The organism is Telluria sp. RT2P19 (assembly GCF_059685725.1).
Genome location: NZ_JCASIL010000005.1, coordinates 55,463 through 170,805, shown reverse-complemented (window position 1 = coordinate 170,805; position 115,343 = coordinate 55,463). Strand labels below are relative to the sequence as shown.

92 protein-coding genes, 2 tRNA genes and 1 pseudogene (2 of these 95 running past the window's edge) are annotated in these 115,343 nt (G+C 64.2%); 52 read left to right on the top strand and 43 right to left on the bottom strand.

Going from position 1 to position 115,343, the window contains the following annotated elements; genetic code table 11:
- From AC56KW_RS08910 to tatC, 25 genes are all read left to right on the top strand, one after another.
- Positions 1–370, top strand: partial view of an FMN-dependent NADH-azoreductase gene (locus tag AC56KW_RS08910; protein WP_497170371.1) — the 3' portion only. It extends 248 nt beyond the left edge of the window; only the last 370 of its 618 coding nucleotides appear in the window; its start codon lies off the left edge, out of view; the stop codon is at positions 368–370.
- A 358-nt stretch (positions 371–728) separates the two neighbouring features.
- The gene (locus tag AC56KW_RS08905; protein ID WP_497170370.1) at positions 729–1,532 is read left to right on the top strand and encodes an ABC transporter ATP-binding protein; all 804 of its coding nucleotides are present in this window, start codon (positions 729–731) and stop codon (positions 1,530–1,532) included.
- Entirely contained in the window at positions 1,529–2,311 is a 783-nt protein-coding gene (gene mlaE, locus AC56KW_RS08900; protein WP_497170369.1) for a lipid asymmetry maintenance ABC transporter permease subunit MlaE, read from the top strand. The genes AC56KW_RS08905 and mlaE overlap by 4 nt, the downstream gene beginning before the upstream one ends.
- 38 nt (positions 2,312–2,349) lie before the next feature.
- Entirely contained in the window at positions 2,350–2,823 is a 474-nt protein-coding gene (mlaD, locus tag AC56KW_RS08895; protein ID WP_497170368.1) for an outer membrane lipid asymmetry maintenance protein MlaD, read from the top strand.
- Positions 2,820–3,569, top strand: a complete 750-nt coding sequence (locus tag AC56KW_RS08890) for an MlaA family lipoprotein (protein WP_497170367.1) — start codon at positions 2,820–2,822, stop codon at positions 3,567–3,569. Before mlaD ends, AC56KW_RS08890 begins: the two co-directional genes overlap by 4 nt.
- Before the next feature lie 51 nt (positions 3,570–3,620).
- On the top strand, positions 3,621–4,268 hold the full coding sequence (locus AC56KW_RS08885; protein WP_497170366.1) for an MlaC/ttg2D family ABC transporter substrate-binding protein: 648 nt from the start codon (positions 3,621–3,623) through the stop codon (positions 4,266–4,268).
- A 9-nt stretch (positions 4,269–4,277) separates the two neighbouring features.
- A complete protein-coding gene (locus AC56KW_RS08880) occupies positions 4,278–4,553 on the top strand; it encodes an STAS domain-containing protein (protein ID WP_497170365.1) in 276 nt (91 codons plus the stop codon).
- Positions 4,554–4,742: 189 nt separating this feature from the next.
- Positions 4,743–5,669, top strand: coding sequence for an ABC transporter ATP-binding protein (locus AC56KW_RS08875; RefSeq protein WP_497170364.1), 927 nt, complete (start codon positions 4,743–4,745; stop codon positions 5,667–5,669).
- The gene (locus tag AC56KW_RS08870) at positions 5,669–6,430 is read left to right on the top strand and encodes an ABC transporter permease (RefSeq protein ID WP_497170363.1); all 762 of its coding nucleotides are present in this window, start codon (positions 5,669–5,671) and stop codon (positions 6,428–6,430) included. The genes AC56KW_RS08875 and AC56KW_RS08870 overlap by 1 nt, the downstream gene beginning before the upstream one ends.
- Before the next feature lie 27 nt (positions 6,431–6,457).
- The gene (locus AC56KW_RS08865) at positions 6,458–6,694 is read left to right on the top strand and encodes a BolA family protein (RefSeq protein ID WP_109345839.1); all 237 of its coding nucleotides are present in this window, start codon (positions 6,458–6,460) and stop codon (positions 6,692–6,694) included.
- A gap of 3 nt (positions 6,695–6,697) precedes the next feature.
- Positions 6,698–7,948: a UDP-N-acetylglucosamine 1-carboxyvinyltransferase gene (gene murA / locus AC56KW_RS08860; RefSeq protein WP_497170362.1), complete on the top strand. Its 1,251-nt coding sequence runs from the start codon at positions 6,698–6,700 to the stop codon at positions 7,946–7,948.
- 7 nt (positions 7,949–7,955) lie between these two features.
- Complete coding sequence (gene hisG / locus AC56KW_RS08855; protein WP_497170361.1) at positions 7,956–8,630, top strand: ATP phosphoribosyltransferase; 675 nt, start codon at positions 7,956–7,958, stop codon at positions 8,628–8,630.
- A 6-nt stretch (positions 8,631–8,636) separates the two neighbouring features.
- On the top strand, positions 8,637–9,989 hold the full coding sequence (gene hisD, locus AC56KW_RS08850; protein WP_497170360.1) for a histidinol dehydrogenase: 1,353 nt from the start codon (positions 8,637–8,639) through the stop codon (positions 9,987–9,989).
- Positions 9,986–10,816, top strand: a complete 831-nt coding sequence (locus tag AC56KW_RS08845) for a DNA-methyltransferase (RefSeq protein ID WP_497170359.1) — start codon at positions 9,986–9,988, stop codon at positions 10,814–10,816. The genes hisD and AC56KW_RS08845 overlap by 4 nt, the downstream gene beginning before the upstream one ends.
- Positions 10,813–11,916 carry a histidinol-phosphate transaminase gene (gene hisC / locus AC56KW_RS08840; protein ID WP_497170358.1) on the top strand — a complete coding sequence of 368 codons (1,104 nt, stop codon included), beginning with the start codon at positions 10,813–10,815 and terminating at the stop codon, positions 11,914–11,916. The genes AC56KW_RS08845 and hisC overlap by 4 nt, the downstream gene beginning before the upstream one ends.
- 78 nt (positions 11,917–11,994) lie before the next feature.
- A complete protein-coding gene (gene hisB, locus AC56KW_RS08835) occupies positions 11,995–12,585 on the top strand; it encodes an imidazoleglycerol-phosphate dehydratase HisB (protein ID WP_208279368.1) in 591 nt (196 codons plus the stop codon).
- 2 nt (positions 12,586–12,587) lie between these two features.
- Positions 12,588–13,229, top strand: a complete 642-nt coding sequence (gene hisH / locus AC56KW_RS08830; RefSeq protein WP_497170357.1) for an imidazole glycerol phosphate synthase subunit HisH — start codon at positions 12,588–12,590, stop codon at positions 13,227–13,229.
- 49 nt (positions 13,230–13,278) lie between these two features.
- Positions 13,279–14,055, top strand: a complete 777-nt coding sequence (gene hisA, locus AC56KW_RS08825; RefSeq protein ID WP_497170356.1) for a 1-(5-phosphoribosyl)-5-[(5-phosphoribosylamino)methylideneamino]imidazole-4-carboxamide isomerase — start codon at positions 13,279–13,281, stop codon at positions 14,053–14,055.
- Between the two features lie 148 nt (positions 14,056–14,203).
- Entirely contained in the window at positions 14,204–14,968 is a 765-nt protein-coding gene (hisF, locus tag AC56KW_RS08820; RefSeq protein ID WP_497170480.1) for an imidazole glycerol phosphate synthase subunit HisF, read from the top strand.
- A 9-nt stretch (positions 14,969–14,977) separates the two neighbouring features.
- Positions 14,978–15,388 carry a phosphoribosyl-AMP cyclohydrolase gene (hisI, locus tag AC56KW_RS08815; RefSeq protein WP_497170355.1) on the top strand — a complete coding sequence of 137 codons (411 nt, stop codon included), beginning with the start codon at positions 14,978–14,980 and terminating at the stop codon, positions 15,386–15,388.
- Entirely contained in the window at positions 15,385–15,723 is a 339-nt protein-coding gene (locus AC56KW_RS08810) for a phosphoribosyl-ATP diphosphatase (protein ID WP_497170354.1), read from the top strand. The genes hisI and AC56KW_RS08810 overlap by 4 nt, the downstream gene beginning before the upstream one ends.
- 164 nt (positions 15,724–15,887) lie before the next feature.
- A complete protein-coding gene (locus AC56KW_RS08805) occupies positions 15,888–16,262 on the top strand; it encodes a histidine triad nucleotide-binding protein (protein WP_497170353.1) in 375 nt (124 codons plus the stop codon).
- A 102-nt stretch (positions 16,263–16,364) separates the two neighbouring features.
- Positions 16,365–16,610 (top strand): Sec-independent protein translocase subunit TatA, encoded by a 246-nt coding sequence (gene tatA / locus AC56KW_RS08800; protein ID WP_497170352.1) that lies wholly within the window; start codon positions 16,365–16,367, stop codon positions 16,608–16,610.
- A 12-nt stretch (positions 16,611–16,622) separates the two neighbouring features.
- Complete coding sequence (tatB, locus tag AC56KW_RS08795) at positions 16,623–17,144, top strand: Sec-independent protein translocase protein TatB (protein WP_497170351.1); 522 nt, start codon at positions 16,623–16,625, stop codon at positions 17,142–17,144.
- A complete protein-coding gene (gene tatC / locus AC56KW_RS08790; protein WP_497170350.1) occupies positions 17,145–17,900 on the top strand; it encodes a twin-arginine translocase subunit TatC in 756 nt (251 codons plus the stop codon). It abuts the gene before it with no gap.
- Between the two features lie 27 nt (positions 17,901–17,927).
- On the opposite strand, the gene AC56KW_RS08785 is transcribed toward tatC, so the two are convergent.
- From AC56KW_RS08785 to AC56KW_RS08760, 6 genes are all read right to left on the bottom strand, one after another.
- Positions 17,928–18,302, bottom strand: coding sequence for a hypothetical protein (locus AC56KW_RS08785; RefSeq protein ID WP_497170349.1), 375 nt, complete (start codon positions 18,300–18,302; stop codon positions 17,928–17,930).
- Between the two features lie 542 nt (positions 18,303–18,844).
- Positions 18,845–19,045, bottom strand: a complete 201-nt coding sequence (locus tag AC56KW_RS08780; RefSeq protein ID WP_497170348.1) for a hypothetical protein — start codon at positions 19,043–19,045, stop codon at positions 18,845–18,847.
- On the bottom strand, positions 19,042–20,106 hold the full coding sequence (locus AC56KW_RS08775; protein ID WP_497170347.1) for a hypothetical protein: 1,065 nt from the start codon (positions 20,104–20,106) through the stop codon (positions 19,042–19,044). Before AC56KW_RS08775 ends, AC56KW_RS08780 begins: the two co-directional genes overlap by 4 nt.
- Before the next feature lie 254 nt (positions 20,107–20,360).
- Positions 20,361–22,253 carry a DUF885 domain-containing protein gene (locus tag AC56KW_RS08770; RefSeq protein ID WP_497170346.1) on the bottom strand — a complete coding sequence of 631 codons (1,893 nt, stop codon included), beginning with the start codon at positions 22,251–22,253 and terminating at the stop codon, positions 20,361–20,363.
- Positions 22,254–22,391: 138 nt separating this feature from the next.
- On the bottom strand, positions 22,392–26,540 hold the full coding sequence (locus AC56KW_RS08765) for an SNF2-related protein (RefSeq protein WP_497170479.1): 4,149 nt from the start codon (positions 26,538–26,540) through the stop codon (positions 22,392–22,394).
- Complete coding sequence (locus tag AC56KW_RS08760) at positions 26,540–28,471, bottom strand: S9 family peptidase (RefSeq protein ID WP_497170345.1); 1,932 nt, start codon at positions 28,469–28,471, stop codon at positions 26,540–26,542. Before AC56KW_RS08760 ends, AC56KW_RS08765 begins: the two co-directional genes overlap by 1 nt.
- A gap of 91 nt (positions 28,472–28,562) precedes the next feature.
- Here AC56KW_RS08760 and hemE point away from each other — a divergent pair, with 91 nt between their 5' ends.
- Both hemE and AC56KW_RS08750 read left to right on the top strand, forming a co-directional pair.
- Complete coding sequence (hemE, locus tag AC56KW_RS08755) at positions 28,563–29,645, top strand: uroporphyrinogen decarboxylase (protein WP_497170344.1); 1,083 nt, start codon at positions 28,563–28,565, stop codon at positions 29,643–29,645.
- Positions 29,646–30,191: 546 nt separating this feature from the next.
- The gene (locus AC56KW_RS08750) at positions 30,192–32,222 is read left to right on the top strand and encodes a primosomal protein N' (RefSeq protein ID WP_497170343.1); all 2,031 of its coding nucleotides are present in this window, start codon (positions 30,192–30,194) and stop codon (positions 32,220–32,222) included.
- Here the strand turns inward: AC56KW_RS08750 and AC56KW_RS08745 are convergent.
- Positions 32,219–32,827 carry a PEP-CTERM sorting domain-containing protein gene (locus tag AC56KW_RS08745; protein ID WP_497170342.1) on the bottom strand — a complete coding sequence of 203 codons (609 nt, stop codon included), beginning with the start codon at positions 32,825–32,827 and terminating at the stop codon, positions 32,219–32,221. The genes AC56KW_RS08750 and AC56KW_RS08745 overlap by 4 nt on opposite strands.
- Positions 32,828–33,071: 244 nt before the next feature.
- Between AC56KW_RS08745 and AC56KW_RS08740 the strand changes: the two genes are divergently transcribed.
- Positions 33,072–34,511, top strand: coding sequence for a dihydrolipoyl dehydrogenase (locus AC56KW_RS08740; RefSeq protein WP_497170341.1), 1,440 nt, complete (start codon positions 33,072–33,074; stop codon positions 34,509–34,511).
- Here AC56KW_RS08740 and AC56KW_RS08735 read toward each other — a convergent pair.
- A complete protein-coding gene (locus AC56KW_RS08735) occupies positions 34,508–34,993 on the bottom strand; it encodes an SRPBCC family protein (protein ID WP_497170340.1) in 486 nt (161 codons plus the stop codon). The genes AC56KW_RS08740 and AC56KW_RS08735 overlap by 4 nt on opposite strands.
- Positions 34,994–35,198: 205 nt before the next feature.
- Here AC56KW_RS08735 and AC56KW_RS08730 point away from each other — a divergent pair, with 205 nt between their 5' ends.
- The 8 genes from AC56KW_RS08730 to AC56KW_RS08695 all read left to right on the top strand — a co-directional run bounded on the left by AC56KW_RS08730 (position 35,199) and on the right by AC56KW_RS08695 (position 49,467).
- A complete protein-coding gene (locus tag AC56KW_RS08730; protein ID WP_497170339.1) occupies positions 35,199–37,268 on the top strand; it encodes a UvrD-helicase domain-containing protein in 2,070 nt (689 codons plus the stop codon).
- Between the two features lie 178 nt (positions 37,269–37,446).
- On the top strand, positions 37,447–39,594 hold the full coding sequence (locus tag AC56KW_RS08725; RefSeq protein WP_497170338.1) for a DUF4214 domain-containing protein: 2,148 nt from the start codon (positions 37,447–37,449) through the stop codon (positions 39,592–39,594).
- Between the two features lie 62 nt (positions 39,595–39,656).
- On the top strand, positions 39,657–39,860 hold the full coding sequence (locus AC56KW_RS08720) for a SlyX family protein (RefSeq protein ID WP_497170337.1): 204 nt from the start codon (positions 39,657–39,659) through the stop codon (positions 39,858–39,860).
- Between the two features lie 195 nt (positions 39,861–40,055).
- On the top strand, positions 40,056–42,203 hold the full coding sequence (locus AC56KW_RS08715; protein ID WP_497170336.1) for a M3 family metallopeptidase: 2,148 nt from the start codon (positions 40,056–40,058) through the stop codon (positions 42,201–42,203).
- A 90-nt stretch (positions 42,204–42,293) separates the two neighbouring features.
- Positions 42,294–44,417 carry a M3 family metallopeptidase gene (locus tag AC56KW_RS08710; protein ID WP_497170335.1) on the top strand — a complete coding sequence of 708 codons (2,124 nt, stop codon included), beginning with the start codon at positions 42,294–42,296 and terminating at the stop codon, positions 44,415–44,417.
- A gap of 61 nt (positions 44,418–44,478) precedes the next feature.
- Entirely contained in the window at positions 44,479–46,638 is a 2,160-nt protein-coding gene (locus AC56KW_RS08705; protein WP_497170334.1) for a M3 family metallopeptidase, read from the top strand.
- A 172-nt stretch (positions 46,639–46,810) separates the two neighbouring features.
- Positions 46,811–47,095: a DUF4404 family protein gene (locus AC56KW_RS08700; RefSeq protein ID WP_137171525.1), complete on the top strand. Its 285-nt coding sequence runs from the start codon at positions 46,811–46,813 to the stop codon at positions 47,093–47,095.
- 92 nt (positions 47,096–47,187) lie between these two features.
- Positions 47,188–49,467 (top strand): YgiQ family radical SAM protein, encoded by a 2,280-nt coding sequence (locus AC56KW_RS08695; protein WP_497170333.1) that lies wholly within the window; start codon positions 47,188–47,190, stop codon positions 49,465–49,467.
- On the opposite strand, the gene AC56KW_RS08690 is transcribed toward AC56KW_RS08695, so the two are convergent.
- Positions 49,468–50,670, bottom strand: a complete 1,203-nt coding sequence (locus tag AC56KW_RS08690; protein ID WP_497170332.1) for an AI-2E family transporter — start codon at positions 50,668–50,670, stop codon at positions 49,468–49,470.
- The gene (locus AC56KW_RS08685; RefSeq protein WP_497170331.1) at positions 50,667–51,122 is read right to left on the bottom strand and encodes a cyclic nucleotide-binding domain-containing protein; all 456 of its coding nucleotides are present in this window, start codon (positions 51,120–51,122) and stop codon (positions 50,667–50,669) included. The genes AC56KW_RS08690 and AC56KW_RS08685 overlap by 4 nt, the downstream gene beginning before the upstream one ends.
- A gap of 274 nt (positions 51,123–51,396) precedes the next feature.
- Here AC56KW_RS08685 and AC56KW_RS08680 point away from each other — a divergent pair, with 274 nt between their 5' ends.
- Positions 51,397–52,548: a GGDEF domain-containing protein gene (locus tag AC56KW_RS08680; protein WP_497170330.1), complete on the top strand. Its 1,152-nt coding sequence runs from the start codon at positions 51,397–51,399 to the stop codon at positions 52,546–52,548.
- Between the two features lie 75 nt (positions 52,549–52,623).
- Here the strand turns inward: AC56KW_RS08680 and AC56KW_RS08675 are convergent.
- Positions 52,624–52,700: transfer RNA gene (locus tag AC56KW_RS08675), tRNA-Asp, on the bottom strand.
- Between the two features lie 40 nt (positions 52,701–52,740).
- Positions 52,741–52,816, bottom strand: a tRNA-Val gene (locus tag AC56KW_RS08670).
- Between the two features lie 393 nt (positions 52,817–53,209).
- On the opposite strand from AC56KW_RS08670, the gene AC56KW_RS08665 reads away from it, so the two are divergent.
- The 5 genes from AC56KW_RS08665 to AC56KW_RS08645 all read left to right on the top strand — a co-directional run bounded on the left by AC56KW_RS08665 (position 53,210) and on the right by AC56KW_RS08645 (position 60,034).
- The gene (locus AC56KW_RS08665) at positions 53,210–55,438 is read left to right on the top strand and encodes a TonB-dependent receptor (RefSeq protein WP_497170329.1); all 2,229 of its coding nucleotides are present in this window, start codon (positions 53,210–53,212) and stop codon (positions 55,436–55,438) included.
- Positions 55,439–55,896: 458 nt separating this feature from the next.
- The gene (ltrA, locus tag AC56KW_RS08660) at positions 55,897–57,258 is read left to right on the top strand and encodes a group II intron reverse transcriptase/maturase (protein WP_497170478.1); all 1,362 of its coding nucleotides are present in this window, start codon (positions 55,897–55,899) and stop codon (positions 57,256–57,258) included.
- Between the two features lie 281 nt (positions 57,259–57,539).
- A complete protein-coding gene (locus AC56KW_RS08655) occupies positions 57,540–57,683 on the top strand; it encodes a hypothetical protein (RefSeq protein ID WP_497170328.1) in 144 nt (47 codons plus the stop codon).
- 291 nt (positions 57,684–57,974) lie between these two features.
- A complete protein-coding gene (gene dinB / locus AC56KW_RS08650) occupies positions 57,975–59,063 on the top strand; it encodes a DNA polymerase IV (RefSeq protein WP_497170327.1) in 1,089 nt (362 codons plus the stop codon).
- A gap of 74 nt (positions 59,064–59,137) precedes the next feature.
- Positions 59,138–60,034 (top strand): recombination-associated protein RdgC, encoded by an 897-nt coding sequence (locus AC56KW_RS08645; RefSeq protein WP_137171516.1) that lies wholly within the window; start codon positions 59,138–59,140, stop codon positions 60,032–60,034.
- Between the two features lie 60 nt (positions 60,035–60,094).
- Here AC56KW_RS08645 and AC56KW_RS08640 read toward each other — a convergent pair whose 3' ends face one another.
- Both AC56KW_RS08640 and AC56KW_RS08635 read right to left on the bottom strand, forming a co-directional pair.
- Positions 60,095–61,738, bottom strand: a complete 1,644-nt coding sequence (locus AC56KW_RS08640; protein WP_497170326.1) for a catalase — start codon at positions 61,736–61,738, stop codon at positions 60,095–60,097.
- Between the two features lie 115 nt (positions 61,739–61,853).
- A complete protein-coding gene (locus AC56KW_RS08635) occupies positions 61,854–62,339 on the bottom strand; it encodes an asparaginase domain-containing protein (protein ID WP_497170325.1) in 486 nt (161 codons plus the stop codon).
- 135 nt (positions 62,340–62,474) lie between these two features.
- Here AC56KW_RS08635 and AC56KW_RS08630 point away from each other — a divergent pair, with 135 nt between their 5' ends.
- On the top strand, positions 62,475–63,230 hold the full coding sequence (locus tag AC56KW_RS08630) for an L-asparaginase (RefSeq protein ID WP_497170324.1): 756 nt from the start codon (positions 62,475–62,477) through the stop codon (positions 63,228–63,230).
- Positions 63,231–63,262: 32 nt separating this feature from the next.
- Here the strand turns inward: AC56KW_RS08630 and AC56KW_RS08625 are convergent, their stop codons facing one another.
- On the bottom strand, positions 63,263–64,255 hold the full coding sequence (locus tag AC56KW_RS08625) for a D-2-hydroxyacid dehydrogenase family protein (protein ID WP_497170323.1): 993 nt from the start codon (positions 64,253–64,255) through the stop codon (positions 63,263–63,265).
- Between the two features lie 355 nt (positions 64,256–64,610).
- Between AC56KW_RS08625 and AC56KW_RS08620 the strand changes: the two genes are divergently transcribed.
- Entirely contained in the window at positions 64,611–66,476 is a 1,866-nt protein-coding gene (locus AC56KW_RS08620; protein WP_497170322.1) for a phosphoenolpyruvate carboxykinase (GTP), read from the top strand.
- A 156-nt stretch (positions 66,477–66,632) separates the two neighbouring features.
- Here AC56KW_RS08620 and uvrA read toward each other — a convergent pair whose 3' ends face one another.
- Positions 66,633–69,482, bottom strand: a complete 2,850-nt coding sequence (gene uvrA / locus AC56KW_RS08615; protein ID WP_497170321.1) for an excinuclease ABC subunit UvrA — start codon at positions 69,480–69,482, stop codon at positions 66,633–66,635.
- Positions 69,483–69,937: 455 nt separating this feature from the next.
- Here uvrA and ssb point away from each other — a divergent pair, with 455 nt between their 5' ends.
- The gene (gene ssb / locus AC56KW_RS08610) at positions 69,938–70,441 is read left to right on the top strand and encodes a single-stranded DNA-binding protein (protein ID WP_109345880.1); all 504 of its coding nucleotides are present in this window, start codon (positions 69,938–69,940) and stop codon (positions 70,439–70,441) included.
- 270 nt (positions 70,442–70,711) lie between these two features.
- On the opposite strand, the gene AC56KW_RS08605 is transcribed toward ssb, so the two are convergent.
- The 5 genes from AC56KW_RS08605 to AC56KW_RS08585 all read right to left on the bottom strand — a co-directional run bounded on the left by AC56KW_RS08605 (position 70,712) and on the right by AC56KW_RS08585 (position 77,968).
- Complete coding sequence (locus AC56KW_RS08605; RefSeq protein WP_497170320.1) at positions 70,712–70,966, bottom strand: PAAR domain-containing protein; 255 nt, start codon at positions 70,964–70,966, stop codon at positions 70,712–70,714.
- Positions 70,967–71,031: 65 nt separating this feature from the next.
- Positions 71,032–72,606, bottom strand: a complete 1,575-nt coding sequence (locus AC56KW_RS08600) for a DUF6396 domain-containing protein (RefSeq protein ID WP_497170319.1) — start codon at positions 72,604–72,606, stop codon at positions 71,032–71,034.
- 56 nt (positions 72,607–72,662) lie between these two features.
- Positions 72,663–74,714 (bottom strand): phospholipase D-like domain-containing protein, encoded by a 2,052-nt coding sequence (locus AC56KW_RS08595; protein ID WP_497170318.1) that lies wholly within the window; start codon positions 74,712–74,714, stop codon positions 72,663–72,665.
- A gap of 30 nt (positions 74,715–74,744) precedes the next feature.
- Positions 74,745–77,501: a type VI secretion system Vgr family protein gene (locus AC56KW_RS08590; RefSeq protein WP_497170317.1), complete on the bottom strand. Its 2,757-nt coding sequence runs from the start codon at positions 77,499–77,501 to the stop codon at positions 74,745–74,747.
- Positions 77,502–77,722: 221 nt separating this feature from the next.
- Positions 77,723–77,968, bottom strand: coding sequence for a hypothetical protein (locus AC56KW_RS08585; protein ID WP_497170316.1), 246 nt, complete (start codon positions 77,966–77,968; stop codon positions 77,723–77,725).
- Between the two features lie 135 nt (positions 77,969–78,103).
- On the opposite strand from AC56KW_RS08585, the pseudogene AC56KW_RS08580 reads away from it, so the two are divergent.
- Positions 78,104–79,504: pseudogene (locus AC56KW_RS08580) on the top strand (aminotransferase-like domain-containing protein).
- Between the two features lie 24 nt (positions 79,505–79,528).
- On the opposite strand, the gene AC56KW_RS08575 reads toward AC56KW_RS08580, so the two are convergent.
- The 8 genes from AC56KW_RS08575 to AC56KW_RS08540 form a co-directional block, all read right to left on the bottom strand.
- Positions 79,529–79,900 carry a VOC family protein gene (locus AC56KW_RS08575; protein WP_497170315.1) on the bottom strand — a complete coding sequence of 124 codons (372 nt, stop codon included), beginning with the start codon at positions 79,898–79,900 and terminating at the stop codon, positions 79,529–79,531.
- A 77-nt stretch (positions 79,901–79,977) separates the two neighbouring features.
- Positions 79,978–81,228 (bottom strand): ROK family transcriptional regulator, encoded by a 1,251-nt coding sequence (locus AC56KW_RS08570; RefSeq protein ID WP_497170314.1) that lies wholly within the window; start codon positions 81,226–81,228, stop codon positions 79,978–79,980.
- A 254-nt stretch (positions 81,229–81,482) separates the two neighbouring features.
- Complete coding sequence (locus tag AC56KW_RS08565; RefSeq protein WP_497170313.1) at positions 81,483–82,256, bottom strand: ThuA domain-containing protein; 774 nt, start codon at positions 82,254–82,256, stop codon at positions 81,483–81,485.
- A 17-nt stretch (positions 82,257–82,273) separates the two neighbouring features.
- Positions 82,274–83,164, bottom strand: a complete 891-nt coding sequence (locus AC56KW_RS08560) for an alpha/beta hydrolase (protein WP_497170477.1) — start codon at positions 83,162–83,164, stop codon at positions 82,274–82,276.
- Positions 83,164–86,229 (bottom strand): glycosyl hydrolase family 28-related protein, encoded by a 3,066-nt coding sequence (locus AC56KW_RS08555; RefSeq protein WP_497170312.1) that lies wholly within the window; start codon positions 86,227–86,229, stop codon positions 83,164–83,166. The genes AC56KW_RS08560 and AC56KW_RS08555 overlap by 1 nt, the downstream gene beginning before the upstream one ends.
- Positions 86,230–86,244: 15 nt before the next feature.
- Positions 86,245–87,558 carry a gluconate:H+ symporter gene (locus tag AC56KW_RS08550; protein WP_497170311.1) on the bottom strand — a complete coding sequence of 438 codons (1,314 nt, stop codon included), beginning with the start codon at positions 87,556–87,558 and terminating at the stop codon, positions 86,245–86,247.
- A gap of 12 nt (positions 87,559–87,570) precedes the next feature.
- Positions 87,571–90,576 carry a TonB-dependent receptor plug domain-containing protein gene (locus AC56KW_RS08545; RefSeq protein WP_497170310.1) on the bottom strand — a complete coding sequence of 1,002 codons (3,006 nt, stop codon included), beginning with the start codon at positions 90,574–90,576 and terminating at the stop codon, positions 87,571–87,573.
- Positions 90,577–90,691: 115 nt separating this feature from the next.
- The gene (locus AC56KW_RS08540; protein ID WP_497170309.1) at positions 90,692–91,225 is read right to left on the bottom strand and encodes a gluconokinase; all 534 of its coding nucleotides are present in this window, start codon (positions 91,223–91,225) and stop codon (positions 90,692–90,694) included.
- Positions 91,226–91,545: 320 nt separating this feature from the next.
- Here AC56KW_RS08540 and AC56KW_RS08535 point away from each other — a divergent pair, with 320 nt between their 5' ends.
- A complete protein-coding gene (locus AC56KW_RS08535; protein ID WP_497170308.1) occupies positions 91,546–92,124 on the top strand; it encodes a putative glycolipid-binding domain-containing protein in 579 nt (192 codons plus the stop codon).
- A 9-nt stretch (positions 92,125–92,133) separates the two neighbouring features.
- On the opposite strand, the gene mnhG is transcribed toward AC56KW_RS08535, so the two are convergent.
- The 8 genes from mnhG to AC56KW_RS08495 all read right to left on the bottom strand — a co-directional run bounded on the left by mnhG (position 92,134) and on the right by AC56KW_RS08495 (position 99,635).
- Positions 92,134–92,505 (bottom strand): monovalent cation/H(+) antiporter subunit G, encoded by a 372-nt coding sequence (gene mnhG, locus AC56KW_RS08530; RefSeq protein ID WP_497170307.1) that lies wholly within the window; start codon positions 92,503–92,505, stop codon positions 92,134–92,136.
- Positions 92,502–92,780, bottom strand: a complete 279-nt coding sequence (locus AC56KW_RS08525; RefSeq protein ID WP_306391530.1) for a K+/H+ antiporter subunit F — start codon at positions 92,778–92,780, stop codon at positions 92,502–92,504. The genes mnhG and AC56KW_RS08525 overlap by 4 nt, the downstream gene beginning before the upstream one ends.
- Positions 92,764–93,294: a Na+/H+ antiporter subunit E gene (locus AC56KW_RS08520; protein WP_497170306.1), complete on the bottom strand. Its 531-nt coding sequence runs from the start codon at positions 93,292–93,294 to the stop codon at positions 92,764–92,766. The genes AC56KW_RS08525 and AC56KW_RS08520 overlap by 17 nt, the downstream gene beginning before the upstream one ends.
- Positions 93,291–94,958, bottom strand: coding sequence for a monovalent cation/H+ antiporter subunit D (locus AC56KW_RS08515; protein ID WP_497170305.1), 1,668 nt, complete (start codon positions 94,956–94,958; stop codon positions 93,291–93,293). The genes AC56KW_RS08520 and AC56KW_RS08515 overlap by 4 nt, the downstream gene beginning before the upstream one ends.
- Positions 94,955–95,299, bottom strand: a complete 345-nt coding sequence (locus tag AC56KW_RS08510; protein ID WP_497170304.1) for a Na+/H+ antiporter subunit C — start codon at positions 95,297–95,299, stop codon at positions 94,955–94,957. Before AC56KW_RS08510 ends, AC56KW_RS08515 begins: the two co-directional genes overlap by 4 nt.
- A complete protein-coding gene (locus AC56KW_RS08505) occupies positions 95,299–98,211 on the bottom strand; it encodes a monovalent cation/H+ antiporter subunit A (RefSeq protein WP_497170303.1) in 2,913 nt (970 codons plus the stop codon). The genes AC56KW_RS08510 and AC56KW_RS08505 overlap by 1 nt, the downstream gene beginning before the upstream one ends.
- A 60-nt stretch (positions 98,212–98,271) precedes the next feature.
- On the bottom strand, positions 98,272–99,153 hold the full coding sequence (locus AC56KW_RS08500; protein WP_497170302.1) for a universal stress protein: 882 nt from the start codon (positions 99,151–99,153) through the stop codon (positions 98,272–98,274).
- Positions 99,154–99,230: 77 nt separating this feature from the next.
- Positions 99,231–99,635 (bottom strand): hypothetical protein, encoded by a 405-nt coding sequence (locus AC56KW_RS08495; protein WP_497170301.1) that lies wholly within the window; start codon positions 99,633–99,635, stop codon positions 99,231–99,233.
- A gap of 175 nt (positions 99,636–99,810) precedes the next feature.
- On the opposite strand from AC56KW_RS08495, the gene AC56KW_RS08490 reads away from it, so the two are divergent.
- Both AC56KW_RS08490 and AC56KW_RS08485 read left to right on the top strand, forming a co-directional pair.
- Positions 99,811–100,905, top strand: a complete 1,095-nt coding sequence (locus tag AC56KW_RS08490; protein ID WP_497170300.1) for a porin — start codon at positions 99,811–99,813, stop codon at positions 100,903–100,905.
- 234 nt (positions 100,906–101,139) lie between these two features.
- On the top strand, positions 101,140–103,137 hold the full coding sequence (locus tag AC56KW_RS08485; protein WP_497170299.1) for a hybrid sensor histidine kinase/response regulator: 1,998 nt from the start codon (positions 101,140–101,142) through the stop codon (positions 103,135–103,137).
- Here the strand turns inward: AC56KW_RS08485 and AC56KW_RS08480 are convergent.
- The 6 genes from AC56KW_RS08480 to AC56KW_RS08455 form a co-directional block, all read right to left on the bottom strand.
- Positions 103,119–104,105: a Gfo/Idh/MocA family protein gene (locus AC56KW_RS08480; RefSeq protein ID WP_497170298.1), complete on the bottom strand. Its 987-nt coding sequence runs from the start codon at positions 104,103–104,105 to the stop codon at positions 103,119–103,121. The genes AC56KW_RS08485 and AC56KW_RS08480 overlap by 19 nt on opposite strands.
- On the bottom strand, positions 104,102–106,279 hold the full coding sequence (locus tag AC56KW_RS08475; protein ID WP_497170297.1) for a heme-degrading domain-containing protein: 2,178 nt from the start codon (positions 106,277–106,279) through the stop codon (positions 104,102–104,104). The genes AC56KW_RS08480 and AC56KW_RS08475 overlap by 4 nt, the downstream gene beginning before the upstream one ends.
- On the bottom strand, positions 106,276–107,622 hold the full coding sequence (locus tag AC56KW_RS08470) for an MFS transporter (protein ID WP_497170296.1): 1,347 nt from the start codon (positions 107,620–107,622) through the stop codon (positions 106,276–106,278). Before AC56KW_RS08470 ends, AC56KW_RS08475 begins: the two co-directional genes overlap by 4 nt.
- Entirely contained in the window at positions 107,615–108,637 is a 1,023-nt protein-coding gene (locus AC56KW_RS08465; protein WP_497170295.1) for a glucokinase, read from the bottom strand. The genes AC56KW_RS08470 and AC56KW_RS08465 overlap by 8 nt, the downstream gene beginning before the upstream one ends.
- A gap of 34 nt (positions 108,638–108,671) precedes the next feature.
- Positions 108,672–110,015: a GH1 family beta-glucosidase gene (locus tag AC56KW_RS08460; protein WP_497170294.1), complete on the bottom strand. Its 1,344-nt coding sequence runs from the start codon at positions 110,013–110,015 to the stop codon at positions 108,672–108,674.
- A 92-nt stretch (positions 110,016–110,107) separates the two neighbouring features.
- Positions 110,108–112,528, bottom strand: a complete 2,421-nt coding sequence (locus AC56KW_RS08455) for a TonB-dependent receptor (protein WP_497170293.1) — start codon at positions 112,526–112,528, stop codon at positions 110,108–110,110.
- A 277-nt stretch (positions 112,529–112,805) separates the two neighbouring features.
- Between AC56KW_RS08455 and AC56KW_RS08450 the strand changes: the two genes are divergently transcribed.
- From AC56KW_RS08450 to AC56KW_RS08440, 3 genes are all read left to right on the top strand, one after another.
- The gene (locus AC56KW_RS08450) at positions 112,806–113,816 is read left to right on the top strand and encodes a LacI family DNA-binding transcriptional regulator (protein ID WP_497170292.1); all 1,011 of its coding nucleotides are present in this window, start codon (positions 112,806–112,808) and stop codon (positions 113,814–113,816) included.
- A 285-nt stretch (positions 113,817–114,101) separates the two neighbouring features.
- Positions 114,102–114,527 carry an organic hydroperoxide resistance protein gene (locus AC56KW_RS08445; protein WP_497170291.1) on the top strand — a complete coding sequence of 142 codons (426 nt, stop codon included), beginning with the start codon at positions 114,102–114,104 and terminating at the stop codon, positions 114,525–114,527.
- Between the two features lie 211 nt (positions 114,528–114,738).
- Positions 114,739–115,343: the 5' portion of an alpha/beta hydrolase gene (locus AC56KW_RS08440; protein ID WP_497170290.1), read on the top strand. 421 nt of this gene lie beyond the right edge of the window; 605 of the gene's 1,026 nt are visible here — the first part of the coding sequence; the start codon lies at positions 114,739–114,741; its stop codon lies beyond the right edge, outside the window.

Genomic DNA, 115,343 nt, shown 5'->3' with positions numbered 1-115,343 from the left:
AGAACTGGTGCGGGCCGACGTCATCGTCATCGGCACCCCGATGCACAACCTCACCGTACCCTCGACCCTGAAATCCTGGATCGACCACGTGGTACGTATCAACCGCACCATGCGACCGACGCCGGAGGGCAAGGTCGGCAAGCTGCACGACCGCCCGGTCTACCTGGCGCTGGCCAGCGGGGGCTGGCGCACCGGCGAGCGGGCGCGCCAGCCGGATTTCCTGGAATCATACCTGCGCGCGATCCTGGCCATGATCGGCCTGAAGGACGTGACAGTGTTCTCGGCCGAAGGGCTGGCGCTGGGGGCGGAACGGGCGGCCGAGGGCAGGGCGCGTGCCTGGACCCAGGTGGAGCGTCATTTCGGTGCTTGAGGCGGCGTTGACAAATGCACGACAAACTATTGCATATCCTGTCACTTGTTATTTGTGCACGCCGCCCCATATGATGGTGCAGTGCAAAAACCGCAGAGAATTTTCCAGTAATTAGGGAGAGCTTAAATTAGCTCCCTTGGACGTTCCTGACATCACTCTTGTTGATAAAATTTAACAATCCCAATATTGGAAACATACATATATCAACAAAAACAATGGCTTATGAGCCTGAATTACTGACTCATTAGTTATTAGTGTTGTAATAGTACGTCGCTGGCTGGGGGTAAAATCGGGTCCCTCAAGCAGGTAAATAGCTTTCTGCACTACAATACCGGATTCCCCAAATATCAATTACGCTGTGTCGAACCTAGTCGAAATCCGCGATCTGCATTTTGCATACGGTGAGCGTTCCATCCTGTCGAATCTCCGTATGGACTTCCCACGTGGCAAGCTGATTGCCGTCATGGGCGGGTCGGGTTGCGGCAAGACGACGGTGCTGCGCCTGATCGGCGGCCAGATTCGTCCCCAGCGCGGCGAAATCCGTATCGGCGGCGAAGTCGTGCACAAGCTCGACACCCAGGGACTGTACCGCCTGCGTCGCCGCATGGGCATGCTGTTCCAGTTCGGTGCCCTGTTTACCGACTTGTCGGTGTTCGACAACGTCGCTTTCCCGCTGCGCGAACACACCGACCTGCCCGAAGAACTCATCCGCGACCTGGTCCTGATGAAACTGAACGCCGTCGGCCTGCGCAATGCGCACCGCCTCAAGCCGGCCGAGATCTCGGGCGGCATGGCGCGCCGCGTGGCCGTGGCGCGCGCGGTGGCGCTCGACCCCGAGTTGATCATGTACGACGAGCCCTTCGCCGGCCTCGATCCGATCTCGATGGGCGTGACCGCCAACCTGATCCGCAACCTGAACGACGCGCTGGGCTCGACCTCGATCCTCGTCTCGCACGATGTGCATGAATGCTTCGCGATCGCCGACTACGTGTACTTCATGTCTGCCGGCAAGATCGTGGCCGAGGGCACGCCGGACGACCTGCGTGTCTCGGAAGATCCCTACGTGAAACAATTCGTCAATGCCGCCCCGGACGGCCCGGTGCCCTTCCACTACCCCGGCAAGTCGCTGGCCGACGACCTGGGCCTGGGAGCGCGTCAATGATCGCCCGTGTCCTTGGGATGGTCGGCTGCACCGTGCGCGAGGGCTTCGCCGGCCTCGGTTTCGCCGTGCGCTCGTTCTTCAGCGTATTGAAGGTGTCGCCGGGCGCCTTTCGCCGTCCGGGATTGATTTCTGAACAGATTCATTTCATCGGTAATTATTCGCTGGTGATCATCGCCGTCTCCGGCCTGTTCGTCGGCATGGTGCTGGGCCTGCAGGGTTATTACACGCTGAACCAGTATGGCGCCGAGCAGATGCTGGGCCAGGTGGTGGCCCTGTCGCTGGTGCGCGAGCTGGGTCCGGTGGTCACGGCGCTGCTGTTCGCCGGCCGCGCCGGCACCTCACTGACCGCCCAGATTGGCCTCATGAAGGCCGGCGAGCAGCTGTCGGCCATGGAAATGATGGCCATCAACCCGGTGCAGCGCGTGCTCGCGCCGCGCTTCTGGGCCGGCGTGATCGCCATGCCGGTGCTGGCCACCGTGTTCTCGGCAGTCGGCGTGCTGGGTGGTTACCTGGTCGGCGTGAAATTGATCGGCGTCGATGAAGGTTCGTTCTGGGCGCAGATGCAATCTGGTGTCGATGTGCGAGATGACGTACTGAACGGTGTGATTAAAAGCTTTATCTTTGGCATCGCAGTGACCTTTACCGCCCTGTTCCAGGGGTATCAGGCCCAGCCGACGCCGGAAGACGTGTCGCGTGCGACTACGCGCACGGTCGTGATTGCATCGCTGCTGGTCTGGGGGCTGAATTTCGTCATGACGGCCCTGATGTTCAATAAATAAATTAATAAACGGTTAAACGGTTACTGTAGGGTATTCAAATGCATCGCAAAACTATCGACGTCTGGGTCGGCCTGTTCGTTCTGCTGGGTCTGGCCGCGCTGCTGTTCCTGGCTTTCCAGGCAGGAAATATGAGGTCTTTGTCGTTTGGCCAGACGTATTCGGTCACGAGTCGCTTTGACAATATCGGTGGCCTCAAGCCGCAGGCGCCGGTCAAGAGCGCCGGCGTGGTGGTCGGTCGCGTGGGTGAGATCACCTTCGACGACAAGAGCTTCCAGGCATCGGTGCGACTGGATATGGAATCCGAATATAAATTCCCTAAAGACAGCTCGCTGAAGATTTTGACTGCTGGCTTGTTGGGCGAACAATACATTGGCATCGAAGCCGGTGGCGACGACAAGAACCTGGCCGAAGGCGACAGCATCAATCGCACCCAGTCGGCGACGGTCCTGGAAGACTTGATTAACCAATTTATCTACAGCAAGGCTGCTGAAGGAAAGGAAGGTAGTGAATGAACTACACCGTCACGCTCTCGCACTTGCGCCTGTGCGCCGCCGCCGCTGCTGTCCTGGTCCTGACCGGGTGCGCCACGACCGCCAATAATCCCCAGGATCCGCTGGAAGGCTATAACCGCGCCATGTTCAGCTTCAACGACGCGGTCGACCGCGCCGTGCTCAAGCCCGTAGCCACCGGCTACAGGAACGTCGTGCCGGGTTTTGCCCAGACTGGCGTCGGTAATTTCTTCGGCAACCTGTCGGATGCCTGGAGCTCGGTCAACAACCTGCTGCAGGGCAAACCCGAGCAAGCCGGCACCGATTTCGGCCGCGTGGCGCTGAACTCGACCTTCGGCATCTTCGGCCTGCTCGATATCGCTTCCGAAGCGGGCATGCAGAAGAGCGACGAAGACTTTGGCCAGACCCTCGGCAAATGGGGCGTGCCAAGCGGCCCCTACTTGATTTTGCCACTGCTGGGCCCATCTACCGTGCGTGATACAGCGGCATTGCCGGCCGATATCGGCGGCGATGTCTGGAAATACAAGGAACCGGCCAACTGGCGCAATATCGGCGCCGGCATCCGGATCGTCGACACCCGCGCCTCGCTGCTCGACGCTTCCGGCCTGCTCGAAGACGCTGCGCTCGACCGTTATGAGTTCTTGCGCGACGGCTACCTGCAGCGCCGCCAGAGCCAGGTGTATGACGGCGACGTGCCGCGCCAGGCTGCCGATGAGGAAGGCGCCGAGGCCCCAGCCGCGAAGCAGTAAACAGATAAACCGTGCGTGCGGCTGCTGCCGCCGCCAACCGAAAGGAAACCGATGAAGCCATTCATGCACCTGGTCGCCGCTGCCGCCACCGTGGCGTTCTCCACCGTCCTGGTCGCCGCCCCGGTGGCTGCCGCCGAAGCGCCGGACGCGCTGGTCAAGCGTATCAGCAATGAAGTGATCGACAGCGTCAAGGCCGACAAGGACATCCAGTCCGGCAACCGCAGCAAGATCATGGAGCTGGTCAACGCCAAGATCCTGCCCTACGTCGATGCCGAGAAGATGACCCAGCAGGCAGCCGGCCGCCACTGGCGCGCCGCCACCCCGGAGCAGAAGCAGAAGCTGACGAAAGAGTTCCGCGACCTGCTGGTCTACACCTATGCCGGTGCGCTGTCGACCATCAAGAACGAGACCGTCGAGTTCAAGCCGATGCGCGGCGCGCCGACCGATACCGACGTCGAAGTACGTTCGCAGGTCAACGTCGCTCGCGGCGAACCGATCACCCTGAACTACCGCCTGAGCAACGACAAGGGCAGCTGGAAGATCTATGACGTGAACGTGCTGGGCGCCTGGCTGGTCCAGACCTACACCAGCACCTTCAACAGCGAGATCAGCAAGAGCGGTGTCGATGGCCTGATCAAGCGCCTGGCCGACCGCAACGCCCAGCTGGCCTCCAAGCCGCTGGCCGCGCCGGCCAAGTGATGGTCCAACATGGCTGAATCCAACCCGATGCTGTCGATCGACGCCCTGACCTTCCTGACCGCCCACCAGGCGCTGGAGCAGGGCGCGGCGGCGATCCGCGCCGGCGAGACCGTGTTCGACCTCGGCGGCGTCAAGGCTGCCGACTCGTCCGGCGTGGCTCTCCTGCTGGCCTGGCAGCGCCGCGCGTTGGATGCCGGCCACCGTCTCACGTTCGTGAACGTGCCGGACAACGTGCAAAAGCTTGCGGCGCTGTACGGCGTCGATACGCTGCTGCCGCGAGCCTGAAGACCGGCGGCCACTGGCCGCCGTTTTTTTTCCTGCTCCCCTGCGCGCCGCGTTTCGTTGTCGCGCGCGTTTCTTCCCTCTGTCCGCTTGACAGATCGATTTCACCTATAATGGTCCGTTTCCCCGCACGGTCCCCCGGTGCGCTTACGGGTCGAATCCCATTTTCGCGCACCGCGCCATCCAACAAGCATGACAGCAATCCAGATTGACAGCGTCGAGAAGAGCTACAAGGGCTTCAAGGCGCTCAAGGGCGTCTCCCTGGACATCCAGGAAGGCGAGTTCTTCGGCCTGCTGGGCCCGAACGGCGCCGGCAAGACCACCCTGATTTCGACCATCGCGGGCCTGATCCGGCCCGATGCCGGCAGCGTGCGCATCCACGGCCACGACGTCGTCTCCGACTTTCGCGAAGCCAGGAAACGCCTGGGCGTGGTGCCGCAGGAACTGGTGTTCGATCCCTTCTTCACGGTGCGCGAGACGCTGCGCCTGCAGTCGGGCTATTTCGGTATCCGCAACAACGACACCTGGATCGACGAGGTGATGCACAACCTCGACCTGACCGACAAGGCCGATGTGAACATGCGCGCGCTGTCGGGCGGCATGAAGCGGCGCGTGCTGGTGGCGCAGGCCCTGGTGCATCGCCCGCCCGTGATCGTGCTCGACGAGCCGACCGCCGGCGTCGACGTCGAGCTGCGCCAGACCCTGTGGAAGTTCATCGCGCGCCTGAACCGCGAGGGCGGCCACACCGTCGTGCTGACCACCCACTACCTCGAAGAAGCGCAGGCCATGTGCCAGCGCGTGGCCATGCTCCGGCGCGGCAACGTGGTGGCGCTGGACACCATGAGCGCGTTGCTGCGCCGCGTGTCGGGTTCCCAGCTGGTGGTGCACTTGCGCTCCGGCGACCTGCCCGAGGGGCTGCGTCATCTGGTTTCGCACGATGAACACACCAATGGCAACGGCGGTGGCAACAAATACACGCTGCGCGTGAACGACTATTCGGAAGTCGAACCGATCCTGGCGCGCCTGCGCGAAGCCGGCGCCGTGATCGACGAAATGCAACTCGAGCAGGCCGACCTGGAAGACATCTTCATCCAGATCATGGAAGAGGAAAAGCACTAATGTTTTCGATCGGTTTTCGTACCCTGTTCTATAAAGAGTCGCTGCGGTTCTGGAAAGTCGCAACCCAGACCGTGGCCGCCCCGGTCGTCACCGCCATGCTCTACCTCTTGATCTTCGGCCATGTGCTCGACGGCCGGGTGGAGATGCTCGACGGCGTCGCCTATACCTCGTTCCTGATCCCGGGCCTGGTGATGATGAGCGTGCTGCAGAACTCCTTCGCCAATTCGTCGTCGTCCCTGATCCAGTCCAAGATCACCGGCAACCTGGTGTTCATCCTGCTGCCGCCGCTGTCGCACGTCGAGATCCTGTCGGCCTACGTCGCGGCCGCGGTGGTGCGTGGCCTGGCGGTGGGCGCCGGCGTGTTCATCATCACCGCCTGGTTCGCGCACCTGAGCTTCGTGGCGCCGGTCTGGATCGTCGTGTTCGCCCTGCTGGGCGCCGCCATTCTGGGCACCATGGGCGTGATCGCCGGTATCTGGGCCGAGAAGTTCGACCAGCTGGCGGCGTTCCAGAATTTCCTGATCATGCCGGCCACTTTCCTGGCCGGGGTGTTCTATTCCATCCAAAAACTGCCGCCTTTCTGGCTTGCCGTCTCGCATTTCAACCCATTCTTTTATATGATTGACGGGTTCCGCTATGGGTTCTTCGGCCAGTCCGACGTTTCGCCCTGGACCAGCCTGTCCATCGTGTCCGTGTTCTTCGCGGTGCTGACGGTCCTGGCGATCAACCTGCTCAAGCGCGGCTACAATCTGCGTCATTAAGAATACAGCACTATTTTTGGAGTTATCGTGGCGACCACACCTGAACTGATCCACGGCTATATCAGCGCCGGCCTTGAATGCACTCACCTCGACGTGAAGGGTGACGGCCACCATTTCGAAGCCGTGATCGTCTCGCCAGCGTTTGCCGGCAAGCGTCCGATCCAGCGTCACCAGATTGTCTACGCCGCGCTGGGCGACCGCATGCGCGAGGAAATCCACGCGCTGTCGATGAAAACCCTGACCCCTGAAGAATTCAAAGGATAAGCCATGGACAAGCTCCAGATCGTCGGCGGCAAGCGCCTGGCTGGTGAGATTTCGGTATCCGGCGCCAAGAACGCGGCGCTGCCCATCCTGTGCGCGGGCCTGCTCACCGCCGGCGACCTGCAGCTGTCGAACGTGCCGCGCCTGCATGACGTGCGCACCATGCTCAAGCTCCTGGAAAAGACCGGCCTGAAGGTCGTGCAGGACGACGAGAAGGTCACCATGAACGGCAGCGCGATCGACACCCTCGAAGCGCCGTACGAGCTGGTCAAGACCATGCGCGCCTCGATCCTGGTGCTGGGCCCCCTGCTGGCGCGCTTCGGCGAAGCGAAGGTCTCGCTGCCGGGCGGCTGCGCCATCGGCTCGCGTCCGGTCGACCAGCACATCAAGGGCCTGCGCGCGATGGGCGCCGAAATCACGATCGAGGGCGGCTACATCCACGCCAAGGCCAAGAAGCTCAAGGGCGCGCGCATCCACACCGACATGATCACGGTGACCGGCACCGAGAACCTGCTGATGGCCGCGACCCTGGCCGAAGGCGAAACGGTGCTCGAGAACGCGGCGCGCGAGCCGGAAGTGACCGACCTGGCCAACCTCCTGGTGGCCATGGGCGCCAGGATCGAGGGCATCGGCACCGACCGCCTGGTGATCCAGGGCGTCGACGAACTGCACGGCGCGACCCACGCGGTGATCTCGGACCGCATCGAGGCGGCGACGTTCCTGTGCGCAGTAGCGGCCACCGGCGGCGACATCGTGCTGACCAATACCCGCACCGACATCTTCGACGTGGCGCTCGAGAAGCTGCGCGAGATCGGCCTGCAGCTGACTGTGGGCAGCGACACCATCCGCGCGAAGATGGACGGCCGCCCGCATCCGGTGTCATTCCGCACCACCGAGTATCCGGGCTTCCCAACCGATATGCAGGCCCAGTTCATGGCCGTGAACACGATCGCGAACGGCCCGTCGAAAGTCACCGAGACGATCTTCGAGAACCGCTTCATGCACGTGCAGGAGATGAACCGCCTGGGCGCCCACATCTCGACCGAGGGCAACACCGCCTTCATCAAGGGCGTCGACCGCCTGGTCGGCGCGCCGGTGATGGCGACCGACCTGCGCGCCTCGGCTTCGCTGGTGATCGCCGGCATGGCGGCCCAGGGCACGACGCTGATCGACCGCATCTACCACCTCGATCGCGGCTATGACCGGATGGAAGTGAAGCTGTCGGCGGTCGGCGCCGATATCGTACGCATCAAATAAAGACATCATGACATTCAACGGCAACACCGGCGAGCCCCAGCTGATCCTGGCGCTTTCCAAGGGCCGCATCTTCGAAGACACCCTGCCGCTGTTGTCGGCGGCCGGGATCGAGGTGCTGGAAAACCCCGAGACCTCGCGCAAACTCATCCTCTCGACCAACGACCCCGGCGTGCGGGTGCTGATCGTGCGCGCGTCCGATGTGCCGACCTATGTCCAGCATGGCGCCGCCGACTTCGGCGTGGCCGGCAAGGACGTGCTGCTCGAGCATGGCGGGGAAGGGCTGTACCAGCCGATCGACCTGCGCATCGCCCAGTGCCGCATGTCGGTCGCCGTCAATGCCGGCTTCGACTACGACAGCGCCGTGCGTCAGGGTGCGCGCCTGCGGGTGGCGACCAAGTTCGTCAACACCGCGCGCGAGCACTTCGCCAGCAAGGGTGTGCACGTCGACTTGATCAAGCTGTACGGCTCGATGGAACTGGCGCCGCTGGTCGGCCTGTCGGACGCCATCGTCGACGTGGTCTCGACCGGCGGCACCCTGCGCGCCAACAACCTGGTCGAAGTCGAAAAGATCATGGACATCTCCTCGCGCCTGGTGGTGAACCAGGCCGCGCTCAAGCTCAAGCGCGAGCGCCTGCAACCGATCCTGGAAGCGTTTGAACGCGCGTCCCAACAACAAGGCTGAAGCATCATGGCAGTACAGATCCGCAAGTTAGACTCCACCGCGCCCGACTTCAAGAAAACCCTCGACGCCCTGCTGGCGTTCGAAGCGGAAACCGATGACGCCATCGAAACCGCGGTCGCGCATATCCTGCGCGACGTGAAGGCGCGCGGCGATGCGGCTGTGCTGGAGTACACCAACAGGTTCGACCGCATCCCGGATGGCGGCGCGAAGGCGATGGCGGCGTTCGACATTGGCCAGGCCGAATTGGAACAAGCCCTGGCGGTCCTGCCGGAAGCCCAGCGCGCCGCCTTGCAAGTCGCCGCCGATCGCGTGCGCGTGTTCCACGAGCGCCAGAAGGACGCCTCGACCGGCTTCACCTTCACCGAGCCTGACGGCACGCTGCTGGGCCAGCGCGTGACCCCGCTGGACCGGGTCGGCATCTATGTCCCGGGCGGCAAGGCGGCCTATCCGTCGTCGGTGCTGATGAATGCGATTCCCGCCCACGTCGCCGGCGTCAAAGAGATCATCATGGTCGTTCCGACTCCGGATGGCGTGAAGAACCAGATGGTGCTGGCCGCCGCGGCGATCGCCGGCGTGACGCGCGTGATCACCATCGGCGGCGCGCAAGCCGTCGGTGCGCTGGCCTATGGCACCGAGACGATCCAGCCGGTCGACAAGATCGTCGGCCCGGGCAACGCCTATGTGGCCGCCGCCAAGCGCCGCGTGTTCGGCGTGGTCGGCATCGACATGATCGCCGGCCCTTCCGAAATCCTGGTGCTGTGCGACGGCACCACCGACCCGGACTGGGTCGCGATGGACCTGTTCTCGCAGGCCGAGCACGACGAGCTGGCGCAGGCCATCCTGCTGTGCCCCGACGCCGACTACATCGCCAGGGTGGAGCAGAGCATCCACAAGTTGCTGCCCACGATGCCGCGCCAGGCCACCATCACGACGTCGATGACCGATCGTGGCGCTCTGATCAAGGTGCGCGACATGGCGGAAGCGTGCGAGATCGCCAGCTCGATCGCCGCCGAACACCTCGAAATCTCCGCTGTCGAACCGATGCAGTGGGCAGACAGGATCCGCCACGCCGGCGCCATGTTCCTCGGCCGCTTTTCGTCGGAATCGCTGGGAGACTACTGCTGCGGTCCGAACCACGTGCTGCCGACCTCGCGCACGGCGCGCTTCTCGTCGCCGCTGGGCGTCTACGACTTCCAGAAGCGCTCGTCGATCATCCAGGTCAGCGAAGCCGGCGCGCAAACGCTGGGCAAGGTGGCCGCGACGCTGGCCTACGGCGAAGGCCTGCAGGCCCATGCGCGCAGCGCAGAATTAAGGCTGCAACCCGTGCCCCTGGACCCCATGCCGCCGCAGGCATCATGACGTCCTGGGTCAACCAGGTATTCTGCGAGGATGCGCTGGCCGGCCTGGCGCGCATCCCGGACGGGTCCATCGACCTGATCCTGACCGACCCGCCCTACAACCTGGGCAAGGACTATGGCAACGCCTCGGACCAGCAAAGCGTCGAGGCGTATCTCGCCTGGACCGAGCAGTGGATCGACGCGGTCGTCCCCAAGCTCAAGCCCAACGGCAGCCTGTACATCTTCCTCACCTGGCGCTTCGCGCCCGAGATCTTCGTGATGCTCAAGAAACGCATGACGATGATGAACGAGATCATCTGGGACCGCCGCGTGCCGTCGATGGGGGGCAGCGTGCGCAGCTTCTCCTCGGTGCACGACACCATCGGCTTTTTCGCCAAGCGCAAGGATTACTACTTCGACCTGGACGCGGTGCGCATCCCGTATGACGCCGAGACCAAGAAGGCGCGCTCGCGCTCGATCTTCGTCGGCGCCAAGTGGCTGGAAGTCGGCTACAACCCGAAAGACGTGTGGAGCGTGTCGCGCCTGCACCGCGAGCATCCGGAGCGGGCGGATCACCCGACCCAGAAGCCGCTCGAGATCATCGAGCGCATGGTCAAGGCCTCCTGCCCGCCGGGCGGCGTCGTGCTCGACCCCTTCATGGGCAGCGGCACCACGGCCATCGCCGCCAAGCGCCTGGGCCGCCACTACACCGGCTTCGAACTCAATCCCGACTACTGCGCCATTATCCAGGAGCGCCTCGCCGCGCCCGAGGTGCCGGTCGCGGGAGCGAAAGCCAAGAAACTGCGCAAGGCCGCCAAGGCCGCCACCACCACGGAAGAAACATCATGACCGACATCACCAGACTGATCGAGAACACCATCCGCGCCGACGTGCGCGCCGTGGGCAGCTACCACGTGCCGGACTCGATCGGCTACGTCAAGCTCGATTCGATGGAAAACCCGTACCAGCTGCCGGAAGCGCTGCGCGCCGAACTGGGCGCGCGCCTGGCCGAGGCGGCGCTGAACCGCTATCCGGTGCCGTCGTACAGCACGCTGAAAAGCCGGATCTGCAGCAAGCTGGGCGTCCCGGCAGGCTACGACGTCTTGCTCGGCAACGGCTCGGACGAATTGATCACGATCCTGGCAACGGCGATCGCGCGCCAGGAGCGCGAGGCCGGCAGCCGCCGCGCCGTGGTGATGGCGCCCGTGCCCGCCTTCGTCATGTTTTCGCGCTCGGCCCAGTTCGCGGGCGCGGACTTCGTCGGCGTGCCGATCAAGGATGACTTTTCGCTCGACCTGCCGGCCATGCTGGCCGCCATCGAGGAGCACCAGCCGGCGCTCGTGTTCCTGGCTTATCCGAACAACCCGACCGGCAACCTGTACGACGTCGGCGACATGGTCGCGATCATCGAGGCGCTGGGCGAGCACGGCATCGCGGTGGTCGACGAAGCGTATCAGCCGTTCGCCCGGGTCAGCTTCATGGAGCGCCTGCCGCAGCATCCGAACCTGGTCGTGATGCGTACCTTGTCCAAGCTGGGCCTGGCCGGCATCCGCCTCGGCTATATGTCGGCCGCGGCGCCGCTGCTGGCCGAATTCGAGAAGGTGCGGCCGCCGTACAACGTCAATGTGCTGACCCAGGTCGCGGCCGAGTTCGCGCTGGACCACGTGGAGGTGCTGGACCGCCAGGCGGGCCTGCTCAACGAGGAACGCACCCGCCTGGCGGCTGCGTTGGCGGCTTTGCCGGGGGTGGAAGTGTTCCCGTCGGCCGCCAATTTCATCTCGCTGCGCGTGCCGGATGCCGAGCGCGCCTGCGCGATTCTCCACGGCGAGAAGGTATTGATTAAAAATTTGAGTAAAATGCATAAATTGCTGGCCAACTGTATCCGCGTTACGGTCAGCACACCCGAAGAGAACGATCAGTTCCTGGCAGCCCTGAAGACGTCGCTGTAATCCAGCGCCCCCGACGGACACCATTTAATCCAGTCGGCCTCTCCCCAGTGAGAGACCGACCGACGAACGCCCTTAGCAATGACCCGCACCGCCGACATCACGCGCAATACCAACGAAACGCAGATCCGCGTCTCGATCAACCTCGACGGCACCGGCCGCCAGAAGCTCAATACCGGCGTCCCCTTCCTGGACCATATGCTCGACCAGATCGCGCGCCACGGCATGTTCGACCTCGAGGTCGAGGCCGTGGGCGACCTGCACATCGACGCCCACCACACGGTGGAAGACGTCGGCATCACGCTGGGCATGGCCGTGGCCAAGGCGATCGGCGACAAGAAGGGCATCGTGCGCTACGGCCACTCCTACGTGCCGCTGGACGAAGCGCTGTCGCGTGTGGTGATCGATTTCTCGGGACGTCCCGGCCTCGAGCTGCACGTGCCGTTCACGCGCGCAATGATCGGCACCTTCGATGTCGATCTCACCGGCGAATTCTTCCGCGGCTTCGTCAACCACGCGGCCGTCACCTTGCACATCGACAACCTGCGTGGCGTGAATGCCCACCACCAGTGCGAGACCGTGTTCAAGGCCTTCGGTCGCGCGCTGCGCATGGCCACCGAACTGGATCCACGTGCGGCCGGCATCATCCCGTCGACCAAGGGCAGCCTGTAATCATGGCCAACAAGATCGTCGTCGTCGATGGACTCGGTAACCTGCGCTCGGTCGCCCAGGCGCTGCGCGCCGCCGCGCCCGAAGCCGACGTCCTCATCTCCAGCTCGGCCGCGGACCTCGACCGCGCCGACCGCATCGTCCTGCCGGGCCAGGGCGCGATGCGCGACTGCATGAACAGCCTGCGCGAGTCCGGCCTCGAAGACGCGCTGCTGCGCGCCGCCAGGACCCGTCCGATCATGGGCGTATGCGTGGGCGAGCAGATGCTGTTCGACGAGAGCGAAGAAAACGGAGGGACCCCCGGCCTGGGCTTGTTGCCCGGCAAGGTCGTGCGGTTCCAGCTGGACGGCAAGCTGCAGGCCGACGGTTCGCGCTTCAAGGTGCCGCAGATGGGCTGGAACCGGGTGCGCCAGGCGCGTCCCCACCCATTGTGGGAAGGCGTCGACGACGGCAGCTATTTCTACTTCGTGCACAGCTATTATGCGGCGCCAGGGAATGCGGACGACGTGATCGGCGAGACCGACTATGGCGCGCCGTTCTGCTGCGCCGTGGGCCGCGATAATATCGTCGCCACCCAGTTCCACCCCGAAAAGAGCGCCGCCGCAGGCCTGCGCCTGTACCGTAATTTCATTCACTGGAATCCGTGATTCCACGCCCTAGTTTCCGATATAACCCGTCAACCAACCGACAACGACCATGCTGCTGATCCCCGCCATCGACCTGAAAGACGGTCACTGCGTTCGCCTGAAACAAGGCGATATGGACCTTGCCACCGTGTTTTCCGAAGATCCCGCCGACATGGCGCTGCACTGGCTGAAGAAAGGCGCGCGCCGCCTGCACCTGGTCGACCTGAATGGCGCATTCGCGGGCAAACCGAAGAACGAGAACGCCATCAAATCGATCCTGCAAGTGGTGCAGGAATACGCCGAAGACAACGGCCTGGACGAGATCCCGGTCCAGCTGGGCGGCGGCATCCGCGACCTCGACACCATCGAGCGCTACCTGGACGACGGCATCAGCTACATCATCGTCGGCACCGCCGCGGTCAAGAATCCCGGCTTCCTGCATGACGCTTGCGGCGCCTTCCCGGGCCACATCATCGTCGGCCTGGACGCCAAGGACGGCAAGGTCGCGACCGACGGCTGGAGCAAGATGTCGGGCCACGAAGTCATCGACCTGGCCAAGAAATTCGAAGGCTATGGCGTCGAATCGATCATCTACACCGACATCGGCCGCGACGGCATGATGGCTGGCGTAAACATCGAGGCGACCGTCAAGCTGGCGCGCGCGGTGAAGATTCCCGTGATCGCCTCGGGCGGCGTGCACGTGCTGGCGGACGTCGAAGCGCTGTGCGCGGTACAGGACGAAGGCATCGAAGGCGTGATCTGCGGCCGTTCGATCTATGAAGGCACGCTCGACCTGACCTCGGCCCAGGACCGCGCCGACGAACTGACGGAAGGGACGCGGGCGTAAAGCAGGGCCCGCGGCCCCCGAACCGTCGTTCCCGCGCAGGCGGGAACCCAATTGCGCTGTACAGTGGAAAATGCATGCAGCACTGGCATGCATCCATACTTGGGTCCCCGCCTTCGCGGGACGACGTTCATATGCTGACGCAGAGATTATTATGCTAGCCAAACGCATCATCCCCTGCCTGGACGTCACCGGCGGCCGCGTGGTCAAGGGCGTCAACTTCACCGAGCTGCGCGACGCCGGCGACCCGGTCGAGATCGCGCGCCGCTATGACGGCCAGGGCGCCGACGAGATCACCTTCCTCGACATCACCGCGTCGAGCGACAACCGCGACCTGATCCTGCCGATCATCGAAGCCGTCGCCTCGACCGTGTTCATTCCGCTCACCGTCGGTGGCGGCGTGCGCAAGGTCGAGGACGTGCGCCGGTTGCTCAACGCCGGCGCCGACAAGGTCAGCATGAACACCTCGGCGGTGACCAATCCGCAGCTGGTGTTCGATTGCGCCCACAAGCACGGCTCGCAGTGCATCGTGGTGGCCATCGACGCCAAGCAGACCGGTCCCGGCAAGTGGGAAGTATTTACCCATGGCGGCCGCAACGCCACCGGCCTGGACGCCGTGGAGTGGGCGCGCAAGATGGAAAGCCTCGGCGCCGGTGAGTTGCTGCTCACTTCGATGGACCGCGACGGCACCAGGGTCGGCTTCGACCTGGGCCTGACCCGCGCCGTCTCGGACGCCGTGGGCATTCCCGTGATCGCCTCGGGCGGCGTGGGCGGCCTGCAAGACCTGGCCGACGGCGTGCTCGAAGGCCATGCCGACGCCGTGCTGGCCGCCAGCATCTTCCACTACGGGCAGCACACGGTCGGCGAAGCCAAGCGCTTCATGGCCGAGCGTGGCATCCCGATGCGCCTCGACTAAGGAAGCGACATGCCGACCAATGCCAAGTGGCTCAACAAGGTGCGCTGGGACGAGCACGGCCTGGTGCCGGTGATCGCCCAGGAAGCGGCGACTGGCGACATATTGATGTTCGCCTGGATGAACCGCGAAGCCCTGACCCGCACCGTCGAGTCGGGCGAAGCGGTGTACTGGAGCCGTTCGCGCAAGAAGCTGTGGCACAAGGGCGAAGAGTCCGGCCACATCCAGAAGGTGAGCGAGATCCGCCTCGATTGCGACGAAGACGTCGTGCTGCTCAAGATCGAGCAGGTCGGCGGTATTGCCTGCCATACCGGCCGCCATTCCTGCTTTTTCCAGAAGTACGACAACGGCGACTGGCACAGCGTCGAGCCGGTGCTGCAGGATCCCGACACTATTTATTCCGACAAGAAGAAAACTTCATGAGTATTACCCTGGCCCGTGTCGCGGCCGTGATCGAATCGAGAAAGCCCGAGCACGGCGGCGACCCCGCGACCTCGTATGTCGCCAAGCTGTTCGCCAAGGGCGATGACGCCATCCTCAAGAAGATCGGCGAGGAAGCCACCGAGCTGGTAATGGCCGCCAAGGACGCACGCGTCGAGGGCGATCCATCGAAGGTGCTGTATGAATGCGCCGATCTGTGGTTCCACTCGATGGTGCTGCTGGCCAAGTTCGATTTGACGCCGCAACAGGTGCTGGACGAACTGGCACGACGCGAAGGCGTCTCGGGCATTGCCGAAAAAACTGCCCGCAAGGAATAGTTGTCTGGAACGATGCAAGTGAGTACCTGCTCACTGTGCGCAGCCGCGCCGTCGGTGTCATAATCGGTGACTGACCGTCATACCGATGTCATGTGGCGCTGATACGATGCCTCGGCTTCATGGTCCAGTAAGTCCTTGAAGTGTTGTAATAATCTGGAGACAAGATGGATAACTGCATTTTCTGCAAGATCATCGCCAAGCAGATTCCGGCCGCCATCGTCTATGAAGACGAGGACGTGCTGGCGTTCAAGGACATCAACCCGGCGGCCCCGGTGCACTTGCTGGTGATCCCGAAGCAGCACGTGTCCACCTTGTCCGACTGCACCGACGAGCACGCCGCAGTGCTGGGCAAGATGCTGGCGCTGGCGCCGAAGCTTGCAAAAGAAAATGGTATCGACGTCAAGACCGGCGTCGACGGCAAGCCGAGCGGCGGTTTCAAGACCCTGATCAATGCCGGTCCGGATGGCGGGCAAGAAGTGTATCACCTGCATTTGCACATGTACGGCGGCCCGCGCCCGTGGCGCGGCCTGGGCTTATAAGCCAGGACTAAGTTTCAGGGGGGCAGCTCGCTCCCGCATCGCGTATACTGTGGTAGACGCTTCCCGAATTTTCAGGCGCATGCGCCTTGCTAGGAGAACAACATGGGTAGTTTTAGTATTTGGCACTGGGTCATCGTGCTGGTCGTCGTGATGCTGATCTTCGGCACCAAGAAAATCAGCAATATGGGTTCCGACCTGGGCAAGGCCGTCAAGGGCTTCAAGGACGGCGTGAAGGGCGACGAAGAAAAGGCCGCTGAAGCCAATCCAGCCGCGCCGGTTCAGCCGACGCAGCAGGTGGCCGACAAGTCGACCATCGACGTGGAAGCCCGCGACAAGACCCGCCTGTAAGCCGCGCGTTCCATGATTGATCTCGGACTGTCGAAAATCGCGATCATCGGCGTGGTCGCCCTGATCGTGATCGGCCCTGAAAAGCTGCCCAAGGTCGCGCGCATGGCCGGGACGCTGTACGGCCGCGCCCAGCGCTACCTGCACGACGTCAAGTCCGAGGTCAGCCGCGAGATCGAGCTCGACGAGCTGCGCAACCTGCACAAAGAGGTGCAGGACCGCGCGCAGTCGTTCAAGAACGAGGTCGAATCAGCCACCAGCGACTTCGAATCGTCGGTCACCAGCCACGTCGACGAGGTCGAAGCCTTGTGGGATGGCCGCGCGACGCATGACAGCGGCAACACGATCGCCCCCACCGTGGCCGACATCGACCGCAAGGCCAAGGATTTCCGCCGCAAGAAGCTGGTGCGCACCTCCGCCGTACCGGCCTGGTACAAGAACCGCCATGGCACCAAGCGCCATGTGATGTCGGGCGCAGCCCGGGTGCGCAAGTTCCGCCCCGGCACGGGCGCCAAATCCAATGCATCCTTCTTTTAAATGACTGAGCAAGCCGCCGGCGAAGACACTTTCATCTCGCACCTGGTCGAGCTGCGTGACCGCCTGGTCAAGGCCTCGATCGGCATCGCGATCGTATGCGCCGCGCTGATGGCGTGGCCGGGGCCGTCGCATATCTACGACCTGATCGCCGCCCCGATGATCGCCTCGATGCCGCCCGGCTCGACCATGATCGCCACCGGCGTCATCTCGCCCTTCCTGGTGCCCATGAAGGTCACCCTGCTGCTGTCCTTCATCCTCGCGCTGCCCTGGGTGTTCTACCAGGCCTGGGCCTTCATCGCCCCCGGCCTGTACGCCCACGAGAAGCGCCTGGTGCTGCCGCTGGTGATCTCTTCCTCGCTGCTGTTCATCGCCGGCGTGGCATTCTGCTACTTCTTCGTGTTCGGCCGCGTGTTCCACTTCATCGGCGAATTCGCGCCGACCTCGATCGCCGTCATGCCCGATATCGAGAACTACCTCGATTTCGTCATGTCGATGTGCCTGGCCTTCGGCGCCTCGTTCGAGGTGCCGGTGGTGGTCGTGATCCTGGTGCGCATGGGGGTGGTCAGCCTGGAAAAGCTGCGCGCGGTTCGTTCCTATGTGATCGTCGGCGCCTTCGTGGTCTCGGCCATCGTCACCCCGCCGGACGTGGTCAGCCAGCTGGCCCTTGCCATCCCGATGTGCATGCTCTACGAGCTTGGCCTGCTGGTGGCGCCGATGTTCGCGCGCGCCACCCGCGCGCCGGAAGAAACCGCATAAGCACGTACGCCGGGCCTCGCCCCGGCGCTACGGACAACCCCCCACGATGTAGTAGCCCTGCGACGTCTGTGCCAGCGTGCTGGTGAAGAAGGTGTTGTACAGCCCCAAGTTCTGGTCGGAACCGTTGGCGAGCGCATAGCCGCCGCTGGCGTGCGCGCGGCCGGCCTGCACGTGGGGCGTGTTGCTGGCGCTGGTCGTGGTGCAGGTAAACACCGGCGGCGGCGAGCCCGTGCCGACCTGGAAGGCCGGGATGGCGCAGGCGCTGGAGGTCTGTCCACTGCTGCCGATGGCCCACACGCTGCCGCCATAGCTGCCGTCGGCGCGGTTCGGATAGGCCTTGCTGAAGGCGGGGCCGCTGCCGGCCGCATGGTCGTCGACCGGCAACGGGCCATCCAGCAGCACGCGGTAGCTGGCGACCGTACCCTGCGCGAAGCTGGCGGCGCCCGTTCACCGTGAGGGTCGGTCCTGGTCCCAATACACTGGCGCTGCACGACGCCATGACGGGCGCCGGCGCCTGGCTCACCCGCAGGTTCTTGTTGAACCAGAAATCCATGATGAAGGCCGGGTAGTTCACCCCTGATCGCATTCACGAAGTTGGCGTTCTGGCCGCCGGCCAGCCAGGCGTGGCCCAGGCCCGTCACCGTGACCTGCGAGGTAGGCACCTTGCCGTTGGCGTCCAGGTACTGCACGTCGCTGCCGCCGCCCGGCACGCAGGTGGTCGTCCCTTGCCTGTACGTGCCGCCGTACGATTGCGTACTGTGGATTGCTCAGGAAGCGGTTGATCAGGTCGAGCAGCACCGCATTTGTGGCCATGACTGCGGCTACGGTTGATCGCGGCCCAGTTCCAGCAATGCGCGCGGTAGACGTTGCCGATGGCGTTCGGGGCCAGGATCACGGCGCCGTACTGGTCGGCCACAGCCTTCCAGTCGGTAGCCATGTTGCAGTCAAGGTCGCATCGACGATGTCCGCTCGCGCATCGTCAAACCTGCTGACCAGATACCGTTGATTTCATCGTAGATCCTGCGCGTCAGGTCATGCTTTTCGCGCGCTCTTCTAATGGCTGCGGCGCCGATAGGCATGCCGGCGCTCGGAAGCATCGTGCAAAATATCGATGAGCTGGTCAAACTGCTGAGCAATCGATTCATGTACTCGTCTGAGCGGACTGTTTGAGTGCATTTGCAAGCAAGATGGTCATTCCAACAAATAGTAGACTCAAGTTCCGCAATTCGCCTGTCGCGGCAAACATCAGGAAGACCGGCAAATTGATAGCGGCCGCTATCAGGATGTGACGTTGGATTGGCATACTGCAGCTTCCCCAGCCGCGCCAGATAATGGAGCCCAGGACCGCTACCGAAATCAATGACATGCCGGCCGGCGAAATCAGGCCATACGTGATCTCGGACCTGCGGTAAAACCAGGGAGTCATGTAGTTCTTGAGGTTGTCCCAGAGGTGGCGTTCAGTTGGACTACCAGGATTTCCTGCATATACATCTTTGATAAGAAGATATAGAATTCCTGAAAAAAACATTGCCGCAGCCAGCGTCAGCAAGCTTTTCCGTACGGAATAATGCATTCTCAACAGCGGATATAGCGAAGGAAGATACAGGAGAAAAGATTCCTTGTTGAGTGTCGCCGGTATCACGATCAGCAGCAACGCAAATATTCTTCCCTTGAGCGCGAAGAGAAAAGCAAGGCTGAGAAACAACAACTCGACAAAGTCATAAAAATAGCCACCTATTGTTTGTAGATAGGGGAGGGCGATGACAAGAAGCGCCGGCGCCATGATGGCTGTTGACGAATCTGCACCGGAATGTCTCAGTATTTCACGTAATACGAATGCGCTGCTCAGTAAAGCCAGAAACAGGCAGTAGCAAATAATCAGGTAGCGAAAGCGAAGATTTTCCTGGCTGTATGCAGCGCTACTGGCATATGGCTCATCAAGGTTATGCTTCTCGATAAAGAATATTTTGGCAGTGTCCGGAAGCTTGTCATCGACAAAATTGGCCAATGCCGGTACCAATTGCCGATAGACGAATGGCCTGTGCGCCGTGCCATCCAGTACTGCCTCAACGCCATAGCGAAGTGAACCATCTCGCAAGCCCCACTTGGACATATAGCCAGAAAAACTGGCGGCCGAGACAATCCAGAAAATCGTAAACAGCAGAACACCGTTGATGGTTTGACGAAAGCGTGCGCGTGACGTCATTCGCCAACTGCCAGATGCGGCGCCAGATAGATTGACCAATTTCCCCTCTTTAATAACTTGTTAACGTCATTGTAACGAGATAAACTATTTAAAGTGGGATTTTCTGACCATGAGTCATCGATGGCTAGCGCCCGCCATCGAATCAGTTACCACACGCTCTATCCGGCAGATGAGAGAAGCTCAACATGACATGTGCGTAAGCGACATGCCTGCCACGCATGCTACGAACGACTCCCACCTGCCTGGATAGGCTTTTATTGCATCAGTTCCGAGATCATCTTGACCGGCGCATTGCCGTAGCTGAGGAACTGGTCGTGGAATTCCTTCAGCTTGAAGCGCTCGCCCAGTTGCTGCTTGCGGCGCTCGCGCAATTCCATGATCTGGTGGTAGCCGCTGAAGTAGCTGGTCAGCTGCACCGAGGTCAGGGTCACGCGGCGCCATTTTTCGTCCGCTTCCTGGCGCGTCTGGAAGGCCTGTCGGGTCAGCAGGTCGATCGCCGCCTCTTGCCCCATGCCGTTGACGTGCACGCTGTAGTCGAGGATGGTGTTGGTGACGCTGCGCAGGTTCCACTTCGAGTACATCAGCCACATCTCGGGCGCGTTGTCGCCATAGCCCGATTCGAGCATCATGCGCTCGCCGTACACCGCCCAGCCTTCGACCATCGCGCCATTGCCGAACAGGGACTTGATCAGCGAAGGCGAGCGGTTGGCGTGCACCAGCTGCGCGTAGTGGCCGGGGATCGCCTCGTGGATGTTCAGGATCTGCAGGATCCACTCGTTGTACTCGCGCAGGCTGCTCTCAGCCTGTTCCGGCGTCAGGCTGTCCATCGGCGTGACGTTGTAATAGGTCTTGTCCTTCGAGCGGTAAGGGCCGGGCGCGTCGATGCTGGCGCCGGCCACGCCGCGCTGGTACATCGGGGTCTCGCGCACTTCCAGCGGCTTGCTCGGGTCCAGGGTCAAGAGGTCGTGCTTGATCACCCAGTCCTGCAGCAGCGGGATCTGGCGCCGGATCTCGGCGAAGAAGTTCTCGCGCGCGACGTGGCGGGCGGAGAGCTTGTCGATCATCATGCCGATCTTCTGGAAGCGGTCCTGCGGCTTGCTCACGCCCGCCATATAGCGCGGCCACAGCTCGTCCGAGATGCGGTCCATGTTCGACAGCAGTTCCTCGCGCGTGACCAGGGCCTTGCGGAAGGTCTGTTCGGCGCTGGAGGACGACTGGATGTCGAGCGCGAACTTCTGCTCGTACAGCGTCTTGCCGGCGCGGAAAGGCCGAGCCTGGCCGTCGGCCGCCTGGCGCTTCTCGACCCCGTTCAAGAAGTCGACATAGCCTAGCACCGCAGTGCCGGCGTTGGCGATGCGCTGGGCGAAGATCGCTTTCTCTTGCGCCGTCAGGATCGATTCCTGCGCCGCCTTGCCCAGGTCGGCCAGCACCGCCATCGTGCCCGGCGCCTGGCCGATCGCGAGCTGGGTGTGTTCGCGGGTAGGTTTCACGATCGAGGCCTGGGCCGCCGCATAATAGGCCGGCACCTCGGCCAGGCGCTTGAGGATCGTGCGCAGGCGCTGCGGCTTGGCCGCGTAGTCGGTGTTCAGGATCAGGTCGAGCGGCGCGGCGATGTTGTACTGCGACGGGTTCCACTCGTACTCGCGCCAGGTGGTCAGGCGCCAGCGGTCTTTTTCGAGTTTATTGACCAGGAGGGCCAGGTCGGTGCGGTAGCGTGGCGACAGCTGCTTGGGATCGAGCTTGCCGAATTTTTCAAGCCACTCGTTGGCGAAGGCCAGTTGCTGGGCGCGGGTGTCGGCATTCGGGATGGTCAGGTTGGCGGCGTGGTCGAACTTGCCGGCGTAGATGCCGCCTTCCGGGTCGTTGCGCCACAGGGCGGTCAGATACTGCATGCTCAGGGTCGACATGCGGCGGTCGAGGCGCATTTCGGTGGCGCTGGCGCTCGCGCCGACGGCGCCGGCCGCGGCCGCAGTCGCGCCGACTGCGGCCGCGGCCACGAGGGCCTTCCTGGCTTTGCCGGAGGTCTTCTTCTTGACGACCTTCGAGGACTTGGCCTTGCCCTTGGCTGGTTTGGAAGTGGCGGCGATGGCCGGCGTCAGTGCGAAACACGCCAGCAAGGCCGCCAGCGCGATTTTCGTTTTCATCATCGTATTCAGCCTTGTAACTTAAGGAGATGTCTCGGTGCGCGCATGCGCGAAGGCGTGCAGATTAGCACCAATTGCATCATTTGCGGGCAGTTGAAACATTCCGAAACTCATGAATATCAACGTTGATGGATCGATAAATCAGCGTCCGAGCCCCGCCTTGAGCATCTCCAGCATATCCCCCGGCGACATGCGCGCCGCCATTTCGGTCCCCTCCAGCAGGCTGTCGGCCAGGTCGCGCTTGTGGCGGTGCAGGTCGACGATGCCTTCCTCGATCGTGCCGCGCGCCACCAGGCGGTAGATGGTCACCGGGCGCTGCTGGCCCATGCGGTGCGCGCGGTCCGAAGCCTGGTCTTCCACCGCCGGGTTCCACCACGGGTCCATGTGGATCACGTAGTCGGCCGCCGTCAGGTTGATGCCGACGCCGCCCGCCTTCAGGCTGATGAGGAACAGGTCGCCCTCGCCGGCCTGGAAGGCATCGACCCGGCGCTTGCGTTCCTGGATCGGCGTCGAGCCATCGAGGTACTGGTAGGCGATCCCTTGCGCGTCGAGGTATTGGCGGATCAGGGTCAGGTGGTCGACGAACTGGCTGAACACCAGCACCTTGTGCCGGTTCTCGAGCAGGTCGGTCGTCAGGCGCGCGAACGTGGCCAGCTTGCTGCTGGCGATGCCGGCGCCCGGCGCGACCAGCTCGGGATTGCAGCAGGCGCGGCGCAGCCGCATCATCTCGGCCAGGATCTCGATCGCCTTTTGTCCTTCCGGCGCTTCGAGCGCGGCCAGCTTGTCGAGGGCCTGGCGGCGCAGCGACTCGTATAGCGCGTTTTCCTCGGCGCTCAGCTCGACCGGCACCACGATCTCGGTGCGCGGCGGCAGCTCGGACAGCACCTGCGCCTTGGTGCGGCGCAGGATGAAGGGCGCGGTCAGGCGCCGCAGGCGGGCGCGGGCGCCGGCCTCGGCGCGCTTGTCCTGGGCCTTTTCGATCGGACCGGCGAAGCGCAGCTGGAATTGCTCGGCGCTGCCCAGCAGGCCCGGATTGATGAAACGGAACAGGTTCCACAACTCGCCCAGGTGGTTTTCCAGCGGCGTGCCGGTGGCCGCCATCCGGAAGTCGCCCTGCAGCGCCATCACTGCCTGCGAACGCTTGGTGTGCATGTTCTTGATCGCTTGCGCCTCGTCGAGCACGATGCTGTGCCAGCGTCGGCCCTTGAAGCGCGCCGCTTCGAGCTGCAGCAGGCCGTAGCTGACCACGACCACGTCGAACGGCCCGGCATTGTCGATCGTCGCGGCGCGCTCGCCGGGGCCGAACAGGTGCAGCTTCAGGGTCGGCGCGAAGCGGCTGGCCTCGTCGATCCAGTTCAGGCACACCGTGGTCGGCGCCACCACCAGCGCCGGGCCATCTTTCGCCCGTGTCAGCAAGAGCGCCAGCGCCTGCAGCGTCTTGCCAAGGCCCATGTCGTCGGCCAGGCAGGCGCCCACGCCCCAATGGGCCAGGCGCGCCAGCCACTGGAAGCCGTCGACCTGGTAATCGCGCAGCTCGGCCTGCAGCGTGGACGGCAGCTCGGGCGTGAACGCCGCGTTGTCGGCCATGCGCTTCAGGTGCGATTGCCAGGCCTTGTCGGCGTCGACGCTGCCGGCATCGCGCGCCAGCTCATCGAGCGCGAAGCTGGCCAGCGCGTGGGTGCGGATGCCGTCGCCATGCAGCTCGCCATAGGCGCCCAGTTCGGTCAGGCGCCGGTGCAGCTCGTCGGACAGGGCCAGGTATTCGTTCTCGCCCAGCGCCACGAAGCGGCTGCCGCTCTCGTTGATCTTTTCCAGCAGCGTACGCAAGTCCATCACGCGGCCTTCGTCGATGACGATGTCGCCGCTGGCCGCGAACCAGTCGCGCTCGCGCCGGATCTGCACCCGCACCGACTTTGTCGTCGCCTTCTTGGTGACGCGGAACTTCTCGCCTTCGGGCCAGGCCACCACGATGGATCCGCTATCCAGCGCGCGCAACTGGTCTACCAGCTCGAGCGCCAGCAGCGGCTGGCCGAGCAGCCATTCGCCGTGATCCGGCTCCGCATGTTCGAGCGCCTGGCATTTGCCGACCAGCTGGCGCTCGGCCTCGCGTTCGGCGTTCAAGTCGCGCTGCGCTTCGGTGCGGATGCCCTCGACGTCGGCGATCACATTGGCCGCGCCTTCGCCGGGACCGTAATAGGCGCCGCCCGGCAGCGGGCGCACCAGCAGCTGCATGCGCATGCCCTGCTGGTAAGGACGCAGCAGCACGTGCAGGCGCGGGTCGGCCGGCACCGTCTCGATATCGCTGCTGCTGGCGCCGATGTCCGACTGCACGGTGACGACCGAGGACACGGCGCCGATCGCGCGCAGCACGCGGCGTTCGGCCGCCATCGGCACCGTCAAGCCGGCGCCGACGATGGCGGCGATGCGCCGATGCTCTTCCCTGATCTGCACCAGGCGCAGGCGGGTCGGCGTCTCGCGCGTGACCACCACGTCGCCGTCGCTGTCCTCGACCGGCGGGTTCAGCGCAATCGCCACCATCTCACCCTGTTTCTTGACCAGCAGTTCGGGCTCGCCCGGCAGCAGCTCGACCCGGGTGCCGGGCGAGTCCATCCAGAACAGCAGCGGGTGGCCGACCAGGGCGGCCAGCGCCTTGTGCACTTCGAGCTCGAAGCGGATGCCGCTGCCAACGTAGTAGCGGCGGCCGGCGATCGCGTTCACCGCCTGCAGGTCTTGCGCGCTGAGGAAGTCGAGTTGCGTACCTTCCTCGGCCAGGCGCTTGAGGCCCATGGCGCGGCCGCGGCTCCAGCCGCCTTGCGCGTCGCGCTTTTGTTCGCGCGGTTCGAGTTCCTGCACGCCCAGGTGCGGGTCGTAGCGGATCAGCCAGACCAGGCGCGAAGTCGGGCCTGACCTGCGCACGTTTTCCACGTTCGCCGCCGGCTGCAGATTGATCAGGGCATTGAGCTGGCGCTCCCATGGCTCTTCACGCGCAAACCAGCCGGCCATGTCGGGCAGGCGGTGGCGGCGGCGGAGTTCGCTGGCGCGCGCTTCGTGGACCAGGTAGCCGGCCTGGCCCATCTGGGCCAGCACGCTGGCCAGCTGGGCCGACCACAAGTCGAAGCCGGCGGCCTCGGACTGGGCCAGCATGTCTTCCAGGCGCGCACGCTGGCTGTCCAGGGAGGGAAGGGCAAGCCAGTGGTGGATCAGGGCGCGGAACACGGTCGGTTCCAGCGACATTTCCCAGCTGCGGGTGCCAAACAGGTTGGCGTCGACGGTGCCGCGCTGGATCTCGTGCAGCATGCCGAGCTGGAACCAGACGGCGTTGTCGGGTCGCTGCACGGCGCGCGTCTCGATCTCGAGCCAGGCGTCGGCCAGCTTGCGCGGGCCCGGGTCGCTGCTGCGCAGCAGGGCAACGACGGCGAGATGCGCGCAATGGCCGTCGAATACCGCCTTGCGCTTGCCGGTTTCGCGGCGCAGCTGCTTGATCGACGCGTCGATGCCGGCCAGGCCCGCGTCGAGATCGTCGCCCAGCACCTGCACCACGCTGCGCAGGAACAGGCCGGGCGAATCGCTCATGTCGTTCACCAGCGATAAGGCGTCGTCCAGGCGGCCACACAGGATGTAGTGTTCGCCCAGCGCGCGGCGCAGGGGGCTTTCAGGGCTGCTGCGCGGTATCAGGCGTTCGGCATATTCGCGCACGCCAGGCGCCAGCGCCGGTTCGCTGCGCGCATGCATGACCAGGATGTGCAGGATGCCTTCGCGCAGGCGTGGGTGGATGCGCTCCATCATGCTGGGTGCGAACGGGCGCGCGCAGACATCCACCAGCGGGTGCAGGTAGCTCGCCTCGTGGCAGCGCTGGCAGGCGTCCAGCAGCGGGAACACGACGTCGTGTTCCTGCCCGGTGAGCAGGGCGATGCGCAGCAGCGCCAAGCCCTGGCGGTAGCTGCGCAGCATCAGGTTGCCTTGCCAGTCGCGCCGCACGGTCGAGACCTGGGCATAGGCGCCAGCCACGCTGTCGAACAGGCCGTCGTCGAGGGCTGCGTCCAGCACCGGCCAGGCCAGCTCCGGCGCGATGCCCGTGCCGCGCTCGCCCATGTCGACCACCAGGGCGCGCTCGCGCAGGCGCGCCAGTTCATCGGCCCATTGCGCGATCGGCAGCGCCACCCCCAGCGCCCGCATGTGCTCCAGAATGCGCTGGCGACCCATCGGTTCGCCCGCGATCGCCAGCACGACCAGCAGCGCGCGCTCTTGTGCCGTGCAGGCGGCCAGGCGCGCGCTCACATCCTCCAGCATCACGCGAGGTTCTCGATCTCGATCGCAGGCAGCTCGTCCGGCACCGGGATGCCGAATACGCGCAGATAGAAGACCAGCTCCGCTTCCAGCGTGCGCACCACGCTGTCCGCCTTGCGGAAGCCGTGACCCTCGCCCTCGAGCGTCAGGTAGGCTACCGGCAGCCTGCGCGCACGCAGGGCCTCTACCACGCTCTCGGATTGCTGCGGCGGCACCACCTTGTCGTCCAGGCCCTGGAAGAAGATCATCGGCCGGTCCAGCTTGTCGGTGTGGTGGATCGGCGAGCGTGCGCGATAGACCTCGGCGGCGGTGTCAGGTGGTGCGATCAGGTACTGGTTGTAGTGCGACTCGAACTTGTGCGAGTCGGCGTCCAGCCCGGCCAGGTCGGACACGCCGTAGTAGCTGGCGCCAGCCTTGAAGACGTCGTGGAAGCTGAGTGCCGACAGCACCGTCAGGCCGCCGGCGCTGCTGCCGCGGATCAGCAGGCGCTCTGGATCGACGATCCCTTGCGCCGCCAGGTGGCGCGCGCCGGCCACGCAATCCTCGACGTCGACCACGCCCCATTGATGCTTGAGCAGGTTGCGGTAGTCGCGGCCGAAACCGGTGCTGCCGCCATAGTTCACGTCCAGCACGGCGAAGCCGCGGCTGGTCCAGAACTGGGTCGACAGTTTCAGGGTGCTGGCCGCCATGCCGGTGGGGCCACCGTGGCCGATCACGATCAGCGGCGGCAGTTCTCCGGTCACAGGCGCATGGTCGGCATTGGTCGGCGCATAGTAGAACGCATGCGCCACGCGGCCGTTGTCACTTGGATAGTCGATCGCCAGCGGCACCGACAGGTAGCTGGTGGCCGGCAGTTGCGGGATCGAGTGGGCCAACACCTCGCTGGCGCCGGTTTGCAGGTCGATCCGCACCAGTTCGGGCGCGATGGTCGGCGCGCCGCCCAGGAAGACCACGACATCGCCCTGCACGCGTAGCTCGCGGATTTCTTCATACGCTGTCTCGAGCGGCAGCAGCGTGCCGCTGGACAGCCGCGCCAGGTAGCTCACGCCTTTCTCGATAAAGGCGCACACGATCTCGTCTTCGGAGCGGAAGCCATACAGGGCACCGCCGAAGTTCCAGTGCGGCGCGCCGAATTCGGCCTCGCGCGGGCACAGCGCATGCACGACGCCGTGATCGTAGCGGTACAGGTTCCACCAGCCGCTGCGGTCGGACACGAAGTGCAGCACGCCGCCGGGCGACCATTCGGGCTGGCAAATCGATTCCTCGGGGCCGCCCGCGACCAGGCGGCCGTTGACCAGCGAACCGTCGTCCAGCACGTCGGCCAGCCACAACTCGGTGCCTTCCCACGGCATGCGCGGATGGTCCCAGCACAGCCAGGCCAGTTGGCTGCCGTCGGGCGACAGGCGCGGCGCCGCATAGAAATCGTTACCGTCCACCAGCACGGTCTCGACGCCGTCGAAGCCGACTGCAGCCAGAGTATTGACGGGGTAGGTGGCGTCCGCCGAGTGGTCCTCGCGCACCGAGATCAGGCGCTGGCGCGCGCCATCGAGGACGAAGTCGGCAAAGCGGTGGCCCGTGCCTTCGGCCGTCATGGCGACCGGCCGGCCATCCGCTTCGACCCGGTACAGGCGGTTATCCACATGGTGCGAGAACCAGGCCGCGCCGCCGCCCAGCAGGCAGGCGCCGCCACCGTATTCGTGCACGCGGCTGCGCACATTGAAGGGCGCCGGCGTCAGTTCGCGCGTGCCGCTGGCGTCGTGGACCATGAGCGTCGTGCGCCCGGCTTCGCTGCTGCGGCCTTCGAGCCAGCCCAGGCGCTGGCCGTCGAGCATCGTCTGCGCCAGCGGCACGGCGCCGGCGGCAACCACGGCGGCGCTGATGGGGGAGGGCCAGGCGCCGCAGGGTGCCGGTTGTTTGCTGGTGGCAATCGTCATGATCTGGACTCTTTCCTTGGTCGGACGAGCATTATAGTGCGCCCCCCAAAATGCGATAATAGCCGTTTCCTTACCTGAGCCATTGTCAGCCATGCCACAATTTGCCCCGCTCCAGAACGACACCTTCCTGCGTGCGCTGTTGCGCCAGCCGACCGACTACACCCCGGTGTGGCTGATGCGCCAGGCGGGCCGCTACCTGCCGGAATACCGCGCCACCCGTGCGCGCGCCGGCTCGTTCCTGGGGCTGGCGAAGAATCCCGACTACGCCACCGAAGTCACGCTGCAGCCGATCGACCGCTACCCGCTGGATGCCTCGATCCTGTTCTCCGACATCCTGACGGTGCCGGACGCGATGGGCCTGGGCCTGTATTTCGCCGATGGCGAAGGGCCGAAGTTCGAACGTCCGCTGCGCTCCGAGGCCGAGGTGAACGCGCTGGCCGTGCCCGACATGGCATCCCTCGATTATGTGTTCCGGGCCGTGACCTCGATCCGCACCGCGCTGGACGGCCGCGTGCCGCTGATCGGCTTCTCGGGCAGCCCATGGACCCTGGCCTGCTATATGGTCGAAGGCGGCGGCTCGCGCGAGTTCCACACGGTCAAGAAGATGCTGTACAGCCGTCCCGACCTGATGCACCGCATCCTGGACATCAATGCGCAGGCCGTGATCCAGTACCTGAACGCGCAGATCGACGCCGGCGCGCAGGCCGTGATGATCTTCGATTCCTGGGGCGGGGCGCTGGCCGATGGCGCTTACCAGGAATTTTCGCTGCGCTATATGCGCCAGATCGTCGCCGGCCTGCAACGTGAGAAGGATGGCGTGCGCATCCCCGCCATTGTCTTTACGAAAGGCGGAGGCATCTGGCTGGACGAGATGGCCGACATCGGCGCCGATGCGCTGGGCCTGGACTGGACCGTCAACCTGGGCCGCGCGCGCGGCCTGGTGGGCGACCGTGTGGCGCTGCAGGGCAACCTCGATCCGGCCATCCTGTTTGCCGGGCCGGACCAGATCCGCGCCGAAGTCGAGCGCTCGCTCGCCGCCTATGGTGCGCCGTCGAATGGCCATGGCCATGTGTTCAACCTTGGCCACGGCATTTCGCAATTCACGCCGCCCGAATCGGTCAGCGCCATGGTCGACGCCGTGCACAGCATCAGCCGCAAGCAGCGCGCCGGCTGACCGATCCTCCGCGGCAGGCGGCCTTGTTGACAAGATCGCCAGCCCGACCCTCACTTGTTCACAACTTCCGAAAAGCGTGTAAAAATTCCTGTGGACATCTCAGCATCTTTCGAGTCAGCGTACAGCGATGATTTATAAGCGTTTTTTGTACAGATGCAGTGCTGAGTGCCTCCTGCGCCACAAGGTTGTCCAGTAGAATTCAGCAAAATTGGACTCCTTGTTCACAAAGTTATCAACAGGCGGTTTAGCAATGCTGAAAAGTGCTTGGTTTACCGGCACTTAGCGGACTTCTTCAAGTATTGCCTTAACTTCGTGATGCAATGCAGCGAGTTTTCCACGTCGAATGGCCTACTTATGCACAATGCTGGAAAAGCCCGCGACTTTGTTGGCAGCGTTGAGGGTAAATAAGTAAGTTATTGATTTATAAGACAAAAATTGTCTTGAATTTAGGAATTAACGATTATGACTTGATCTAACGTAAACCTTTAACGGGGTCAAGTCCCACGCTATTCACAAAGTTTTCCACAGATTTGCACAGGGCCCAGATTGTCGACCAGTACCGATCTCAACAGCACACACTGCATTCTCGAGGTCGTGCTCGATACCCCGCTGAACAGCAGCTTCGATTACCGCTGGCCTTGCCAGCCGGGCGAAGAACCGTTGCCCGGCCAGCTGGTCCTGGTGTCGTTCGCGCGGCGCGAGATCATGGCCCTGATCGTGGCGGTGAAGCACGAGACCAATGTTGCGCCCGACAAATTGAAGGATGCGCTGGCCGTGCGCAGCCAGTTGGCGCCGCTCACGGAGCGCTGGATCGCGCTGGCGCGCTTCGCGGCCGATTATTACCAGCGGCCGCTGGGGGAGGTTGCGCTGCCCGGCCTGCCCAAGAACCTGCGCGTGCCCAAGACCGTGGCCCTGGACCGGGCCCTGAAGAAGCTGGCCAAGCTCGACGCGGTGCAGGATGCGACGGCTGTCGATATGCCGGTGCTCAATCATGCCCAGCAGCAGGCGGCCGACGCGATCGGCGGCGCCGACGGTTTCAGCCCGCTGCTGCTGTGGGGCGTGACCGGCAGCGGCAAGACCGAGGTCTACCTGCAGGCCTGCGCCCAGGTCTTGCGGCGCGACCCGCAGGCGCAGATCCTGATCATGGTCCCCGAGATCAACCTGACGCCCCAGCTGGAAGGGAATATCCGGGCGCGCTTCCCGGGCATGATGCTGGCCACCCTGCACAGCAGCCTGTCCGAGGGCGAGCGCATGCTGCACTGGCTGGCCGCGCACACGGGCCAGGCGCGTATCGTGCTTGGCACCCGGCTGGCGATCCTGGCTTCGCTGCCGCATCTCAAGCTGATCGTGATCGACGAGGAGCACGACCCCTCGTACAAGCAGCAGGAAGGCCTGCGCTATTCGGCGCGCGACCTGGCCGTATGGCGTGCGCACCAACTGGGGATCCCGATCGTGCTCGGTTCGGCCACGCCGTCGCTCGAGACCTGGCATCACGCGCGCTCGGGCCGCTACAAGCGGCTCGACCTGCGCGAGCGCGCCGTGCGCGACGCCGTGCTGCCCAAGGTACGCCTGGTCGACATGGAGCGCGACCGCGCGCGCGATGGCCTGACGAGCGAAATGCTGGCGGCCCTGCGTGGGCGGCTGGAGCGCGGCGAGCAGTCGCTGCTGTTCCTGAACCGGCGCGGCTATGCCCCGGTAATCTGCTGCGACGCGTGCGGCTGGATCAGCAACTGCACCCGCTGCACCGCCTTCATGGTGCTGCACAAGCCCGAGCACCGACTGCGCTGCCACCACTGCAGCCTCGAACTGCGCATCCCGCGTTCCTGCCCGACCTGCGGCAACGTCGACCTGCAGCCGTTGGGCCGCGGCACCCAACGCGTGGAAGAGGGATTACAGGCGCTGTTCCCGGAGGCGCGCATCCTGCGCATCGACGCCGACTCGACCCGCCTGAAGGGCAGCGCCCAAGCCGCCTTCGACAGCGTGCACCGGGGCGAGGTGGATATCCTGATCGGCACGCAAATGGTCGCCAAGGGGCACGACTTCAAGAAGCTGACCCTGGTCGGGATTTTGAACCCGGATACCGCGCTGTTCTCGCAGGACTACCGCGCCAGCGAGCGCCTGTTCGCGCAGCTGATGCAGGTGGCGGGACGGGCGGGGCGGGCCGGTGCGCCGTCCGAGGTGCTGGTGCAGACCCGCTATGTGCAGCATCCGCTGTATGGCGCCGTGATGCGCCACGATTACGAGCGCTTCGCCGGGCAGTTGCTGGAAGAACGCAAGGAAGCCGGGCTGCCACCCTATATGTACCAGGCCTTGCTGCGCGCCGAGGCGAAGGAGCTGCCGATCGCGATCGACTTCCTGGAAGCGGCGCGCGACTGCCTGCCGGCCGACGGGATCATGATCAACGACCCGATCCCGATGACGCTGACGCGGGTGCACAACGTGGACCGCGCCCAGCTGCTGGTCGAATCGGGTTCGCGGCCCGCGCTGCAGGCCTTCCTGCGGGTTTGGGTCGAGCATTTGCGGGCAATGAAAGCCCGCGTCAAATGGTCGCTCGAAGTCGACCCGCTTGATATTTAAGCCGCTTGGACGGCGGCTTTGCCGGTGGTGCGGCGACGGCGATGGCCGGCGTAGCCCAGCATGGCGAGTCCGGCGCCCATTAGCAGTGTAGTGGAAGGCTCCGGCACTTCGGCCTCAACGGTGTCATAGTTGAAGGTAATGAAACCGAAATCCCAGCGTCCGTCCGGGTTGACCGCCTCATCGAATAACTCAGCGAATTCCAAGCGCAAGATCCCGTCGGCACCAACGGCAAAGCTCTGTTCGCCCAGCTCGAACATGTCGGCAAAGATCCCCGAGCCCGACATGTTGCCTGATCCATCTTCCACATCGCCTGGTGTCAGGAACAAGCTGAAGCCTTGATCCCTTGCAGAGGTTTCGATCACCACACCGATTTCGTCCAGAAAACTCGGTGCAAACGCGGTCAGGCTGACGTTGTAACTAAAACCGGTAACCGTCGAGTTGGCGCCGATGTCGATCAGTAACACCGTATTGGTCGGATCATCGGTTTGGCCATTACTCAAAATACCCGTGACATCGACATTCGTGGTCATCGGTGCAGCGGAAAGCGACGTACAGGCAAGCAATGCCAGACTCCCAAGAAATTTATTGACCGCAGTTGATTTCATGGATACTCCCGAAAATTAGTTTGTACTCTCATTTAGCAAGAATCATGCCTTAACAATGAGATATTTCCAATTCCCTGATTTTGAATGAATAATTGGCATTATTTCGATTTTTACATGATTGCGGTGTAAAGTTTCTCGACATACACCATAGGAAGACAGGGCATGGGGCTTCCGCGGCAGATCCGCTCTCCACAGCGTGTGGGGATTAGGGTATCGTCTTCCCAGCTAAATCGTGGAGAGCAGAATGAAACAACTGAACGTGGACGTCGCCATCATCGGCACCGGCACCGCCGGCATGACTGCCTACCGCGCCGCCAAGGCGCAAGGCGCCCAGACGGTGGTGATCGAGAGCGGCCAGTACGGTACCACCTGCGCCCGGGTCGGCTGCATGCCGAGCAAGCTGCTGATTGCCGCAGCCGAGGCGTCCCACGTGATCGATACCTCCGGCCCATTCGGCGTGCACGCCGGTGAAAAACGCATCGACGGCCGCGCCGTCATGGAACGGGTCAAGCGCGAGCGCGACCGCTTCGTCGGCTTCGTGCTGGAAGGGGTCGAATCGATGCCCGTGCAAGACCGCCTGCAGGGTCGCGCGCGCTTCACCGGACCCTCCACCCTGGTGGTCGACGACCATACCGAGATTCAGGCCGGCCGCATCGTGATCGCCACCGGCTCCACGCCGCTGCGCCTGCCACAGCTCGAGGACGTCGGCCCCGGCATCGTCACCAGTGACGACGTGTTCTATTGGGACGATCTGCCGCGTTCGGTGGCCGTGATCGGCACTGGCGTCATCGGACTTGAACTGGGCCAGGCCCTGGCCCGGCTCGGAGTGCGCGTGCGCTTTTACGCGCGCGGCGGCAGCATCGCCAACATCACCGATCCCGAAGTGCTGCGCTGCGCCGGGCGGGTCTTGATGGAAGAACTCGACATCGCCTTCCAGACCGAGGTGGTGGGGGCGGTGCAGGAAGGCGACGAGGTGGTGCTGAGCGTGCGTGACGCGCTGGGCAAGGAAAGCACCGAGCGCTTCCAGTACGTGTTGATGACGGCCGGCCGCACGCCCAATGTGCACGACCTGGGGCTGGAGCATACGGGCCTGGAACGGAGACCGGACGGCATCCCTGTCTTCGACGCCCGCACCATGCAGTGCGGGACCAGCCATATCTTCATCGCGGGCGACGCCAACAACGAGCGGCCGCTGCTGCACGACGCGGCCGACCACGGCAAGATCGCCGGCGACAATGCCGGCCGCTATCCGGATGTGCGTCCGGGCCTGCGCCGCGCGCCGATCGCGGTCGCCTTCACCGAGCCGAATATCGCCACCCTGGGCAAGAACTACAAGACCCTATGTGCCGGGGGCCAGCGCAAGTTCGCGGTCGGCAGCGTGTCCTTCGCCAACCAGGGCCGCAGCCGCGTCATGTTGCAGAACAAGGGGATGTTGCGGGTGTATGCCGAATATGGCACCCGCCTGTTCCTGGGAGCGGAGATGATCGCGCCGCGCGCCGAGCACCTGGCCCACTTGCTGTCATGGGCATTCCAGATGCGGCTGACGGTCGACCAGATGCTCGAGATGCCGTTCTACCACCCGGTGATCGAGGAGGGCGTGCGCACCGCCCTGCGCGACCTGGCCATCAACCTGTCGAAAGGCGAGAGCCAGACCGACCCGGCCGATACCGAGCCGGGGACTTAATTCAACAAGGTGGTATTCAGCTTGCCCTCGCTGGCCAACTGGCGCAGGATCCGTATCGTGTCGAGGTCGGCTTCTTCATAGGCCGACTTCTTGAACTCGTCGTACATGGCGTTGGCTGGGTCGACGTGCTCGCCGGTGCCGTCGTCATAGCAGAAGCGCACCAGCAGCATGGCGTTGGTCGGCGCCTCGATGATCATGCGCAGGCTCGACGCCGCGATCTCGCCCTGGGCCGGCACTTCGTAGCGCACTTCCTGCAGCGGGGTCAGGAATACCTGGTCTTCAATGACCAGTTCGCCAAAGGTCAGGCGGCGGCGGAATGCGCCGGCTTCGCGCTCGACGATTTCACTGGCGTCCAGGTGCGGGATGAACATCTTCGGGTCTTCCGCGCGCAGGACCAGGCCATGCCAGACCTGCTCGCGGGTGAGGGTGTCGATCAGCGGGTTCATCGGATCGTTGATCTCGACGAGATGTTCGAATTTCATAGGGCAGATATCCGGGGAATAAGGGCCGCGGCGTCGCTCGCCGCAAAGCACGCATGTTACTCGATTGCGCGTCGGTGCGCCTGTCCTCTCCGGTCCGGGCCATCCGTCGCCCGGTGTTGCAATCCGGGATGTCCCCGGCGCGCCATCCCCCGCTCGGGTCGCCAGATTGTTACAATCGCTGCCTGTTCCTCCAGAAATAATTCCCATGTCCAACGCACCAAAGTTCGGCCTCAACGGGCCGCAGAGCGAAGCCGCGCTGTATCTCGACGGCCCATGCCTGGTGCTGGCCGGCGCCGGCTCGGGCAAGACGCGCGTGATCACGCAAAAAATCGCCTACATGATCGAGCACTGCGGCTACGATCCGCGCACCATCGCCGCCCTGACCTTCACCAACAAGGCGGCGCTCGAGATGCAGGAGCGCATCGCCAAGCTGCTCAAGCAGCCCAAGCAGGCCAAGCAGTTGACCGTGTCGACCTTCCATTCGCTGGGCGTCAAGATCCTGCGCCAGGAGGCGGCCGGGGTCGGCCTGAAGGACAAGTTCTCGATCATGGACAGCGACGATTGCTATACCATCGTGTCCGACCTGGCCCTGACCACGGATAAACAGGAAATCCGCGGCATCCAGAACGCGATCTCGCTGTGGAAGAACGGCCTGGTCGATCCGGAAGACGCGATCAAGGCCGCGCGCGACGAGGACGAAGCCCTGGCCGGGCGCGTCTACCGCAGCTATGTGGCGACCTTGCAGGCCTACCAGGCGGTCGACTTCGACGACCTGATCCGCCTGCCGGTGGAATTGTTCCGCAACAATGAGCCGATCCGCGACCGCTGGCAGCGCCGCCTGCGCTACCTGCTGATGGACGAGTACCAGGACACCAATACCTGCCAGTACGAGCTGGTCAAGCTGCTGGTGACGGGCCTGGGCAAGAAGCCGATGTTTACCGCCGTGGGCGACGACGACCAGGCGATCTATGCGTGGCGCGGCGCCTCGGTCGAGAACCTGAAGACGCTGGGCGACGACTTCCCCGACCTGAAGGTGATCAAGCTCGAGCAGAATTACCGCTCCACCACCCGCATCCTGCAGGCGGCCAACGCCGTCATCGGTAACAATCCGAAGCTGTTCGAAAAGTCGCTGTGGTCCGAGCACGGCCTGGGCGAGCCGATCAAGGTGCTGGGCATGCAGAACGACGACCAGGAAGCCGACCAGGTCGCGATCATGATTTCGAGCGAACATTTCCAGCGCAAGAACAAATGGTCGGATTACGCGATCCTGTACCGCGGCAATCACCAGGCGCGCGTGATGGAGCAGGCGCTGCGCAAGGAGCGCATCCCGTACACGATGTCGGGCGGCCAGAGCTTCTTTGACAAGGCCGAGATCAAGGACATCATTGCCTACCTGCGCCTGATCGCCAACCAGGACGACGACCCGGCCTTCATCCGCGCCGTGACGACGCCCAAGCGCGGCGTCGGCATGGCGACCCTGGAAGTGCTGGGCGAATTCTCGAAGCAATGGAATTGCTCGCTGTTCGAGGCCGCGCGCAAGGGCGGCATCGAAGCCAAGCTGGCCGATCGCCAGTTGGGCCCGTTGCGCGACTTCTGCCACTTCATCGCCGAACTCGAAGACCGCGCCACCCGCCCCGGCCCGTCGGGCAGCGGCGACCATGCGGCCGAAGTGCTGGACGACATGATGAAGGAGATCAACTACGAGCATTATCTCTACGAGAACTTCGACGACCGCGCGGCCCAGGCCAAGTGGCAGAACGTCCTCGAGTTCAATAATTGGCTGAAGGACCGCGGCCGCGGCGGACGCGACCGCGATGGCGAAGAAAAGAATCTGCTGGAACTGACGCAGATGGTAGCCCTGATGTCGATGCTCGAAGGCGCGGACGAGGAGCAGGATGCGGTGCGCATGTCGACCTTGCACGCCTCCAAGGGCCTCGAATATCCCCATGTCTACCTGGTCGGCGTGGAAGAGGGCATCCTGCCGCACAAGGGCGATCCGGACGCCTCGATCGAGTCGATCGCGGCGCGCATCCAGGAAGAGCGGCGCCTGATGTATGTGGGCATTACGCGTGCCCAGCGCACCTTGCACGTGAGCTGGTGCAAGCGCAGGAAACGCGCGGGGGAACTCGTCAATTGCGACCCGTCGCGCTTCATCAAGGAGATGGCGCTGGATGTCGGCGAGGCGGCGCCCATGGAGAGCGAAATCCTGAGTCCCAAGGAAAGATTGGCGAACCTGAAAGCATTGCTGGCAACGCCAAGGCCGGTTCCGGAATAAGACTGGCAATAAGCGTTGCGCGCAAGCCTTGGTGGATCGGCAAGACCTGCGCACGATTGAAATTCGCATTTGACTTCAACTGTCGGGCAAGAAATACTTGCCTGAATGCGAGTTTTTCGCTAGCAAATTTTCACGGCCCTCTGCCGTGTTGCAATGTGCAACGTTATTTATCCGAACCATGGCCACCGTTTCCGACATCCTCAATGTCCCGTACTCCGGGCTGAACCACATCGACGCCCTGCTGGACAAGGGCCCCGACTGGAACTTCCTCAGCAATTCCAACGCCAACATCCTGTATTACACATTCTCGACGGCGTCGGGTAATGAAACTGGCAAGAGCGGCCAAGAAATGTTCAGCTTTGCCCAGCAGGCAGCGGCGCGTACCGCCTTCACCTACCTGCAGCAGGTCACAGGCATCGAATTTCGCGAAACGGGAACCGGGACGGACGCCCAGATCCACCTCGCCAACATGAATCTCGATGGCGCACGCACGACCGGCCTGTGCAGCTGGCAAGCCGGCTACCGCTCGCTGTCGAACGGCACGCTGACCGACTACACGGCCAATGCCTATGTCTACCTCGACAACGTCGAGTGGCGCGCCATGACCCAGAACCTGACACCGGGCACCCAGGGTTACGAAACCCTGCTGCACGAGCTGGGCCATGCCATCGGCCTGAAGCATCCGTTCGAAGCGGCCGCCGGCGAAGTGGCGCTGCCCGGGTATGAAGACAACACCTCCAACACCATCATGTCGTACACGGGCGCCGGCGGTCCCTACAGCACCTTCCAGCCTTACGATATCGCGGCGCTGAACTGGCTCTACGGCGGCGACGGCCTGCGCGGCGCACTCGGCATGAATGGCAGCGGAGGGCGTTACGTGACAGGCACGGCCAAGTCGGAAACCGTGACGGGCACCGGCTTCGATGACATTTTTAAAGGTAATGGAGGAATCGACATGATCTATGGAGGAGACGGTCGGGATACGTCGATCTTCGGCGGCCGGTATACCGACTACCGCTACACCAATCTGGCCAATGGCGACCTGAAGGTTACCGGCGCCAATAGCGAGACGACACTGAACGGGGTGGAGGTGCTGCAGTTCGACGATATGCGCGTCGAGCGCGCGAATCTTGCGGCATCGGACACGGTGGCGCCGCCGGCGCCCGTGATCGCGGTGACGCAGAATGCCGCCGGCTATGCGGGCGGCAACCGTCCGGTCTTCAGCGGCGCCGCTGAAGCGGGCTCGACTGTGAATATCTTTGTTGGCCAGCAAGTGGTTGCCACCACCGTCGCCGACGCCAATGGCCTGTGGTCCGTGCGGCCGCCGGAAAATGTCACCCTGGCCGATCGCATGGGTTACACCGCCACGGCGACGGCCACCGATGCCGCCGGCAATGTGTCGCCGCTGAGCGGCGCGGTGGGGTTCCATGTCGACGCGACCGCCCCGGTGGCGCCGACCGTGACCGCCAACCTGATCAGCGGCGGCAACCAGCCGGTATTCGCGGGCACCGGCGAGGCCGGCAGCACGATCCAGATCATCAAGGCTGGCGACTGGATCGAGATCGGCCGCGCCGTCGTCGGCGCCGACGGCCAGTGGCAGCTGAACTCCGCGCCTCTGCCGAACGGCAACTATCAGGTCACCGTGTCCTCGGTCGACCGAGCCGACAACGCGACCAGCGCCAAGCAGGCGGTGACCCTGGCCATCAATAATGCCCTCAACCAGACCGGCACCGCCGGCAACGATACCTTCGCCATGGCCCCGGGCAGCGCCGCCATCCAGGGCGGCGCCGGCCTCGACACCGCCGTCTACAGCGGCGTGAGCGACAACTTCGTGCTCGAGCGTGGCGTCTACGGCTTCACGGTGCGCGATGCCCAGGGCGCCGTCGACAACCTGATCAACGTCGAGCGCATCAAGTTCGACGACACCATGGTGGCGCTGGATATCAACGGTTCGGCCGGCCAGATCTACCGCCTGTACCAGGCGGCGTTCGACCGCGTGCCGGATGTCGGTGGGCTGGCATTTTGGCTCAATCTGTCCGACAAAGGCGATTCCCTGATCCAGATCGCCAAGTATTTCGCGCTGAACGATGAATACAAGGAACTGTACGCCAACACCAGCAATGAGCAGTTCGTGACCAAGCTGTACGAGCACGTGCTGGACCGCGCTCCGGAAGGCGGCGGCTATGATTTCTGGGTCGGCAACCTGAACTCGGGCGCCACCAATCGCGACGAAGTGTTGACCTCGTTCTCGGAAAGCCCGGAAAACCAGGCCCAGGTCATCGGCAGCATTGTCAATGGCATCGAGTACCCCGACGTATATACCTAACTGGCACGGGCGGTGGATGGCGCGAGACTGGCATAATGCCTGTTTTGCGCAGAAAGCCGCCCGTGGACCAGGAAGACCGTTTCGTCAATCTCGAGATCAAGCTCGCCCAGCAGGAAGACCTGCTGGATGAGCTCAACAAGACCATCTATCGCCAGGAACGCCGCATCGACCAGCTCGAGGCGATGGTCGCCAAGCTGGCCGACCATGTGCGCACCCTGCGCGACGCTGGCCAGGCGCCGCTCAACGAGCGTCCCCCGCACTATTGAGACCATCGGGCATGGCTTGTCGAGCCATGCTATATCTGTGTTTACGCCCGTAAACACAGGGTCTTTGCACTGATACATTGCAATACTTTTTAATTGTTACGGTGGGCATGCAAGCCTGCTATGATCTTTAGCGCACTGCTGTCGAGCTGGCCCGAAGCCGGACCGCGGCACCTTCCCAAGTTCGCGAAAGACTCCATGACCCGTCCACAACTGCTCATCGTCGCAGCCAGCGTGGCGCTGGCGCATGCAAGCGCAATTGCCGCCCCCGCCGCTCCCGTCCTCGACGCCTCCAATCCCTTCGCCAAGCCCAGCAGCCTGCCGCTGAACTACCCGGCCTTCGACAAGATCAAGGACGCGCACTTCCTGCCCGCCTTCAACGCCGGCATGCGCGAAGAGCTGCGCGAAGTCGGCGCGATCGCCAATGACAAGGCCGCGCCGACGTTCGAGAACACCATCGTGGCGCTGGAACGTTCGGGCCAGTTGCTGGCGCGCGTGTACGCGACCTTCTCGAACCTGCAGGGCGCCAACACCAACGATACGCTGGACGCGGTCGACCGCGAGATGTCGCCCAAGCTGGCGGCCCATTCCGACGCCATCCATCTGAATCCGAAGCTGTTCGCGCGCGTCAAGGCGCTGCACGACAAGCGCGACACGCTGGGCCTGGACGCCGAGTCGGTCCATCTGCTCGAGCGCTACTACAAGGAATTCGTGCGCGCCGGCGCCAACCTGTCGCAAGCCGACCAGGCCAAGCTGAAGAAATTCAATGGCGAGATCGCCTCGTTGCAATCCGACTTCCAGCAGCGCGTACTGAAAGGCGCGAACGCCGCGGCCCTGATCGTGGACACCCGCGCCGAACTGGCGGGCATGAGCGACGCCGAGATCAACACCGCCGCCGACGAAGCGGCGAAGCGCGGTCAAAAAGGCAAGTTCGCGATCCCGATCGTGAACACCTCGAGCCAGCCGGCGCTGTCGGTGCTCACCAACCGCGCCACCCGCGAGCGCCTGATGAAGGCGTCGCTGGAGCGCGGCACCCATGGCGGCCAGTTCGACACCACCAGGCAGGTGCTGCGCCTGGCCAAGCTGCGCGCCGAGCGCGCCGTGCTGCTGGGTTACCCGAACTTCGCGGCCTATTCGCAGGAACTGGAAACCGCGCGCAACCCGGCCGCCGTCAACAAGCTGCTGGGCGACCTGGCCGCGCCTGCCGTGAACAACGCCAAGAAGGAAGCGGCCGAGATCCAGAAGGTCATCGACAAGGAAGGCGGAAAATTCCAGGTCGCCTCCTGGGACTGGCCGATGTACCAGGACAAGGTGCGCGCCGCGACGTTCAACTTCGACGAGAGCCAGCTGCGTCCTTACTTCGAACTGAACCGCGTGCTGGTCGACGGCGTGTTCTTCGCCGCCACCCGCGAATTCGGCATCACCTTCAAGCAGCGCAAGGATCTTCCGGTGTACAACCCGGACGTGACCGTGTACGACATCTTCGACGTCGACGGCAAGCCGCTGGCGATCTTCATCTTCGATCCTTATGCACGCGGCAACAAGCAGGGCGGGGCCTGGATGAACGAATACGTCTCGCAGTCGCACCTGCTGGGCCACAAGCCGGTGATCGGCAACCACCTGAACATCCCCAAGCCGCCCGCGGGCGAGCCGACCCTGCTGACCTACGATGAAGTGGTCACCACTTTCCACGAGTTCGGCCACGCGCTGCACGGCATGTTCTCGGACGTGAAGTATCCGAAGTTCTCGGGCACCAGCGTGCCGCGCGACTTCGTCGAGTATCCGTCGCAGGTCAACGAGATGTGGGTGACCTATCCGGAAGTGCTGGCCAACTACGCCAAACACCACGAGACCGGCGCGCCGATGCCGAAGGACCTGCTGGACAAGGTGGTCGCTTCCAAGAAGTTCGCGCAAGGCTACCGCACCACCGAATACCTGGCCGCGGCGCTGCTCGACCAGCGCTGGCACCAGCTGACGCCAAGCCAGGTGCCGGGCGACGTGCTGTCGTTCGAAGCCAAGGCGCTGCAGGACGCCGGCGTGGCCTATCCGCCGGTGCCGCCACGCTATCGCACCGGTTACTTCTCGCACTCGATGGGCGGCGGCTATTCGGCCGGCTACTACGCCTACCTGTGGAGCGAACGCCTGGACGCCGAGACCGTCAAGTGGTTCGGCGAAAACGGCGGCCTGTCGCGCAAGAACGGCGACCACTTCCGCAAGACCCTGCTGTCGCGCGGCGGTACCGCCGAAGCGATGGACCTGTTCCGCAACTTCCGCGGCCGCGATCCGGAAATCGGACCGCTGCTCGAGCGCCGCGGCCTGGTCGAGACCAAGCCCGCAGCAAACTGATCACATGCCGCCCCCTGTGCCGTCACGAGCGGCGCAGGGGACGGCATATTGTTGTCAGCACTTCTTTCCCTACAACGTACAAGAGACTCCATGAATCGTCCACAACTGCTGCTGATCGCAGCCAGCGTCGCAATGGCCACCTTCTCCTTCGCCCAACCGGCCGAGGCAGCCCTGGCGGCATCGAACCCGTTCGCCAAGCCAAGCACCCTGCAATACGGCTATCCGGCCTTCGACAAGATCAAGAACGAGCACTTCGCACCGGCGTTTGCCGAAGGCATGCGCCAGCAAGCGGCCGAGGTCGCGAATATCGCCGACAACAAGGCCGCGCCGACATTCGACAACACGATCGTGGCAATGGAACGTTCGGGCGAACTCCTGACGCGCGTGCGCTCGGTGTTCTACACCCTGACCGGTTCGTATACCAACGACACCCTGCAGGCGCTGGACAAGGAACTGGCGCCGAAATTCGCCGCCCACGGCGATGCGATCCGCCTGAATCCGAAGCTGTTCGCGCGCATCAAGACGCTGCACGACAAGCGCGACTCGCTGAAGCTGGACGCGGAGTCGAAGTTCCTGCTCGAGCGCTACTACAAGGACTTCGTGCGCTCGGGCGCCAACCTGTCGGACGCCGACAAGGCCAAGCTGAAGGGCTATAACGCCCAGCTGGCGGCCCTGCAGACCCAGTTCAGCCAGAATGTGCTGAAGGAAGTGAACGCCTCGGCCTTCGTGGTCGACACCCGCGAAGAGCTGGCCGGCCTGCCCGAGAAGGCGATCGAAGCCGCCGCCAACGAAGCGAAAAAGCGCGGCCTGGACGGCAAGTTCGTGATCCCGGTAGTGAACACCACCCAGCAGGCGCCGCTGGCCGTGCTGACCAACCGTAACGTGCGCGAAAAGCTGCTGACCACCTCGATGATCCGCGGCAGCCGCGGCGGCGAATTCGACAACCGCAACGTCGTGCTGCAGCTGGCCAAGCTGCGCGCCGAACGCGCCGAGCTGCTGGGCTACGAAAACTACGCGGCCTATTCGCTCGAAGACCAGACCGCGAAAAACACCGCCTCGGTCAACAAGCTGCTGGGCGACCTGACCGCGCCGGCCGTGCGCAACGCCAAGAAGGAAGCCGCCGAGATCCAGCAGGTAATCGACGCCGAGAAGGGTGGCTTCCAGCTGGCCGCCCAGGACTGGAGCATGTACAGCGACAAGGTGCGCGCCGCCAAGTACGCGTTCGACGCCAACCAGCTCAAGCCATATTTCGAACTGAACAACGTGCTGGAGAAGGGCGCCTTCTTCGCCGCCACCCAGCTGTGGGGCATCACCTTCAAGCAGCGCACCGACCTGCCGACCTATGACGCCGACGTGCGCGTGTACGACGTGTTCGAGGAAAACGGCGAGCACCTGGCGATCTTCGTGATCGACCCGTATGCGCGTTCGAACAAGCGCGGCGGCGCCTGGATGAGCTCCCTGGTCGAACAGAGCTTCCTGCTCAACCAGAAGCCGGTCATCACCAACAACCTGAACCTGACCAAGCCTGCCGCCGGCGAACCGACCCTCTTGACCTGGGACGAAGTACGCACCACCTTCCACGAACTGGGCCACGCCACCCACGGCTGGTTCTCGAAGGTGAAGTACCCGCGCTTCTCGGGCACCAGCGTGCCGCGCGACTACGTCGAGCTGCCATCGCAGGTCTACGAGATGTGGATGGCCTGGCCTGAAGTCATGGCCAACTACGCCAAGCACTACCAGACCGGCGAGCCGATGCCGAAGGAACTGCTGGACAAGCTGCGCGCCGCCCAGCGCTTCAACGAAGGCTACCGCACCACCGAGTACCTGGCGGCCGCGGTGCTGGACCAGAAATGGCACCAGCTGGGTTCGAAAGCCATCCCGACCGACGTGATCGCGTTCGAGAAGCAGGCGTTGAAGGATGCGGGCCTGGACTTCGCGCCGGTGCCGCCACGCTACCGCAGCACCTACTTCTCGCACGCCATGGGCGGCGGCTACTCGGCCGGCTACTACAGCTACCTGTGGGCCGAACGCCTGGACGCCGATGCCGGCGAATGGTTCAAGGAAAACGGCGGCCTGCTGCGCAAGAACGGCGACGTCTTCCGCGAGAAAGTGCTGTCGAAGGGCGGCACCATGGACGCGGTCGAGATGTACCGCGCGTTCCGTGGCCGCGACCCGGTCATCGAACCGCTGCTGGAACGCCGTGGCCTGAACTGATCGACCCGAAAGAGCCGGCCCGCGCGCCGGTTCTTTTTCTTATTTTCACAACGAGACAACCATGAAACGTACCCATTTCCTGCTGGCCGCCGCCGTGAGCGCGGCAGTCCTGAACATCGCCCACGCCGCGCCGGCCGCGCAGGCCACGGCACCGGTCGCCGCCTCGGCCAGGTTCGACGCATCGAACCCGTTCGCGAAAGAGAGCACGCTGCCGTTCAACTACCCGGCCTGGGACAAGATCCGCAACGAGCACTTCGCGCCGGCCTATATGGAAGGCATGCGCCAGCACGCACTTGAAATCGACAAGATCGCCAACAACAAGGCCGCGCCGACGTTCGAGAACACCATCGTCGCGATGGAGCGCTCGGGCCGCATGCTGTCGCGCGTGAGCACCGCCTTCGGCACCCTGTCGGGTTCCTACACCAACGACACCCTGATCGCCCTGGGCCGCGAGATGGCGCCGAAGCTGTCGCAGCACAGCGACGCGATCCGCCTGAACGGCAAGCTGTACCAGCGCATCAAGACCCTGTACGACAAGCGCGACAGCCTCAAGCTCGACGCCGAATCGGCCTACCTGCTGGACCGCTACAACAACGACTTCGAACGCGCCGGCGCCAAGCTGTCGGATGCGGATAAAGAGAAGCTGAAGGATTACAACAGCAAGCTGGCCGCCCTGCAGACCCAGTTCGCCCAGAACACGCTGAAGGAAGCCAACGCCTCGGCGCTGGTAGTCGACACCCGCGCCGAGCTGGCCGGCATGAGCGACAAGGCGATCGACGCCGCGGCAAGCGAAGCCAAGAAGCGCGGCCTGGACGGCAAGTTCGTGATCCCCGTGGTGAACACCACCCAGCAAGCGGCCCTGTCGGTGCTGACCAACCGCGACACCCGCGCCAAGCTGCTGTCGGCCTCGATGGCGCGCGGCAGCCGCGGCGGCGAGTTCGACACCCGCCAAATCGTGCTCTCGATCGCCAAGCTGCGCGCCGAGCGCGCGGTGCTGCTGGGCTACCCGAACCACGCCGCCTACAACCTGGAAGAGCAGACCGCGAAGACCACCGACGCCGTCAACAGCCTGCTGGCGGAACTGGCCACGCCGGCCGTCAACAACGCGAAGAAAGAAGCGGCCGACATCCAGAAGGTGATCGATGCCGAGAAAGGTGGCTTCAAGGCCGCCGCCCACGACTGGGCCTTCTACAGCGACAAGGTGCGCGCCCAGCGCTACGCCTTCGACGCCGGCCAGCTGCGTCCTTACTTCGAGATCAACCGGGTGCTGGTAGATGGCGTGTTCTTCGCCGCCAACAAGGAATTCGGCCTGACCTTCAAGGAGCGCAAGGACCTGCCGGGCTACAACGAAGACGTGCGCATGTTCGACGTGTTCGACGCCGACGGCAAGCAGCTGGCGATCTTCACCTTCGACCCGTATGCGCGCTCGAACAAGCGCGGCGGCGCCTGGGCCAACGCCTGGGTCCCGCAATCGAAGCTGCTGGGCACCAAGCCGGTCATCGCCAACAACCTGAACGTGGCCAAGCCGGCCGCCGGCGAACCGACCCTCTTGACCTACGACGAAGTGCGCACCACCTTCCACGAGTTCGGCCACGCGCTGCACGGCATGTTCTCGGATGTGCAGTACCCGCGCTTCTCGGGTTCGCGCGTGCCGCGCGACTACGTCGAGTTCCCGTCGCAGGTAAACGAGATGTGGATGGCCTGGCCTGAGGTGCTGGCCAACTACGCCAAGCACTACCAGACCGGCGAGCCGATGCCGAAGGAACTGCTCGACAAGGTGCAGGCGTCGTCGCAGTTCAACGAAGGCTTCCGCACCACCGAGTACCTGGCCGCGGCGCTGCTGGACCAGGCCTGGCACCAGCTGGCGCCGAACCAGATCCCGCAAGACGTGCTGGCTTTCGAGGCTGAAGCGCTCAAGAAGGCCGGCGTCGACTTCGCCCTGGTGCCGCCGCGCTACCGCAGCACCTACTTCTCGCACACCTTCTCGGGCGGCTACTCGGCCGGCTACTACGGCTACCTGTGGGCCGAGAAGCTGGACGCCGACACCGTCGAGTGGTTCAAGGCCAACGGCGGCCTGACCCGCAAGAACGGCGACCACTTCCGCAAGACCCTGCTGTCGCGCGGCGGCACGCTCGATGCGATGCAGATGTACCGCAATTTCCGCGGCAAGGATGCGGATATCAAGCCGTTGCTGGAGCGTCGTGGTCTGACCGGCCAGTGATGGAGTTCGCGCCGGTCATGGTGACGTGACCGGCGTGGTGGTTCGTCGAGAAGCTTGGGCTCCCGCCTCCGCGGGAGCCCAAGTGCATTGCAGGCCGCCGGCACCTACAGCCGTGTTCCTGCTCCCGCCCCCCGTGGCTTACAATGAAATCGAGCCAATACCGGAGAACACGATGCAACCCGAACACGATGCCGACCTGAAGGCACGCCTGAAAGCCCTGCACCGCGAGCTGCAAGAGACGGGCGAGACTGATGTCGAACTGGAAACCCTGCTGCGCCAGCTCGATGGCGACATCGAGAAAGTGCTCGAGCGCCGCGCCGAGCAGCAGCTCGACGCCAATACCTACGGCCTGGGTTCGCGCACCCAGGAACTGGCGGCACGCTTCGCCGCCCGCCACCCGCGCGTCGAGTCAGGCCTGCGCGAACTGGGGCAAATCCTCTCCAATATGGGCATCTAGCGTAGGCATCCACGCCACAAGTCGTTGATTTTAAGCCATTTTTCGGGCGGCTTCGGTGCCCCAAAAATGGTTTTCCGGTACAATGCCGGCCAATGAACTCCCCAGCCAATCTCTTTGCGACGGTCGCCAAGCGCTCCAGCCGCGCCGCCGCCGCACCTTTTCTCCCGATGTCCCGCGCCGAAATGGACAAGTTGGGCTGGGATTCGTGCGACATCATCCTGGTTACCGGTGACGCCTACATCGACCACCCGAGCTTCGGCATGGCCCTGGTCGGCCGCCTGCTCGAGGCGCAAGGCTACCGCGTCGGCATCATCAGCCAGCCCGACTGGACTTCGGTCGAGCCGTTCCGCGCACTGGGTAAACCCAATCTGTACTGGGGCATCACTGCCGGCAACATGGACTCGATGGTCAACCGCTACACGGCCGACCGCAAGATCCGTTCCGACGACGCCTACACCCCGAACGCCGAGCCGAACAAGCGCCCCGACCGCGCCGTGACCGTGTATTGCCAGCGCGCCCGCGAAGCCTTCCCCGGCGTGCCGGTGATCGCCGGCAGCATCGAAGCCTCGCTGCGCCGCATCGCCCACTACGATTACTGGTCCGATAAAGTGCGCCGCTCGGTGCTGTTCGAATCCAAGGCCGACCTGCTCATCTTCGGCAATGCCGAACGCGCGCTGGTCGACGTCACGCGCCGCATCGCGGCCGGCGAAAACATCAGGAACATCCGCGACCTGCGCGGCACCGCCTTCCTGGTGCCGCAGGGTTGGCTGCCGGACGAAGAATGGAGCGTGCACAATTCCACCCGCGTGGACGTGCCGGGCCGCATCGACAAGCAGCCGAACCCCTACGCGATGGCGCTCGAAGACCCGAAAGCCTGCGCGCTGGACAACGCCGCGCCGGAGCCGGAAGTAAAACCGGTGGTGATCATGACGCGCGAGCAGCGCCAGGCCGCGGCGCGCGAAAAGGCCGCCAAGACCGTGGTGCGCCTGCCTTCCTTCGAGACCGTCAGCGAAGACCCGGTGATGTATGCGCACGCGTCGCGCGTGTTCCACCTCGAATCGAACCCGGGCAATGCCCGTGCGCTGGTGCAGGCCCATGGCGACCGTGACGTCTGGCTGAATCCGCCGCCGTTGCCGCTGGCGATGGACGAGATGGACAACGTGTACGACCTGGCCTATGCCCGCGCGCCGCACCCGAGCTATGGCAAGGCCCATATCCCGGCCTGGGAAATGATCCGCTATTCGGTCAACATCATGCGCGGCTGCTTCGGCGGCTGCACCTTCTGCTCGATCACCGAGCACGAAGGCCGCATCATCCAGAGCCGCTCGGAGCCGTCGATCCTGCGCGAGATCGAGCTGATCCGCGACACGACCAAGAACTTTGCCGGCACCATCACCGACCTGGGCGGCCCGACGGCGAATATGTACCGCCTGGCCTGCAAGGACAAGAAAATCGAGGAAAGCTGCCGCCGCCTGTCGTGCGTGTATCCGACCATCTGCAGCAACCTGGGCACCGACCACGGCAAGCTGATTTCGCTGTACCGCAAGGCGCGCGCGATCCCCGGCATCAAGAAGATCCTGATCGGTTCCGGCCTGCGCTACGACCTGGCGGTGCGCTCGCCCGAGTACGTCAAGGAACTGGTGACCCACCACGTGGGCGGCCTGCTCAAGATCGCGCCCGAACATACCGAAGCCGGCACCTTGTCGAAGATGATGAAGCCGGGCATCGGCGCCTATGACGAGTTCAAGCGCCTGTTCGACAAGTATTCGCTCGAAGCGGGCAAGAAGCAGTACCTGATCCCGTACTTCATCGCGGCCCATCCCGGCTCGACCGACGAGGACATGCTGAACCTGGCGCTGTGGCTCAAGAAGAACAACTTCAAGCTCGACCAGGTGCAGACCTTCACGCCGACGCCGATGGCGATGGCGACGACCATGTACCACTCGCGCAAGAACCCGCTGGCCAAGGTGACCGAGGATTCGGAAGTCGTCGAGACCGCCAAGAGCGGCAAGACGCGCAAGCTGCACAAGGCTTTCCTGCGCTACTACGATCCGGAGAACTGGCCGATCCTGCGCGAAGGGCTCAAGCGCATGGGACGTTCTGACCTGATCGGCAATGGCGAGCGGCATTTGATTCCGCCGCCGGGCGGCGAGTTGCCGGGTGCGCCGCGCGAAGAGCGTCGTCCTGTCGGCGCGCCGCCGAAAGGCCGCGTGGTCGAGGTGGCGCCCAAGCGCGCCGCGGGTGCTGGCCAGCGTAGCGAGCGCCGCAACGACCGCGCATCGGCGGGCACGCCATTCATGGCGCCGCCTTCCAAGGTCAAGCCGTCGATCCTGTCGACCATCAAGTCCAAGCCGAAGACCGTCAGGAAGTAATCACTCCTTGGACGTCGCGCCCAGCGTCGCGTTGGGCGTCGGCGCCCCGCGCCTTTCGCGCGCGATATCCAGGTCGACGCTGGCCTGCCTGGTCCGCAGGGCGCGCGCATACCGGTGCCGCGCCCGCAGCCGCGGATTGGTCACCAGCGTGCCCAGTGTCTCGCCGATCACCATCACCACCCCCAGCAGAGGCAGCACCAGCATCAGCCCCACCACGCCCGCCAGCATGCCGCCGATGAAGATCATCAGCACCGTCACCAGCGGGTGGATGTGCAGGCTGCGCCCCAGGGTCAACGGCATGAACAGGAAATCGTCCAGCAGGCGCACCAGGACGAATACCCCGATCGCCCCATAGGCCATCAGCGGATTGCCCGGTGCATCGGTCGACGCCACGATCACCACCAGCACGCAGCCGGCAATCGAGCCGACGAACGGCACCCAGGCCAGCACGGCCGAAATCAGACCCAGTAACAATGGCGACGATACGCCGATCACCCACAGACCCAGCGCCAGCACCAGCGTGTCGAGCACGGTCAGTTTCAACAATCCCTCGAAGTAGCGCCGTGCGGTCTGGTCGACTTCGTGCAGCAGGTAGAGCGCGCGTTCGAAGTACGCGTTCGGCACCGCGCGCGCCAGGAACTTCTTGAAGCGCACGCCGTCGCGCAGCAGGAAGAAGGTGAGGAAGGGCGCCAGCAGCAGCGACGGCACCCAGGTCACGACGCCGACCACGATGTCGCCCAGGTGGTTCTGGGCGAAGTCGTTGGTATAGGTGGTGAAGGCCATGTCGACGATCGAGGTCAGCCGCATCTCGGCCAGGATCGGGAAACGCGCCTCGAGCATGGCCAGCGAGTTGCGGACAAAAGCCAGGCCGCCGTCCAGGTACAGGCCAATGGTCGCTTCCCAGGAGTCTTCTTCGGGGCCGTTGCTCCAGCTCATGGTTACCGCCAGTACCAGCGCGGCCAGCGCAAGGAACAGCGTGCAGACCCAGGTAGTGGCCGCATTGCGGCTGAAGCCGGCGCGCACCATGCGCTGCGTCGGGCCCAGCAGGATGTAGTACAACACGGTGCCGAAGATAAAGGGAAGGAACAACCACAGCAGTTCCTTGACGACCAGCAACAGCAGGCAGGTGGCGCCGACGATGCCGGTCCAGACCACCGGGCCGGCACGCTCGGGGCCGTTGGCAATGCCTGACACTGGACTCATAGCGCTTCCAGCTGCGGCCGCCCCGTACCCATCCATTCGCGCAGGCGCAGGCCGATGTGGCGCGCCAGCGCCAGCGAGATCTTGTAGCCGAGGACGGCGTCGGTTTCCATCAGGCCCAGGAAGTCGGCGCGGAAGAACACCGCCACCTCGCACGGCTCGAGCGCGCGCGCCTGGGCGTTGCGGGGTGAGTTGTCGAGCAGGGCCAGGTCGCCGAAGAAGCCGCCCGGCTCGAGCTCGGCCACCACCTGGGTCATGCCCTCGTGCAGGCGGCTGATGCGCATCCGGCCGTTCATCAGCAGATAGAGCGCCTGGCCTTCCTCGCCCTCGTCGAAAACGATCTCGTCCTTCAGGTAGCGACGCTCGTGCAATAAGCCGTCGACAATCTTCAGCTCCAGCGGCGTCAGTGCACTGAACAGCGATGAACTCTTCAGCCGGTGCAGTCGCGGCGACATCCGAGGGGGCTTCAGGAAACGAAAAATCACGTGGTGCTCCGGCGTGGTGCGATATGTTGTCTGTTTGATTATCTCCGATCGGATGCTGCTACGCATCAAAAAGCTGCACCCGTGCACAACACTGTGGTGAGTTGTCCATAGGATTCCAAACGTGCGCGCCATATCGATCGAAAGCGTGTAACATAAATTCCTTGCGGCAACAGTAGTTGCACGATTTATATGTGCCATGAGAGCCCTCGGGCCTGGCTCGGCCAACGTTCCGAAGAGGACAGGCGTGATCGATACACAGACTTTTCTTCTTGCGCTCGGGATCGGTAACGTCGGCTTTGCGATCCTGATGGCGGGATATACCCACGGCGCGGCCCGCAATCCAGGCTTGCAACTGTGGATGTGGGCACGCCTGGGCATGGGCCTGAGCCAGTTGATCGGCTGGGCCCGCCCGATGCTGGGCCTGCCGTTCCTGGGCGGCCTCGAGGGCATCGGCTGGATCCTCGCGGTGTCGCTCGAGATGGCGGCCTATTGCGTCTTCTTCGGCTTCACACGCTGGGGCCGGGTGCTGTTGCCGATCACCGTGCTGTCGTCCGCGGTGGTGATCGCGGCCGGCAGCCACGGCGCCAGCCATGCCGAGCTGAGCGCGCTGGTGGCCGGCGTGGTGGCGCTGTTCGCCGCCGCCATGGCCTGGGTGCTGCTGCGCCGGCGCCATGCGTCCCTGCTGCAGCGGATCATCGGCATCAATGACGCGCTGTTCGCCTTCGCGGCATCGCTGTGGGCCGGCTCGATCCTGCTGGGCAAGGGACCGTTCGACCACGTGCTGGCGCGCGAGGCCGCCTACCTGGCCGGCTACCTGCTCATGATCGTCAACGGCTTCGGCTTCATGTTGCTGTGCAAGCAGAAGGACGACGCACGCATGGCGCGACTGGCCTCGACCGATTGCCTGACCGGCCTGCCCAACCGCCATGCCTTCCTGGAACGCGCCGAGCGCGCGCGCCTGGCCGCCCAGCGCCATCGCCAATGCGTCGCGCTGATGATGATCGACATCGACCACTTCAAGCAGATCAACGACCGCTGGGGCCATGCCAGCGGCGACGACGCGCTCAAGGTGTTTGCCCGCACCGCGCGCGACGTGATGCGCGAGCACGAGACCATCGGCCGCCTGGGCGGAGAGGAATTCGCCATGATGCTGCCTGGGGCCGACCTCGACGCTGCGGTGCAGGCGGCCCAGCGCCTGCGCCTGGCGGTGCGCGCGGCCACCGTGATCACCAGCGGGCCGAGCTACACGATGACGGTGAGTATCGGCGTGGTGGTGCTCGATCCGAACGAAGACCTGAGCGCGGCGCTGGCGCGCGCCGACCATGCCTTGTATGCGGCCAAGCGTGCGGGGAGGGATCGGGTGGAACTAGGGGACCCGGTGCGGCGCCGTGCGTGAACGAACATCACGCGACAAAAACGGTGGCGGAAAAAGAAAAAGGGTCCGACGAATCGGACCCTTTTTCCTTGATGCTGGCGGAGCGGACGGGGCTCGAACCCGCGACCCCCGGCGTGACAGGCCGGTATTCTAACCAACTGAACTACCGCTCCGTTTACTCTGATCGTACCTTCGATCAACCATCGAGATGTTTGGTGGGCGCTGAGAGGCTCGAACTCCCGACCTAATCCTTGTAAGGGATCCGCTCTACCAACTGAGCTAAGCGCCCATCTCGGTGGTTTGTCGTCTGACGCTTGTCATTGCGTCCGAAGAGGCCCGAATTATAGAGGCTGGGTTTCAAGGTCTGCAAGGGTTTTTCGAAAAAAATTCGAAAACCTTTTTTAGCCCCCGGCAGGAAGGCCGGAAAGCAGAGTCCGAACTGGCCCATATGCATGTGTTGTAATCAAGGCGCACCAAGGATATTTACTTGCCGTTGTACATACAGATCACGGACAATACCGCCTTTGACAAGTCGGCAATCTTAAAACATCGCAAAGATGCGCGCCTCAGATGCGCGTTGCCGAGGGCGGGCCATATCCGCTCGCGCACCCGGCGGGGGTAGCGTCCATAAGAAGAGGAACGGGGACATCGGTTCTTTTTTTAATCACCAGGAAAACATTCCATGACCAAGATGTCCAAGATGCACAAGCGCGTTACCCGCGCGCATGGCGCAATGCTGGCGCTTTCCGCCTGCGCCGCGCTGCCGATCGCACCGGCGCTGGCCCAGACGAGCGAGCCCGAATCCCTTCAACTGCAATCCGTGACCGTGACGGCCCAGCGCCGCACCGAGAACATCCGCGACGTGCCGGTTTCCGTCACCGCCCTGAAAGGGGATAAACTCGATGTGCTGGTATCCGGCGGCGAAGACATCCGCCTGCTGGCCGGCAAGGTGCCGAGCCTGAACGTCGAGTCGTCGAACGGCCGCACCTTCCCGCGCTTCTATATCCGCGGCTACGGCAACACCGACTTCAACACCTTCGCCTCGCAGCCGGTCTCGCTCGTGTATGACGATATCGTGCAAGAGAACCCGATCCTGAAGGGCTTTCCGATCTTCGACCTGGCCAGCGTCGAAGTGCTGCGCGGCCCGCAGGGCACCCTGTTCGGCCGCAACACCCCGGCCGGCGTCGTGAAATTCGAATCCGAAAAGCCCAACCTGAAGAAGGTCGAGGGCTACTACAACCTGTCGGCCGCCTCGCACTACACGATGAACGCCGAAGGCGCCGTCAACGTGCCGCTGTCGACCAATGTGGCGATGCGCGTGTCGGCCGTCGGCCAGCACCGCGACGACTACATCGACAACTACAGCGACACCGCGATGACCAACAAGCGCGGTGAGCTCGACGGCTACAACGAACACGCCGAACGCGTCCAGTTCTTGTACAGCAAGGACGGCTTCAGCGGCCTGCTGGGCTTCCACCAGCGCCAGACCAACGGCAGCGCACGCCTGTTCCGCGCCAACCTGATCAAGAAAGGCAGCAATACCTTCGCCGACGGCACCGACCTCGACAAGATCGTCACCAACGCGCAGAACTTCCAGAGCCTCAAGACCAACGGCATCAACCTGCGCCTGCAGTGGGACCTGGGCAACTACACGTTGCACTCGATCACCGGCTATGAGCACATCATCGATTACTCGAGCCGCGGCGACATCGACGGCGGCACCCCGGCCGGTCCGGGCGTCATCCCGTTCCAGGTCGAAACCAACGGCTATATCGAGAACCTGGACCAGTACACGCAAGAATTCCGCCTCGAGTCGGCCTACACCGGCCCGTTCAACTGGCAGACCGGCCTGTACTTCTTCGATGAAGACGTGACGGGCGGCAGCGACAACTTCAACAGCACCACCTACGCGCGCACCTCGCGCCTGCGTTCGACCCAGAAGAACGAGGCCTGGGCCGCGTTCGCATCGGCGAGCTACGACCTGACCCCCGACTGGACCATCCGCGGCGGCCTGCGCTACACCAAGGACGAGAAGGAATTCCGCACCATCGAGGCGACCAACGTCGTCCAGATCGGGCCGTCGTCGGTGGAACAGAGCAAGGACAAGATCAGCTGGGACGTGTCGGCCACCTACAAGGTGACCCCGACCGTGAACGTCTACGGCCGCGCCGCCACCGGCTTCCGTGCGCCGAGCATCGCCGCCGCCTCGGCCGAAGTGCCGATCACCGTGGCCGATGCCGAGACCATCAAGTCGGTCGAGCTGGGGGTGAAGGCCGACCTGTTCGACCGCCGCGCCCGCACGTCGTTCTCGATCTACGACTACACGATCGAAGACCAGCAGCTGACCGTGGTCGGTGGTAACTCGAACGTCAACCGCCTGATCAATGCCGACAAGACCAAGGGCAAGGGCGCCGAGTTCGATTTCGAAGCGGCCGTCAGCACCGCCCTGCGCGTGAGTGCCGGCGCCAGCTACAACTACACGCAGATCCGCGACGCCAGCCTGTCGGTGAACAAGTGCGCACAGTGCACCATCACCAATCCGCTGAACGCCGCCGGCCGCGTGATCATCGACGGCAACCCGCTGCCGCAAGCGCCGCGCTGGACCTTCAACGCGACTGCCCGCTATGGCGTGCCGTTCCGTGATGGCGAGCTGTACGTCTTCACCGACTGGTCGTACCGCAGCAAGATCAACTTCTTCCTGTACGAGGCCACCGAGTTCACCGGTGCGCCCCTGACCGAAGGCGGCGTGCGCGTCGGCTATATCTTCGCTGATGGGAAGTACGAAGTCGCCGCGTTCGGCCGCAACATCCTCGACCAGCGCCGCATCACCGGCGCCATCGACTTCAACAACCTGACCGGCTTCACTAATGAGCCGCGCCAGTGGGGTATGCAGTTCAAAGGCAATTTCTGATCGTTTAGAGCGCCTGCTCATCGAGCAAGAGGCCGCGCATTGCGCGGCCTTTTTTTGGTGCGCCCAGCATGGGCGCACTCTTGTGGGTGAAAGTCCCGCCGCGAGCTGACCACAGTGAGCGAAGTGAAGCGCAACTGCGGAAGGGTGACCGACCGTGGGGAGCCATTGCATGCAATGGCGCACGGATCGAAACTGCGAGCCGATGAACAAGAATCGGATACAAGGCGCTGCCGAGCAGGGCGAGCGGGCCAATAACCGCGAAGCCCTTGTGGTCAAGGCGAAGTGGCGTAGATCCGGCGGTTGTGCAGGGAAGGAGTGCGTTCTTACTTGGGGAGATCTCGCCTCGCGCCTGAAAGGGCGACGGAGAAAAAAAAACCGGAGCGAGAAGTCAGCAGAGGCCGTAGTAGCCGCAGTATGGGCGAAGGGCCGAACGAGTAGGAGTATCTGACACCTTGTCGATGAATCGTGTACGGCATCAGATGTCCGCACAAGCGGAGCGGGTCGTGGTAAGGCGGGGTGAAGCCTCGTCCAAAGCGTCCAGTGGTGAAACACGATTCCCACGACAAGAGATGGAAGATGCGGGGCGAGACTTGCTCACGCAAGCGCTCGCGAGGGAGAACATGCAACGCGCGTGGAAACGCGTGAAGGCGAACAAGGGAGCCGCAGGCGTCGATGGTCTGGACATTGCCCAGACCGGACAGCACCTGAAGCACGCTTGGCCGACCATTCAGCAACAACTGATGGAAGGCACGTATCGGCCTTTGCCGGTACGGCGCGTCGGCATTCCGAAGCCGGACGGAAGCGAGCGTGAACTGGGGATACCCACCGTGACGGACCGTTTGATTCAGCAAGCACTATTGCAGGTGCTGCAACCGCTGATCGATCCCACTTTCAGTGAGCACAGCCATGGGTTCCGGCCCGGTCGTCGTGCGCGTGACGCTGTGCTCGCGGCACAGCAGTACGTGCAGGACGGTTACCGCACTGTGGTTGATGTCGATCTGTCGAAGTTCTTTGATCGAGTCAACCACGACATCCTGATCGACCGTGTGAGTAAACGTGTGCACGATGCCGGAGTGATTCGGCTGATACGCGCCTACCTGAACGCAGGAATCATGGATGGCGGTGTGGTGGTCGAGCGCGCCGAGGGAACGCCGCAAGGTGGTCCGCTCTCGCCGCTGCTGGCCAATGTGCCACTCGATGAGGTGGATCGAGAACTGGAGCGACGGGGGCACCGTTTCGCTCGCTATGCTGATGACTGCAACGTATACGTTCGTAGTCGTAAGGCTGGCGAGCGGGTGATGGCCCTGCTCAGGCGTCAGTATGACAAGCTGCACTTGAAGATCAACGAATCGAAAAGTGCGGTAAGCAGTGCGTTTGGCCGCAAGTTCCTGGGTTATGCCTTCTGGGCAGCACCGAAATGCGAGGTTAAGCGGGCAGTGTCAAAACCTGCGCTTGTAGCGTTCCGGCAAAAGATCAGGCAACTCACTCGCCGGTCTGGAGGGCGCAGCATTAGTGAGGTAATTGAACGGCTACGTCCCTATGTACTGGGATGGAAGGGCTACTTCGGATTGGCGCAAACTCCAAGAATCCTGCGAGAGCTGGACGAATGGATGCGCCACCGGATGCGTGCAATCCACTTACGGCAATGGAAGCGGGGCACGACGATCTACCGGGAGCTGCTGAAACTAGGTGCGAAACCGAAGGTGGCGGTATTGGTGGCAGCGAACAGCCGCCGCTGGTGGCGCAACAGCCGATATGCACTGAACAACGGACTGACGATTGCCTACTTTGACCGACTTGGCATGCCTCGTCTCACTTAACCTCAACTACTCGAACCGCCCGGTGCGGGACCCGCATGCCGGGTGGTGTGGGAGGGGACCGGCCAGCTATCTGGCCGCCCCTATCCCGATTCCCGAATGTCGGCGACATGCATGCAGCCGCACCGGCAGGTGCGCTTCGTATTCGAACTACGGCAACGTGGTCGACGTGGCGGCGCTGATGCTGGCGCTGAACACGAACCTGACCCCCCGACGATATCGAAGCGAAGCTCAAGTCGACGACGCGCGCCCTCCCGGCTAGCTGCTCGGGCGGCGCCGGCATCGTGGACGCCGCCGCCGCCACGACCCTGGCCGAGAGCGAGGCGAACAACACCCTCGCCACCGCCGATGTGGTCGGCGCGGGCAACGCCACGGTGACCGGCATTACAGCGGTGGTACTGGCGCGACCAACGGCAAGTACACGGTGAATCTCGGCTGGTAAGAAGCGTCGTCTCGGATGTAGAGCAGTCTCGCACGTCGTCCCCGCAGGCGGGAACCAATGTCGCCAGCGTCTCGATAGCGCTGCAGCCACTGGGTCCCTGTCTTCGCGACGGACGCGTTTTCATCCGGGCGGATGGCGGTCGACGCAAGGCGTTTCTGCCGCCGGCGCCGGCCTGGTGCGCCGGCGGCTTGCGCCAAACGGCATTTCGAACGATACTGTATGCAATTACAGTGTTCGACCCCAGACGGTAATCAAGCCATGGGGCGGCCTCGCCAGCGTGAACGCCCCAGCCCGAAAAATCATCCACTGCGATTGCGATTGCTTCTATGCGTCGGTCGAGATGCGCGACGATCCGTCGCTGCGCGGCCGTCCGCTGGCGGTCGGCGGCCGGCCCGACCAGCGCGGCGTGGTCGCGACCTGCAACTACGAGGCGCGCCGCTACGGCATCCATTCGGCGATGGCCACCGCCACCGCCATCAAGTTGTGTCCTGACCTCTTGGTCATTCCGCCGGCGATGGAGAAGTACCGCATCGCCTCGCGCCAGATCATGGACATCTACCAGGACTACACCGAGATCGTCGAGCCGCTCTCGCTCGACGAGGCCTACCTGGACGTCACCGATTCCCCGCACTGCAAGGGCAGCGCGACCCTGATCGCGCAAGAGATCCGGCGCCGCATTTTCGAGACCGTCGGCATCACTGCCTCGGCCGGCGTGGCGCCGAACAAGTTCGTGGCCAAGATCGCCAGCGACTGGAACAAGCCGGATGGCCTGTTCCTGGTGCGGCCCGACGAAGTCGACGCCTTTGTCGCGGCGCTGCCGGTCAAGAAGCTCCACGGCGTGGGCAAGGTGACGGCCGAAAAGATGAGCCGGCTCGGCCTGCAGACCTGCGCCGACCTGCGCGGCTGGAGCCTGGACCAGCTGCAGGAACACTTCGGCAGTTTCGGCGCGCGCCTGCACGACCTCTCGCGCGGCATCGACCACCGCGAAGTGAACGTCTCGCGCGAGCGCAAGTCGATCAGCACCGAAGAAACCTATACGCCCGACGTGCCCGACCTGGCCGGCTGCATCAAGCTGTTGCCCGACCTGTATGAGCATTTGCTGGGCCGGATCAAGCGCGCGAATGCCGAAAAATTCATCAGCAAGCTGTTCGTGAAAATCAAATTTTCGGACTTCCAGCAGACCACGGTCGAGTGCGTGGGGTACGCGCCACATATCCCGACCTATGCGCGTTTGATGGAAACCGGCTGGGCCCGCGCCAGCCGTCCGGTGCGCCTGCTGGGCGTGGGCGTGCGCCTGGGCGAGTCCGAGACTGTCGAGCAGCTGCGGCTGTTCGACGACGTTCTGGACGATTCGATAAGGTCCTGAGCTTTTTATGCGACGTTGCCATATAGCAGCGTAGAATATCGATCCTTTGAAATACTGACACAACCGGATAACCTATGTGGTTCAAGAATCTACAGATTTACCGTCTGCCGGCCCCATGGGCCTACACCCCTGAACAACTGGAAAAAGCCCTCGAGCCGCAGAGCTTCGTGCCTGCCACCAGCAATGAATTGCTGCGCCAGGGCTGGGATGCGCCGCGCCCGAATGGCGGCCTGGTCCACGTGGTCAACAAGCAGATGCTGATCATGCTGGGCACCGAAAAGAAGCTGCTGCCGGCATCGGTCATCAACCAGGTGGCCAAGGCCAAGGCGGCCGAGATGGAAGAGCAGCAAGGCTTCCCGCCTGGCAAAAAGGCGATGAAAGAACTGAAGGAACGCGTGGCCGACGAACTGCTGCCGCGCGCCTTCACCCTGCGCAGCAATGTCTGGACCTGGATCGACCCGGTCAATGGCTGGCTGGTGGTCGATGCGGCCAGCCCGGCCAAGGCCGACGACGTCGTCAAGCTGCTGCTCAAGGCCGTGGACAAGATGCCGCTGGAGTCGCTGCGCGTGCAGAAGTCGCCGGTGGCCGTGATGACCGGCTGGCTGGAAGCCGACGAAGCGCCGTACGGCTTCACGATCGACCAGGACACCGAGCTGCGCGCGACCGGCGAAAGCCGCGCCGCCGTGCGTTACGTGAAGCACACGCTGGAACCGGACGACATCCGCCGCCACATTGCCGCCGGCAAGCAGTGCACCCGCCTGGCCATGACCTGGAACGACCGCGTCAGCTTCGTGCTGACCGAATCGCTGGCGATCAAGGGCATCAAGCCGCTGGACGTGATCAAGGAAGGCGAGAGCCCAACGTATAACGACGATGAGCGTTTCGATAACGATATCGTGTTGATGACGGGTGAGTTGGCCAAGCTGTTGGCCGATGTGGTCGAGGCCCTGGGCGGCGAAGCCAAGGCGTAAGCAGTAACTGGCGGTGGAGTGGACGGCTTGGCCTTCCACCCCACCGTGTTCAGCGTCACATCATTTTGCCGCGGCGACTTCGTCGCTGGTCGCAGGCTCCGTCTTTCCACCCGCCCCAGCGCCATGCTCCGGCTCCCCGCTGGTATACGTCACCCCCTGCCGATCCTCATGCGGCGCCGGACGGTTCGGCAAGGGCGGCAGCGCCTTCGCCTTTTCCAGGTCGATCCCGGCAATCTGCGCCACCCGGCGGCCGTAGTCCTGGTCGCAGTGCCACAGATGCCACACCATGCGCAGCTGGATCGGCTCCGGGCACTGTTTCAAGTCGCCGCCGACGTTGTTCACCAAGTCGTCGCGTTCCCAGTCCTCGAAGGTGCGGTAGCGCGCGCCCGCCTGCTGGTAGTCGTCGCGCGTGGTCGTCGTCTGGTAGCGGCCCAGGTGGCCTTCGACCCACTGGTGGTATTCATGGCCGGGCTGGTCCGCTTCCTGGTAGCCGCCCATCAGGCTCGGTTCGTAGTTGATGTGCTTGTTTTCATCCTGCGCGCCATCCACGCCATCCACGTAGAACGTCATCTGCCCGTCGCGCTGGTTGGTGCGCGCCCTGGCTTTTTCTTGTGGGGCGTTGATCGGCAGTTGCAGGTAGTTCGGCCCGACGCGATAGCGCTGGGTATCCGAGTACGACAGGGTACGGCCCTGCAGCATCTTGTCGTCTGAAAAGTCGATGCCGTCGACCAGCACGCCGGTGCCGAAGGCCGACTGCTCGGTTTCGGCGAACACATTGTCTGGGTTCTTGTTCAATACCATGCGGCCCACCGGCAACAGCGGGAACTGGTCTTCGGGCCAGCGCTTGGTGTCGTCCAGCGGGTCGAAGTCGAGCTCGGGATGCGGGCCGTCGGCCATGATCTGCACGCAGAATTCCCATTCCGGATAATCGCCGCGCTCGATCGCCTCGTACAGGTCACGCGTGGCATGGCTGGTGTCGCGGCCCTGGATCTCGGCGGCTTGGCTGGCGGTGAGATTGCGCACGCCCTGCTTGGGCTGCCAGTGGAATTTCACCAGGTGCGCGACGCCCTGGTCGTTGACCAGCTTGTAGGTGTTGACGCCCGAACCTTCCATCTCGCGGTAGTTGGCAGGGATGCCCCATGGGCTCTTGACCCAGGTAACCATGTGCAGCGCTTCCGGATGGCTGCAGATGAAGTCGTAAAAGCGCCATGGCTCTTGCTGGTTGGTAACGGGATCGGGCTTGAAGGCGTGGATCATGTCCGGGAACTTGATCGCATCGCGGATAAAAAACACCTTCAGGTTATTGCCCACCAGATCCCAGTTGCCGTCGACGGTTTTCAGCTTGACGGCGAAGCCGCGTGGGTCGCGTGCGGTCTCGGGTGACTCCTTGCCGCCGATCACGGTCGAGAAGCGAACGAATACCGGGGTTCGTACGCCGGTCTCGTTGAGCACACGTGCGCAGGTGTATTTGGAGGCGGGATCGGCGCCGATCTTGCCGTAGGCTTCGAAATAGCCGTGGGCGCCTGTGCCGCGCGCATGCACGACGCGCTCGGGAATGCGCTCGCGGTCGAAGTGGGTGATCTTTTCGATGAACTGGTAGTTCTCGAGCGTGGCCGGGCCGCGTTCGCCGACCGAGCGCAGGGACTGGTTGTCGCGAACGGGATGACCCTGGCGCGTGGTCAGCGTGGGACGCTTCTCATTCATTGCCTTCTCCTTTGATGCGGGTGATCGAGAAGGGTAGTATAGAAAGTCGAACGAGAAGACAGCGCGCGGCTGCCTTCGCCTTTAATCCCTGTCAAACAAATAATGGACCTAGCACTTACAGCTGCTGGAACACCCCTTCGCTGCGGTTCTTGGTCACGTTATCCCACGGGAAAACCTGGCCGTTCATGGCGACGTATACGCCGACCGGCAAGGTCTGCGCCACACCGCAGGCAAAGCCCAGGTTGAACAGCGCGTCCGAGTTGGCGATCGAATACGGGATCATGGCGCCGGTCAGCACGATCGTCTGGTCGAGCTTGGCGGCGCCGAGCACGGCGGCGGTTTCGCGCATGGTGTCGGTGCCGTGGATGATCACGACCGCCTTCTCGCTGGCCGCCTTGCACGAGGCCAGCACGCGCTCGCGGTCGGCATCCTGCATGTCGAGCGAATCGAGCAGCGGCAGCACGTCGAGCGCGACCGGCGCCGTCATGCGGCTGCGCTTGATGACCTCTGGCAGATGGCTCTCAGCAAAGCCGAGTACGCCGTTGAGTTCGTTGTAATGCTTGTCAAAAGTGCCACCGGTGGCGATGAGTCGCAAAGTCATGTTCGTTTATCTATTCGCAGAAAAAAGGTACGTCATGATAGCCGTAAACCATGGTGTATCCGACTGCGACTGCGCTAGAATCGTCCGGATCGGATGAGTACACTCATCGTTTTTCTTCCCTTTATTCTCCCGGCCATGAAAGCAGTCGCTCCCGGCACCGTCATCTTCCACCGCCATCGCGGCTATGGCGTGATTACCCACGTCAACCTGCTGACCGGCTGGATCTCCGCGCGTTTCAACGACGAAGCGCGTGCGCTCGACCTGAACCTGTCGAGCGACGAGGTGCAGCACGCCGACGGCGAGCCGATCCTGTTCCGGCGCGCGCCGCCCGACCGCATGCCGCATGCGCGCCTGATGGCCGTGGTGCGCGCATTGCACGAGGCCGGTTACCAGAAGCTGTACCTGTATGCCTGGCCCAAGCCCTCCGGCCTGCACTGGCGCTGGCACCTGTTCACGGGGCCGCGCAACTGGATGCAGCGCACCTGGCGCGAAGGCTGGTATGGCTCGGGCGCCGAGTACAACAACAATCCCGTGATGGGTTGGGGTGATGTGCCGGGCGCCACCACCGAGGAGCTGATCCACGCGCTGGCGAAGTTCGATCCGCAAGGCCTGGCGCAGGCGCTGGGCCGCGACGAAGACCATACCGCCTGGTTCGCGCAAGCCTGCGAGCTGCTGCTGCCAGGTTACACGTACAGCCTCAATATGGAGCGTCCCGCGGGCGGTGGGCTGGTCGAGGCGCCTGCCGTGCCGATCGTGCCGGTGCGCGCCGGCCTCAAGCCGTACACCGGCCCTGACATCGGCTGGCCGCCGGGCTGGGCGGGGCTCTGGACCGGCACCCATGTGATGCCGGCGCCAAGGATCAGCCTCACGGGCGAACCCGAGCTGCGCTGAGCGCAGCTGCGCTGAGCGCAGCTGCGCAATGTCTAGCGCTTGCCTAGCGCCTCCGGATTGAGGATGTTCGCAGGCGTGCCTTGCGCGAACTTCACGATGTTCTCGAACGCCGCATTGAAATAGATTTCATAGCTGTCCTGCTCAACATAGCCCAGGTGCGGCGTGGCCAGCACCGTGGGGATGCGCAGCAGCGGCGCATCCTGGGCCAACGGTTCGCTGGTGAACACATCCAGCGCCGCCATGCCGGGACGACCTTGTTTCAATGCCTGCTCGAGCGCGCCATTCGCCACCAGTTCGGCGCGGCTGGTGTTGACCAACAGCGCGTCCGGCTTCATGCGCGCCAGGTCGCTGGCCGTGACGATGCCGCGGGTCGCGTCCACCAGCCGCAGGTGCAGGCTCAGCACGTCGGCCTGTTCGAACAATGCTTCACGCGAAGGCGCAGCCTCGGCGCCGTCGGCGACCGCCGCCGCACGGCTGGCCTCGCTACCCCAGACCACGACCCGCATCCCGAAGGCCCGCGCATAGCCGGCCACCATCTTGCCGATCTTGCCATAGCTCCAGAGTCCCAGGGTACGGCCGTGCAGCACCCGGCCTACGCCGTTGAGTACGGGATTGACAGACGCGGTCTGCCATAACCCATCCTTCAGATTATTCGCATACGGCACGATCTTGCGGCTCGCCGCCATGATCAGGGCCCAGGTCAGCTCGGCTGGTGCGATGGGCGAACCGATGCCCTCGGCGATGGCGATACCGTGCCCGGTCGCGGCGGCCACGTCGATATGGCCGCTGACCTTGCCGGTCTGCGAAATGAGCTTCAGGTTCGGCAGCTTGGCCAGCAGCGCGGCGGGCAATACAGTACGTTCGCGGATCAGTACCAAGGCATCGAAAGGCGCAAGGCGGATCGCCAACTGACCCAGTCCGCGGGGAGAGTGATTGAAGACCTTGACCTCATGGCCATCGAGCAATCGGAAGGCATCAAGATCGCGCACGGCGTCTTGATAATCGTCAAGAATCGCGATTTTCATTGGTGTTAGCAGAGTTATATCGATTAACTGTAAACAAATAACACGATAGGGCATTTGCCCAAATAGCCTACTACATTACTAGGGAAATTCTCCTACTTTTTTGTAATAGAAGAGGCCGAAATGGGGATTCACGGGTGTACAATCGGCGCAGAACTTAAGGGAATGACACGTATCCAACGGTGCTCATGAGACGCACCGATCAGCCTTGCCAGAGGCTGCCGACCCGACCGCTGTCCCACCGCGATCTTGCCCACGGCCGCTCGCCCTGTCGATACCGACCGCAGGGCGTCCCGGCACTGGATGATCCGACCCAGCGATCCACCCGAATTCTTTATTGGCATTTGGAGGACTCCCCATGAACCAGCCCGTGATGGGCGGCGTCGCCGCACTGAACGTTCCAGCTTACATCAAACACCAAAAGCTCATCAATTGGGTCGCGGAAATTGCCGCCCTGACCAAGCCTGACAGCATCTATTGGTGCGACGGTTCGGAAGAAGAGTACGACCGCCTGTGCGCGCAGATGGTCGAAGCGGGCACGATGAAGAAGCTCAACCCCGCCAAGCGTCCGAATTCCTACCTGGCCTGGTCCGATCCGTCGGACGTGGCGCGCGTCGAAGACCGCACCTACATCTGCTCCGCCACCAAAGAGCAGGCCGGCCCGACCAACAACTGGATGGAGCCAGGCGAGATGCGCCGCACCCTGCACGGCCTGTTCGACGGCTGCATGGCTGGCCGCACCCTGTACGTGGTGCCATTCTCGATGGGGCCGCTGGGTTCGCCGATCGCCCATATCGGCGTCGAACTGTCCGACTCGCCTTATGTCGCGGTCAATATGCGCATCATGACGCGCATGGGCAAGGCCGTGTATGACGTGCTGGGCAGCGACGGTGACTTCGTCCCCTGCGTCCACTCGGTCGGCGCGCCGCTGACTGCCGGCCAGAAGGACGTTGCCTGGCCATGCAATGCCACCAAGTACATCGTGCACTATCCCGAGACCCGCGAGATCTGGTCGTTCGGCTCGGGCTACGGCGGCAACGCACTGCTGGGCAAGAAATGCTTCGCGCTGCGCATCGCCTCCAACATGGGGTATCAAGAGGCGCAAGCCGGCGGCACTGGCTGGCTGGCCGAACACATGCTGATCCTGGGCGTCGAGTCGCCACAGGGCGACAAGAAATACGTGGCTGCAGCCTTCCCGTCGGCCTGCGGCAAGACCAACTTCGCGATGCTGATTCCACCGAAGGCCTTCGACGGCTGGAAGGTGACGACCATCGGCGACGACATCGCCTGGATCAAGCCGGGCGCGGACGGCAAGCTGGTCGCGATCAATCCCGAAGCGGGTTACTTCGGCGTGGCCCCGGGCACCAATGAAAAGACCAATCCGAACTGCATGGCTTCGCTGCGCGAGAACGTGATCTTCACCAACGTGGCGCTGACCGACGATGGCGACGTGTGGTGGGAAGGCATGACCAAGGAGGCGCCAAGCCACCTGATCGACTGGCAGGGCAAGGACTGGACCCCGGCATCCGGCACCAAGGCGGCGCACCCGAACGCGCGCTTCACTGTGGCTGCGACCCAGAACCCGGTGATCGACCCGGCCTGGGACGATCCGGCCGGCGTGCCGATCTCGTCCTTCATCTTCGGCGGCCGCCGCTCGACCACGGTGCCGCTGGTGACCGAGGCGCGCGACTGGGTCGAAGGCGTCTATATGGCCGCTGCGATGGGTTCGGAAACCACCGCCGCCGCCGCCGGCCAGATGGGCGTGGTGCGCCGCGATCCGTTCGCGATGCTGCCTTTCATCGGCTACAACATGAGCGACTATTTCCAGCACTGGCTCGACCTGGGCAAGAAAGTCGCCGCGATCAACCCTGCCGTGGTGCCGAAGATCTTCTGCGTCAACTGGTTCCGCACCGACGACAAGGGCAGCTTCGTGTGGCCGGGCTATGGCGACAATATGCGCGTGCTGAAATGGATCCTGGACCGGTCGAACGGCGCTACCGGCGGCAGCGAACACCTGTTCGGCACCACGCCGAACTATGCCGACCTGAACTGGGAAGGCGTGGAGTTCAGCGAGCAGCAGTTCAAGCAGATCACCTCGATCGACAAGGATGCATGGCGCGAAGAACTCAAGCTGCACACCGAGCTGTTCGAGAAACTGGCTTACCACCTGCCGCAAGAGCTGGTGGACACGCGTGACAAGCTGGAGAAACAACTGGCCGCTTGAGTTGTATCGTTAAGCCGGCCTGAGTGGGGGAGAGGCACGTCATCGGACGGCCATATAAAAAAGAACAGGGGCAACGCCGGTGGCGTTGCCCCTGTTTCATTTGGGCTTGCTCGATAATCGTGGTTGCACGGTTCGCCGTCCACCCCACATCGATGTCTATGCCTTGAGCAGCGGCTTCAGGTACTTGCCGGTCGGGCTGTCCTTGACCTTGGCCACCTGCTCCGGCGTGCCGCAGGCCACGATGGTGCCGCCGCCGGCGCCGCCTTCGGGCCCCAGGTCGACGATCCAGTCCGCGGTCTTGATCACGTCCAGGTTGTGCTCGATGATCGCGAGCGTATTGCCCTGGTCGCGCAGGCGGTGGATCACCTTCAGCAGCAGGTCGATGTCCGCGAAGTGCAGGCCGGTGGTCGGCTCATCCAGGATGTACAGCGTGCGCCCGGTGTCGCGCTTGGACAGCTCGAGCGACAACTTGACGCGCTGCGCCTCGCCACCCGACAGCGTGGTCGCGCTCTGTCCCAGCTTGATGTAGCCCAGGCCCACATCGAGCAGGGTCTGGAGCTTACGCGCGATGACCGGCACCGGCCTGAAGAACTCGTGCGCATCTTCGACCGTCATGTCCAGCACTTCGGTGATGCTCTTGCCCTTGTAGTGCACTTCCAGCGTTTCGCGGTTGTAGCGCTTGCCATGGCAGACGTCGCACGGCACGTACACGTCCGGCAGGAAGTGCATCTCGACCTTGATCACGCCATCGCCCTGGCAGGCTTCGCAGCGGCCGCCCTTGACGTTGAAAGAGAAGCGGCCGGCGCTGTATCCGCGTTCCTTGGCGGTCGGCACGGTCGCGAACAGGTCGCGGATCGGCGTGAACAGGCCGGTATAGGTTGCCGGGTTCGAGCGCGGCGTGCGGCCGATCGGCGCCTGGTCGACCGAAATCACCTTGTCGAAATGCTCCAGGCCGTGGATCGAGCTGTGCTCGGCCGGCTCGGTCTGCGAACCGTACAGGTGGCGCGACAGCGCCGGATACAGCGTGTCGTTGATCAGGGTCGACTTACCCGAGCCCGACACACCGGTCACGCAGGTCATCAGGCCCACCGGCAGCGTCAACGTCACATCCTTCAGGTTATTACCCTTGGCGCCGGTGATCACGAGCTGGCGAGCCGGGTCGGCCTTGGTGCGCTTTTTGGGCACTTCGATCTTGCGCCGGCCATCCAGGTACTGGGCGGTCACCGAATGCTCGTTGTTCATGATCTGCTCGAGCGTACCTTCGGCAATGATCTGGCCGCCGTGCACGCCCGCACCCGGACCCATGTCGACGATGTAGTCGGCGGTGCGGATCGCATCCTCGTCGTGCTCGACCACCAGCACGCTATTGCCGATGTCGCGCAAGTGCTTCAGGGTCGCGATCAGGCGATCATTGTCGCGCTGGTGCAGGCCGATCGACGGTTCGTCGAGCACATACATGACGCCGGTCAGGCCCGAGCCGATCTGCGACGCCAGGCGAATACGCTGGGCCTCGCCGCCGGACAGGGTATCGGCGCTGCGGTCGAGCGACAGGTAATCCAGACCGACGTTGTTCAGGAACTTCAGGCGCGAAATGATTTCCTTGATCACGCGCTCGGCGATGTCTTTCTTGGCGCCGGTCAACTCCAGGGTCTCGAAGAAGTTCAAGGTTTCGCGCAGGGGACGATCCGATACTTCGTAGATCGCACGCTGCTGGGCGCCCTGGCCGATCTTCACGTAACGTGCTTCGGTGCGCAGGCGCGCGCCTTCGCAGGCCGGGCACTTCTTCTCGTTGATGAACTTGGCCAGCTCTTCTTTGACCGCCATCGAATCGGTTTCGCGGTAGCGCCGCTGCAGATTGTTGACCACGCCTTCGAAGGTATGTTCGCGGATCACGGTGCGGCCGCGCTCGTTCACATAGCTGAACGGGATCGCGGTCTTGCCCGAGCCATACAGTACGGCTTCCTGCGACGCTTTCGGCAATTGCTCGAAAGGCTTGTCGAGGTCGAAGTCGTAATGGGCCGACAGACTCTGCAGCATCTGGAAGTAGAACTGATTGCGGCGGTCCCAACCCTTGACGGCGCCGGAGGCCAGCGACAGGTGCGGGAAGGCCACGATCCGCTTTGGATCGAAGAACTCGATATGGCCCAGGCCATCGCATTCCTGGCAGGCGCCCATCGGGTTATTGAACGAGAACAGGCGCGGTTCGAGCTCTTGCAGCGAGTAGCCGCACACATTGCAGGCAAACTTGTTCGAGAAGACGGTTTCCTTTTCGGTGTCCATCTCGTAGGCCACGGCGCGGCCATCGGCCAGGCGCAGGGCGGTCTCGAAGCTTTCGGCCAGGCGCTGCTTGATGTCCGGGTTCACTTTCACCCGGTCGATCACGACGTCGATGCTGTGCTTCTCGGTCTTCTTGAGCTTGGGCAGTTCGTCGATCTCATAGATCTTTGCGGCATTGACGCCGCTGGCGATGCGAAAGCGCACGAAGCCCTGGGCCTGCATGGCCTGGAACAGGTCGCCGTGTTCGCCCTTGCGGCCGGCCACGACCGGCGCCAGGATCATCAGCTTGGTGCCTTCGGGCATGGCCAGCACGGCATCGACCATCTGCGACACGGTCTGGGCCGACAGCGGCTCGTGCGGGTGCTGCGGGCAATAGGGCGTGCCGACGCGCGCATACAGCAGGCGCAGGTAGTCGTGGATCTCGGTGACGGTGCCGACGGTCGAGCGCGGGTTGTGCGAGGTTGCCTTCTGCTCGATCGAGATCGCCGGCGACAGGCCTTCGATCAGGTCGACGTCCGGCTTTTCCATCAACTGCAGGAACTGGCGCGCATAGGCCGACAGCGATTCGACGTAACGGCGCTGGCCCTCGGCATACAGGGTGTCGAAGGCGAGCGAGGATTTGCCCGAGCCCGACAGGCCGGTGATCACGATCAGCTTGTTGCGCGGCAGGTCGAGATTGATGTTCTTCAGATTGTGCGTGCGGGCACCACGAATGCGAATTTCTTCCATTAAGTTCGGCAGACTTTCTATCAGTTTTTGCGGGGCCGCATACGCCAACGTTGCGGTAGGCGGGCCAATCGGGGAGAACCCGTAAGTGTAGCGCGTTTTTGTTTCGGCTGTACATTTATCCAGTAGTTGGCGTACCATGGATGCCCGTATGGCATGCCTTTCTGGAAAGTGGCGAATGCTGTTGACAGCCGCGTCTGTCGTATGTGGGCCGTTCCGCGGGCGCTTCAATGACAAAGCGTTCAGAAAGCGAAAAAAATTCTGCTGCTGAGCTTTTGAACGGGGCGGGGACAGTTCGAAAGACCGTTTTACGCCGCTCCAAATCCTGACCCGAGCCAGCAAATACTGCTTTATTTAAGTGGGCTGGCGACCGATAATAGTGAGCTGCAACACATCGTTCCCTGACGCCTAGAAGCGTGCAGAGTCAGGGCTTACCATACCCCAGTAGGAGTAACACCATGGCATCAGTCAACAAGGTCATCATCGTCGGCAACCTCGGCCGCGATCCAGAAATTCGCTACATGCCGAGCGGCGACGCCATCGCGAACATCGCGGTCGCCACCTCGTACAAATCGAAAGACCGCAACACCGGCGAGCAGAAAGAGCTGACCGAGTGGCACCGTATTTCCTTCTTCGGCCGCCTGGCTGAAATCGTGGGCCAATACCTCAAGAAGGGTTCGTCGGTCTACGTCGAAGGCCGCCTGCAGACCCGCAAGTACACCGACAAGGACGGCATCGAGCGCTACGCCACCGACATCATCGCTGAAAACATGCAAATGCTGGGCGGTCGCCAGGGCATGGGCGGCGACAGCATGGGCGGTGGTATGGGCGGCGGCATGGACGACGACTACTCGGCACCGCAGCGTCCCGCTCCACGCCAGGCGCCACCGGCCCCGGCAGCACGTCCACAGCCGAAACCGGCGCCGAACTTCTCGGACATGGATGACGATATTCCGTTCTAAAACCTGCTTCGTTGCGTTTCAGTCGATAAGGCCTGCGTCCTCTAGGGGACGCAGGCCTTATCATTTACCACGCCGTTTCGTGATGTAGCAGCGCTGTGGCTCAGCGCCTACTTAACAAACTCAGGCTCGCTATCGCGCTCGGTGTCGGCCAGCAGAGCTGATCAATTTACAGAGCATCAGCCCACCCAAGACTGATCGGGCTCTCCTGCAGCGACGCTACCAGCAATATCTCCCGCCGCCAATACAGGGCCGATCTATCGGCAATACCTTTCATATCGAAGAGATCAGCTTCGCACCGCAAGCGGTGAGATCGTTGCCATAGGCGTAGGGGCGCCCCTTGAGTTTGGCGCCAGTACCGTCCGGCTTGATGGGAAACTCTCCTTTGCATTTGGGACAGAAGGTCATATCGTCGGCAAGCGCCGCTTCAGCACCCATCACAATGGTGCCGGACGAAGCGGAGATAACCTGACCACCGTGATCGGTTTTGTCATTCAGGCGAACAACGCCGCGGCCCATGTGCTTCATGACTGGTCCTTGTTGTGTCCGAGGACGATATACAGGAATCGGCAAAATGCGAGTGAGTGCACGGATCAGGCCAATTCGAGTTCCCTGCTATCCAGCAGGTACCACTTCAACACGTCCGGATCAATGTGAAGGTGGCCGTCATTGTGCAGATCGGGAAACGCCTCGTCAGCCGTAACCCAAGCCTGGCGCCACGGGTGGTTGATTGCATGTCGCAGCGGATGTTCAGGCGGGAGCCAGGGCTGCCAGGTGCCGGTCGCAGGGCACGGCGTGCGCGCATCGCAGGATCGGTGCGCTTCCGCGGTAACGACTTCACGCGCCATGCCGGCAGCGGCCAGCGGTTCGACTGCGCCGTGGTTGTGGTGGATGGTGAGAAAGTGCTGCCACACCAGTCCCGGGATCGCCCTGATGCCCATCTCTTGTGGATAACGTGGAAGGTCGAATACTTCTCCTGGCCGGTAGAGACCGGGCGGGATGGCGGCGAGCCAGGCTTGCACTTGCCTCGGCTCATTTGGTGCGGTCGCTTGCCAGTATCCCGCGAACGGCGCTTGCGCTTCGGTCGTCTTGTCGTCGCTCGGGCGAAAATCGTAGACGGCGTCGAGGTGCTGCCGGCCTTGCCGCTGCGAGGCAGTGCTCGCTATAGGGTCCGATGGTCGGAGCGTCACGCCCTTTGCGGCATCGAGGAGCGTTTGCTTGTCGCCATCCCAGGACGGCAGCAATGCGGGCGGCAATGGGAGCACCTTGTCCAGGTTGGGAAAACGGAGCAGAGGGTTGAGATTGAGAGCGTTGTGGAGTACGGCATAGCGCTCGGATCGGGCGCTATCAAGGTGTGGAACGAGCATGTCGGCTAGGTCGTGTGGATTACGAAACTCTACAGATAAACTTCTGGCGCAGTCGGAGCAGCCGAACTTCACCCCTGTGTGTAAAGTCATTAACGCTAACGCTCTGGTATCAGCTGTGCGCGGTCCTATGATCTTGCCGTCCGCTGCCCGCGGCCATGCCTGAATGTAGTACAAACTATATGCTGCAGGACCATGCCCCTGGGCTAGCGAACACTTCAACATCTTTCTCGCAACCGGAATGTTTGCCCAAAACCCGTCATCTGGACTATCCCAGGTTGCCGCCATCTTGCCGCCGAGGTAGGCCATCGCCTGCGGATTTCCCATCTCAGCAGCCCTTTGCCAGAACGCGAAGGCTTTGGTCGCGTCACCCGGTACACCGACACTGTTCATGTAATAAGTGCCCATCCGGTCGTAGGCGGCAGGAATGCCGAGCCGCATTGCCTGCTCCACCAGCGAGAGCGCTTCCATTTCCCCGTGCGGCGGATCGCGCTTTTCAAGGTACAAGGTGGCGAGATTGAGCATGGCTTTCCAGTGTTGCCGCTCCGCTGCCTGGCGCGTCAACTGGACGATCTTCTTGTAGTCGCGGTCTTCTTCCCAAATGCCGGGATCGTCCAGCGCCTGCGCTGCGCGGAACCAGGCGTCAGCCTGCGCATCGACCGGCGGCACCTTGCTCGCTTCGATCTTGCAGGTAAATCCGGGCCGGTGTGGATCGAAGAGAGGCAGCTCTTCGTTACGGGGCAGGTTCTGGATCGTTCTGTATTGGTCGTGTACCACGCTGAACCCCTTGAAAGAGCAAAACATAAAAACTGCTAGGAGCAGGACGTAGGGCAGCCTACGATGTGAGGGCCACCTCATCATCAGCCCAACCGTAGTGTGGCGCTGCGGTTGTCCTGGAGCGGCAACAGGAAGCCAGTCATGGGCTGCGAATTACGTTTTCGTTCCAAGTTAACTCTCATAGTATTTGTCCAATCAAAGAATGCTTGCGCAATGTCGCCAGGCGATCCACTCGCCCCAGCGACCGTACCGCCGCTCAGCTTTCCCCAGATCTTTCGCCGCAAATCCTTAGCCTGCCTGGCATCGTTCGTCGCCAGGTTGATTTCACTGTCGACCGCCATGCTGCGCTGGTTCAGGTTCGCGCTGCCCAGGCTGAAAAAGGAATCGTCGACCAGCAGCAGTTTCGAGTGGATATAGATCTCGCGATAGCGCATGCGGCGCTGGTCGTAGCCGCTGGTCTGCAGCATGGCCACGGCTACCTTCAGGCCATACTTTTGTTCCAGCGCCGTGATGCTCGGCTTGTCGATACCGTTGGCATATTCGACGACCGTCGGTTTGGCGTAGAGCGCGCCAGTTGGCTTACCCATGTCGTCGCGGCTCACCCCGGTATGCACGCGTTTGTTTTCCTTGTCGATCAAGGCAGTCTGCCCGGTCATGCCAGCCTGCTGGCCGAGTACGGCAAGGGTGTCGTAGGTGCGCGGGACCATCTGGCCGCGTTCGGCCACGGGCATGACGATGAACACGTGCAGCAATGGCATGTCGTCTTTGGTCTTGCCGGCAGCCGGGCATGCAGCCTTCCAGCGGGCCATGACGTTCTTGCGCGCCTGGATCAGGCGCTCCGCCCATTCCTGATACTGGAAATACTGGTTCTCGATGTAGAGGTACCCGGTTGCCGCGGCGGCCGTGTCGGTGACCAGGAAATACATGTCCTTGGCGGTCTTGTCCTGTTCCTCTGGCTGGGTGCGAACGATCTGGATCGACGAATGCGCGCCCGGTATGCCCTTGCGCTTCAACGCTGAAGGGATGGTCTCCAGGTCGTCGCACAAGGTGTCGCCGCCGGCCCGGCCCCAGGCGCGCACGAAATTCGCATGGACGCTGGCGAGCGCGCCGCCGGAAATGCGGCAGGCATAGTCCCGGTAGGGCTTGAACGTCCTGAAACCGGCATCCGTCTTTTTTCCTTTGTCCACCTGCACGGCTTCGGCGGTTTCGCGCTTCCCGCCGCACTCACGCTTCGGATCCTCGATCCAATGGTCCTCGGTGTCCCAATAGTCCGTCACCGAGTTCAGTCCTTTTACATAGCCGACCGCGTTGGCGCCACCGATGTAGTCGTAGTCGATGAGCAGCGTCTTCTGGTGGTGGGTGCCGACCCCGACCATCCCCGTTCGCTCGGCCTCCAGGTCGCCGAAGCCGCCGGGCTTGTACTTTTCGCTGGCGAGGCTTTTCTCGATGCACGCCGGGTCGCCGGCGCGCGTCCGGATGCTGATACCCGTCAGTAGTCCAGCGAAAGCCGCCCTGTACCAGTTATGGCAGTACTCCTCGCGTGCCATTGCCGATAGCGCTTCCGGAGTGATGGTGCCTACCGCGCCGGTCCCCCGCGCCGGTGTTCCGACGGCCCGTACCGTCACTGCGGGTGTCTTGTATTTCTCCTGAAGCAAAGCAACGCTGCGCTTGGCCCCGATCTTGTCCGCTTCATTGCTGCCGACGACACTACGCCAAGGGGTTGTCCCATGGGAGTGGCCCGGCATGTTCTTGGCCGCCGGGCTGCCGATCCTGCTATACCAGACCAGGAGGCGAATCCTCACCTTGGGCTTGCCCTCGCAGCCCCTGCCTGCGGCAATCAACAGGTCGCCATACGTTTCCCCGCGGGGCCAGGTGTTCATCCCCTGATCGCGCACCAGTTCCATGCCTGGGTCGAACCCCCAGCAACAGATATCGATCGAATGCTTGGCTGCCTTGATTTTCTCCGCGATGTCCGCAAACGACTTCTCTCCGCAAATGAGGACCTCGAGCGCGTTGTTATGGGTGACGGGATGAGTCGTGCTTCGGTTTTCCAGGAACCACTGCACCGTACTGGTGGCCTTGCAGCTGAGCTCGTCAATATGGACTTTTTCGGTACGCTTGATCGGATCAGTCATGTGGCCTCCTTGGGGCAATTGCAGCGATGGTCAAAGATGCTCACGGCTATCGGTCGAGCCATCGATCGCCCGCGCGCCCGCGCTTGAGAGAAGCTGCTCGCGGTGCAAAGCTTTGTCCTTAGGATCAAACTTCTCCCAGGCTTTCAGGTCGAACTTGTCGCCGTTGGCCAGCTCGACCGTGTATCCCTGGGTGCCGTTCGCATGTTCGATTGCGATACGGCCAAGATCGTCCGAGATGCCTTCCTCCACTGGACTGCCGTTCTTGTAGAGGGTGTAAGGAACGTTTGCAAACGGGCGTCCGTTTCCAGAATGCGTTTGCAGCATCAAGAGCAGCTGCTTCGGATCCTCCGGCATCGTTGGCTCCGTGATCGTGATCTTGTGCTTCGCCGCTGGGGGCGGCCGATTCTGGGGGGCGAAGGTCTCCAGGTTGCCGTGAAATAGCGCCGGCCTGGGCGCGAAGACCTGCATGCGGTCGGTGATCTCGACCATGGCTCCCGGGCCGTGCAGCCGCACGCCTTTCCGTCCCCGGATGTCGACCCAGTCGGACTGGCTGATCAGGGACAGGACCTTGGTGGCGATAAGCTCGATGTCATCGTCATGCGCCTGTACGGTGATCTTGCCGGACGCCGCAATCAGCTTCATGCCCGCCTTGTGGACGAACAGGCGGAAGGTGTGCTTGATGCTGGCAAACAGGCTGTCGCCTGTCGCGATCGAAAGGCTGCGTCCGCTTGTGAGCGCCGTGTGTTCGGCGCTGGCGATGTGGGTCGACTGCGCGGACGTCGTTTCGATGCCGGCCGGGCTGGCCAGGACCAGGTGGGGTTGGGATAGCTCGGGGAAGGGTTCGCCAGCGCCGCGCACGGCGTCGTTTTGCGCTTTGAGCACATCGGCAACGTCGTGCTGCTGTCCGCTTTCCTGGGCCAGGCCCTGCAGCGCGGCCGTGGCTTGATCATCGTGCAGCTTGTGCGCGGCATCCAATCGCTTCGCCGTTTCGTCCATGTCCTTGATCGGCCCGCGGGCAGCCTGCCGCGCCTCGGTCGTGATCAGGAGCCCCTTGGCGGCGCGCGCCACGCCATGCCCATCGGTGCGCAATTCCCAGCCTTCGCCGCGCGCATCCTTGCGGCCCGCGGTGTGCTCGATGCGCGTGATGTAGCCGAGCGAGAGCTGGCTGCACTGGTGGTCGCTCTTGAGCTGGGCCTGGATCTGTTCTTTCGTGTCGTCCAGGACGAGATGGTTGCCGCGCGTGCCGCCACCCAGCTCCCGGCTTCTCAGGCCGGCCAATGATTGCTGCGTTGGCAGTGACCATGGCGGCATGTGTGCCTGGTTGTAGAGCGCGCCAAGAATGAGCGGGTGGTCGATATTCCCGTTGAGGTAGATGACGGCCACTTCCTCACCCACGCGCGGCAGGCGGATCTGCCCGAACTCGTTGCCGGCGGCCGGCGTCATTACCCTGATCCAAGGCGAGCTGCACTCGTCATGCTTGCCCAGCCGGTCCCAGTGGAACTGCAGCCTGACGCGACCGTAGCCGTCCGTGTGGATATCGGCGCCGGCCGGGCCGACGACGATTGCCGTATGCAATCCCGTATAGATCGCGGACTCGCTGTTGTAGTGCAGGCCGGGGCGCCACCGGATGTCCTTGCGGATGCACGTGAAATGGTTCTTGTAGTTCGACGGTGCGCCCTGGCCGGCCTGGTAGTTATTGGATACCTCGTGGTCGACGGACAGGATCAGGTAGAAGCGATCCTCGATGCTGCGGCGCCGTTCGGGGTCGTGCTTGCGCGAGCGCGGCCGGGCGCTGAAGTGTCCACCGAGCTTGAAGGTACGGCCGGGCAGCACACATCGCTCATTGCCTGCCGCCTCGAAGTATTGCGTGTCCTTGTCCGCTTCGTCCATGCGCCGCGCCGCCAGCTGTCCGCCATCGCGGTGCAGACGAAAACCGTAGGCGCCCAGATCCTCGTGAATTTCACAAGGAGGAACGTCGCCTTGCCGGTTGAGAGAGAGGGCGTCGGCATGTTGGGCTCTGGGGTTCTTGTAATCGAAGCTCGTCAGTGTGGTTTGCCCCGAACCGAGCCGCCGGATTGCAGCCCACTCGCGGATACCGTCTTCCTCGCGCGAGCCAGCTTGATCGTGGAATGAGATCACATAGGCTGTCTCGTGGATTGGCCCGGCCAGCAAGCTGTTGTCTGAAAGCATAAGCTTGTGGCGGCCGAATTCGTGCTCATACCAGTAGTGCAGTCCTAGCGCTTCCCAGCGCCGATGCAGGTGGTTGTAATCGGTCTCGTTGTACTGGTTGGCGACGCTAATGCGCGGATCGTCGCCAGTGACGTGCATATCCCATTCGGCCTGGCGGTAATGCTTGAGAGTCGCCTCGGTGATTTCGCGTGCGGTCTTGTTGTGGAACGACATGCACGCCTTGCGCAGCCGGGCGAACGCAAGCCAGGGCTCGAACACCATCTGGTAGAAGGCGAAGCCACCGTCGCTGCGCAGGAAACGGAACTCGGTGATATAGCCGTTGAAGTAGCGTAGCGAGCCATCTTCCCGCACCAGGGAAATGGTCACCATTTTTCCCATCACGATTTTCAGCGGAATGCATGGATCATCGGACAGCAGCTCGGCCACACCCCGGAAGCAGCGCGAGACCGCTTCGTGGAAGGCCAGCTTGTTCGGCAGGAGAATCGCAGGTGGGCCGTCTTTGAAGGGAAATTCCAGCCGCATGAGCCGCTTGTGCTGGGATGCATCGCTGAACGCCGACAGCAAGGCATCGGCCGAGATTGCCTGGATTTCGTCCACTGATTGCCTCCCGATGGCCGCGCCGTCTTGGCCGACCTAAAAGTGTTCAGCGAACACAGTACTCGGAGGCTGCCAGGAAGCATATGACCGGTATCAACACGTTTCTCGACACCGTGTCTGAGATCTTCTGATTGATTCTAAGGAGGCTGATGACGCTGAAAAACCTGAAGAGTACGAGTCCTCGATCGACAAGCCGGATATCGGCCGACGATTCCATGCCATCAAGGCAATGTCAAGTCCAGGCCGAGCATCCTGGCAAGGAAGAAGGTGACGAACCCCAGGCCCACAAGCAATAGCACGAAGGCGGCGGCCACCTTGCCGCCCGCACGCAGCACCGCGCGCCTCTCCTGCTTCCTATCCTTGTCCTTCTTCCCTTGGTCGTAATGCCACTTGATGGCGAAGTACATGCCCGTGCATAACACGAGACCCTTGAACGTAACGAAGACTACAGGGATCCATTCCATCATTTGAGTATGTCCAGGCTGTGAGTTGCCGAATGCAGGTGGGAGAGGAGAAAACGTCAGCGACTGCCATGCAAGAATGGTGTTGCTGCACGTTCTGAGGCATTCTACTCAAAAGCAATTTCCATACATTGAGACAAAATGTCCCAGTTGAGAACCATACAAGATGACGATGTGCCAATCTGGTCGCCGCGATTGGCTGCGCACGGCGGGCCGCGGTTTTTGCAGATTGCCGATGCGTTGCAGGCGGCGGTGATGAACGGATCGCTGAAACCGGGTGACCGTTTACCTCCGCAGCGCCAGTTGGCGGCGCGGCTGGATGTCGACCTGACGACGATCACGCGCGCATACGACGAAGCCAGGCGCCGCCACTTGCTGGAGGGCCGCGGCGCGCGCGGCACGTATGTCGCGGCGCCGAAAGTCGAATTGACGTCGGTCCTCGACCTGAGCATGAATACCCCACCACCGCCGGATGGCGTGGATTTCGACGACATCTTGAAACAAGGCTTGTCCCAGGTACTGATGAGGGCAAATAGTGAATTGCTGATGACTTACCACTTGGGCGGGGGAAGCGACTCCGACCGCAAGGCGGGCGCCACATGGCTCGAACCGATGTTTGGACAACTCGATCCTGGCCAGATTGTCGTCTGTCCGGGGGCGCAAGCGGCGATCGCCGCATTGATCCTCGCGCTGACGGAGCCAGGCGATGTCATCCTGGCAGAGCCAACGGTTTATCCCGGCTTGCGCGCCGCAGCCACGCAGTTTGGGCGGCGCATTGTCACGGTGGAAGCGGACAAGCACGGGATGGTGCCCGAAATGCTGGAAACAGCGTGCCGCCAGCACAAGAGCGGACTGGTCTACCTCAATCCGACATTACAGAACCCGACCGCCATCACCATTCCGGAACGCCGGCGCAGGGAGCTCGCCAGCATCGCGCAGCGCTGCAATGTACGCATCGTCGAGGACGACCCCTACTGGCTCCTTGCCGATGCCCCGCCGCCGCCGATTGCCACGTTTGCCCCGGATTAGGTGTCCTATATCTCAACCCTGTCGAAATGCCTGACACCCGGCTTGCGTGTCGCCTTCGTGCTCGTACGCGACCCCTACGAACGCGCGCGTTTCCTGGTCGCGCTCAGGTCATTTGCGCTGATGGTCGCGCCGCTGACGGCCGCATTGGCCACGCAGTGGATCCTCGACGGTTCGGCTCATCGTTTGATGGAAGGCATACGCAGCGAAGCGCGCCTGCGCCACCGGATGGCGCGGGATATCCTGGCGGGAAGGTACAGCGGCTGTGGTGACGGCCTGCATGTATGGCTCGAGTTGCCGGCATACTGGAACTCTTCGCAGCTGGCGCGGGCAGCCGACGACGAGGGCATCGCCGTCACCCCGGCGGAGGCATTCGCCACAGACACCGGCACCGTGAATGCGATTCGGATCTCCTTGGGCAGCATCAAGGACCGTGGACGCTTGCAGGCGGGTCTGCAACGGCTGTCTCAACTGCTTGCACGACGGCCAGAGTCGTTCAGCGCTGCCGTGGTTTGATTGTCGGACTACCAGCAAGACAGCTCAGGTACCGTTGATATTCAAGATATTCCCGTCAGGATCTTTCAACCAAACGATCCTCATGTTGCCGGCAATATGAATATCGCCATCGCGTTGCATGCCGTCCATATCGTAGTGCTCGAAGCGCACCCCCTTGGCCTGCAGCGCGGCGACGATGTCGACAAGCTGGTCGCCCACGTCCCAGGTAATGCCGGTGGCCTGGTTCGTACCGGCGTAATCGGAGCGGTAGACAAACACCCGCGTGCTCCCGCTGCGGTAGAGCAGCATCCCGTCGCCGTCGCCTTCGTGGTTGACTGGCGTCAGTCCCAACACATTGCCATAGAATTCTTTTGCCGCAGCCATATCGCGTACGCCGACTGTTGCGGTCGCATCCATATTCGCCAACATGATGGCCCCCGTCGTGGTGGTGCCGATACTGTAGCGAGAACCGATCCAGGCCAGCGCACGCCTCGCTAGCGCCGCGCCGCCTTCAGGAACAAGCCATGCGCCGGCGCGAAGTTCGCATGCAGCGGCAGATACGCCGCACCGATGACCTTGGCTGTGATCCCGATCGTCCCGGCCATGACCAGCGGCCGCTCGGTGCCCTGCCAGCTATAACGGGTCATCTGCTCTTGGATCGCCTTGATGAGCCGCTCGAGCAGGTCCCTGCTGACCGCGCCATCGACGATCACGCCATCCAGATCGAGCAGACAGGCCGCACCCGTGACGCCGAAGGTGATCGCATTGGCAGCCTCTTCGATCCATTGCAGGGTCACCGCTTCCCACGGTCCGTCCAGGAGGCGGTCATCGCTGAACGCCAGCGGTTCCAACCCGGCCTGGGCGTGCATCTCTTCGAGCCGCACCAGCGACGCCGCGCCGAGCAGTTGCGGCGCGGCGCCGCGTTCTTCGGTGCCCGCCAGGCCCAAGGGCATCGAGCCGATCGCGCCGGCGTTACCGAACTGGCCGCTGTGCGGCTCGCCGTCGATCACCAGGCCGCCGCCGACCAGGGTGTCGACGAACACGTACAGATAGCTTTTCAGCTTGCGCCCGCGGCCGGCCACCAGTTCGGCCACGCAGGCCGCGATCGTGTCCTTGGCGAAGTCGACGCGCAATGGCGTCATGGCCTGCAGGCGGATGCGCATGTCGACCCGGCGCCACGCTTCGGCGTCCTGCGGCAGCAGGCTTTCCAGGCCGTGCCAGGTGCCCAGCGTGAGCGGCGCGGCCAGGCCGATGCCGGTCAGGCGCGGCGCCAGTCCCGGCCCGAGGAACTCGTCCACCTCGCGCAGCTTCGCATCGATGGTGGCGAAGACGTGTTCCACCTCGGGGCTGGCATACGGCGTCGAAGCTTGCCAGCGCAGCGCGCCCGTAAAATCGAGCAGCACCACGTCCAGCGCACGCCGGCCGATCTGGATGCCGATCGAGAACGCGCCTTCCGGGTTCAGCGCGATCGGCTGCGACGGCTGGCCGACCTTGCCGCGCACCGCGTCGCGCTTGACCACCAGTTTCTCTTCCAGCAGGCGGTTGATGATCACCGACGCCGTTTGCGTACTGAGCTTGGTCAGGCGCGCCACTTCGGCCTTGGGCAGGCTGCCGTGGGTGCGGATCGCCTGCAGCACGACCCGTTCGTTATATTCGCGCATGCCGACCTGGTTCGAGCCGACGCTGCGCAGCAGCGGCATGTTGGCGGGATCGATTGCGGAAGGTGGGGCGTGAAGGGGGGGCATGGCGCGGCGTTCGATGGGAAGGACTGCGAAAGGATGTCAGTATAAATCCTTCCCATAAATAAACACATTCGGTTTATTTTCGGGGCGATCCAGATTGCGCAGCACCGGCGAACGACAGCCGCTCTGGCCCCCCGGAACGCCCGCCACGTCGCGCACGCGTCCGCGGTGGGACGTGGTCGTCCTGTGCCTGCCGGGCCTGGCCCTGACCTTCAGCAGCCTGACGCTGGGGCTGGCGGCGGCTGACGCGGAACGGATCAGCGCTGCTGTCCGCGCCCGGTCGCCGCCCAATAGATCCCGCCCAGCAGGTGGCCCAGGTATTGCGGATCACGGTACATCTCGCCGTTGTGCCCCAGGGTGGTGACGAACACGCGGCCCTTCTCATGCTGGTGGTGCCAGGCGATCGGGTGGTCCTTGCCCATGCCCTTCACGGTCTGCCCCGGCCAGATCAGGGTCGGGTCGTAGCTCGACTCGTCCACGTTCAGCACCGGGTTGATCCTGACATCGTAGGGATTCGTGAACGTGTAGAACTCGTCGCTCCAGACCCAGCGCCCGGGCAGGCCGAAAGTCGCGGGGAAGCTCTTGTCGGCGACCGTGACCACCCCGGTCTGCAGCTTGGGATGCAGGCCCACCGTGCGGCCCACCATCTTCTCGAACCAGACCCAGTCGTTGGGTTTGGCGATCGCCGCGCGGTGCACCACGACGGCATTGCCGCCGCCGCGCATGTATTGCTCGAAGTTGGCGCGTTGCGCGGGGTTCAGCTCCTCGCCCGGCGTGTTCAGGAACATCACGGCGGCATACTGTTTCAGGTCGCCTTCGAATACCTGCGTCTTGTTGGTGTAGGTCAGGCCGAACGCATGCAGCTTGGCCAGGCGCTCCAGGTTGTCGCGCGCGATGGGAATGTACTCGTAGTGGTATTTCCCGGGCGTGGCCAGCACCAGCAGCTTGAACTGGTCTTCGGCCAGGCTGTCCGGTACGGTGCATGCCATCATGGCGACGCCCAGGGCGATGGATCGGGTCATTTGCTTCATCGTGTCTCCTTTTATTGTCATGGCGCGGGGACGCCTTCCGGCTTGCGTCCACTGCGCGGTACCAGCCAGCCGCCGTCGGCGAGCCAGTCCGCCAGCCGGTCCGGCCAGTGCTGCAGCGAGACGCGCTCGCCGCGCTGGCCCATATTGAAGGCATGGTCGGTGTCGGCGTACAGGTGCAGCTCGGCCGAGACGCCGGCCGCCACCAGCTGCTGGTACAGGGTGATCGTGGGCGGCATGCAGCAGGCGTCGCGCGAACCGGCGACCAGGAAGGCCGGTGGCGCGTGCGCCGCATCGGTGGCTGGGGTGCCGAGCGGCCCAGGATACACCAGCATCTGGAAGTCGGGCCGGGCCGACTGGCGGTCCAGCGCGTCGGCGCCGGCTTGCGGCGCCCTGTGATTGGCCACCAGCGCCGCCAGTTCGCCGCCGGCCGAGAAGCCCATCACGCCGATGCGCTCGGGATCGACGCCATACCGCGCCGCATTGGCGCGCACCCAGCGCACGGCGCGCCGCAGGTCGGCGGCGGCATCGCCCTCGATGCTATAGCCCGAGTCGCCATCGCGCGCCAGCCGGTATTTCAGCACGAAGGCGGTGACGCCGATCCGGTTCAGGGTCTTCGCCGCCACCATGCCCTCGTTCTGGAACACCAGCATGCGGTGCCCACCACCAGGCACGACGATCACGGCGGCGCCATTGGCGTGGCGGCGGTCGGCCTGGGCCACCGTCAGCGAAGGCGCATGCACATTGCTGAAGTAGACACCATCCCTGATCGTCTCGGGTTCCTTGTGGCGGCCCTGCGAACCGGGCGCGCCACCGGGCCAGAGCTCGATCACGGGCGCGGCCGGCGGCTGCTGCGCCAGCGCGCTGCCGGACAGCAGCAGCGCGGCGCACAGGATGCGGATGGTGCGCATCAATCGGCGATCCGGGTCGAGTACAGCGAATGGTGGGTGAGGATGAACAGCGTGCGCTTGTCAAGACCGCCGAAGATCAGCTGCAGCGGACGTTCCGGCACATCGATGCGGCCCTTCTGCTTGCCATCCTTGCCATAGATGAATACCTGGCCGTTGGCCACATACACATCGCCGTTCGCGCCGACCGCCGCGCTCTCACCGCCGCGGTTGGCCAGCAGCTTGAGATCGGTGATGCCGCCACCCTGGTTGACGATGCCGCTGAAGGTGCGGTTCTCGGAACCGTTGGTAAACACCACGCGCTGGCCGACCGGCGCCGTGACGAAGCCGAAGGCCTGCAGCGAATCTGCCCAGCGCCAGCCGAGGTGGTCCGCCGCGCCCTGGCGCAGCACGCGGTAGGCGGGCAGCACCAGGCTGCCGTCCGGCGACACGTACTCTTCCTTCTTCGGCAGGGCGACGTCGCGTGCGAACATTTCGGCCAGGGTGGTGAATTCGAAGGTGTCGTAGTTGAGCTGGTCCTTGAACTCGCCGTTCTGCCAGAAGTTGACCGGCACCGCGACCCGTGCATTCTTGCGCGCAGCCACCGGCGTCGGCCTGATCATCGTGATCTCGGTGCCGGGCGTGCCTGGCTTGAAGGCGTACACGCTGGCCTGCGGACCGTAGTTCGAGATCACCATCAGGTTGCCGCTGTCGTCGAGCGCCAGGTTGACCGGATCGAGCGGGGCGTCGCGTACCACGACCAGGCCTTCGTCCTTCGTATAGCTGTAGATGCGCTTCCAGTGGCGGTCGACGAAGTACAGCTTGCCTTTCGCATCGACGGCGGCGCCGGCGATCGAGTAGAAGCCGCCTTCGAGCTTGTCGACCTTGCCCAGCTGCGCCGGCGCCTTGCGCTGCTTGCCCGTGTAGTCGAACACCGCGAACTCGCGCTCGCGCACTTCGAGCTTGTTGCTCACGTCGCGGATCGCGTTCTCGTAGGCGAACTTGCTGGCCCGCAGATAGGTGGTGCAGCCATTGTCGTCACAGGTCGCGAAGCCGCTCTCGCCGTTCACGTGCACGTTGCGGAAGCGGATGTCGGTGGAATTGGTGATCAGGATCGCCGCCGGCATCGGCTTGTAGGAGCGCGTCACGCGATAGCCGTGGTAGTTCGCGAACAGCAGGTTTTTCGAATTGCGGATCTCGAGCGACACCGCATCGGCGCCATCGCGGATTTCCTCTTCGGTCTGCGGCGCCAGGAATTCCCAGTTCTCCACATTGTCCAGCACGATCTCGGCGCGGATATGGTGCTCGGCCGACAACTCATAGACCTTGCCCGGGGTCTTGGTATTGCTCACGTAGAAGCCGGCCTGCGCATAGCCGCTGGGCGACCAGATGCCGGAGAAAGTGCCGCCGCCGCCGTCGGTTACCCACACGCTCGGATACTGGCGGTCCCAATGCGCGGTGGTGTCGAACTTGGCGTCCTTCTGGTACGGGTCGGCGCGGCGGCCGTCGTACAGGCGCGTGCCGTGGCCGCCCTGGATGCGCACGTCGTCCACCAGCGAGTGTTCGCCCGCGCGCCACAGCAGCGCCACCGCGCGGTTATTGATCTCGCCGGTGGCCAGGCCGATGCCGGACACGATGCCTTCGCCGCCGCGTGCGCTCTCGAGCAGCGCCTTGGGGCTGTCGACGCCCTGGTACTTGGGCGAGCCGTTCGGAATCAGGAGTTGGGTCAGGCCCGGGTGCAGGGCGATGATCACGGTGTCAGGCTTCATGCGGATGGTGTCGTTGACGACATAGAAGCCCAGCGGGAGGTAGACCACGCGGCTGCTGTCGATCGCCTTCTGGAGCGCCGCAGTGTCGTCGGTCTTGCCGTCGCCTTTCGCGCCGTAGGCGTGCACGTTGGCCCATTCCTTCGACGGTGGCAGCGGACGCAGGGCGCGGGTGGGCGCCTTCACCGACGACGGCAGGGCCGCGGTCTTGTAGTTGGTCGAGAAGGTGCCAGGCTCGCCCATCTGCTTGATGAACAGGCCATAGTTGAATTCGCTGACCGTATAGTCGCGGCCCTTGCCGGCCAGCGCCTTGCCGCTGTCGCGGAAGCGCACGAACGTCGGCACGTTGCGCGCGATCGCATTCTCCATGCCGACCTGGGTGTAGACGTTGTCTTCGTTGCTGACGACGAGCGCCGCCTTGCTGACATTTTCGAAGCGCACGTCCTTGCCCCACAACCAGTCGCCGTAGCCGCGGTCGATCTCGACCCCGACCGGGGTGTCGCGAATCTCGGTATTGATCATCGTAAGGCTGGCTTCATGCTCGCGGATCGCGGCGTCGCGCTGGCCCTCGAAAGTCGAGTCCATCAGGGTGAACTGCCAGGCCGGCGAAGTCTTCTCGCTCAGGATGCCGTAGCGGCCGCCGTAGAAGCGCAGGTTGTAGGCCACGTTGCCGACCTGGTAGACGCCGGCCAGGCTTGATCCCAGGTGGAAATCGATGTGGCTCAGGTTCGAGTGCTGGGCCGTGTGCATGCGCACCGCGGCGGCGGCCGGGTTGCCGTCCTTGATCTCGAAGTCGACGTTCGACAGCGCCGAATAGAAGGTCGACGAGTTGGCGTTGCGGACCGCCTTGCCTTCCTCGGCGCTGAATGGCACCGCGCTCGGCACCGGCATCGGCACCTTGCCGACCGTGTACTGGTCGCCGCCGGTGAAAATGATCATGTTCGCCACGCCCTTCTGGAAGCCGGGCGTGTTCTCCGCCAGCACGAACACGGGACGGGTCGGGCCGACGCCGTACAGGCGCACGGCGAGGGGAATCAGCAGCGAACGGGTGATGCGATAGCGGCCCGAAGGCAGGAACACGACGCCGCCCTGGCCCTTGTTGGCGGCGGCATCGAGGGCTTGCTGGATGGCGGCCGTGTCGTCGGCCTGGCCGTCGCCCCTGGCGCGCACCACGACGGCGCGCGGGTCTTCGGGCATGAGCTGGTAGGCCGATACGGATGGCGTCGGCGCCGCGAGCGCGGCGGCGGGGACGAGGGTGCTGGCGGCCAGCAGGCACGAGAGTGCCAGAGCGCGGGGAAGTACGGAAGGTGTTGTTGACATCATGGATCTTTTCCTCAGCTATGGTAGAAGCAGCGACAAAAGCATCACGAACAGCAGGCCGAACACGCCCACCAGGGTCTCCATCAGGGTCCAGGAGCGGAACGTATCCTTCAGGGACAAGCCAAAATATTCTTTGAACATCCAGAAGCCGGAATCGTTGACATGGCTGCACATCAGGCTTCCGGCGCCGATGGCCAGCACCATCAGGTTCGGGTCGACGCCCGAGCTGTGCACCAGCGGCGCGACGATCCCGCCGGCAGTCACGCCGGCCACCGTGGCCGAGCCCAGGCAGATGCGGATCACCGTGGCGACCGACCAGCCCAGCACCAGCGGCGGCACCGGAAGGCTCGACAACAGCGCGCCCAGGTCGGCGCTGACGCCCGACTCCACCAGCACCTGCTTCAGTGCGCCGGCCCCGGCGATGATCAGCAGGATCGGCGCGATCTCGCGCATCGCTTCGGCCGGTCCCTGCATCACGGTGGAGAAGCGCCGTCCCTGCGCCAGGCCCAGCGTGTAGATGGCGACCAGGTAGGACACCAGCATTACCACCAGCGGATTGGCCAGGAACGACAGGCTGCCGTTCAGGTCGGGCCGCGCCATCATGAGCACCGTCGTCGCCCCCAGCAGCAGCACCGGCAGCAGGGCGGTGGCGAAGCTGTTGAAGGCGCCCGGCAGTTCGCCGTCCTGCATCGCGCGGCCGTCCTGGAACATCGCTGCCGGTTGCGCCCGGATGCGGCGCAGCGACATTGCGAACACGGGACCGGCAATGATCAGGGTCGGTATCGCCACCACGATCCCGTACAGCAGCGTGGTGCCCATGTCGGCGTGGATCGCCGATACGAGCGCCACCGGCGACGGATGCGGCGGCAGGAAGCCGTGCGCGATCGACAGCCCGGCCAGCAGCGGGATCGCCAGGGCTACCGCCGGTCGTCCCGAACTGGCTACCAGCGAGAAGATCAGCGGCACCAGCAGCACGAAGCCGACGTTGTAGTACAGCGGGATGCCGACCACGAAGCCGGTGACGGTCAGCGCCACCGGAATGCGCGACGGCCCCAGCGCGTCGACCAGGCAGGTGGCGATGCGGCGCGCGGCGCCGCTGTCGGCGATCAGCTTGCCGAACACGGCGCCCAGGCAGATGATCACCACCAGGGAGCCGAGCAGGTCGCCGATGCCCTTCTCGATCGCGCCGGGGATCCTTGCGGGCGGCACGCCGAGCAGCAGCGCCGCCGCGACCGATGCCGCCACGAAGGCCAGCAGGGGCTGAACCTTGCCCCAGGCGATGAGTAGCGTCAGCAGGCCGACCGCCAGCAGTACGGAAACGATGTTCCACACGGCTGGCTCCCGTCAGAAGCCGTAGCGCAGGCCAGCCCGGTAGGTGCGTCCAACCACGTCGTACAGGGCCGGGTTGATGCCGTAGCTGGCATTGTTCTGCGGCGCCGCTTCGGGAGCACGGTCGGTCACGTTGTCGATCTTGACGTAGGCCTGCAACTGCTTCGACAGGTTGTAGCTGGCGCCGATGTCGAGGTAGGCCGCACCTTTCATCTTGTTGCTGTAGATGGTCGGATGGATCAGGGTCGATACCGGGCAACCCGTCTGGCACTCGATGAAGTCGTTGCGGTAGGTGCCGTCGCTGAACCAGCGTTCGGTCAGCGTGAAGCTCAGCTTGTCGTTTTCCCAGGTCTGCTGCGCCAGCACTTTCCACTTTGGCGTGTTGCTCATGTTCGAGCCAGCCGAATCCACCGCGATCGTGCCGACCACGCCCGACTCGGTGATGTAGTGCAGGTTGCGGGTGGCCAGCGCACGGAACGTGAAGCGTCCCGGCAGGTTCAAGCGCTCGAGGCCGGTCCGGTAGGAGGTCTCGAGGTCGAAGCCCTTGACCTTGAGCGAGGCGAGGTTGAAGTTCTGCAGGGTGACGTAGTTGCTGCCCGGGCTGTCGAGCACCATGGCCTGGCAGATTTCCTGGTTGCCGGCCACGCACAGGTCGACTTCCTGCTGGATCGTCAGCGCCGAGATCACGCCCTTGACTTCGATGTCGAAGTAGTCGGCCGAGACGGAAAAGCCCGGCGCCCACTTCGGCTGGCTCAGGACGATGCCGAAGGTGTTGTTGCGCGCGATTTCCGGACGCAGTCCCGTGTTGCCGACGGTGCGTTCCTGGACGCTGATGGTATTGCCCTGGTACTGGACCACGTTGTTGACCACCACCGGCGCCGCGAACAGTTCCGACAGGTTGGGCGCGCGCACGTCCTTCGAGGTCACGCCGCGCAGGCGCAGGCCATCGATCGGGGTCTGCCAGGTGGCGCCCAGCTTCCAGCTGTTGACGCTGCCGGCGGTGCTGTACTTGGTCTCGCGGTCGGCCAGGTTGAGGTTGGCCTCGCCCCAGGTCGCCGACTTGAGCACCGGGATGTTCAGCTCCACATAGGCTTCGCGCACATTGTAGCTGCCTTCGCCGTTATGGAAGTTACCGGCGTACCAGTTGTTGCCAACGGTCGTGTTGAGCAGCGGGTCGGCCGGGTACATGGCGTTGTTGGGCGAGGTCGGGGTGACGCCGTTACCGTAGGCGTCGCCGCGCACGCGGTATTTCTCGCGCCGGTACTCGGCACCGGTCGCCAGCGAGATCGGGCCGGCCCAGCCTTCGAACAGCTCGCCATTGATATTGAAGCTGCCGACGTCCTGGCTTTGCGTGGTGCGCTGGCGCGGGCCGTTGGCCGGGGCGATATAGGCCCAGGCCGCCGGGTCGGCCGGGTTGTCGCCGATGATATTGAGCGGGACGCAGCCCGACGCCGCGGCCACCGGATTGCGGCACACGATGCGGCCGTCCGGCGCGCGCACCGCGTCGATGGCGTTGTTATAGCGCGTGTTGAGCGTCATGTTGAACGCGTCGAGATTGGTCTTGTTTTCGCCGTGGGTCACGTAGGCGTCGTACGACCAGTCCTTGCCGAACAGGGCGAACTTGCCCTCGGCGCCGACTACGAAGCGGCGCTGGGTGCGGGTCGGCTGGACGTCGATGTTCTCGGGGAAGACCGCGTTCGAGGTGCCGTACTGGAAGCTGGTGATGTTGTTGCGGGCGCAAGCCTCGACGATCGAGGCCGGCAGGAACGGGTTCGAGCACTGGATGTTCAGGTTGGCGTTCTTGGCCGCGCCCGGGTTGGGCGAGAAGCGCGACGCCACCTGGCCATAGTTGGCGGTGAAATAGAGCTGGTGTTCGGGAGTGATGTCGAACGACATGCGGGTATAGGCCACCTGGCGCTTGAAGTTCATCGCCAGGTTGGTGCCCGAACCCACGTTGCCGCTCAAGTCGCCGCCAATGCAGAACGGGTTGATGCAATTGGTGACGGCGCCGGTGCCGGTCGGCTGGCCATTCGAGCCGTACTGGAACTGGTAGGGCGTGCCGCCGGGGCCGAAGGCGGTGCCTTGCAGCGGGCCGCTGGTGATCAGGCCGTACTTCGCGTACTGGTATTGCTGCGCCTGTTCGATCACGCGGTATTGCGGCAGGCCGTCGCCGGTCTGGTTCAGCGGACGCACCGAATAGGCCGGGTTCTGGTACCAGGTGCGGCCGTTCGGGCCCTTGCCGCCGAAGCCGGGAGACTCGATGCCGTTCTCTTTCGTGAACTCGGCGCTGGCCGTCACGTGGAAGCGGTCATCCAGGAAGGCCTTGCCCCAGGCGGCCTGCACGGTGCCGCCGCGGTCGTCATCGTACTTGGTCTGTCCACCCTGGACATTGGCCTTGAAGCCGGTGAATTTTTTGTCGGTGACGAAGTTGACCACGCCGCCTACCGCGTCCGAGCCGTAGGACGCCGAGGCGCCGCCGGTCACCACGTCGACGCGTTTGACCAGCAGTTGCGGGAACTGGCTGACGTCGGTCACGCCGGTGACGTTGGCGCCGACCACGCGCTGGCCGTCGAGCAGGGTCAGGGTGCGGATCGTGCCCAGGCCGCGCAGGCTCAGGGACGACAGGCCCTGGATGCCGCTGCTGGTGCTGTTGGTGCTGGTGGTGCGGCCGGTGCTGCCCTGCAGGGCCGGCAGTTCGGCCAGGGTGTTGAACAGGTTCGGCTTGGCCGATTTTTCCAAGTCGGCGCTGGTCAGGCTGGTGGTCGGCGTCGGCATGGTGAAGCCGCGCGCGGCGATGCGCGAACCCGAGATGCGCACGACATTCGATGCTTCGTTGGTCGCGGCGGGCGTAGCGGCGGTCTGTGTGGCCTCGACGGGCAAGGCTTGCGCCGTGGCGTCGGCGACGGCGGCGGTTTCCGATTGGGGCTCGGGCTGTGCCTGCTGCGCGTGGGCGGCCCCGACGCTCCAGCAGACGCTGGCCACGGCCAGGCTGATAAGGGTCCGTTGAACTGGTGTACGCATGATGTCTCCTCGATGCTTGTTGTATGGGAGCGCGCCGTCTCTGCGGAGGGCTACGCGACAGCTTGCAACTGGCTGGTTTACTGAAATCTCGTCGAACCTCGGTGCCAGGGCCGGGTCAGGCGTTTGCTGTGATGCGTTCCACCAGCGCGGTCGGCGCCAGGGTGATGTCCAGGGTGAGGCCTGCCTCGTCGGCCTGGAGCGGCTCCAGGATGCTCAGCTGGCTATCCAGCAACGACGGCGGCATATAGTGTCCGGGGCGTCCGTGCATGCGCACGGCAATCAGTTCACGCGGGCCGGCCAGGTGCACGAAGCGCAGCGCCGGGTCGGCGCCGCGCAGCAGGTCGCGGTAGCGCCGCTTGAGCGCCGAACAGGACAGCACCAGGCCCCGGCCTTCGCTGCGCGCCTGGCCGATTTCGGTCGCCAAAGCATCCAGCCAGCCGGCGCGGTCGTCGTCGTCCAGGGGGATTCCGGCCGACATCTTGGTGACGTTGGCGGCGGGGTGGTAGGCGTCGCCTTCCAGGAAGGGGACGGCGAAGTGCTGGGCCAGGGCGGCGCCGACCGTGCTCTTGCCCGATCCGCTGACGCCCATGACGACCCAGCGCAGGGGACTGGAGACTGCGGACGGGGTACTGACGCTTGATGCTGACATCGTTTCTCCTCGAAAGACCGTTAGCGCTAACATCGCGTTTTTTGAAGTGTTGTTCACCTAATTTTTTTTGTAAACACGTTATCGATGTTGCAATGCAGCGTAATCCGGCGTCGACATTGCGGCTTTGCATCCGGCAGCAGCAAAGGCAATCGACGGTTTTCACTCAGCAAGTAAGCTGAAAATTTGATAGCGCTAACATTGTTGCGACGCGCAATCTATTTTTTCTCACTGTTGTGTTTTTTCTACGCTGATGCGTGCGCGCCACACTATGCGCGTCGATAGACGCTATGGTGGAAGCTGGTCAGGCAGGAACAAAAGCCATGAACTCCATGCAGCGCAGCTTGCGCTGGTCCACCGAACAGGGCAACGGGCTCGAATTCTGCGCGCTACGCTGCACGCCACAAGGCCTTATCGCCGAAGGCGTGACGATCGGACCGGCCATCGCCAGCTTGGCCGGGAGCGCGCCGTTCGGCTGCAGTTATGCCGTGCATTGCGACCAACGCTGGCATGTGCGCCAGGTCGAGGTAAAGGTGGCCGGCGGTGCGCACCTGCTGTTGCACGCCGATGGCGAAGGATTCTGGCGCGGCGCGGATGGCGCGCCGTTGCCGGCGCTGGACGGTTGCATCGACGTCGACCTCACCTGCACGCCGTTCACCAATACGTTGCCGATCCGGCGCCTGGGCGAGGCCCTGCGCGAACGCCAGGAGATCCGGGTCGCCCATATCGTGCTGCCCGACGAAGGCGTGATCCGTTCGCGCCAGGCCTATACCGCGCTCGGGGGTGGCCGCTATCGCTTCGAGAGCCTGTCCGACCGCTTCCAGGCCGACATCGAGACCGATGCCGACGGCCTGGTCGTGCGCTATCCAGGGTTGTTCCGGCGCCTGGAACAAACGCGCTGACAGGGGCGCTTACTCGCGCGAGATGGTGTACACCTCGCCCGCGGTCGCGCCGGCGTCGCCTTTCTTGGCCCGCAGGTCTCGGTACACTGCGGCGCGCATGATCATCATCGCCACCACCGGCGCCGTCAGCAGCACGAACACGGTGATGATGATCTCGTGGACCACCACGCGCGACTGCGCCACCGTGAAGTAGAGCATGGACGCGATCAGCAGGCTGCCGGCGCCCAGGGTGATCGTGATCGCCGGGCCGTGGATGCGCTGGTAGAAGGTGCGCAGGCGCATCAGACCGAGCGCGCCGATCAGGATGATGCTGGAGCCCAGGATCAGCAGCAGCGAGACCAGCAGGGCGGCCCAGTCGGGCAGGTGTTCGATACCGGTCATTCGATGATCTCCCCACGCATCAGGAATTTCGCCATGGCGACGGTGGAGACGAAGCCGACCAGTGCGATCAGCATCGCCACCTCAAAGTAGACCTGGGTGCCGAAGCGGATGCCCAGCACCAGGGCCAGCAGCATGCCACACATCCAGAGGGTGTCGAGGGCCAGCACGCGGTCGTGGGCCGAGGGACCGATCAGCAGGCGGCCGGCGCACAGCGCCATCGCCGCCAGCACGCATACGAGGGCGTAACCGATCGAGATTTCAAGCAGGGTCGCCATGGCGGACCTCCGTTTCGAAGATGTGGATCAGGGGCTGTTCATAGCGGGTCTTGATGGTGTCGACCCACCATTTGGCATCGTGCAGGTCGAATACGTGCAGGACCAGCGTATGTTTGTCGGAGTCGGGCCTGGGCTGCAGCTCGGTCCATACCGTGCCCGGCGTCATGTTGATCAGGCAGGACAGCATCGCCAGCCCGTGCGGATCGCGCAGGTCCAGGGGAATGCGGACGAACTGCGAGTTCAGGTTGGCATAGTCGGCGAACAGGATGACTCGGCTGACGTTGAAGCACGAGCGCACCACTTCGACCGATGCGAAGCCGAGCAGGCGCACGGCGACCAGCGGCTTGCGCAGGCGTGGGTAGCCCAGCGGATTGAGGTGGCGGGTCAGGACCGGAGCGGCAATGCCGAGCAGTACGCCGAGCAGGATATGGCCCGGATACAGGGTCTGGTTCAGCAGCAGCCACAGGGCGCACAGCGCCAGCGACACGATAGGGTAGGGTAGCCAGCGACTCATGGCGCCTCCGGGGTCAGGAAGGTCGGCGGTGTCGCCGCGGGCGCCGCGCCAGGTTGCGGAACGGCCGGTTCGGCCAGCACCCGGTAGATGTAGCCGCCCGGCCGGTGAAGGCTGTCGCTTGCGCGCGCAAGATAGCCGAACAGCGGTTCGGCCTGCACCGTCATCAGGACCGAGAGCGCCAGCAGGAACAGGATCGGCGCCACTTCGGAGCGATGCACCTTGGGCGGTTCGATGGCGCCGCTGGCCCAGAAGGTGCGTACGCCAAAGCGCATCATCGAGATCACGGCGATCAGGCCGGACAGGATGATCAGCGCCATCAGGGTCCAGCCGGCGGCCGGGATCGCGGCCACGCCGGCACTGTCGGCTTGCGGATTGAGCAGCGCATGGAACATGCTGAACTTGGCCACGAAGCCCGACAGCGGCGGCAGGCCGGCGATCATCAGCGCGCAGGCTGCGAAGGCCAGCGACAGGAAGGCCATCGCGGCCGGCACGCCGCGTCCGGTGGGCTCGGCCGGCGTGTCCTCGACCGCGAACGCTTCCATGGTCAGCGCCAGCATCGCCGAGCGCGGGGTGCGGATGCGGTCGATCAGCTCGATCAGCAGCAGGAAGGCGGCCACCGCGATGGTCGAGCCGATCAGGTAGTAGATGCCGGCGGTCACCAGCGGCGGCTGGCCGTAGCCGATCACCGCCAGCAAGGTGCCCGACGAGACGATCGCGCCATAGCCGGCCATGCGTCCGGCGGTATCGGTCGACAGGATGCCGGCGGAGCCGAACACGATGGTCGCCATGCCGCCGTAGAGCAGGGCGTCGCCGCCGAAGCCGGCGGCGGCGCCCGCATTGTCCGAAAAGATCAGCAGCCACAGGCGCAGCAGCACATAGGCGCCGACCTTGGTCATCAATACCAGCATCACCGCCACCGGCGGCGAGGCGGCGGCATAGGTGGTCGGCAGCCAGAAGCCCAGCGGCCACATGGCGCCCTTGGTCAGGAAGGCCAGCGCCAGCACGGTCGCGCCGACCTTGAACAGGGCCAGGTCCTCGCCCGCCAGCAGCGGCACGCGCGCGGCCAGGTCGGCCATGTTGAGGGTGCCGGTGGTGGCGTAGATCAGCGCAATGCCCAGCAGGAACAGCAGGGCGGCGGCCAGGTTGATCGCGATGTATTGCATGCTGGCGCGGATACGCTCGGCGTTATAACCGTGCAGCACCAGGCCATACGACGCGGCCAGCATCACCTCGAAGAACACGAACAGGTTGAACAGGTCGTGGGTCAGGAAGGCGCCGTTGATTCCCATGAGCAGGAACTGGAACAGCGTGTGGAAATGCACGCCGATGCGGCCCCAGCGGGTGCGGGTGAAGTGCAGGGAGGCCAGGCCGAGCACCGCGGTGAGCAGCAGCATCAGCGCCGACAAGCGGTCGGCCAGCAGGGCGATGCCGAACGGCGCGCTCCAGTTGGCGGCCAGGTAGATGCCCATGCCGTCCTGCCAGTGGCCGCCATCGGTCATGAAGATCAGCGCCAGCGCGTTGGCCAGCAGGCCAAGGAGCGAGGCGTAGCTGAGCCAGTACTTCAGGCGGTGCCAGCCCTGCGTCAGCGGAGCCAGGGCGGCGCCCACCAGCAGCGGCAGCAATACCGGCACCAGGATCAGGTGCTGGGTCCAGTGCAAACTCATAATTCAGGCTCCTTGCCATCCACGTGGTCGGTGCCGGTCAGGCCGCGCGAACCGATCATCACCACCAGGTACAGCGCGGTGGTGGCGAAGCCGATCACGATTGCCGTCAGCACCAGGGCTTGCGGCAGCGGGTCGGCCAGGACGGACGGGTTGGGCGTCGTGCCGGCGGGCGTGAGCGGCGGGGCGTCGACCCACAGGCGGCCCATCACGAAGATGAAAAGGTTGACGGCATAGGACATCAGCATCAGGCCGGACAGCACCTGGAAGCTGCGCGGACGCAGGATCAGCCAGATGCCAGAGCCGAACACGATGCCGATGGCAAGCGATATGACGAGCTCCATCAGAAGATCTCCTTGGCAGGCGGGATAGTGGCGCGCGTGGCGTCAGCCGCCGCGCGGTGGCTGCGCAGCGACTGGTGGGCCAGCGCGACCAGGGTCAGCATGGTAGAGCCGACTACCACCAGGAACACGCCCAGGTCGAACATGAAGGCGCTCGGCACATGGATCTCGTCCAGGATCGGCAACGTCACATGGGCGGTATGGCTGGTCAGGAACGGATAGCCGAGGAACCAGGCGCCGATGCCGGTGAAGGCGGCGCAGGCCAGACCCCAGGCGATCCAGCGGTGCGGCCGCAGGCGTAGGTGCGACTCGACCCAGTCGGTGCCGGCCACCATGTACTGCACGATCAGCGCGGTGGCGAAGATCAGGCCGGCGACGAAGCCGCCCCCCGGCAGGTTATGGCCGCGCATGAAGAAGTAGGCCGCCATTACGCCCATCACCGGCAGCAGCAGGCGCAGATAGACCGCGGGAATCATGAGGTAACCGCTCGAAGCCTGCGCTGCAGGAGACTGGTTGACGGCCGGATCGACGTCGCTGGCCTGCTGCACCGGAATCGCGATCGACTCGGTGGCGGGACGGAAGCGGCGCAGCAGCGCATAGACGGTCAATGCGACAGCCGACAGCACGGTGATTTCACCCATGGTGTCGAAGCCGCGGAAGTCGACCAGCAGCACGTTGACGACGTTCGAGCCGCCGCCCTCGGTCAGCGCGCGCAGCACGAAGAACTCGCCGATCGACGGCGGCGGCGTACGCACCAGGATCGCGTAGCTGGCGGCGGCGATGCCCAGGCCGCCGGCAACGGCGATGAAGCCGTCGCGGCCGCGCCGGAACCAGGTGCTGGGTGGCGCCTTGTTCTTCAATTCCTTCGGCGCGAAGCGCGGCGGCAGCCAGCGCAGGCCGAGCAGGATCAGCACCGTGGTCACGGTCTCCACCATCAGCTGGGTCAGCGCCAGGTCGGGCGCCGACAGCCACAGGAAGGTGATGCTGGTGACGGCGCCGACGCCGCCCACCATCACCAGCGCTGCCAGGCGGTGGTACTTGGCCTTGTAGGCCGCGCCCAGGGCGCAGCCGGCACCGATGATCCACAGCACGGCGAACAGCGGGTCGAGCGAATGCACGCTCAGCACCGGAATCGCGGGTAGTGGGTCGACCAGCAGCAGCGGTGCGGCCACCATGACGGCCATCAGCACCAGCATCTGCGGCTGCAGGCGGCGGGTGCCGGTCCAACGGAGCAGCGCACTGGCGCCGACCGACAACGCCAGCATGGTGTTTTCATACGCTTGCGCGCCCTTCAGGCGGTGCAGCACCGGCACTTCGGTGCGTTCTCGCAGGTCGTGGCGACGCCACAGGAACCAGTACAGCAGGGCGCCCAGCAGCAGCGCCGCGCCGCTCATCCCGAGCGCCAGGTTGAAGCCGTGCCAGATCGCCAGGTCGTACTCGGGCATGGCGCTGCCCAGCACCGAGCTGGAGGCCACCGCCAGCACGTCGCCGACCACGCGCTCGGGCATGATGCCGACCGCGATGCACAGCACCACCAGGCACTCGACCGGGAAGCGCATCCAGCGCGCCGGCTCGTGCGGTTCGTGCGGCAGGTCTTTCGCCAGGCGGCCGAAGAACACGCTGATGAAGCGCAGCGAGTAGGCGACGCTGAAGATGCCCATCGCCACCGCCGCGTACGACATCGACCAGTCATCGCTGCCGCCCACGTGGGCGGTTTCGGCGAAGAACATCTCCTTTGACAGGAAGCCGTTCAGCAGCGGTACCCCGGCCATCGAGGCCGAGGCCACGATCGCCAGCGCGGCCGTCACCGGCATGGCCTTGCGCAAGCCGCGCAGCACGCGCATGTCGCGCGTGCCGGTCTCGTGGTCGACGATGCCGACCGCCATGAACAGCGAGGCCTTGAAGATCGCGTGGTTCATGATGTGGAACACCGCCGCCACCACGGACAACGGGGTGCCGATGCCCAGCAGGCAGGTGATGAGACCGAGGTGGCTGATGGTCGAGTAGGCCAGCAGTCCCTTCATGTCGTTCTGGAAGATCGCGAAGAACGAGGCCAGCACCAGGGTGGTGACGCCGGCGCCGACGATGAGCCAGGTCCATTCCTGGGTGCCGCCAAGGGCCGGATACAGGCGCGTGAGCAGGAACACCCCGGCCTTGACCATGGTGGCGGAGTGCAGGTAGGCCGATACCGGGGTCGGCGCGGCCATCGCGTGCGGCAGCCAGAAGTGGAACGGGAATTGCGCGCTCTTGGTCAGGGCGCCGAGCGCGATCAGCACCAGCGCCGGCAGGTATAGCGCGTGGGCGCGAATCTGGTCGCCGGCCGCCAGCACGACGTCGAGCTCGTAGCTGCCGACGATATAGCCGAGCGTGAGCACGCCGGCCAGCAGGCACAGGCCGCCGGCGGTGGTGACGGTGAAGGCCATGCGCGCGCCGCGGCGCGCGTCGTTACTCTCTTGCCAGTAGCCGATCAGGAGGAAGGACGTCAGGCTGGTCAGTTCCCAGAATACGACCAGCTGGATCAGGTTGCCGGAGAGGACCACGCCCATCATCGAGCCCATGAAGGCCAGCATATAGGCGTAGAAGCGGGCGACCGGATCGCGCCTGGACATGTAGTAGCGCGCGTACAGGATCACCAGCAGGCCGATGCCGAGCACCATGATCGAGAACAGCCAGGCCAGGCCGTCCATGCGGATGATGAGATCGAGGCCGAACATCGGCAGCCAGCTGTGGCGCGATTGCAGCACTTCGCCGGCATCCAACCGGCCGAACTGGGAAATGGCGAAGATGAGGGCCAGAAGGGTGAACGCGCCGGCCGCGATGGCGGGACGGTTGCGCGACCCATTGGGAAGGCAGGCGGCGACGAAGGCGCCGGTGAAGGGAAGAAGGACGAGCAGGATCAGTGGCAGTGAGGTCATCGACATCATCCTTCGGGGCAGTGCGACATGTAGCGGCACGCACAGAGGTGCAGGGCGGTTTCAGGTTTTTTCATTCTCATCATCTTTTCCAGCGCGCGCAGGGGGACGTACAAGCAGCGTGTCGCACACGACTGCCTGCAGCAGGTATTCACTGCGGCTACCGGTCAGGAGGCGCATCAGCGCCGATTCTTCATGCAGGCCAAGGACGACCAGGTCGATACTATTATCCACTACATGACGCGCGAGCTGGGACGCAGGTTCGCCTTCGCCGATCACCGGGTCGAGCAGTACGCGCGCATCCGGTGGCAGCGCGCAGCCGTCCAGGAAGCGGATCATCGCCGCGTGCGGTGGGGCGTCCGGCGCCAGGATGTGGCTGTCATGGGCGTGGAACACAGTGATGCGGCGCCCGGGGAACAGGCTCGCCGCCGTTTCCAGCGCCAGGCGTGAGGCCGGCGTAAAGTCGGTCGCGACCATGATCCGGCGGTAAGGCCCGCGCACGCGCTGGCGTACCACCAGCAGCGGCTGCGCCAGGCCGCGCGCCAGCTTCTCGACGGTGGAACCGAGCAGCAGGGCGCCCAGGGTATCGTGCTGCGAGGCGCCGGCGACCACGACTGCACCGGGCAGGGAGGCGGCGGCGTCGAGGATGGCGGCGGGGGGCGGGCCGCTGGCGAAGCGCTGGCTGGCGTGCAGGGGTGAGCCGGCGAATTCGCGCGCGAATTCCGCGCGCGCGGCGCGTTCCTGGTGCGCAAGGCCGGCATCGGCGTCGAGCCATTGGAGTACTTCGCCGGGCGCCTGGGGGGCCTCGTGCACCGTCAGGACCGCTAGCGGGATGGAAAATTCTTCGGCCAGCTGCTTGGCGCGTTCCAAGGGCCGGTCGCAGCGGGCGCTCAGGTCCGTCGCAAGCAACAATCCGGGGGGCGTAGTCGGGCTCGGGTCTGGCATGCGCCGCCTCATGGAAAGTCTTTTCGAAGGCGACACTCTACCGTAGTTGACGACCTGGCTACAACGCGTTTCTTCAGTTATTTTGAATTTACTTCGGATAACTTCGGGTGCAGTACTGCATTCTCGCGCAACGTCAACCCGGATCCGGGCGTCAGGCGGACGTCGAGCGCCGGGACGCAGGCGGTGTCCTGTCCATACGCCGCGCGCACCTCGGCCTGCATGTGCGTCTCCCCGCGCAGTTTGGCCTTGCAGGCGGCGCGTTCCTCGTCGCCGACCGGCTTGTCCGAACTGTGTCGGCTGCGGCGATGTAGTCGGTGCCGGCGTCCGAGGATCGATTCCGCGCTCTGCGTCGGCGCAGTCGCGGTTTCCCGCGGCTCGGTGGCAACCGCCGGGGAGGCGATGGCCGTTTGTTCGGTGTCGTTTCTGGGCGTTGTGGCGTAGGTCGCCTGTGCGGCGCTGGCGTCGCCGATGCTGCTCACCATGGTCGTTTCCTGTTGCGGGTGATCGTCCAGCATGAACGGCCGGGCAGGTCGCGCGGCGCAGGGCGGCAAGTGCAAAGCGAGGCAAACCCAACACGATCGGGGGGCGATCTCCACTCGATTGGGGATATGCATGGATGCCGCCCTTCGCCGACAATCCTGCCAAGGAGAATCGTCGATGAGTAATTACTTGCGCCACAGCGCGCTGGCATTGGCGGCATGCGCCGCCAATGCCCAGGTCCAGGCCCAGACCAATGTCCAGTTCTACGGCCGCCTGAACGTCTCGGCCGAACACGTGAAGGCGTCCGTCACCACCGATGGCGGGCGCCTGAGCCAGCAGCGCCTGTCGGGCAACCGCTCGGTGCTGGGATTGCGCGGCAGCGAAGACCTGGGTGACGGGGTCAACGTCGTGTTCCAGGTCGAGGCTTCGCTTTCGCCCGACACCGGGGCCGGCGAACTCGCGCGGCGCGACACCCGGGTGGGCCTGGACGGCGACTTCGGCACCCTGTTCGCCGGCCACTGGAATACGGCCTACAACGGCGCGACATCTGGTCTCGATCCCTTCTATCCGACCACGGCCGGCTATATGAGCATCATCAGCAATGGCGCGGCCTCGTCGACCGACAATGTCAGCAACACCTCTTCCTTCGACCGGCGCCAGGCCAATTCCATCCATTACTGGTCGCGCCCGTGGAAAGGCCTGGGCCTGCGCCTCACGCATGGCCTGGCCGAGGAACGTCCGGCCAGCGGCGCCAAACCGTCGCTGACATCGCTGGCCGCGGTCTATGACCAGGGGCCGTGGTATGCGGCGCTGGCGCACGAACGCCATCACGAATACCAGGGACCGGGACTGCGCGACAGCGGCACCAAGCTGGCAGTAGCGCGACGCTTTGGCGATACCCGGGTCGCGCTGCTGGCCGAGCGCCTGGCATACGAGACCGCCGCCGGCGGCCTGGATCGCAATGCCTGGTATGTCTCGGTCATCCACCAGGTGGGTCTTCACGGCCTGCGCCTGGGCGTGGCGCGCGCCGGCGACGGCAAGGGCGCGAGCGGCAGCCGGGTCGGCTCCATCCGCGGTGGCGCGCGCACCGGCGCGACCCACGTCACGCTGGGCTACGAGTACCTGCTATCGAAACGCACGGCCGTGCATGCCTATGTCACCCACCTCGACAACGAGGTGAACGGCGGGTACGACTTCGCGATCAACAGCCTGGGGGCGGCACCCGGCGCGACCCTGAAGGGCGCCGCGCTCGGCCTGCGCCACAGCTTCTGATGCGGCCTGCCTGACGATGCAGTGCAGGTCATTGTCCGGCGCGCATCCAGGCGCTAGACCTCGGCAAGGACGTGCGCCTGACGCCCGAGACCGCGCGCCTGGCGCTGGGCGAGAACATCTGCCCTGGCGGTATGACCACGGCTGGTACGGCAGCATCACCTCGCCCTGACGGCCTTTGCCGGTGGGCACCCGTGCCCGCCCGGCCGGCTGGGACTGGTAGGATGGCGCCAGCCCATGAAGATTTTCCCCACCAAGCATGCCGTTCCGGCAGGCGCCGCCATCGTCTGCCTGCTGCTCGCCGCCGCCACGCTGGCTGGCTGGGGGCTGCATTCGCCGTCACTGATCGGCGCCGGCATCGGCGCGCCGCAGATGTACCCGTTCAGCGCGGTCGGTTTCATCTGCGCCGGCCTTAGCGTGCTCCTGCAGCTGCACCCGGTGCGCCCGGTCGCCCGCGTACTCGCCCTGCTGCTCCTGGTGCTCGGCCTTGGCGGCGCGGTGATGCGCTATGCCGGCTGGGCGCCGGCGCCGCTGTCACTGGGCCTGGGCGCCGCGTCCAGCGCGTGGAGCCTGCCGGCGCCGCTGACCGATGGCCTATTCGTGGTGCTCGGCGCCAGCCTGGCCCTGGTGGGCGTGCGCCGCACGGTCGCCGTGGCCCAGGCGCTGGCGGCCAGCGTGCTGCTGTTCTCCCTGCTCACACTGGCCAGTTTCGCCGCCGAGGATACGGTCCTTTATCAGCTGCTGCCCGGCCGCGGCACCTCGCTGCGCACCGCGCTGGCCTTCATGCTGGCCTCGAGCGCGGTGCTGGCGCTACGTCCCGACCAGGGCATGATGGTGGCACTGGCCAGCGCCACGCCCAGCAGCCAGACGCTGCGCCGGCTGATGGTGCCGCTGGTGGTGGCTCCAATCGTGCTGGGAATGGTCGCCACCGCTGCCGTGCGCGCCGCCGATCCGGGCATCGACCTGACCACGATGATCTGGCTGTTCGTGTGGGGCCTGCTGGTAATCCTGATCGCCGTGGTGTGGCGCTTCGCCTACCAGCTGTACCGCCAGGACCTGATCCGCGGCATGGCCGAGCGCGAGCGCAACGAGGCCCTGCAGGCGCTGCGGCTGGCCGATGAGCGCAAGAACGAGTTCCTGGCCATGCTGGCGCACGAGCTGAGGAATCCGCTGGCACCGATCAGCACTGCCGCCAGCCTGCTCAAGAGCGTGTATGCGAGCGACCCCGGCGCGGTGCGGCGCACTAGCGAGATCATTGCGCGCCAGGTCGACCACATGGTTCACTTGGTCGACGACTTGCTCGACGTGTCGCGCGTCACCCGCGGCATGATCGAACTGAAGCGGGAACGGGTCGACCTGCGCCAGGTGGTCGGCGCCGCGCTCGAGCAGGTGCAGCCACTACTGGACACCCGGCGCCAGCGCCTGCATACCGCGCTGCCCGACGCCGGGGTGCTGGTCGAGGGCGACGCCAAGCGTCTGATCCAGGTGCTGGCCAACCTGGTCAACAATGCGGCGAAATACACGCCCGAGGAAGGCAATGTGCATGTGTCGGTGCGGATCGAGGGCGCGCAAGCGGTGCTGGAGGTGCGCGACGACGGCATCGGCATCGCGCCCGAACTGCTGCCCGATATTTTCGGCCTGTTCACGCAGGCCCGGCGCACGCCGGATCGGACCGGGGGCGGGCTGGGCCTGGGGCTGGCGCTGGTACGCAACCTGGTCGAGTTGCACGGTGGGCGAGTGCGCGCCGACAGCGCCGGGCCCAGGCAGGGCAGCACGTTCACCGTGACCTTGCCGCGCGTGGAAGCATCGTCCGCGCCGGTAGCCGAGGCAACCGCACCGAAGGGGCGGGCGCGCAAGGCCGGCGCATCGCGCGTGCTGGTGGTGGACGACAACGCCGATGCGGCGGCGTCGCTGGCGCTGCTGCTGGAAATGGAAGGTTATCGGGTCGCGGTCGAACATGCTCCGCATCCGGCCCTGCGACGTGTACTGGAAGACGCACCGGATGCCTGCATCCTCGACATCGGCCTGCCAGCCATGGATGGCCGCGAGCTGGCGCGCCGCATCCGCGCTGGCCTGGCAGAACATACGCCGGTCCTGATCGCGTTGACCGGCTACGGCAGCGATGCCGACCGCCAGGCGGCGCTGGACGCCGGCTTCGACCATTACCTGGTCAAGCCGGCCAATATGCAGCAGCTCGAAGCGCTGCTGGCCAGGACTCAGGCGTCGCTCGGATAGCGCAGGCCGATCTGCTTGCGGATCGTGTCGAGCAGGGTCATGATCGCCAGCGTGTCGTCGTGGCTCATGTCCGGATGCTCGAGCAGGCCTTCGCGCAGGCACTGGCCGGCGGCGATCGCCTCGTGGGTGTAGCCGTTGCCGAGCCAGGGCGTGGCGATCGTGCGCGAGGTGCCGTCCAGCAGGTCGACCGTGACGCTTTCGGTCATGTGGAACATGCGGTGCATGCGCACGCTGCCGCGCGTGCCGGACACTACCAGCTCGCTCGGCGCCCGCGCCCGCAGCGAGCAGCTGCAGATCGACAGGGTGCCGCCCGCATGGCGCATGGTGAAGGCCGTGGTCAGGTCCACCCCGGTCTCGCCCATCACGGCCTGGGCCTGCACCGCCTCGACCCGGCCCAGCAGGGCGCAGGCGATCGACAGCGGATAGATGCCCAGGTCGAGCAGGGCGCCGCCGCCCAGCGTCGGATCGTTGACGCGGTGGCTTGGATCGGGCGTAGCCGAAAAGCCGAAGTCGGCATGCAGCTGGGTCACCGTGCCGATCTCGCCGGAAGCGATGATGCGCCTGACCTCGGCCAGGGCCGGCATGAAGCGGGTCCACATCGCCTCCATCAGGAACAGCTTTCTTGCCCGCGCCAGCGCCACGACCTCGCCCGCCTCGCGCCGGTTCATGGTGAACGGCTTCTCGCACAGCACCGCCTTGCCGCCGCGCAGGGCAAGCATGGCGTTGGCCGCGTGCATCGGGTGCGGGGTGGCGATATAGATGATGTCCACATCTGGTGAACCGGCCAGCTCCTCGTAGGAGCCGAACGCCAGGGGCACGTCGAATTGCCGCGCAAAGGCTTGCGCCCCTTCGTTGCTGCGCGAAGCGACGGCGGACAGAACGGCGTCGGGTGTCGCGCGCAGGCCGGCCGCGAAGTCACCGGCGATGCGGCCGGTGCCGAGGATGCCCCAGCGGATGATACGGGTCATGGTTGTTCTCCAATATTCAAATGGTCTTTCAACGCGGCCACGACCAGTGCATGGTCGTCCGCGCCGGGCAGGCCTGACACCGTGACCGTGCCGACCGCGCCGCGGCCACGCACGACGATCGGGTAGGCGCCGCCGTGGGCCGCATAGTCGCGCATGTCCAGGCCCGGCAACCTGTCGTGATCACCGCCGGCCTGGCGCACTTCGTTATGGATGTAGAAGGAGCTATGGCCGGTGCGCTTGACCAGGTTATTCTTGCGCCGGATCCAGTCGGCGTGGTCGGGCGAGGCGCCCGGCATCGCGTGCGCGAACAGGACCGTGTCGCCATGCCTGATTTCGAGCGTCACCGGCCGGCTGGCGCTGCGCGCCCGCGCGACCAGCGCGGCGCCGAGGGCGGTGGCGGTGCCCTGGTCGAAGCGGTCGAATTGCAGCAGTTGTTCCTCGCGCAGCAAGGCGTCGAGCGAGACGGTGGTTTCCTGGTTCATGGTCGATGGCGTGAGCACGGACAGCGCCGCGCTGACATAGACCAGCGGCGCGTTCCAGTTGATGGCGACTTCGTTGGCGGCGTAGCTGCAGTCATGGTCGATATACGACAGCGCCGGCAGCTTGCTCGGGTATGGCGGGCAGTCCTTGGCATCCTGCTGGCCCGGGTTCGGGCCGCCGGACAGCCAGCCCGGCACCGGCGCTTCGACGCCGTCGGCCATCGAGGGCCGGTGGTGCGGATGCATGAAAGGCCGGGCGCCGAAGCCGGTAACGAAGGCGTAGCCGGTGGGGTTGCGGCCCAGGACGTAATCGAGGCTCGATTGCGCGGCGTGCAGGTAGTCCGGGTCCGGTTTGAGGCGATAGGCCTGCACCAGCATCATGCCCTGGTTCAGGACCACCGCATTGCTGCCCCAGACGAAATCCTTCGGCGTCATCGCGAGGCGGTAGCCGCTGGCGCGCCAGGTCTGTGCCAACTGCGCGGCCAGGGACTCGACGCGGCGTGCGACCAGGTCGTGATCCAGGCCGGGGGCCAGGCGCGCGCGGTGATGGGCCAGCGACATCCAGCCCAGCGAAGCCACATTGCCCCAGGACGGCGTCGACAGCGGAGCATCGTGCTTCATCAGCGCCGTGGCGTAGCGTGTGTCGCCGGTGGCGATGAACAGCTCGGCCGCGGCCCAGGCGAACTCGTCGCCCAGTTTCGTGTCGCCGTATTCGCCGGTGGCGACATCCTTCGGATTCTTGAAGACTGCGTCGGGATGGGCGTCGGCCCAGCGCCAGGCCGCTTGCGCCGCCGCCAGCATGCGCGCCGCCATGCCGGGCCACCTGGCCTCATACGGCGCGAGGACGCGGCTGGCCGTGGCCATGGTGGCGGCAAAGTCGAGCGCTGCCGCCGTGCTCTTGGCCACCACATAGCGCGCCGTAGTCGAGGCCGCATGCGGCATCACGATGCCGTCGAACCGCAGGTTGGTGAGCTTGTGGTACACGCCGCCATCCTGTGGATCCTGCATGGTCAGCATCCATTCGAGGTTCCACATGGCCTCGTCGAGGATGTCGGGGATGCCGTCGCCGGATTCGGGGATGCCGGTATCCTGCTTGAAAAAAGCGGGGAAATGCTCGAGGGCCGCCAGCAGCGTATAGGTCGAGATGCCGGAATTGACCACGTACTTGTTGTAGTCGCCGGCGTCGTACCAGCCCTTGGGACTGGACAGCACGGCGCCTGCCGGGCGCGACGCCGACGCGGCCGACGCATGTACCACCACCTTGTCGTCGGGGTGACCGGCCGGCCGGGCCCAGGGGCCTGCGTGCCGTGGATCGAGTGCGATCGCGCTGCGGTTGTAGTAGAAGGCCTTGAGGGCGGCGGCGTTCAGCGCGCGGTAGCCGCCGGCGGTGACCGTGAAAGGATCCGACAGTGCGAACCCTGCCATCCTGATGCGGTAGGTTCCCGGCTGCGTGAGCGCGCTGAAATCGAGCACCCGCACCGTCTCGCCCGACGGTTCCCAGCGCAGCGCGGCGCCGGCCGTTCCCTTGAAGGCGGTCTTGCCGTCGGCGCCGACGACTTCGAATTCATCCGCCCCCTGCGCCGCCACGGCCAGCTTCTGCGCCTGCGGCAGGAAGCCGACCTGGTTGACCTTGACCGCCTGCGCGGACGCGCCGCCCGCGACCAGGCATAACAGCGACAGTGTCAGGCGCTTCATGCCGGCACCGTCTTGCCGTCGGGGTCGGCGTCGACGTCCGGCGCCCTTTGCGGCTGGCTGCCGTCGTCGTGGTAGAACGGCGCGAACCAGGTCGCCAGGAACGAGGGAATGGTCGCCACCATCACCAGCGCGAAGTAGCCGACATAGCCCATCATCTCTTGCAAGTGGCCGCTGATCACGCCGGTGACCATGCCGCACAGGCCCATCAGGCCGGTGCCGAAGGCATAGTGGGTGGTCGTGTACTTGCCTGGCGCCAGCTGCTGCATCAGGTAGATCATGAAGCCGACCGCGCCGAAGCCGAAGAAGAATTTTTCGATCGCGACGCCGAGCGTGACCAGCACCAGGCTCGATGGCATGTAGATCGCCATCACGAGGAAAGTGATGTTGGGGATGTTGATCGCGCAGCACAGCACGAGCAGCGTCGACTTCAGGCCACGCTTGGCGACGTACAGCCCGCCCAGCAGCGAGCCGACCAGCACCGCAGCCAGTCCATAGGTGCCGTAGATCAGGCCCAACATCTCGTTGGACAGCCCCAGGCCGCCCCTGGATGCGGGATCGACCATGAAGAAGGGGCCGATCTTTTCCAGCAGGCCCACGCTGAAGCGGAACAGGAAGGCGAAGGCGATCATGCGCCATACGCCGCGCTTCTGGAACAGCGTGACGAAGGCGTCGAGCAGGATGCGGCCGGCATCCCTCATGCTCGCCGGCGTGTCGGCCGCGCGCGCGCCGTCCGGCATGGTGCGCCAGTGCCACAACGCCATCACCAGGGTCAGGCCCCCGACCAGCAGGAAGATGATGCGCCAGGCGTCGATCCAGTCCGGGCCGAACACGGCGGGATCGTGGCCGAAGACGGTCGAGTGCAGGTAGCCGGAGAGATACACCATGCCGCCGGCGGCCACGATCGGGCCGATATTCCACGACAGGCTCTGGATGCCGCAATACAGCGACTGGGCGCGCGCATCGAGCGAGGTGACGTAGACGCCATCGCTGGCGATGTCCTGCGTGGCGCCGATGAAGGACAGGGCGAAGAAGATGGCCATCAGGAACGTCATGTAGCCGGGCAGTTCCATCAGCAGCGCCACCCCGGCGAAGCCGGCCCCGATCAGCACCTGCGCGCACAGCACGAAGAACTTCTTGGTGCGGTACATCTCGACGAACGGCGCGAACAGCGGCTTGACCGTGTACGCCAGGATCAGCAGGCTCGAATACTGGGCGGCGCGGCCGTTGTCCATGCCGAGATTCTTGAACATGATGGCGGTGACGCTGGTGAGCATCACGTAGCCGAGCGCCATCGTGAAATAACCGGTCGGCACCCACAGCAGCGGCGAAACGGATTTACGCATGGGCGGCCTCCGTGTCCGAACGCTGCGCCGTTGTGCAGGCCTGCGCCAGGTGATCGGCCAGGATCGCCGAAGCCCCCTGCAGTGCCGGGTAGGGCGCCGTGATCAGCCAGGTCGGGATGCGCGCGGTAAATTCGCTGAAGCGCCCCTTGCGCTCGAAGCGCGGGCGGAACGGCGAGGCGACGAAGTAGGCCCCCAGGCGCGGTACCACGCCGCCGCCGATATAGATGCCGCCCCGCGCGCCGAGGGTCACGGCCAGGTTGGCCGCCACCGTGCCCAGCATGCCGCAGAAGCAATCGACCGCTTCCAGCGACAGGGCGTCGCCGCCGGACAGGCCGCGGGTGACGATGTCGGACGGCGACAGCTCGCGGTCGTGCGTCATGCCGCGGCTCACGGCCAGCGCTTCGCGGATCAGCACCAGGCCAGGACCGGAAACGAAGCGCTCGGCCGAGACGTGGTCGTAGCGCTGCCAGGCATGGCGCAGCACGGTCACTTCGCGCTCGTCGAGCGGAGAGAAGGCGACGTGGCCGCCTTCGCTATTCAGGGGAATCCAGCGCTCGCCGCTCGGGACCAGGCCCGATACACCGAGGCCGGTGCCGGCGCCGACCAGGCCGATGGCGGCGCCGGCCAGGGGCGCGCCGCCGCCGACCTGGGCCAGGTCGCCTGCCTTCAGGGCCGGCAGCGACATCGCCAGCGCCGTGAAATCGTTCACCACCAGCAGCGTCTCCAGGTCCAGCGCGCGGCGCGCGGATTCGATCGAGAACGTCCAGTGGTGGTTGGTCATGCGGATCGCGTCGCCGTCGACCGGATTGGCGATCGCGATCACCGCGTGGCGCACATGCGCATTGACGCCCGCCAGGTAGAAGCGCACCGCATCCTCGAAGCGGGCATGGTCGGCGCAGGCCAGCGTCTGCACGGCCTGGAGCTTGCCCGGCGCCGGCTCGAGGGCGAAGCGCGCATTGGTGCCGCCGATATCGGCCAGCAGGCGCGCGCCGTCGGGATGGTGGATCGTCTGCATTGTCTCCTCCTTGTCGCTGTTATTTTTTATGCGATCAAGTCTTGATGCGGTTGGCGATGAATTCGCGATACCACAGCGCGCTGTCCTTCAGGGTGCGCTGCTGGGTCGCATAATCCACATGCACGATGCCGAAACGCTTGGCGTAGCCCGAATTCCACTCGAAGTTGTCGAGCAGGCTCCAGAGGAAGTAGCCTTGCACGTCGACGCCGGCATCCATCGCCTGCTTGAGCGCGGCCAGGTGGCTGCGCACGTAGGCGATGCGTGCCGGATCGTGGACACGGCCATTCTCGACCACGTCGGGATTGGCCATGCCGTTCTCGGTAATGTACACCGGCGGCAGGTCGGGGTACTCGGCTTTCAGCTTGATCAGCAGTTCGGGCAGGCCTTCCGGGAAGATTTCCCAACCCATGTCGGTAACGCCGTGGGGCGCCGGCGCCGGCACCGGCGGGGTGGCGGCGCTGCACCAGCTGCGGAAATAATAGTTCGAGCCGAGGAAGTCGATCTTTTGCTTGATGATGTCGAAGTCGCCGTCCGCCACCACCGGCGCGTTGGCGCCATGGCCGCGCAGGGCGAGTTCGGGATAATGACCCTTGAAGATCGGGTCCATGAACCACTGCACGGAGCGCGCGTATTCGAATTCGGCCATGGCGCGGTCTGCGTCGGAATCGGTGGCTGGATCGGCGGTCCACTGGTTCAGGACGATGCCGAGCTTCGCCGCGCTTCCGGCGTCTCGCATGGCGCGCATGGCCAGGCCGTGCGACAGCAGCAGGTGGTGCGAGACCTGGATCGATTGCTTGAGGTCGACCACGCCCGGCGCGAATTGGGCGTTGCCGTAGCCGAGGTTGGCCGTGCACCACGGTTCGTTATGGGTTGCGATGGCCTCGATGCGGTTACCGAAGCGGCGCGCGACCTCGTGGGCGTAGTCGGCGAAACGGTGCGTGGTGTCGCGGTTCAGCCAGCCGCCATCGTCCTGCAGTCCTTGCGGCAGGTCCCAGTGGTACAGGGTGGCGTGCGGGCGGATGCCTTTTTCGGCGAGGGCGTCGAGCAGGCGGTCGTAGAAGCCGAAGCCGGCCTCGTTCCACGCACCCTTGCCGGTTGGCTGCACGCGGGCCCAGGCGAACGAGAAGCGGTAGGCATCCACGCCCAGCGAAGCCATGATGTCGACGTCTTCGCGGTAGCGGTGGTAGTGGTCGCAGGCGACGGTGCCGTCGCTGCCGTCCTTGATATTGGCCTTGTTCTGGCAGAAGGTGTCCCAGATCGACGGACCCTTGCCGTCGATGTCGTGCGCGCCTTCGATCTGGAACGAGCTCGTGGCCACGCCCCAGGTGAAGTCGGATGGGAAGTCGTTATTGAAATCGAAGTTGGGGCTCTTGGTCATGGAACTCTCGGATCGCGGGCGCGGCGTGTGAATAAGCGTATGAAAAGCAAAAAGCAGGCGCCGATCGGGCGCCTGCCGTAGGGTGGCTTCTTTTAGAAATCAAAGCCGGTGTTGATGCCGACGGTGCGTGGCGGCTTGTACTGCGCCAGCCATGGGCCGAAGCTGTTGAAGGCGCTGGTCTTGATCTTCTTGTCGCTTACGTTGCGTACGAAGGCGTCGACCCACCATTTGTCCTTCGCGTAGCGCAGGCCGAGGTCGGCGCTGGCGTAGGCCTTCTGGCGGTCTTCCGGTCCGAGGTCGAACACGCTCAGGCGCACTTCATCCTCGTAGCGCGCGGTGATGCGCGGCACCAGGGTACCGCCATTGGCCAGGTAGAAGGTATGCTGGTACTGGACCGTGGTCGAGAACTTCGGCGCATGCGGCAGCTTGTGGCCGGTCACGTCGAGGCAGTTCGAGATGCTTGGGTCGACCGTGCAGGTTGGCAGCGAGTAGTCGTTCGAGCCGGCGATCAGGTGGCCAAGCTTGGTGTCCAGCACGGCCAGCGAGATCGACAGGCGGCCATCCTTGGCAATGCGCGCTGCGATCTCGGTTTCCAGGCCGTACACCTCGGCGCCGTCGGCGTTCTCGATGGCCAGTCCGCGGCTGCCGTCCGGGAAGCTGACCGGCGAATTGAACTGGAAGTCCTTGAAGTCCATGTAGAACAGCGCGTTGTTGATGCGCAGGGCGCCGTCCATGAAGGTGCTCTTCGAGCCGATCTCGTAGTTGGTCAGCGTCTCTGGCTGGTAGGGCAGGCCGCGATCCTGCACGCCGCCCGACTTGTAGCCGGTCGACACGCTGGCGTAGACCATGTTGTTGCGGTCGATGTCGTAGTTCAGGCGCACCAGGCCGGTGGCCTTGTTGTCCTTGTACTTGCCGTCGTTCGGCACGCCCGCCACATAACCGTTGACCGGATCGCGCGGGTCGATGTGCGGGTTGAGCGGCAGCTGCGGCGCGGACAGGTCATAGCCCCAGGTGTAGCCGCGCCCGCCGATGTGTTCACGCTCGTCGCGGGTGTAGCGCACGCCGCCGGTCAGGTGCCAGGCATCGGTGATGTTCCAGGTGGCCTGGCCGAACACCGCCGTGGTGTCGACGGTCTGCTTCGGCTGGATGAACGAACCCTGCCAGTTCACATCACCGTCCGGGGTGCCTTTCATGCCGGCGATGTCGAAGCGGATGTCGTTCTTCTCGTTGCCATAATAGGCGCCGACCTGCCAGTCGATGGTCCGGGTGCCGGTCGACTGCAGCAGCAGCTCGTGGCTGTGGCTACGGTAGTTGGAGTCGGTCGTGGTGTGTTCCTGGAAGATGCCGCCGGTGGTGATCGAGGTCGGAACGACCGTGCCGCCATCCTGGTCGAAACGCATGTCGCCGCTGTACTTGGACCAGCCGGCCACGTACTGCAGCGCCATGTCGGGGCTGATGTCCCAGCTCAGGCGGCTGCGCACGTTGTGGCTGTCGCGGTTGATCCATGGTGCGCTGTCGGACAGGGTCGACCAGTGCTTTTCGCCGGCGCGCGGGACCTGCATCAGGTTGGCGCTCGGCGTGCCGCGGTCGATGAATTTTTCGTAGGCGATGTCCCAGCGCAGGTTCGGCGCCAGTTGCCACAGGAGCGACAGGCGCGCGGCGCTCTGGTCCTGGGCGCTGTACTTGTCGCCACCCGCGACGAAGTGATTCGGGTTGATCGGACGGAAACCGGCCGGGTCGGCGCCGGAAGCCAGGTAGGCGGCGCGCTGCGACGCGACCGAGGGATTCTTGAAGCTCTGGTAGTCGACATAGCCGTCATGGCGCTCGTGCACCACGGCGAAGCGCAGCGCCGCGTTGTCGGCGATCGGAATATTGACCGCGCCGCGCACGCCCAGGCGGTTGTAGTCGCCAATGCCGCCTTCGAGGTAACCCGAGCGGCTGTTCAGTTCCGGCTTGACGGTCTGGATGTTGACCGCGCCGACGGTGGAGTTGCGGCCCCACAGCGTTCCCTGCGGGCCGCGCAGCACCTCGATGCCCTCGACGTCGAATAGCAGGGCGGTGGCGCCTTCGGCGCGCGGCGAATAGACGTTGTCGACGAAGGACGCGACTTCAGGGTCGGCATACTCGGTCTTGGCGCTGTCGTTGCCGATGCCGCGCAGGGTCATGGTGGTGACGCCGTGGTCGCCCTGGGACGTGGCCTGGAAGCCCGGCACCAGCGCCACGACGTCGAGCATGGTCTGCACATGGTTGTCCTGCAGGGTGGCGGCATTGAGCGCGGTGACCGCGATCGGGGTGCGCTGCAGCGAGGTCGAACGCTTGGTGGCGGTCACCTTCACTTCGGCGATCTGGCCGTTGTCGGCGACCGCCGGTGTGGCGGCGGCCGGCGACGCCGGATCGGATGCGGTCTGGGCCTGGGCGCTGCCGATGCCGGCGAGCAGGGTCAGGATGGCGAGCCGGATGGCTGCGGACGAAGAAGTACGAACTGCGGCCCCCGCGGGCGTAGTCATGGTCATTGCTTGTCTCCGAAGTGTAGTTTTATGGGGTGATGCTAGCGCTAACAGCCGGATCGATGAGAAATCGATTTCATCAATTCTGAAAACGGTTTCATAGTAGTTTCGTCCGTAAAAAAATGTCAATCAGAATTTGTGAACAAGGTTGATAGGTTTGTTGCATCTCAACGACGATCACCTTATGAAAGATTTTCATCGCAGCCTGCATCTATCCTTTGCGGGCGAATAACGCGTGATATACTTCAAGCAACAAATTGCTGCGGATGGGTCCACACGCTTCATGAAAAACGTCGAGAGCGGTACCAGCACCCTGTATCAGGTCGCCAGCGCTGCCGGCGTATCGCCGGCCACGGTGTCGCGTTTCCTGAACGGCACCGCCAAGGTGTCCGAGGACAAGCGGCGCATCATCGAGCGCGTCATCGATGAACTGAACTACAAGCCGAACCGGCTCGCGCAAAGCCTCAAGATCGGCAGTACCCGCACCATCGGCGTGCTGACCCAGTCGCTCGAGAGCGGCTACTTCAACCGTGCCATGGTCGGCATCGAGGACGCGGTCAAGGCGGCCGGCTATGCACTCCTGATCATGAGCGGCCACTGGCATGCCGATGAAGAAGCGGAGCGGGTCGAGCTCCTGATCGGGCGCCGGGTCGACGGCCTGGCCATCCTTACCGGGAACATGAGCGACCAGCAGATCCTGGATTTCTCGAAGCGGGTGCCGATCGTCGCCTTCGGGCGCGACGTCCAGGGCGTACGCACGCATGGTTTTTGCCTCGATAACTACCGCGGCGCCTGCGAGGCGATGGAATACCTGATCGCCCAGGGTCACCGCCGTATCGCCCACATCTCCGGCCCGGACGACCACCGCGACGCGCGGGCGCGCCTGGCCGGTTACCACGACACCCTGGCCAGGCACCGCATCGAAGCCGATCCACGGCTGGTGGTGTCGGGCGATTTCAGCGAATCGGGCGGCTTGCTGGCGCTCAACGGCCTGCTGGCGGCCAACTTGCGCTTCACCGCAATCTTCGCGGCCAACGACCTGACGGCGTATGGGGCGCGGCTGGCGCTGTACCGGCGCAATATCCGGGTGCCCGAAGACATCTCGCTGGTGGGCTTCGACGACCTGGAAAGCTCGATGTATTCGACGCCGCCGCTGACCACCGTGCGCCAGCCCCTGTACGACGCGGGGATCGGGATCGGGCGCAGGATGTTGGCGATGCTGGCGCATGAGCAGCCGGAAGGAGAGGTGCCGCAGTTGAGCCTGATTGTCAGGGAATCGGTGCGCTTGCTTTGATGGGCTGATTGTCTGGGCTACACGCATTGGTCGAACGCGTCGGCGGGGGCCAGCCCTGCCGCGCCGTCATCAGGCTATCTTGGAAAACCTTGCAGTTACATCTTGCAACACAAATCGTTTGCAATTAAATCGCGAGCTATGTAATATGCTTTTCATGGCAGCGACGAACGAATAAGCAAACGGGTCGGCGGGCCAAGGTAGACAGTCATTTAAATAGCGCGCTATTAAATAGTGCTTTAGTTGAATCCGGCGGCAGGGCCGCCGATCACCACAAGGAATCTCATCATGGCAATCGAACAAGTTCTGTACCGTGCAAGCGCGAAAGCATCGGGTGGCCGCGAAGGTCGCGCAGTGTCGTCGGATGGCGTGCTGGATGTGAAACTGACCACCCCGAAAGAACTGGGCGGCGCTGGCCTGGAAGGCACCAACCCGGAACAGCTGTTCGCTGCCGGCTACTCGGCCTGCTTCCTGGGCGCCATGAAATTCGTGGCCGCCCGCGACAAGCTCAAAATCTCCCCGGACGTGTCGGTCGAAGGCACCGTGGGCATTGGCCCGATCCCGACCGGCTTCGGCATCGAAGTCATCCTGAAGATCAGCCTGCCAGGCGTGCCGGCCGATGAAGCGCGCACCCTGGTCGACCGCGCCCACATTGTCTGCCCGTACTCGAATGCGACTCGCGGCAATATCGATGTGACGCTGCAACTGGCATGAGATATTGCTTTTCCCGGACAACCGGGGGAAGTGCGGAGTTACATCCGCAACTAGCCATAGTGAATAGGTAGTGCGCGATTTAATCGTCAATATAATCGTTGATCGAGCACTGTTATCGAATGATCCGTTTATGCAATGAAGGTGCACGGCGCGCTGCTACTGTGGCAGACGGCCCCTTCGCCCACCAGAACCCAACAAGAAAGGAAGCATCATGAAAACCTTGAGCAAAGCACTTGCCGCAGCCTCCCTGGCCCTGACCTATGGCGCCGCAGCGGCTGCCGACATCGCCCCCACCGTGGAGCGCCGTACCGCCGAGTTCCTGACCGCCCTCAACTCGGGCGGTGGCAAACCGATCGAGCAACTGTCACCGGCCGATGCGCGCAAGGTACTGGAAGGCGCGCAGAAGAGTGTGCAGGTCAATCTGCCGAAGGCGGATGTGTCGGACAAGGTGATTACCGTCGACGGCAAGCAGATCAAGCTGAAGATCGTGCGTCCGGCCGGCGTCAAGGGTGTACTGCCGGCCTTCATGTTCATCCACGGTGGCGGCTGGGTGCTGGGCGACTATCCGACCCACGAGCGCCTGGTACGTGATGTAGTGGAGAGCTCGGGCGCGGTGGCGGTGTTCGTCGACTATACCCGCTCGCCGGAAGCCGGCTACGGCGTGGCCATCAACGAGATCTATGCCGCGACCAAATGGGTGGCGGAGCATGGCAAGGAACTGAACATCGACGGCAGCCGCCTGGCGGTGGCCGGCAACAGCGTCGGCGGCAATATGGCGGCTGCACTGACCCTGATGGCCAAGGACAAGGGCGGCCC

What these genes read in the sequence shown, in the direction of transcription:
- mlaE (WP_497170369.1), top strand. Translation starts at nt 1,529, where the DNA reads ATGATCGCCCGTGTCCTTGGGATGGTCGGCTGCACCGTGCGCGAGGGC.
- mlaD (WP_497170368.1), top strand. Translation starts at nt 2,350, where the DNA reads ATGCATCGCAAAACTATCGACGTCTGGGTCGGCCTGTTCGTTCTGCTG.
- AC56KW_RS08890 (WP_497170367.1), top strand. Translation starts at nt 2,820, where the DNA reads ATGAACTACACCGTCACGCTCTCGCACTTGCGCCTGTGCGCCGCCGCC.
- AC56KW_RS08885 (WP_497170366.1), top strand. Translation starts at nt 3,621, where the DNA reads ATGAAGCCATTCATGCACCTGGTCGCCGCTGCCGCCACCGTGGCGTTC.
- AC56KW_RS08880 (WP_497170365.1), top strand. Translation starts at nt 4,278, where the DNA reads ATGGCTGAATCCAACCCGATGCTGTCGATCGACGCCCTGACCTTCCTG.
- AC56KW_RS08875 (WP_497170364.1), top strand. Translation starts at nt 4,743, where the DNA reads ATGACAGCAATCCAGATTGACAGCGTCGAGAAGAGCTACAAGGGCTTC.
- AC56KW_RS08870 (WP_497170363.1), top strand. Translation starts at nt 5,669, where the DNA reads ATGTTTTCGATCGGTTTTCGTACCCTGTTCTATAAAGAGTCGCTGCGG.
- murA (WP_497170362.1), top strand. Translation starts at nt 6,698, where the DNA reads ATGGACAAGCTCCAGATCGTCGGCGGCAAGCGCCTGGCTGGTGAGATT.
- hisG (WP_497170361.1), top strand. Translation starts at nt 7,956, where the DNA reads ATGACATTCAACGGCAACACCGGCGAGCCCCAGCTGATCCTGGCGCTT.
- hisD (WP_497170360.1), top strand. Translation starts at nt 8,637, where the DNA reads ATGGCAGTACAGATCCGCAAGTTAGACTCCACCGCGCCCGACTTCAAG.
- AC56KW_RS08845 (WP_497170359.1), top strand. Translation starts at nt 9,986, where the DNA reads ATGACGTCCTGGGTCAACCAGGTATTCTGCGAGGATGCGCTGGCCGGC.
- hisC (WP_497170358.1), top strand. Translation starts at nt 10,813, where the DNA reads ATGACCGACATCACCAGACTGATCGAGAACACCATCCGCGCCGACGTG.
- hisB (WP_208279368.1), top strand. Translation starts at nt 11,995, where the DNA reads ATGACCCGCACCGCCGACATCACGCGCAATACCAACGAAACGCAGATC.
- hisH (WP_497170357.1), top strand. Translation starts at nt 12,588, where the DNA reads ATGGCCAACAAGATCGTCGTCGTCGATGGACTCGGTAACCTGCGCTCG.
- hisA (WP_497170356.1), top strand. Translation starts at nt 13,279, where the DNA reads ATGCTGCTGATCCCCGCCATCGACCTGAAAGACGGTCACTGCGTTCGC.
- hisI (WP_497170355.1), top strand. Translation starts at nt 14,978, where the DNA reads ATGCCGACCAATGCCAAGTGGCTCAACAAGGTGCGCTGGGACGAGCAC.
- AC56KW_RS08810 (WP_497170354.1), top strand. Translation starts at nt 15,385, where the DNA reads ATGAGTATTACCCTGGCCCGTGTCGCGGCCGTGATCGAATCGAGAAAG.
- AC56KW_RS08805 (WP_497170353.1), top strand. Translation starts at nt 15,888, where the DNA reads ATGGATAACTGCATTTTCTGCAAGATCATCGCCAAGCAGATTCCGGCC.
- tatA (WP_497170352.1), top strand. Translation starts at nt 16,365, where the DNA reads ATGGGTAGTTTTAGTATTTGGCACTGGGTCATCGTGCTGGTCGTCGTG.
- tatB (WP_497170351.1), top strand. Translation starts at nt 16,623, where the DNA reads ATGATTGATCTCGGACTGTCGAAAATCGCGATCATCGGCGTGGTCGCC.
- tatC (WP_497170350.1), top strand. Translation starts at nt 17,145, where the DNA reads ATGACTGAGCAAGCCGCCGGCGAAGACACTTTCATCTCGCACCTGGTC.
- AC56KW_RS08780 (WP_497170348.1), bottom strand. Translation starts at nt 19,045, where the DNA reads ATGAATCGATTGCTCAGCAGTTTGACCAGCTCATCGATATTTTGCACG.
- AC56KW_RS08775 (WP_497170347.1), bottom strand. Translation starts at nt 20,106, where the DNA reads ATGACGTCACGCGCACGCTTTCGTCAAACCATCAACGGTGTTCTGCTG.
- AC56KW_RS08770 (WP_497170346.1), bottom strand. Translation starts at nt 22,253, where the DNA reads ATGATGAAAACGAAAATCGCGCTGGCGGCCTTGCTGGCGTGTTTCGCA.
- AC56KW_RS08765 (WP_497170479.1), bottom strand. Translation starts at nt 26,540, where the DNA reads ATGCTGGAGGATGTGAGCGCGCGCCTGGCCGCCTGCACGGCACAAGAG.
- AC56KW_RS08760 (WP_497170345.1), bottom strand. Translation starts at nt 28,471, where the DNA reads ATGACGATTGCCACCAGCAAACAACCGGCACCCTGCGGCGCCTGGCCC.
- hemE (WP_497170344.1), top strand. Translation starts at nt 28,563, where the DNA reads ATGCCACAATTTGCCCCGCTCCAGAACGACACCTTCCTGCGTGCGCTG.
- AC56KW_RS08745 (WP_497170342.1), bottom strand. Translation starts at nt 32,827, where the DNA reads ATGAAATCAACTGCGGTCAATAAATTTCTTGGGAGTCTGGCATTGCTT.
- AC56KW_RS08740 (WP_497170341.1), top strand. Translation starts at nt 33,072, where the DNA reads ATGAAACAACTGAACGTGGACGTCGCCATCATCGGCACCGGCACCGCC.
- AC56KW_RS08735 (WP_497170340.1), bottom strand. Translation starts at nt 34,993, where the DNA reads ATGAAATTCGAACATCTCGTCGAGATCAACGATCCGATGAACCCGCTG.
- AC56KW_RS08730 (WP_497170339.1), top strand. Translation starts at nt 35,199, where the DNA reads ATGTCCAACGCACCAAAGTTCGGCCTCAACGGGCCGCAGAGCGAAGCC.
- AC56KW_RS08725 (WP_497170338.1), top strand. Translation starts at nt 37,447, where the DNA reads ATGGCCACCGTTTCCGACATCCTCAATGTCCCGTACTCCGGGCTGAAC.
- AC56KW_RS08715 (WP_497170336.1), top strand. Translation starts at nt 40,056, where the DNA reads ATGACCCGTCCACAACTGCTCATCGTCGCAGCCAGCGTGGCGCTGGCG.
- AC56KW_RS08710 (WP_497170335.1), top strand. Translation starts at nt 42,294, where the DNA reads ATGAATCGTCCACAACTGCTGCTGATCGCAGCCAGCGTCGCAATGGCC.
- AC56KW_RS08705 (WP_497170334.1), top strand. Translation starts at nt 44,479, where the DNA reads ATGAAACGTACCCATTTCCTGCTGGCCGCCGCCGTGAGCGCGGCAGTC.
- AC56KW_RS08700 (WP_137171525.1), top strand. Translation starts at nt 46,811, where the DNA reads ATGCAACCCGAACACGATGCCGACCTGAAGGCACGCCTGAAAGCCCTG.
- AC56KW_RS08695 (WP_497170333.1), top strand. Translation starts at nt 47,188, where the DNA reads ATGAACTCCCCAGCCAATCTCTTTGCGACGGTCGCCAAGCGCTCCAGC.
- AC56KW_RS08690 (WP_497170332.1), bottom strand. Translation starts at nt 50,670, where the DNA reads ATGAGTCCAGTGTCAGGCATTGCCAACGGCCCCGAGCGTGCCGGCCCG.
- AC56KW_RS08685 (WP_497170331.1), bottom strand. Translation starts at nt 51,122, where the DNA reads ATGTCGCCGCGACTGCACCGGCTGAAGAGTTCATCGCTGTTCAGTGCA.
- AC56KW_RS08665 (WP_497170329.1), top strand. Translation starts at nt 53,210, where the DNA reads ATGACCAAGATGTCCAAGATGCACAAGCGCGTTACCCGCGCGCATGGC.
- ltrA (WP_497170478.1), top strand. Translation starts at nt 55,897, where the DNA reads ATGAATCGTGTACGGCATCAGATGTCCGCACAAGCGGAGCGGGTCGTG.
- AC56KW_RS08645 (WP_137171516.1), top strand. Translation starts at nt 59,138, where the DNA reads ATGTGGTTCAAGAATCTACAGATTTACCGTCTGCCGGCCCCATGGGCC.
- AC56KW_RS08640 (WP_497170326.1), bottom strand. Translation starts at nt 61,738, where the DNA reads ATGAATGAGAAGCGTCCCACGCTGACCACGCGCCAGGGTCATCCCGTT.
- AC56KW_RS08635 (WP_497170325.1), bottom strand. Translation starts at nt 62,339, where the DNA reads ATGACTTTGCGACTCATCGCCACCGGTGGCACTTTTGACAAGCATTAC.
- AC56KW_RS08630 (WP_497170324.1), top strand. Translation starts at nt 62,475, where the DNA reads ATGAAAGCAGTCGCTCCCGGCACCGTCATCTTCCACCGCCATCGCGGC.
- AC56KW_RS08625 (WP_497170323.1), bottom strand. Translation starts at nt 64,255, where the DNA reads ATGAAAATCGCGATTCTTGACGATTATCAAGACGCCGTGCGCGATCTT.
- AC56KW_RS08620 (WP_497170322.1), top strand. Translation starts at nt 64,611, where the DNA reads ATGAACCAGCCCGTGATGGGCGGCGTCGCCGCACTGAACGTTCCAGCT.
- uvrA (WP_497170321.1), bottom strand. Translation starts at nt 69,482, where the DNA reads ATGGAAGAAATTCGCATTCGTGGTGCCCGCACGCACAATCTGAAGAAC.
- ssb (WP_109345880.1), top strand. Translation starts at nt 69,938, where the DNA reads ATGGCATCAGTCAACAAGGTCATCATCGTCGGCAACCTCGGCCGCGAT.
- AC56KW_RS08605 (WP_497170320.1), bottom strand. Translation starts at nt 70,966, where the DNA reads ATGAAGCACATGGGCCGCGGCGTTGTTCGCCTGAATGACAAAACCGAT.
- AC56KW_RS08600 (WP_497170319.1), bottom strand. Translation starts at nt 72,606, where the DNA reads ATGTTTTGCTCTTTCAAGGGGTTCAGCGTGGTACACGACCAATACAGA.
- AC56KW_RS08595 (WP_497170318.1), bottom strand. Translation starts at nt 74,714, where the DNA reads ATGACTGATCCGATCAAGCGTACCGAAAAAGTCCATATTGACGAGCTC.
- AC56KW_RS08585 (WP_497170316.1), bottom strand. Translation starts at nt 77,968, where the DNA reads ATGATGGAATGGATCCCTGTAGTCTTCGTTACGTTCAAGGGTCTCGTG.
- AC56KW_RS08575 (WP_497170315.1), bottom strand. Translation starts at nt 79,900, where the DNA reads ATGGATGCGACCGCAACAGTCGGCGTACGCGATATGGCTGCGGCAAAA.
- AC56KW_RS08570 (WP_497170314.1), bottom strand. Translation starts at nt 81,228, where the DNA reads ATGCCCCCCCTTCACGCCCCACCTTCCGCAATCGATCCCGCCAACATG.
- AC56KW_RS08565 (WP_497170313.1), bottom strand. Translation starts at nt 82,256, where the DNA reads ATGAAGCAAATGACCCGATCCATCGCCCTGGGCGTCGCCATGATGGCA.
- AC56KW_RS08560 (WP_497170477.1), bottom strand. Translation starts at nt 83,164, where the DNA reads ATGCGCACCATCCGCATCCTGTGCGCCGCGCTGCTGCTGTCCGGCAGC.
- AC56KW_RS08555 (WP_497170312.1), bottom strand. Translation starts at nt 86,229, where the DNA reads ATGATGTCAACAACACCTTCCGTACTTCCCCGCGCTCTGGCACTCTCG.
- AC56KW_RS08545 (WP_497170310.1), bottom strand. Translation starts at nt 90,576, where the DNA reads ATGCGTACACCAGTTCAACGGACCCTTATCAGCCTGGCCGTGGCCAGC.
- AC56KW_RS08540 (WP_497170309.1), bottom strand. Translation starts at nt 91,225, where the DNA reads ATGTCAGCATCAAGCGTCAGTACCCCGTCCGCAGTCTCCAGTCCCCTG.
- AC56KW_RS08535 (WP_497170308.1), top strand. Translation starts at nt 91,546, where the DNA reads ATGAACTCCATGCAGCGCAGCTTGCGCTGGTCCACCGAACAGGGCAAC.
- mnhG (WP_497170307.1), bottom strand. Translation starts at nt 92,505, where the DNA reads ATGACCGGTATCGAACACCTGCCCGACTGGGCCGCCCTGCTGGTCTCG.
- AC56KW_RS08525 (WP_306391530.1), bottom strand. Translation starts at nt 92,780, where the DNA reads ATGGCGACCCTGCTTGAAATCTCGATCGGTTACGCCCTCGTATGCGTG.
- AC56KW_RS08520 (WP_497170306.1), bottom strand. Translation starts at nt 93,294, where the DNA reads ATGAGTCGCTGGCTACCCTACCCTATCGTGTCGCTGGCGCTGTGCGCC.
- AC56KW_RS08515 (WP_497170305.1), bottom strand. Translation starts at nt 94,958, where the DNA reads ATGAGTTTGCACTGGACCCAGCACCTGATCCTGGTGCCGGTATTGCTG.
- AC56KW_RS08510 (WP_497170304.1), bottom strand. Translation starts at nt 95,299, where the DNA reads ATGGAGCTCGTCATATCGCTTGCCATCGGCATCGTGTTCGGCTCTGGC.
- AC56KW_RS08505 (WP_497170303.1), bottom strand. Translation starts at nt 98,211, where the DNA reads ATGACCTCACTGCCACTGATCCTGCTCGTCCTTCTTCCCTTCACCGGC.
- AC56KW_RS08500 (WP_497170302.1), bottom strand. Translation starts at nt 99,153, where the DNA reads ATGCCAGACCCGAGCCCGACTACGCCCCCCGGATTGTTGCTTGCGACG.
- AC56KW_RS08495 (WP_497170301.1), bottom strand. Translation starts at nt 99,635, where the DNA reads ATGGTGAGCAGCATCGGCGACGCCAGCGCCGCACAGGCGACCTACGCC.
- AC56KW_RS08490 (WP_497170300.1), top strand. Translation starts at nt 99,811, where the DNA reads ATGAGTAATTACTTGCGCCACAGCGCGCTGGCATTGGCGGCATGCGCC.
- AC56KW_RS08485 (WP_497170299.1), top strand. Translation starts at nt 101,140, where the DNA reads ATGAAGATTTTCCCCACCAAGCATGCCGTTCCGGCAGGCGCCGCCATC.
- AC56KW_RS08480 (WP_497170298.1), bottom strand. Translation starts at nt 104,105, where the DNA reads ATGACCCGTATCATCCGCTGGGGCATCCTCGGCACCGGCCGCATCGCC.
- AC56KW_RS08475 (WP_497170297.1), bottom strand. Translation starts at nt 106,279, where the DNA reads ATGAAGCGCCTGACACTGTCGCTGTTATGCCTGGTCGCGGGCGGCGCG.
- AC56KW_RS08470 (WP_497170296.1), bottom strand. Translation starts at nt 107,622, where the DNA reads ATGCGTAAATCCGTTTCGCCGCTGCTGTGGGTGCCGACCGGTTATTTC.
- AC56KW_RS08465 (WP_497170295.1), bottom strand. Translation starts at nt 108,637, where the DNA reads ATGCAGACGATCCACCATCCCGACGGCGCGCGCCTGCTGGCCGATATC.
- AC56KW_RS08460 (WP_497170294.1), bottom strand. Translation starts at nt 110,015, where the DNA reads ATGACCAAGAGCCCCAACTTCGATTTCAATAACGACTTCCCATCCGAC.
- AC56KW_RS08455 (WP_497170293.1), bottom strand. Translation starts at nt 112,528, where the DNA reads ATGACCATGACTACGCCCGCGGGGGCCGCAGTTCGTACTTCTTCGTCC.
- AC56KW_RS08450 (WP_497170292.1), top strand. Translation starts at nt 112,806, where the DNA reads ATGAAAAACGTCGAGAGCGGTACCAGCACCCTGTATCAGGTCGCCAGC.
- AC56KW_RS08445 (WP_497170291.1), top strand. Translation starts at nt 114,102, where the DNA reads ATGGCAATCGAACAAGTTCTGTACCGTGCAAGCGCGAAAGCATCGGGT.